This is a genomic window from Candidatus Zixiibacteriota bacterium (assembly GCA_035380245.1).
GTDB lineage: Bacteria > Zixibacteria > MSB-5A5 > GN15 > FEB-12 > DAOSXA01.
Genome location: DAOSXA010000003.1, coordinates 1 through 115,343, shown reverse-complemented (window position 1 = coordinate 115,343; position 115,343 = coordinate 1). Strand labels below are relative to the sequence as shown.

Here is a 115,343-nt window from a genome sequence, read left to right as displayed (position 1 = left end):
GGTGTTTGGGATGCGGGCGGTAACTTCGCCAGCCAGACTTACACCTTCTATATCGATTGGACCTGCCCGACCTTCACGTCGTGGACTATGGCCGATCCGACTTGCCCGGTCAACCCGGATTATACCAACGACCTGACCGTCAACCTGACTTATGTCGACGACGGTACCGCCGTACAGGTGGAATTCTGGTCCGGCGGTTCCTGGTCCGGGGTGAGAGAAACTTATCCGAAGGCAACCTTTGATCTTACCGCCGGCGACGGCACCAAGACTCATTATGCTCGCCTGTACGATGAGTTCCTCAACCGGTCACCGCATCGCCTGGAAACGATTGAACTCGATCAGACCGCCCCGGCTCCACATGACGCCTGGTTGGTAGTCGATCCGACTCCGGCCAAGACCGGCGTGCGCGATATCGTTGGCGATTGCAATTTCGAGGCAGCTTCCGGTACGATGGCTTACATCGTTTCTGAAGATCTCGCTGATGCCGATTGCGCTTCAACGAAGTGGGCGGCCATGCCGCCGCCGGTACGTCCGGTCCCCATGACCCTCAGCGCCAACGACGGACTCAAGACCGTTTACTTCATGTCGCGCGACGATGCCGGTAACGTTGGTTATACTTCGGCTCAGATCGAGTTCGACAGCACCAACAACGGCTTCGACCAGTTCTCGATCAATGATCGTTCCGGCTGTACCGATAACCGCAGGATCCGTGTGGAATTCAGCTGGTCCGATACTGATATCGCTTACGTTGGTTTAAGTAACAATCAGGGTGGTCCGTATACTCAGTATGACGCCACGGTTTATACCGATTCCATTCTTTGGAATATGGTCAACACCGAAGGCTGGCATACGGTTTACGGTGTTCTGATCGACAATATCGGCAATTATGGTGCTGAGTCGTTAGACAGTATCTTCCTTGACCTGACCGCGCCAACCGCTACCGGAATCACTCTCGATGACGGTTTGGGCGAAATCAACTGGTCACAAACGGCAGTGGTAAACGTCGAAGTCGCCGATCCATCCACTGACATTATCCAGGTCATGGCCGGTGAAGTATCGGGAACATATACGGTAACCGAGGCTTTCCCGCCGAATCCGTTCGCTTACGATTTCGGCACTCCGACGGAAGGTACCTTGTACTACCTGTATGTTCAGGCTCAGGATTGCGCCGGACGTCTCCTGACCTCAGAACTTACTGATGCCATCAGATTCGATTTCACTGATCCGGTGATTTCGGATGTGCTCATCGACGGCGGCGCCACGTACTGCAACAGCACTACCGTTAGTGTTAACTTCACCTATACCGAATCCTATCGCAAGTACGTGTACCTTTCTGAGGATCCCGCTATGGCGGGAGCGACCCCGCTTGGTTGGGGCGCCGGTCCCTACTCCTTCACTCTCAGCACCGGTGACGGTACTAAGACGGTTTACGTGCAGACCGAAGACCGTTCCGGTCGTTTGAGTACGATTGAGTCGGCAACGATCATTCTGGACACTGAGGCGCCTACCGGCACCATGACGGTCCAGCAGGATCCAGTTCTCAATCCGCTGGCGGCTCCCGGTTACACCAACAGCCAGACCGGTAATGAGATCGTTGGTATTGCTTATCCCGGCGACGCTGTGGATATGCAGATCATCAACGACGACTGGTCCGGCAACACCGGCTGGATCCCGGTGGCTAATACGTTCAATCCGTGGACGTTGAAGAGTGCGACTGATGGTGTTTACACCATCAGGATTCGCTTCCGTGATATGGCCGCGAACGTTGGCGCCTGGTACAATGCGACGATCGAACTCGATCAGCTTGCTCCGGCTCCGGCGACTAACTTCCACGGCACCCCGACGGCCAGTGTCCATCTGACCTGGGACGGTGCAACGGAAGATCAATACTATTTCTTCCGCTACAACGCCACTTTCGACTATCCGATCTACACCGACGGACCGGCTCCGGCTCCGGCTCTCGACGAAGGCTTCTACGGTGACGTCATTTACGGTACCGAGTATGACTTCGGCACTTATCCGGAAATGGATATGCTGACTTTCTCGTTGTGGACGGTCGATAAGGCCGGTAATACGTCAAGTACGTTCGCGTTCTGCAGCGCCACCAACTATCTGCTTGGGGACTTCGACTTCAGTGGTGTTCTCGAGTTTGTTGAATTCGGTGACATTGCAGCGAGTTACTACCTGACGTCTGCCGACGCCGGCTTCTGCCAGGCTTGTGACTTCGGCCCCACGGCTGACGGCGAACCGGATGGTCTGCCGGTCCCGGATGGTTATGTAGGTTTCGATGAATTGACCATCTTTGCCTATAACTACTCCATCTATGGCGATCATCTGAAGGATGCGGCCAAATTGATCGGTGCTGATCAAATTGCTGTGTCCACGGAAGTGCCGTACCTCAAGGCCGGCGATGAAGCCACCTTCAGTATTGACATGACCGGAGCGGAAGGCGTTTTGGCTTATCACCTGAACTTCGCTATCGATGCCGGTATGGTTGAGATAGTCAACGTACAGCAAGGTGATATCGCTGCGGTTAATGGTCGTGGATTCTACAACCAGGTGATCGACGGCAACAGCCTGGATCTCACCGGCGCTGTTCTCAGCGACGTCTTTGAGGGTAGTTCGATAGCTACCGTCACCGTACGCGCTAAGAAGGATGGAGCCTTTGATATCAACCTGGTTGAATCTTCGGTCAAGAGTGCCGATTTGTCCGAGGTTTCTGTCGACTTCAGCGTTGCCAAGGGTGCGGCGCTGCCCGACAGCTACTACCTGGGACAGAACTATCCGAATCCGTTTAACCCGACAACGACAATCAACTTCTCCATGCGTGAAGCCGGTCACTACAATTTGACCGTCTTTAACGTAGCCGGTCAGGTTGTTGAGTCGTTCAACGGTTATGCAGATGCAGGGACTGTGAGCATCACGTGGAACGCTTCTGGTGTTGGCTCCGGCGTCTACTTCTACAAGTTGCAGGCGGCGGACTTCACTGATACCAAGAAGATGGTTCTGCTGAAGTAAACCGATCCCGCGAGACAGTTGAGGGGACGGGACCCTACGGGGTCCCTCCCTCAACCATCGCTGGACGACGTCAACTTAGGAGGATCGATGAGAACCGCAAAACTGCCACGATTACTGTTGGCTTCTGTCTTGTTTGCGCTGTATATGTGTTCTGCCGGCGCAATCGAAGCAGCGACCCTTTCACTCGAGCCCGAGAGCACTTTTGTCACAACGGGCGTGGGCAGTGTGATCGACCTGGATTTACGGGTCGATGAAAATACACAGGGAATTCGTCTCTTTCAGGCAAGGATCGCGTTTGACACTCTCATGTTTGATACCGTATCTACGACCCTGGGGCCGCTTTTCGATACCTCTGGTTTCACCCGTGTTTTCAACTCTTACATCTATTATGATTCAACCCTTGCAACTACGATCCTAAGACTCGAAGGTCTTCTCTTCGGGCCCAGCGCCGTTGTCGATGGACCGGGAGTAGTAGCTCAAGTGCAGTTGGTTGCTTTAAACACGGGGATATCGGAACTGCCTATCCTTCAACATGTCATGACCGACATCAGTAATGATCCGATAGAGTCCACGGCTGAAGGCGCTGTGGTAATTGTAGATTTCCCGCCGGATGAGTTTGATCTGATATGGCCAATTAACGAGACCATTCTCGGTTTTCCAGATTCCGCGATTCAGTTCTTCTGGGAGCCATCGAGCTCCATCTACCCGGGAGAGGTGGTAAAATACAGATTCGAGATCAGCGCGGATGAGAGCTTCCCCACCGGGTCTACATTGACTTATCTGGCCGTAAGTGATACTACTTGCTGGGTAGCCATCGACACTCTCACCAACGAGACTACTTATTGGTGGCGAGTAACTGCTTACGGCAACCTTTATGGATTTGAAAGGGAGTCTACCCCCTTTGGTGCGAGCTTTTTTCTGAGTGAACCGTCACAACCGGCTCCATTTGCCCTGCTAAGTCCGGTCGGTGACGCCGAGGTGATCGGAATACCGGGATCAACCATCCAACTGCAATGGGAGAGTTCCAGTTCTATCTACCCCAGTGAAAATATCCTGTATGACATCGATTACAGCACGAATTCTGACTTCGCTGCGGGTAGTACGGTATCAACCACGGGATATACCGGGACAAGCCTCAGCATCAATGTCGATGATTTGACCAATGGTCGGTATTTCTGGCGAGTTCTGGCTACGGGGGATGTATATGGTCTTACGCGTGAATCTACGCCGTATCCCGACTCTTTTGAGTTCGCCATTGGCGGCGATCCCGGTTCATTTGATCTGTCATCTCCGGACAATGGGGATCTAGTTGATCTGGTGGATAAAACGGAAGCGACCTTTACCTGGCAAACTGCGCCCTCCGTCATTCCTGATGATACCACCTGGTATCTGGTCTACCTATGGGATAACGCAGCCACTAATCCAGGCGAAGAATTCTACCTCGATTCCATCAGGGAAAACACCTCACTGACCGTTCCCGAAAATTCGGTCCCTCTGGGGGTGTCGGTATATTGGAAAGTCCTGGCAAGGAACCGTCTCGGATTCACAACCTGGTCAACATCGACAAACACCGTGACCTATTTCTGGCGTGGTGATGTAGTTATCAACCGCGCCATAGATATTAGCGATCTGGTTTTCCTGGTTTCTTATATGTTCCAGCAGGGAAATTCACCAGAGATTATGTTATCGGCTGATATCAATTGCTCGTATGCCGGACCGGACATCAGTGATCTGGTTCGCCTGGTCAGTTATATGTTCCAACAAGGAGATCCTTTAGGTTGCAGTAACGAATAGTGGAATAACCAAATAAGAAACGGGATAATAAAATAAACAGGAAGTGCGGCCCCTCATGATCCTCTGGGGGATACTGCGGAGAGTTTGAACCCACTTGGTCTCCAACCCTGCTTTCAAGGTCAAGGTCTCCTCCCTTTTAATCCAAGAAACCGCCTTGAAGCACACCACGGGCGGTTTCAAGGGCGCTGATCCGAACCTTAGCCAGAGTTGACAGAGACCTACCTCTCCCACAAAAGGCCGGCTCTCTTGCCCGAGCCGGCCTTACAAAATGCTGTTCTTATTACAAGGGAATTTGCTCCTTCAAAACGCGGGGCATCCCCTATTGGCAAGCCCAACGATTTTATTAGATTAGGTCGATCTGAGTAAGCGCAACCCACACGTACAAGCCCGGGTACCACGCCCGGCAGTGAGCAACCGCCGTTAAAAGGCGGACGTATCTCCATTCTACAATAGCAGCGTACCTCTCTGCTATTATCGGCCTCGCTTCCCGGCGGGGCCGATATTATTATCTCGATTAAGTTCTCAGAAAAAATACCGGGCGGCTCGATAGGGAGTCGCCCGGTATAAAACAAGAATCGTATTCAATGACTCGCTATTTCATCAGCAGCATCTTGCGAGCTTCGATATATCCATCGGTCTCGAGACGATAGAGATAGACACCGGAACCGAGATTCGACCCGTCAAACAGGTACGTATGTTGTCCGGCCGATAACACTCCATCCGCCAGCACGGCAACCCGCTGACCGGCGATATTATAAACCGTCAATGTAGCACGGCATGAATAAGCCAGACTGAAGCTGATCTCAGTGCTCGGATTGAACGGATTCGGTCGGTTCTGATCGAGGTTGAAGTCATTCGGTGTTTGAGATACAGTCGTGGCACCGGAGATCGAGGCTGCGAACGCCTGGTATTGTCCATCGGCCACCAGAGCCGTCTCAACCGAGATCGATGCCGGAATGCGTATCAGAGCCGTTCTGCCGGAAGCAATGGTCGTGCGCCCATCCAGATCGAGAATGCCAACCTTCAACGTATCGGCTTGTGCTCCATAGACCATTTCCAGTTTCTCGTTCACCAGCTTCTCCGGTTCGCTTTGACCGGCGTCGAGGATCGTCAGTTGAACACCACGAAGTTCAACAGGCGTTTCCAGATAGACCGTAGTGACACCCGCCTCAATCTCGGTGAACAAAACGATGTCGTCTCGTACGACCGGTTTGGCAAGCGGTCCGCCATTTACGCATCCACATTCAAGCTGCGGTGTCCCCTGCGCGAAAACCCAGTCAACGAACAACACCAGGTCGGCAATGTCGGGACCGCCGCAGTCGCCATTGACATCACCCACATCGAGCAGATACGGCTCCGGGCCACCCAGGAACAAGTAATTCACCAGGTAGACCAGATCCGATATATCAGCCGAACCGTCACCGGTAAAGTCTGCCGGTTCATAACCGGCAATTTGAGTAACATCACGGTCATAATCGAATCCCGGCAGCACCAGACGGTAGTCCGTGTCGACAAACGACAGTTTGTGCGACTCATGAGCCGACATGGTCGTATCCCAGCGCACGACATAAGCATCGCGACAATCCGGGGTAGCTTTGAAGTAGATATCGAAAACCGGCGTCTCCCCTTCGGGGATCTGCTCGCCAAAGGAGTTGGCAAGCGAAACGGTCAGATAGTTGGAGAATATCTCCGGGAATACATAATCCCAATCCTCCGTTATAAGTCCTGCCGTGGACAAGGAACAGACCTCGATTTCACCGGGGATGGCCAACGGAATGCTGGCTCCCTTGAGTGCCTGGCAGGCTTTAATCGAAACCGTCTGGCTAACACATTCATCGCTGTAGGGTTCCACCACACTGGTCGGTACGATCAGCGAGTCACAAGCGGGGTAATCGCAGACATCACCGATACCGTCACCATCGGCATCCGCCTGATCCGGATTATATATCTCAGGACAGTTATCCAGTTCACCGCAATAGCCGTCCTGGTCGATATCATTATCGGGATCATAGATGCAGGGGTCACACGCATCGCCGATACCGTCGCCGTCCGAATCGGTTTGCGTCAGGTTATAATCCTCGGGGCAGTTGTCACAGGAGTCACCGATTCCATCCTGATCGACATCGGCCTGCTCAGGATCGTAATTGGAGGGACAAATATCACAGAGGTCGCCGACACCGTCTCCATCTTCGTCCGCCTGGTCGGCGTTGGCCATGTCAGGGCAGTTGTCAACATTGGCGCAATGGCCGTCTTCATCGGCGTCGTTATCCGGATCCTCGCGGCACGGGTCACAAACGTCTCCGATTCCATCATTGTCGGTATCGACCTGGGCCGGGTTGTAATCGGAAGGACAGTTATCACAGAAATCACCGATACCGTCACGATCCGTATCTACCTGTTCAACATTGGCTACCGTCGGGCAGTTATCGCAGCTATCAGGCAAACCGTCCGTATCGACATCATCCCAGTCGCTGAAGCCGGAACAGATATCGCAGGAATCCGGCATGCCGTCACCGTCGGCGTCCTGGCCGTCATCGTAGCCTTCGCAAAGATCACAGGCATCGCCGACACCATCGGCATCGGCATCCGACTGGCCCGGATTAGGAACGCCTAAACAGTTATCGCAGACATCTCCGATATAGTCAACGTCACCATCCTCCTGACCGGGATTGGCGACCGCACGACAGTTATCGCAGACATTACCAACACCGTCAAAATCATCATCGGCTTGATCGGTATTTGCCATGAAGGGACAATTATCACAGCCGTTCGGCACACCATCGTTGTCGGAATCGAGATTGTCGTCAAAACCGGGACAAATATCGCAGACATCGCCGACACCGTCACCATCGGTATCTTCCTGCTCAGGATCGGCGACATCCACACAGTCGTCACAGGCATCACCGACACCGTCGCCGTCGCTATCCGTCTGCAGCTCGTTAGGAATATCGGGGCAGTTGTCGTCGGGGCATACGTTCTCGGCATGACCGGGATCGCCGTAGCCGTCACCGTCACGATCCACACAGATATCATTGACGTTCAGGAGAACCGAAACGGTATTGGCGCCCAGATTGGCGGCAGCCAGATCGATATCACCGTCACCGTCCATATCGGCAGCACACAAAGACACCGGGGCATCCCCCACGGCCGCCTTACTACCGGTTACGAATGAACCGTTGTTCACGTTCAGGAGAACCTGAACGGTGTCGCTGTTATAATTGACTACAGCCAGATCAAGGTCACCGTCGCCGTCCAGATCGACATCGGCAATCGAGCGTGGGCCACTGCCGGTCGAATATGCCACGGCGGTCTTCAAAGAGCCGTTTCCGTTACCTATCAGTACGGAAATGGTATTGTCGCTGTTGGCGGTCACGACATCCAGCTCACCATCGGCATTTATATCCGAGACGACAAGATCAAGGGGACTGGTTCCACAGCTATACATCGTATGTTCGCCGAACGAACCGGTGCTGTTGTTGATGAGCACGGACAAATAGTCGGAGCCGAAATTGACACAAACTAAATCCAGATAGCCGTCGCTATTCAGATCACCCGATCGTATTGCATACGGATCGGATCCGACGGGCAAAGAAATCGGGTCGGCGAAAAATCCATTTTTCAAGTTTCTGAGAAACGAGATATTATTCGAGCCATAGTTGGCGGTGGCGATATCCAAATAGCCGTCGCCGTTGGCGTCAAACACCGTTACCGAACGCGGGGCATCTCCTACGTTGTAATTGACGGGCGGCAGGAACGTGGCATTGCCGTTGCCCATGAGAACCGAGATATCGTCCGAACCGAAGTTAGCGGTAACCAGATCGAGGGTTCCATCATGGTTCAAATCGCCAATAGCAAGAGAGTAAGGGGTGGTACCGACCGGATACGCTCCGACGCTGTTAAAGGTACCATCGCCGTTACCGGTGAACACTGAAATCGAGCCTGCGCTGCGGTTGGCAACGGCCAGGTCGATATAGGCATCGGCGTTGAAATAACCGACTCTTACTGAGAAAGGTTCGGCATAAGTGGCATAGGTAGTGTGATCCGCAAAACGTGCCCCGGCCAAGGCCGTCGCCGTTCGGAACGACCAGACCCGGCTGTTTCTGAGAGGAACATCCTCTTCTGATAAAATCGCTTTAGTCAATGCTACGGTAATTTTCTCTCCCGGGGCGAAATCGACATCAGGATCGAGAGTCACCGTGTACGATCCCGGATCATACGATATACTACCGGTATGCAGCCCTCTAAAGGCTGATCGCACCACGACTGTAGAATCAACGAATGAACCTGCCGCCATAGGGATATCGAACACGGCTGCCACATTCGTGGCCACATCAACCGCAAGTTCGTTCGATGATGGAGAAAAAGACATTACGTGCGCTTCCGGATGGGCAATGAACGATCTCGTTTCCGACCAGTCCGAATACTCGTACCCATCGAAAGCCCGACACCGCCAATAATATTCCATGCCGTTGATAAATCCGAAAAACGCTCCACTGACCGTACTGTCCGCTTGTTCCGGGATATCGTATTGCGTATCGAAAAGGATGCTAAGACCGGCATCCTCGTATATTTCAAAATCATAGGAAAGCGAATCTTCTTCAGTATCGGTCGAGTTGGCCAAAGTGAGAGATATATAACTGTCATAAGCAACCCCCTGGTTATCTTCAGGAGACAAGGGTTGCGGAGTAGTGGGCTCATCGTTCATGTAGAAAGAAAGCTCGATCCAGTCACCCCAGGACAACTCGTTGGCGAGACGTCCACGAGCATAATACTTAACGGCATCTTCGAGCGGAAGACCCGCGTAAACCGCAAAAGTGTCGGAAGACAACATCAGGCCGGAGCCCCACATCTCGGCAGATGTCCAGTCGTTGTCCGTTCCGACTTCGATTTCATAAGCCACCTGTCCCGGAATCGTATCGTAGTACCTCCAGGTAAAGGTAGGAACGTTGTTGGCCACGTGCGCCGTGTCTTCATCGAGGATCGTAAACGGGTACGGCGCCGGCATAAGAAAATTGAAATACCAGTATGCCCCGATATCGTTTCTCGATCCGTCCGGATCGTTGTAGACCGCATCAGGATTACCGGCATCTATGCAGGGGGATCCGGCTTGCAGACTATAATCATGAATAGTGACGTCTTCATACAGTGGGTCCAGGGAGATGTCATGCGATCCCGAATTGCAGTTTTGATAATTGGGATCGTTATTCCAGACATCGTTGTACTCCAGTACCGTGAAAGGACCGTGGATACCGTACTCACTGGAGTTGGTAACGATATTGTTCCTGATAGTGCCTTTGCCGCTGATGGAATAAAAGCCGCGGTTGTTATTGTCAAAGGTATTGTTGACAATGGTAGCGGTGCCCGAATTGATGCCGATGCAACTGATATTCCCATTGTCATGGAAGAGATTGTACTTGATAATCGGACTTGAGTTATCACACTGGATCGCAATCACCGACATATCCCGAATGATACAGTTACTGATAACCGGTGCTGATCCGTTCTGGATGGTGATCGGTCCGGTAAGCACGGTAAAGCCGTTAAGGACAGCTTCTTCGCTTTCACCCTGAGTGATCTTAACAGAGCCGGAAATAGTCGTTACTTCAGCACCATCCGAACTGGTAATGACAATATCTTTGGACTTAAAATCGATATTCTCATTATAAGTACCGGGTGCTACGAGAATCGTGTCCCCGTTCGACGACATTAAGACCCCGTATTGGATACTGACAGCGTCGTCAGGGATGTTGATCGTGGCGGCAAACGCAGACACACTCACGACCATTCCTACCAGAAGAACCATCAAGATGCGCACTATTCCCTCCGCAACTTAGAGGTTAGACAATGAAGTAATTTATTTCAATATATCATTATGGCTTAATAAGTCAACTAATACAATACACGGCATCAGGTTCGGGGGTGTTCAGACCTCTTACCAGGTGACGGGTGTCCCCCCGTGGGACTGTTGAAAAAGTCATACATCCGAACATTTGGTAAGACATACCTGTAATGCGGGCGACACAAGGCCGTCCGCTACGCGAGATTAGGACTCCAAAACGCGTAGCAGCGGGGCTATTCTCCGCCGCAGAAGAGGTTTTTCAACACTCCCCCATATAACATTGCTAACTCATTGATTAAGATAAACCAGCATACCGCACGATATCCGGGCAACCTCGGCACAATAAGCCACGTTGCAGTTTTCGGGGATGTCCTGTTTCGTGAAGTTGTTCGGATTGAAGTAGAACTCCTCGAAAAATATCGCCGGGACACCGGCCTCGTGGAAATAGCGGGCATCGGAGTACATAATGTGATCGTTGGTGTCGACCGGGACGATTCGGGTGTAGTTCTCGCAAATGTAATGAGCCAGGTCGGTTAAACTGTCGGCTCCGGGATAGTGTTGGAAGTCGAGTTTCCAGCGGGCGGTATCAGGGACGTAACTAACCTGATTGTTGTCGAGCATCGCCTTGATCGTCCGACCGGCTTGTTTCTGCTTTTCGATGTAGTTCACCGACCCGCTGTTGCCGTCGAGAAACATCGTCATGAATTCTTCGGAGCCAAAAGCAACGAAATCAATCGTCGATGCCGGTGCGAAGCGATTCTGTTTAAGTATGCGAGCAAGCTCCAGACATACCGCCACACCGGAAGCGTTGTTACCGGCGCCGGGAGCATATACGTAAGGATCAGTGTCCGGTCCCATGATGAAACAGTCATAATGCGCTCCGAGGACATACACCTCGGATGGTTTATCGGTCCCGGTCAGACCGGCCGAGACGTTGTACTGCCACGATGTCTGCTGTTCTCTGCTTTTCCGGGGAAATTCAATAGTGTTACGGAAAGAATCAATCACGATACCGTCATAACCGAACGAGCGGAATTTCTCCCCGATCCAGAAAGCAATCTCCCGCCGGTTATCCACCAGCATGAAGCGAGTTTTGAAGGCAACCAATTGTTCGATATAGGACCGGATGCTGTCGGGAGATATCCGGTCGCCGTAACCTCTTATCAAACTGTCGAGAGCCGGGCTGGAATCGAAACGGGTTTGCCGGGAATCCGAAAAAACAGCTTCATCGTCATCGGCGTGTAGCGACAGCGGCAGGTTCAGAAGAATGAAAGCGGCGGCTATGATCAGCAAACGTTTCATGGTTGCCTCCGTTATAGGCATGAGTTGAATAGACCGGATTATTCGTCCTTATGTCTTCACATAATAATTTCCACACGGCATGTTCTGCAATCATTAACCAGACCGTCTGATCGCGTTCAACTGATCAGGCGGGCAATCGCGAAGGCGACCGCGGCGGCCAGGCCTCCAATCAACGTGGTCTGGAGAGCGCCCTTAAGCGGCCGCAAGCCGGTGAAATGACCTTTTATGTAGCCAAAGACGGCGAGCGCCAGAAGTGTGGTTGCAACCGATGTGAACAGGGCTATTTGCGAGTCGTTTATGAGCATGTAGGAAGCCAGGGGGATCAATCCTCCTACGATATAGCTGAGCGCAATCGTGAGCGCGCTGTGGAGCGCTCGGCCGGGATCGGGGGGCTCGAGGCCGAGCTCGAACCGCATCATGAAATCCACCCAACGGGTCGGCTCGGCGCAGATGGCCTTTACCACCGGTTCCAGTTTTTCTTCCTCGACGCCATACCCGCGAAACACATCGCGGACTTCCTCGACTTCCACCTCGGGGACAACCTCAACCTCGGTGAACTCCCGCTTTCGCTCCGACTTGTAATGCTCGGCGTCGGTGCGTGCGGCGAGATAACCGCCGAGTCCCATGGCGATCGAACCGGCGGCGATTTCGGCTAATCCGGCCGTGACCACAATCTGAGTCGAGGCTGCGGCGCTTGACAGTCCGGCTGCAAGTGCGAACGGGACGGTTAGACCGTCGGACATACCTATGACAATATCGCGAATGGTATCCGATGCCGTGAAATGTTCTTCGACGTGTGGAGTTGTCGGCATGAGGTTGTTTCTCCAGAGTTTTGTCACGTTCGGCATGCGCGGCTTTCTACTGGACAGAATATACGACATCCGGTTTTGGCAGCAAGTTACAAGACGGAGACTATCTGAGGACAGGCCACCCAATAATCGTAGGCATAAAAAAAGCGGAGAGGCAGGGATTCTCAGCCCACTTCGCGACACAAGTCGTTGAAGGACAGCCAACTATCTGCCGGGCAACGAGAAACACAAGATCACTTTCGATGAGTTTCGGTTAGTCTAAGTGAGTTTCAGCACGTTTCAGAGCGTCACGCCGTTAGAAAATCGTTAGAAAGTCGGGTGAGCCAAACGGGCGGTGTAGTTACTCGAAACTCACTTACTCTCGCGCAGCCCTGCCTCTAGCTCCGAGATTCTGCCCCGCGCCCTCTCGGCCGTTCTTGTTTCAGTATCGTAGGTCTTCAACAGGTATGTCTTGTAATCCTCGATAGCCGCAAGTGTATCACCGAGTCGCTCTCTTGCATACGCCAAGTGGTAGTAAATCCGAGGATTATCGAACCCATACTTCAGCGCAGAGCTGAAGTCAGCCGCTGCATTCGATGGCGAGGACGCGCGAGTACCACTGCCAACCAGCCAACTGCAGCCTCGATAGAAGTACGCGTCCGCATATGTGGAGTCCATTGCGAGGACAGCGTTGAAACATGTCACGGCGTCTTCAGGTCGGGCAAGTTTACACAACACCTGACCTTTCATCAGATACGGTTCAAACGACGACGAGTCGGCGTCGATGGCGAGAGAATACATGACCATCGCGCTGTCCAGTTCTCCCTGCTCTTCAAGCTGCTCACCGCTGGCAAGCAACTCTTTCGGTGAGGTTGCACCCAAGTCAGCGCTGAACACGACAGCAAGCAGCGTCATAGCTGCGAGCATCAGTTGATATCTGTGTTTCATCCAATTAAGCTACCAAATGGTAATGGTCTGGTCATTTGTTTCAAACATCAGGAGAGCTGGGGGACTGGGGTCTCCCGGCAAAGTGAATCTGCCGTCAGAGATTTCTGCGCCACTAAGGAACTTCGCGTTCACATGCAGGACCGTATCAGAAGCGAATGACCACTCTAAGTCACTGACACCTATGAAAACGATCTCACGCAAGAGCGGGTTGTCCATCGATCCAAAAGAGAGACGTCGCACATCGTCCCGATCATCATATTGCACCAAAATGGCCGTGTACAGCGATGAACTCTGTTGGCTTAGGGTGTCTGTATACGGGTTGGGGAGAGAACTTGGCTCCCAGGCTTCGAATGGCTTGACCTCGTCGCCCTTGTCCACGATGAAGAAATCCGCAGAACGACCCCAGTAGTTGGGGTAGTAGTCAGAGCGATAGTTGGCATAATAGTCGGGGTAATAGACCTTAGCAAAGGTGATACCACCTTCCAACAACCATAGTGCAACCTTTGATCCCCTGTTCACCACACGCAGGAAGGTATGCAGGCCACAGTTTTCGTCCCCCGACTTCACATAAGCGATTTCAATGACTCCAGGTAGGGTCGCATTTGAGTCCTGGAGCCAGGCAACAACATGGCTGTGCTCGTCAAAGGCCGATGCTATCGTTATGCGGGGATAGTGGCAGCAGGGTCGCAATAGCACAACCATCAAAACAGCACTTAAGAACCAACCAGCGCTAAGTAGTGTTCGCTTCAATTTGGCACCCATACAGTTCCCGTGAAGATACAAATCTGATCTCTTGGGTCATCAAAGAAAGAGTCCCAAAAAGACCAACTGGAATTCCCTCTCCAGATCTGATTCAAGCCAGCCCCTAGCCGCAAAGTCTTTTCGCCGTAACCCGCCACGGAGCCATAGTGGCCAAACAGCAAGTTCCCCCAATCTTGGTTCTGCAGGACAAATCCATTGACGACTGTGTACCTATTGGCCGGGTGGCCCTGGGCTTGCCCAGGGTTTCCAGAAGAAAACTCCCGCTCGTTCTACAAGATTTCATAATGGATGTAATATACGACAATTGTGCCGTAGTGCAAGGCGGTATGACAGCGAAACCTCGCTGCGGCGCTTCGCAAATCCCACCCGAGGGGTGGGGCACAAAAAGTTACCTATGTCCGGATTGTACATTCGGCTGCAATTCCCACCCGTGGACGGGTGGGCCACCCCTTAATACTCCCGCTATAATTCCGCGCATAAAAAAGCGGAGAGGCAGGGATTCGAACCCTGGGTAGGGATCGCCTACACACACTTTCCAGGCGTGCTCCTTCGACCGCTCGGACACCTCTCCGTAACAAACGATTGATCCGGCCGAAGCCGGATTATGTAAGCGCCTAATTTACACCAATCGGCAAAAAACACAAGTGCAATTATGACCGGGTAATACGGATCGCAGAAACCCTTCCGAAATACGTTTCTTATTTCGATTCACTACAGAACGCAACCTCGTGTACCTAGTTAGCGGCATGGGCGTGCATGTGAGTTGCTCAGGGACGAGGAAGAATAGCTAAAACATCAAAAAACGCAAAACGAACCCAATTGGTCGTACTAGTATGTTCACTATGGCATTACATCGGAATTGTGCATCGGCAGGTCTCGGAGGGACCTTCCCTTGTATGCACCGTCAAGTTCAGTATCTCCCACCCGTGGAGGGAGTGTTGAAAAAGCCGTACGCGCGGATGTTCAGCAAAACACGTCTGTAATGCGGGCGACATAAGGTCACCCGCTACGCGAGGTTAGGCCTCTTTAACGCGTAGCGGCGGGGCTTGTCTCCGCCGCGATGGAGTTTTTTCAACAACCCCTGGACGGATGGGCCACCGGCGAGAGACTTGCCAGCCAGGCCTCGACCTGACCCGGGCACGTCAGGGTAATTGTTCTCACCTGTGGGGCGTCCTTGAGCGCGCTCATAATCAGCGGTCGTTGGCGCCGTCGGTAACGCCAGCACCAGCGCTGAAAAGACCAGTCAAAACGCTCAGGGCAGTCATCCGCCAGATCCGGTCGCACTCGGCCGTAGCTCGTGATCCAGCGCCGGTTGATACGCCACATGCACAATAATCGCGAGAAGTCAAGATGAACGGCGGTGTCGGCATATTGAAGGCGCAGCGGTAGCGTCGACGTGTAAGAGCCATCGATAATCCAGATCTCCCCTTCCATCACCTCAGTTATCTTACGGCGAAACGCCTCGCGGTCGGACTCAACCCAGCCCGGTTTCCAGAACAGCTTATCGAGGTGAAACACCGGCAGCTTAAGAATCGGCCCGAGGCGCCCGGCCAGGGTGGATTTACCCGATCCGGGATGACCGATCACGACAATTCGTTTGCCTATCGCCGGATTCATGGCAGATCAGACACTCTGCCGCAGTTGGTGATAACGGGTGAAAAACTTACGCACGGTCAACTCCACCGCCACGATTGAGGTAATCGTGTTCGAGGCCAGCAACATGTAGGCGACGATCAACTGCAAATAAACAGCCTGAAGCGGCTCGGCGCCGGCGAGGATCATGCCGGTCATGGCGCCCGGCAAGGCCACGATGCCGACTGTCTTCATGAAGTTCAACATCGAGATCATTCCTGCCCGGGCGGCGGATTTCTGGAAATCCATCGCCGCTTCACGCCAGCTTTTCCCGAGCGCCAGGGCGGTCTCGATGGCGAGGCGATTGCTGCGCAGGTCGGAGGTGAGACGTTCGACCGAGATGGACGAGGCATTCATGGAATTGCCGATAATCATGCCGGCCAGAGGAATGATATAACGCGCCTCGAATTTGATTAGTCCAAGGAGCATCATCAGTCCCAGCGTTAGAAACGAACCTACCGCCATCGACACCAGCGCTACGATAAACGCTCCCTCGAGCTGGTTCATCCGTCCCGCCGAGGCGTGCGCCCCGACCACGATCATTATAACAATGGCCAGGTGAATCAGCCAGGGAGATTCGAGTCCGAAGATAAAATGCAGGGCATAACCGACCGCGACCAGTTGCACGAAACCGCGCACCGAGCCGAAAGCCATGTCTTTCAATACCGGCAGGCGATACCAGCGGCCCGCCGCCATGGCCAGCAATACCAGCACCCCGGCAATGGCCACATCGTATAGCGACGGGGCGTTCATACCAACTCTCCGGCTTTATATCGCTTGCCCAGATCGGAGCGGGGTGCGTTAACTACCTGCTCCGCCGGGCCGTGTTCTTCAAGCCGCCCCGCGACCAACAACAGCGTCTCTCCGCCCATGCGAAGAGCCTGATGGAGATCATGACTGACCATAATTACGGTCAAACCGCGTTCTTCGACAATGTGCAGGACCATTTTCTCAATCGCCTCGGTGCGACCGGGATCGAGCGATGAGGTCGGTTCATCAAGCAGCGCTACCGAAGGATTAGTAGCCAGAAGACGCGCAATCGCCACGCGTTGTTTTTCACCGCCGGAAAGGTTGTCCACCGAAGCGGTTGCCTGCTCCGGGCGAAGCCGCACAGCCTCGACCAGCGAGACAACCTCCGTATCGCTCAGATTCGGCTGGGCATAACGGATGTTGTCCGCAACGGTTCCTTTGAACATGTAGGGCTCTTGAAAAAGATAACCGACACAACGACGCAGTTGAGTCGGGTCGGTCTCGCGAGTATCTTTACCGTCAAAAATCACCCGACCGGATGTTATCGGATCGAGTCGATTGAAAAGCCGCAACAACGAACTTTTCCCCGCGCCGGACGGACCGATAATGCTGTAGACCCGACCGGAGAGAAATTCATAGCTGAAATGATCGACAATGGTCTTTTCCCCCTCGGGGGTTTGCACGACCCGCGTCAATTCCTCGGCCTTCAGGGCTGCTTCGCCGCATCGGGCGCTTTCAGTCACTCTCGGATCCTTTGAAATACAAATGACGGTTCAGCATCTTGACGAAATCCGACCAGCCTCCCTCCGGATGATGCGTCCGAATACGATCGATCGCTCCCATCTTGCTGTCGATTTCATCACAGTAATAAAGCACGAATGCTTCCGGAATTTGCGGCAGCGCCGCCGCCCCGAACTCCAATTCGCCGTGATGCGAAAGGATCATGTGACGCAGTTTGGCCAGCAACACGGGCGGCATCGCCTCAATCTCCTCGGCTTTTTTGCAGATCCATTGGTCGATAAGCACGATATGCCCCACCAGGCGGCCTTCGGTAGTATAGTCAATCACGGTTTTGGTAGAATACTGGGCGATCTTACCGGCGTCGTGAAAAAGTCCGCCGAAAAGCAGCAGGTCGCGATCGAGCCAGTCATAGTGCGCGGAGACATCGAACGCCAGCTGGGTAACATTAGCCGAGTGATCGGCCAGGCCGCCGATATAAGCATGGTGCCAGAGTTTTCCGGCCGGGGCTAAAAGGTATTTTTCGAACCAGGCTTCATCGTTAAAAAACAGGTCGGTAAGTTGCTTGATATAGCTGTTTTCGATCTTGTCGGCAAGCGCCCGAATCCGTCCCCGCCGGTCTTCGATCGGATTCGGCGAGTGCGGCATGATGTCATCGAGTTGATATTCAGAATCCTTGGCCAAGCGTATCTTCTCGAGCAACAACTGCGGCCGCCCCTGGTATTCACCAACCGTACCGCGCGCCTTAACCACCATTCCCTCTTCGGCATCCTCGAGGGCGGTTTTATCAGGCTCCCACATAACGGCGTTGATCCGCCCGCTCGAATCACCCAACTCGAACGTAACGAATCGTCCCCGCGCATACTCCCGGACAGCTTTACGTCGCACGGCGAAGTATCCGGTTACATGGTCATCGGGTGAGTACTCTTTTATCTTTTTTTCCATTTCCATAACTTCTCCCCTTTCTCTAATACTTAGCCAACCAGACGATCCTGGCCGTGCAAGCGACGAATGTAGGCCAGTTGTCCGACATGATAGCATTCGTGCAGCGCCAGGAAGCTGATTCCGAACAAAACGGTGTTACGCATGACCGGATACCCATCGGGTATCGCCTCGTCGAGTTTTTCAGCCGTGAGCGTTTCGAACGTTTCGGTCAGGTTTTTCGTTACAGCAGTCATAGCCTCAATAATTTCATCCATTGACGGATACAACTCGGGCGGATGAACATCGGCGCCGCGTTTGAATAACTCGGCGTGTTCCCAGGTTTCATATAGACCGATCAGACAGGCCAGTCTGTAACGGCTGGAAACAATATGCCCCGCCACCCAGAGGTAAGAATTCCCTTTGTCGTTGATACGCTCCTTGAAACCACAGTCGGGGATTCCCTTACGGGCATTATCGAACAGGGAGTTGTTGGCGACATATATCTGTGCAATCGGTTCCAAGCGCGGGTCCATGATTACTCCTGGTTGAACATGAGTCGATGCCTGTCAAAAAGCCGCATTTCGGCGAAACTGTCAACGATTTTGAGATGACAGGATATCCCGGACAAAACCCAAATCTTACATTTGCCCAAGGAGGTCAATGCGCCTATATTGGCGAAAAACCTGAGGAGATGATAATGAGCGATTCGGCGCAGAGGTTCAAGGAAGAAAGAGAGCGTCTCAACGAAGTGATTCTCTCCCGCAACAACCTTGACATCAAGCGGTTCTTTGGCCTGGACGCAGCCGTTTATCGGGACGGAGCGCTCGATGCCCGCACCAAGGAAATGCTCGGGATGGTCGCTTCGCTGGTTCTCCGTTGTGACGATTGTATCGCTTATCATGTCATCCAGACACACGAAATGGGTATAAAGGACGAAGAATTCGATGAGATAATGGCGGTTGGCCTGGTTGTTGGCGGGTCGATCACTATTCCTCATGTAAGAAGGGCTTATAAATTGTGGCAGGAGCTTAAAGGATGACTCGTATTGCTATCTTGATTACGGTCTTATGTATCGCTTTCCCTCCTCTTTTGACTGCCGCCGAGGTGGTTGATCAGGATCTGCCTGAAATCGTCAAGTGGTATCGGGTTCATTATCCGTTTACCACCAACAAGGATTCCATTTTCACTTTCGAGACCGAATTCAAGGAGCCTTCGGGATACAACAAACCGGACTCCTCCGATCAGACTCCGTTCCAGAACTGGATGTCTAATTTCCCGTTATGGCATCGCTGGCGACCGGTCGGCAATTGGAAGGGACAGAAATATATGGAAGCTGATTCTGTCTCTCGTCCGGTGCACCTCCCCTGGGTCGGTAAGCGGTTCACCGATTGTGCTATCCCGATCAGGATCCTGGGCGAGTGGCTGCATTATCAGAAACGGGAAAACGATCTGGAAGTCAGCCTGACTCACGACGGCCATCTCTCCTACGCCGAGTGGCTTTCCGGTAAGATGGTGCACGATAATCACATGCGGGCATTCATCCAGCCCGGCGAGGTTCGTCCCCCTTCTGAAAAGGAATTTTATGCCTTTCTTGCCCGTTGCATGGAAAACACCGATTACAGCAGCCTGAGAGCTAACTGCGACAGTATCGACTGTGATGACCTCATGCCCGGAGACCTGCTGATCGGTCATGACGAACGAGGGACCAAAGGCGTGGTTTACGTAGTATTGCGAGTATTGAAGAATCTCTGGGGTTCACATGTTTTTGCCGTAGCAACCGGCGGGGCTGAAGCTTGCGATTTCCATATTCCGAAACTCACGGATGATCGGGACCGCCCCTGGATCGACCAATCAGAGGCTGAAAAATTAGTAGCGTCCTTCCCTCACCATGGTTGTTTCCGATTGCGTCTTGCAGATCAGCTCTCTCAATAGGTTTTTTTTGCTTGATTACCATCGGCACTAAACCTATTTGGGGTTTTTCCGAGAATAGGCATAGGCAGCGACCTAAGGTCATGCCTATGCAGAGAAAGAGTTGCCTCAGTATACAGACCGTTCCCACCAACCGGCAACCAATGACGATATTAGGATACGGATCAAACATTGGAACTTAAGCGTATTTTCGACTGGCCTCAGGACAAGGATGAAGCCCGGCGACTTCAATCAGATGCGGCTTCATCACTTACATTCATAACCGACCACGATGAACCGCGCCTGATCGCAGCGGTAGATACTGCTTACGGTTACGGCGGCGAAGTGCTTTATGCCGCAGTCGTCGTTACCAGTTTTCCTGAAATAGAGATAGTCGAACGCAATTATTATTACGGCGAAATGACCTTTCCCTATCTTCCGGGATTGTTGTTTTACCGTGAAGGCCCGGTGATTCTCAAAGCGCTGGCCAAATTACAGAACGATCCCGACCTGATCATCGTCCATGGACACGGTATTGCTCATGACCGAGGTTGCGGCCAGGCTTCACATATCGGCCTGGCGTTCGACAAACCGACAATTGGTTGTGCCCGCAAACTTCTGGCCGGGCGGGTACGAGCGGTGCCTGAAATAAAGGGCGGCAGTCAACCGATTATCATCGGTAATCGTGAAGTTGGACTGGCTTATCGTTCCAAGGACAAAGTCAAGCCGATTTTCATCTCACCCGGTTATCGTTGCGATCTTAATCTGGCTCGCGATATCGTCGTTCGTAACCTGCGCGGTTACCGTCTTCCGGAACCGCTCCGCCTGGCTCATCTCTTTGCCAACAAATACAAACGGCGCTTCGAAAAAGAGAGTGCTCTAATAGAGAAGGCCGGTGAATTAGCTTGACCTCCTCCGGCAGCCATTCTATGCTACCGGTATGAAACCCGACATTTTAGGTCTTGTCGAGCAGATCTATAACGATCAGCTTGATTGGCGTCGTCATCTGCACCGTCACCCCGAACTCTCCGGCGAGGAATCCAACACCACTGTCTACATTCGTGAGTTGTTGGAGAAGTTCGGTCTGAAAATACGTCGATTGAAAATGCCAACCGGTGTATTGGCGGAACTGAAGGGAAAACATCCCGGACCTATTATCGCGGTTCGCAGCGATATCGACGCCCTCCCGGTGTTCGAAAGAACCGGCCTTCCGTTCGCGTCCGCAATCGAGGGCTGCATGCATGCCTGTGGTCATGACATACACATGGCGGTCGTGCTGGGAGTAGCCGCGGTTATGGTCGGATTGCGAGAGCATCTTCACGGTACGGTGCGGTTTCTTTTTCAACCGGCCGAAGAAATGCCTCCCGGCGGCGCAGTTGAGATGATCAATGAAGGTGCTCTGGACAATGTGTCCATGCTCCTCGGCCTGCACAACGATCCGCGCACCGACGTAGGTAAAATCAGCCTTCGCGACGGCCCGACCATGGCTGCCGTGACCGATTTCGACCTGACGGTTACCGGCCGCACCGGTCATGTGGCTCGCCCGCACGAATGTATCGACGCTCTCCCGGTCGCCTGTGAGATAGTCGAGTCGTTGCAGAAAATCGTCTCACGTGAGATCGATCCGCTCTCGACGGCGGCAATCGGTTTCGGTCAGATCGAAGGGGGCCGGGCTCGCAATACCGTTGCCGAAGAGATCCGTCTGTGCGGCACGGCCCGAACGCTCGACCCTAAGCTGGTCGAGAAAATCCCCAAATTGATCAAGCGCACTGTTGAGGCTATTGCCCGAGCACATAGCGCAAAGGTCAGAATGGATATCGTGGGACGATACCCGATACTGATCAACGACGCTCGGATTAACACCCTTCTGAAACGAAACTATGCGGAGCTCTTCTCGGTAAAAGACGTGGAGACCACCGAACTGGTGCTGGGAGGCGAGGATTTTGCCAGGTATCTGGAACACGTCCCCGGCGCGATGTTCAGGCTCGGAATACGCAATAAGAAAATTGGAGCCGACAAACCCTGGCACTCATCGCGATTCATGGCCGATGAGCGATCGCTGTTCTACGGTACGGCATTGATCTGCGCTACGTTGCTGGACACCCTGGGACAAGAAAACAAATGAGACAAACAATATCTCCTCTGCTGACGCTGTTAATCCTGATTACACTGTTGACCCCGGAAGTTCCGGCCTACGAAAAGGGACAAATGGTGACCTGGTCGAACTTCAATTTCGTTCGCTCGGTTGCCTGCTCGATGAGTAGTACTTATTTTGCCACTACCAACGGCGTCATCCACTACGACAAATCTCTCGATGTCTGGAAAGACCCATTGACCGGATCTGAGGGTATCGATCATCAGGACATTCAGGAAATCTGGACCAGCCTGTTCGACGAACATGTCTATGCCCGCACCTCCGACGAACTTTTTGAATACGATCCGTTTTTCGAACAATGGTATTCTATCGATCAGCTTCCGACTTTGAACAACGACAGTAAACATATTTCCAGCCTGCCGCTGCTCTACCCGCCGTTTGGCTATAATTATGATGCCGAAGGCCGCCTGATCGATCCCAACGGTCAGTTCTACAGCTTTACCGATGTCGTGGACGACGGCTCCGGGCGATTGTGGATCGGCACCTGGGGTTACGGCGGAGCAGTAGCCGGAACGGGCGCCAACGTTATCGAGTTGCTGCCGTTCGGGTTGTTGCAGGAACGAGTCAATGCGATTATACCGGTCGAGAACAAGTTACTGATCGGCGGCGAGTTGTTCAGCGATGCCCGCACCGGATTAACCCTGTTCGATCCCGACAGCCTGACGTTCAGTCATATCGAATCCGGTCTTGACAATACCTTTCCGGCAACCGATATCAACTGTCTGACTGCCTCTGAGGATTATTATTACCTCGGAACTTCATACGGACTGATGGTGATGAATCGTGATAATCGCCAGGTGGAGCGCCGTTATTCATCACTTTCGGGCCTTTCCGACAACAATATCCTCAGTCTGGCAACCGATCATGGCTTATTGTTCATCGGCACCGAACGAGGCCTCGATATCCTGGTCCCTGATGCCGAATCACTCCTGGTAGTGCGTCCGGGGCAGTTGAACAATCTGCCGGTCTATGATCTCGAAATAGTCGACACTACCGTCTGGCTGGCAACCGACGACGGCGCTTTTCGTTATTTCCCGAGTACCGGCAAACTCCAGCGAGCAGCCGACCGGGAACGGCTTTTATCCACTCAGGTCAGACTGATTCAGTATTTCGGCGATGACCTCTGGTTCGCTACTCGAGACGGTTTGGTGCGGTTGAACGTAAAAACCGGCAGCATCGATAATTTCCTGGTCGCCAGCTACGGCCTGGATGAAATCCAGGCATTAGCCGTCAACGAGGTCGTGGTCATGGCCGGTACCTGGCGCGGTTTGACTATGATCTATTACACCGATCCACACCACTCCAGTCGACGTTTCACTACTTCCGACGGTCTCCCTACCGATGATATCAACAGCCTGCTCATGGATGGAGATTTTGTCTGGATCGGAACCGACAGGGGACTCACCCGCTTCTGGTGGAACAATCCCGATCGAGTCGATTGAAGGCCGCTGTTATTAAGGTTGCTTGTGGACTTTCGACAATGTAAACTTAGCCCGATAACTATAGTGGTAATTCGATACGGAAATCAGTTGGATGCGTAGTCTGTTAGACAACCTCCCTATCAAGATCGCAGCTATTCTGCTGGGTTTGCTGCTCTGGTTTCATGTCGCTACCGAGAAGAATTACCACCATCAGGTGCAACTGGCCGTCACCGATATCGTCCTCGATACCGATCTGACTCTTTCTAAAAGTCCGCCGGACTCGCTTGAGGTAATCGTCTCGGCCAGCGGCAAACAGCTTCTTCGTCGTAGCTGGCGACGCGAGGGATTACGGATTAACGCCTCAGCCTTGCCGGCCGGTCGGCATACTTTGAATCTTAGCCCGGTCAATGTCGGTATGGTCAGCGCCAACGAGGAAGTCTCGTTGCAATCGGTGGTATTCCCCACCTCAATCGAACTTTCGATTGACCGCCTCAGTGAAACCACATTGCCTGTTACGGTCGATGTCACCACTCTCCCGGACGATGGATTCGCCGTCAAGGGGATATCCGTGCCTCAACCCACCGAAGCAAAGGTTACCGGACCGCGCTCACTCTTGAATTCCTTCACGACCGTCTATACCGTTCACCGTGAATTAAGCGGTCTGCGCAACAACCTTAGTCTGACCCTGCCGTTACAGGCTCCGGAAGGATACGGCGTCAAAGTCGATCCGGATTCGGTACAGCTCGATATCGAGGTCGTCCCGATTCGCACGCGAGTTTTTGACAATGTCCCGATTGTGTTGTTCAATCAGCCCGAAGGATTCACTATCGAATACACGCCTCAACAGCTCCGGGTTGCTATCACCGGCCCACCCGAGGTGGTCGATTCACTCGATGCCTCCGCGTTGGTCGCATCGGCCGATTTCGCCCGAGTGACACCAGGCGGCAAAGCCCGCGTCAAGATCGATTGCCCCTCCATAGTCCGCGTCAAGGAGCAGTCGACAGACTCCATCAAGGTCACCGTACACTGACATGCTCACATTAGGCATAGAAAGTTCCTGTGATGAGACTTCGGCCGCCGTCGTACGCGCCGGGCGGGAGATTTTATCCAACGTTATACTCTCGCAGACTATTCACAGCAAGTTTGGCGGTGTAGTGCCCGAGGTCGCCAGCCGCGCCCATCTCAAGACAATCGTTCCGATATATCGAAGCGCCCTCGAAGAAGCGGGCGTCGATCTCGATCGGATCGAACTGATCGCCTGCACTATCGGCCCCGGCCTGGTTGGTCCTCTTCTAGTCGGTCTCAGTTTCGGCAAAGGATTGGCGCTGGCAACCGGTAAGCCGTTCGTAGCGGTGCATCACATCGAGGGACATCTGGCGGCCAATATCCTCGAACATCATGACCTCGATTCCCACCATCTGACTTTGATCGTTTCCGGGGGACATACCATGCTGGTCGAAGTGAAGTCGTTCGGCCATTACGAAATACTCGGTCGCACTAAAGACGACGCAGCCGGTGAGGCGTTTGACAAAGTCGCGAAATTGATGGGACTCGGCTATCCGGGAGGCGCCCGACTGGACCAATTGGCTCAATCTGGGAAACGAGATTATGTTCGTTTTCCCCGAGCGCTTAAAGCGGAACCGGGTTATAGGTTCAGCTATTCCGGCCTGAAAACAGCGGTAGCGCTTTACCTCGAAAAGCTCGACTCTGAGGAGTTCGAAGCACACAAAGCGGATATCGCCGCTTCGTTCCAGGAGGCGGCAGTCGAGGTGCTGGTCAAAAAAACGGTTCGGGCAGCGCGCGAGAAAGGTATTCGCCATGTAACCCTATCCGGCGGCGTAGCGGCCAATTCTCGCCTCCGTGAGACAATGAGTGAAGCCCTCAAGCGATATCAGATGACTCTCTACTATCCGAGCCTCAATCTCTGTACCGACAATGCCGCCATGATCGCCGCTGCAGGTTATTTTCGCTATAAAGAACACGGCCCCAGTGAACCGGTGGTAAACGCCGTGCCATATCTGGATTTGGCTGACTGGTAACCTATCAATCCCAGATTGCGGTTGTCATTTAGGCCTGGGACCGATATCTTTAGGTTTGGTTTTGGGATTTTCAAAGAGACAAAGAGAGGATTTTATCGTGAAGTATTTGTCCGTTGTCATCATTGTCGCATTAGCTTTTCTGGCCGGTCTCATGACCGGATGTTCCTCGGATGAACCGAAAGAAACCAGGCAGGAGCCATCAACTCAGAATCAACAACCTCTCACCGCCGACAGCGGCCATGTTTATTATCCCAATGATGACGGCGTAATCGAGATCCCTTATGAAATGTCAGGGGAACCGTTCGATCTGCGCGGCAAACCGGTTGAAATTGCCGGCGCCGTCTACCCCACCGCCTCACAATGGAAAGACCTTGGCCCGACCGACAAGTATGCCGCGAGATATTCCTTCGGTCCGCTTCAGGGAGAGAAAGATCCGGCAATGCTGGTCATTTACCGCCCCGAAAAAGACATCACCGTCGACCGCCAGCGGCTGCATTGGATTTATTGCATGAGTTTTGCCGATAGCCGCGATCCACGTACCGCCGCCCTGGTTCATGATCGGGAGCCGGACGGTATGAAAACGCATGTGTTGTCGATTATGGGCGATTATACACCATCCGGCACATCCGATACCCTGCGCAATTACCGCTTTGTCGGAGTAGTGCTGGAGGCTCCCGAAGGGAAAGTAAATTTCGAACTGGCTGGCCCGGACTACACCGCTCGCATCATGATCGAGGCGTTCATGAACGCTATTTATCAGCTCCGGAAAGCCTCGTAAGCCAAATAAGGAAGACTGTTTTTCCCTTGTTAGCCCTGCCCTCCGTCCGTATCATTACGCGATTCGCCTGAAACCGTTGGGTGGTTTTTGGCGTATTGGATAGTCGAGAGAAGTGGAAAGTTTGCAATACGACGAAACAGCCCTTATCGCGCAAGCACTCAGCGGCGACCAGAAAGCGTATACCGCACTGACGCTGAAACACCGTCCGGCGGTGTTTCAGATCATTCTTAAAATCGTACGTGAGAAGGAAACCGCCAACGACCTGGTTCAGGAAACCTTTATGAAGGCATTCGCCTCCCTGGCCACCTATCGTTCTGAGTATCGCTTTTCGACCTGGCTCTATCGCATCGCGGCCAACGCCTCAATCGACCATCTCCGTAAACGGCGGATTCACGCCCTCTCCCTCGACCAGCCGGTCGAAACCAAAGACGGCCAGGTGGAATACGAGGTGCCGGACTATTCCTTCCATCCGGAACGTGAGCTGGTACGCAAGGAACAGCGTATCAGCATTGAGGAAGCTATTGAATCCCTTCCGGATAAGTACCGAGAAGTAATAATTTATCGTCATAAAGATGATAAATCATATGAGGAAATAGCCGATCTTCTTGGTATACCGGTTGGTACGGTAAAAGCCAGGATTTTCCGGGCTCGGGAGCTTCTTAAAAAGAAACTCCGGCCCGCACTTTAGGTATTTGCAAGGGATTGCCTTTATGCAAAGAATAAAGCTGCCGAGACTGCTCCTGATCGGTCTGGGTCTGCTCGTGTTAGCCTCCAGCGCATTGGCGGAGAACTGGTTCGACTTCCGGAAGGAGATCGAACTGAACAAGCCGCTGGAGCTTGAAATAGAAGTCACCCGGGGTGAAATCGTTCTGGTCGGGGGCAACGATAATCGGCTCATCATCGAGGCGGTGAAGCGGATTCGCGGTAAAGACTGGGATAAATCCCGCCGTATAGCGGACAAAATTGAGATCAACGTCGACCGTTTCGGCGATGCCATCCGCCTCTCGACCGAGTACTTACCGCTCGACGGTGACGATCGGTCCTTTTTCGAGAAAATTTTCGGTCGCCACGCCAATGCTTACGGTGATGTCGATTTTCATATAACTCTTCCGGTTACCTCTCGTATAAAAATCAACGCCGTTAGCGCCAGAGTGGAGCTTTCGAGCGTAACGGCTCGAGTTGATATCGAAAACGGTTTCGGATCGGTGCGTTGTGAATACCTGGACGGACCGATCACGGTACGTCAGAAGGAGGGGCCGATCGACCTGCAATGGATTGAGGGCGATATCCGGATTAAAGCTGAACTGGGTCGAATCTGGATCAAGCAGACTCAGGGAGCGCTCGACCTGTCGACTGAAAAGGGCAACGTTTCCGTCCAGACGGAGTTAAACAGCCCACGGGATTATTTCATCGAGACTAAATCCGGAACGATAGAATTTATGGTCCCGGAACGATCGGCCGGTTATCTGTCGATCGAAACGCACTCGGGTGAAATAGCGACCAAGGTGCCGATTTCGATCGAGTCGGCCAGTCGAACCAAGCTGGCCGGAGCATTCGGGGCCGGTGGTCCGCGGATTGAGATTTCGTCGGTTTCCGGCGATGTCATGGTAGCCGGTTTCTAAAAACCGGCGCCGAACATAGGAAGTTGGTGTAATGTATCGAACTTGCCTGGCCATACTGGCTTTAGGCTGGCTGTCCGCTGTGACAGTACCAGCCCAGGATTCCGTGGAGACTTTTATAGACACCACGGAAACGTTCGAGTTTCTCACCACGGATTCGATCTTCAACGAAATCCAGCTTAACGGCAATAACGTTACCGCCTATGACACCTCCGGTCGCCAATGGCATTACGACTTCGAGTTCGAGGAATGGTATGTTGGCCCTCCCGACCGCGCTCAGACTTCGACAATACAGGATGGCGAGCAACACGATGGCGATGACGGACCGGAAGCGGTCGAGGAACGCTGCACCGAACGACGCGAGGTGGATCTATTCAGTAAAACACCGGTGACAATCGCCTACGACGAATATGTCGATGAAGACATCGAGGTTTTCGGTCGGGTTACCGTTAAGGGTTGGGCCAAAGGGGATGTAATCTCGCACCAAAAGCGGGTACTTGTCACGAAGACCGGCCGGGTTGACGGCGACGTTTACGCCCCTGAGGTAGTAATTCAGGAAGGCGGACAGGTGCTCGGAACGATCCTCGAAACCGACTCCCCGCTTGAATTTTCCGATCTAAAAGTACCGTTTTCGGCCTCCGGCCTTATTGTCGCCATCTCGCTGTCGGTTTTTATCCTCCTGCTCAGTTTCCTCATGGTCTCACTTACCCCGCGTCTGACCATGAATATCCATGACTGCATCAATCACAATCGCGTCAAGACATTCTTCCTGGGGCTATTTATCTTGATCATGGCGCCGGTGATTTTGATCATTACACTGGTCGGAATTCTGCTCTTGCCGTTATTGCCCTTCGCCTACATTGCAGCGATCGTGGCCGGTGCAGTCTCTTTCGGGATCAACTTCGGCAATTATCTTACGCATCGCTTCGGCCTGGGCGAACGTTCGCTCGTCTATAGAGCGCTGATCGGTGTTCTGGCCGTCATGCTCCTCTGGAATATCGTGGCGCTTCTGCTCGGCTCGTCGAGTTCCTTCCTCCACGGTTTGGGAATCTTCGGGCTGGTACTGGCAATTCTGATATCGATTTACCCAACCCTGACCGGTATCGGGGCATTGGCGCTAACCCGATTCGGACATCGTCCACACATCGGATCACAACCCAGTCGATATCACCCGGCTCCGCCGCCGGCGCCGCCGCCAATCCCGGAACCGCCGCCAACCTCCGACCGGAACGGCGAATCGAATAGTGAAACCTCATCGGAGCAAAATCGTATCTATAGTCAGAAAAAGGCAACGAACAACAAGGAGCGAGACAATGACTAAAACGGCTGCAATACTCTCGACGATTCTGATTTGCGCCGGCCTGACGGCAGCCCGCTCGATTGAGACTGTAGACCGAACGATAGAGGCTGAAGGCGCTAAAAAGCTGGATATCACTATAGATTTTGCCGCAGGTGAGTTGACCATCGATCCGGAGGACATGTCGGAAGCAGCCAAGCTGCATCTGGAATACGATACCCGTCGGGTGGATTATGACATAGACTATAAACTACACGGTTCGACCGGCTCCCTCTATATGGAAACCGAACGGTTGACCAAGCGTGATATCGACACGGAAGACAATCTCTGGGATCTCAAGCTCTCCAAACGATACCCCATCGAAATGGAAATGGATATCGGCGCCTGCGACGCCAAGATGGAGCTTGGAGGATTACCGCTGGTCGAACTGAGTCTCGATGTCGGCGCTGCCTCCGGAGTTATTGAGTTCAGCGACAAGAATCCGGAACGTTTGAGAATGTTCTCGGTCGACGCCGGTGCGGCCTCGGTAGAAATAAACAATATCGGCAACTCCGGTTTCGAGGAGTTCGATTTTGACGGTGGCGCCGGTTCTTTCGAGTTGGATTTTCGAGGCGACAACTACGAAGGGCTTTGTGAAGTGACTATAGATATCGGTCTCGGTTCCTGCGAGTTGACGCTGCCCAAGGGTATCCCGGTCCAGATCACTTCCGACGATGATGGCTGGTTTTCATCGATCGACTTCCACGGTGATGATCTGGAAGAAGTCGATGACGGTGTATGGGAAAGCGACGATTTCGAAAACGCCCGCACGAGCATTGCTCTCGACCTGGATGTGGGCATGGGATCGATAGATATCTATTTCAAATAACCTGTAAAGATCAATTAGCATACATGCGCCGGGCCCGGGCCAAATCCGGGCCTTTTTTTTGAGCTTAACTTGATAGTCTCGCCGGTGAAACAAGCCCAGCAACTACGTATCAAAGAACTCTATCATGGCATAGCAGGCAGCCCGGTGTCGTTGCATTTAATCGTGTTGTGACCGATGCTCGAACGACATACGACTTCTATAATAAGCCCGCATCACGAGCGATCATTTCAATTTTATAAAAGGGTGTTGCTTTCCTTCCCCATTCTTCTCTGCCTTTGTTTTTAGTGGCTCCTGTCTCTTTTTCTTGTTTATGTGAAGAACTCTAATCCGTTTACTCTGTTAAAAGCCTTGGAAAGGAACATTGAAGGATACAAAATGAAATCAACTCTGCTCTTGCTCGTTGTTCTGATAGCAGTTTCCCCTACAGTTTTTGGAGCTACCAGCCTCCAGGAACAGATATTCATGGCTCGCGACAAAGTCATGCCGGCGGTGGTGCATATTCAACCGGTAGTGACCAACTATTTCACCGGTGAGTTGGAAAAGCAGTCGGTGGTCGGTTCCGGAGTAATTTTCCATCCGGATGGCTATGTCGTCACGAACTATCACGTCGCCGGAAAAGCCGAGCGCATTATCTGCACCATGTACGACCGGGAACAGGTAACGGCCGAGTTTGTCGGTGGTGATCCGATGACCGATCTCGCGGTGATCAAACTCAATCTCGAAGAATATCACGGCGTCGTACCGGTGGCCGAATTCGGCAATTCCGATTCCGTTCAGGTTGGTCAATACGTTCTGGCTATGGGTTCGCCGTTGTCGTTGTCGCGTTCGGTCTCGGCCGGAGTTATCTCGACCAAGGATCGTTATTTTTCAGCCGATGTCCGCCTTCCTACCGGCGAAAGAACCGGACGTTACAACCTTTGGATCCAAACCGATGCCGCCATCAATCCCGGCAATTCAGGCGGGCCGCTGGTCGATCTGGAGGGCCGGGTGGTCGGTATCAACTCGCGAGCGACGCTGTTCGCGAACAACATCGGTTTTGCCATTCCGGTCAATATCGTTCGGAACGTAACACAGGCCCTGATGGCCGACGGCGTCGTTACCCGAAGCTGGATCGGTCTACACTGTCAGGCGATGCAAGAGATGGAGAAATACTTCGGCACCGACCGCAACTCCGGCGTGTTGATCGCCTCGGTCGATCCCGGTTCTCCGGCCGATGAGGCTTTTTTGAAGGCCGGCGATGTTATTCTGCAAATGGATTCGGTGCCTGTTTCAGCCCGATTCGTAGAGGAACTCCCGGCGTTTTACAACCGCATCGCCAGCCATAAACCGGGGGATCAGGTCTTACTCGAAGTACTGCGAGGAGATCAGAAGTATCATTTTTCAGTTACGACACGCCAATTGGGCGAGTTGCAGGGAGATGATTTCGAAGCCAAGGGCTGGGGGTTCGCCGTTAAAGCCATCACCCGGCAGATGGCCCTTGAATACCAACTGGATGATACTGCCGGTGTGTTTGTGGTCGGCGTAAAGCGGATGTCCTCCGCTGATGAAGGCGGCCTGAGTCGAGGTGATGTCATCCTCCGAATCAACAACGAGATTATTGGCAATTTGGAGCAGTTCGAGACACTCTATGAAGAATATCGAGCTAATACTACCCCGCGGTTGCTAATGACGGTTAAACAGGGCGGTGCGACAAGATTCATTTTGGTGAAAACCGAAGAAGAGGAGGAGGGAGAACAGACCAATGAATAATGGTGTGGGCATGAGAGCAAAAGGGATTTTCGCAGTTCTGGTTTTCTTACTGGCGGGTTGTGCGGTTTCTGCGGCTGTGGCTCAGGATCTCAATTTTGAGCAGTTGGAACAGCGTATACCACGCTATACGGTTATTATCGATATGTCGATCGAGGTTTCGTTCGGGATTCACTCCGCCGAACAAAAAGGTCAATACCTGGGCACGGTGGTGACCAAAGATGGTCTGGTGATCTTCGACGGAACCGATCTGCTGGGTGATAATGGAATGGCCGCATTCACCGGGATAAGTGTAAAGGCCGAACCTACCAGCGTGGAGTTGGTAACACTATCCGGCCAGCGTATTGAGGCGGAGTATATCGGGACCGACCAATACACCCGGATTGGTTTTATAAAACCGGTCAGCACAGAAGGCTGGGATTTCGAACCGGTTCAGTTCAAAGATAACCCGAAATTCGCTGTCGGCGACTGGCTGGGGCTTTATATGATTCTTCCGGACTTCATTGATCCGCCTATCGCTGCCGATGTCGGAATGATCTCGGCGTTGGTAAAAGCCCCGGAATCATTCGCTCTGACGGTCGGGTTCAGTCAGGTGGAAATGGCTTCGGTCCTGTACGATGAGAAGTTAAATGCGGTCGGCATTCTGGGATTGCTCGTCGATCCCTCGGACACCGCACCGGATGGAGGCATTGCCGAATCCATGAGTCAATACGCCATGCCGTTACTGGGCGTTCTCACCGGTGACCGTCTGACTAAACTGATCAATGATCCGCCCCGTAAAGGCGAAGTCAGTAGCGGCTGGTTGGGCATCAGGCTTCAGGCCTTAACCGACGACATGGCGGACTTCTGGGGCATTGACGGCAAAGGCGGGATAATCGTCAATGAAGTGGTCAAAGACTCCCCCGCTGAAGAGGCCGGACTCGAAGTCGGTGATATTATCGTCGAACTGAACGGTCAGCCGATAGAGGTCAATCGCGAAGAAAATACCCGATTGTTCCGTCGCGCTATTTCCGAATTGGGACCGGGCACCGCGCTGGAGTTTACCCTACTACGGCCCAACGGCGCCGGTTTGGATACGTTACAAATGGCCGTAACCCTAGCCGAAGCCCCCCTCGGAGCAACCGATGCTCCGGAGTATGAAAGCGATGCGCTGGAATTCAAAGTACGCGATCTGGTTTTCGATGATTACATGTTCTTCAATCAGAATCCGGAAACACTGAAGGGGGTCTTTATCTCGGAACTGCGTCAGGGTGGTATCGCAGAAGTAGGCGGGCTTCATTACGGGGATGTCATTCAGCGTATCGACAGCCATGACATTTACTCAGTCGACGATATGGCTGAGGCGATGGAAGCTGTCGAAGCCAATAAACCTCCCGAAATTATTTTCTTTATCTGGCGCGATAACCGTACCATGTTCGTAAACATTAAAACCGATTGGTAAATACTAACACCGTTTACAGAAAACATGCTCTCACTTTCAAGCCGGGATATGCAGTATCCCGGCTTTCTTTTATGTAGAATGCAAGCTAATGCGCATTAACGATGCTGTGCAAAATTTGAACAACGACATTGAAGTTCCTTATAGAAAGCATAACCAACTGACGCCTCGCGACTTACCTCGTTAAAACAGTAGTTAACTCCGCTCTCGACAAGTCTATATCAAGGCTACTCAGAAAGGCATGATGTTTGCATTAAGGAAGATCGACAAGCACACGGGACTGCCTCGGCGGCCTCACACAATATAGATTCGGATATAACGTTTGTAAGTGCGATAGAAAGGATTAGTGTATGAGGTACAAAGCTATCGGTGTCATGATCCTGGCCTTGCTGACTCTTCCGGGGTTGGCTATGGCTCAGTTTCCGACTTTCAACGGAGTAATCTCGATCGATACGGTCGTGGTTCAGGCGGGCGATCATTTTGGCGTGCCGGTTCGAATTACCAACAATAACCTGGAAATTGCCGGTTTGCAGATCCCGATTCAGTTCGAAAGTTCCTATTTGACGGTCGATTCGATCTCGTATGTCGGCTCACTCAAACCGACGACGATGTCCACCGCCGAACATATCGACAACAACTCCGACACCCTGTCATTTGTCTACTACCCGAATATCGACACCTACCCTATTTCCACGATCACTTCCACCAGCGGTATCCTGGCTACGATTTTCTTCACCCTGTCGGCCGCTGCTCCCGAAGGAACGATCGGCCTCGATTCGCTTTACACACCCACCAGTCTTTATTGGACCGGCGTTGGTTTTTCCGATCCCGATGGTACTATGTATCAGCCGGCCGGTTTTGAACCAGGTGCGGTTATCGTCAGTCTCCCGACGGCCGTCGATGATGACGTAGTAGAGGGTCTCCCCGGCGAGTTTGCCCTGTCCCAGAACTATCCAAATCCGTTCAATCCGATTACTACGATCGAGTTTTCACTCCCGAGAGCCGGACATACCCTGCTTGAGGTTTACAATATCCTCGGTCAGCGGGTCGTAACGCTGGTTGACGCCAATCTCCAGGCTGGATCACACCAGGTCGAGTTTGACGGCGACAGTCAGCCCAGCGGTGTTTACTTCTATCGAATCACCAGTCCTGAAGGATCACAGACCAAGAAAATGATGCTGCTGAAATAAGGATTGCTCCCCCTTTTGCCGATCTAAACAGGGACGGGCCTAAACGGCCTGTCCCTGATTTTTTTTGGCGAAAAGAGACCAATGACTGTAGCAGTTCAGGAAAAAAAGCAGGTTAAAATCGGCGAATACCTGCTGACCGGTAAAATCGGCCAGGGTGGTATCGCTGAGATATACCGCGCTCACCAGGAGTCCCTTGACCGCGATGTGGCGATCAAGATCCTTAACTCCAAACTTTCCAAAGATCCGGATATCGTTCGTCGTTTTCAGCGGGAATCGCTGGTGGTGGCCAAGCTCAATCATCCCAACATCGTGCATATCATCGACAAAGGCCAGGCCGGAGACCGCTATTTCTTCGTCATGGAGTATGTCAACGGCACCTCCCTTAAAGAGGTGATTGAGAGCGACCGGGTTTCCCGTTCGACCAAGCTCGAGATGATTGTCCAGGTCTGCAAAGCGTTGGATTATGCCCACAAGAACGGGGTGATTCATCGGGATATCAAACCCGCCAATGTCCTGATCGACCGTCAGGGAAACGCACAGGTAGCTGATTTCGGAATTGCCCAGATCGTCGGCGCTGCCGATACCGAGGTCACCGCCACCGATGTCGTCATGGGTACCCTGGCCTATATGTCGCCGGAGCAGAAGGTCAGTTCCACCAACGTCGACCATACCACCGATATTTATGCTACCGGCATCATGCTGTATGAGGTACTGATCGGCAAGAAGCCGCTCGGGCATTTCAAATTGCCGTCGGAGGCCGACGCGACTATCGACAAACGTTTCGATGAGATCGTGCAGCGATGTCTCGCGTCCGAGCCGAAAGATCGTTACCAGTCGGCTGTGGAGCTAAAAGACGCTATCCTGGACGCCATGGGCACCGAGCAAAATCAGACCAAGAAAGAAGATTTCAGCGTTACCGGCTCGGACAGTTTCCTGGGTAAATGTCGCTATCTCGACACGATCAAGGAAACCAGGTTCAGTTCGACCATTCTGGTCGAAAACAAGTTGAACAAGAAGCTATACGTGATCAAGAAACACGCCAAGGGAACGGCTGGTCGCAAAGAAGCCACCCTGCTGAAGAAACTTCGTCACAAGAACATCATCGATATCATCGGCGCCGGCGGCGACAACAAATCGACCGTTATTATCGCCGAGTATGCCCAGGGCGGTTCCCTGGCCGACCGGATGGTACGCCCACATGAATGGGAAAAAGCCTGTGAGACGATCCTGCAGGTAGCGGCCGGCCTCGATCATGCTCATAAAAACAATATCGTTCACGGCAACCTGAGACCGTCGAATATCCTTTTCCGCGCCAACGACGAGGTAGCGATTTCCGACTTCGGGATGCCGATACATTACGACAACGCCCGCAAACGGAACTGGTATTCACCGCCGGAACGCAAGAACTCCCGTCAGGGAGATATTTACGGATTGGGAGTTATCTTTCATCAACTTCTGACCAATCGCAATCCATCTTACGATAAGTCCAATAACCTGGTGGTCAACGACCTCAAGGGGCATATCCCCACCGATATAATCGAAATGCTCAAGCGATTGCTGGCAATTCGCGTGGCTCTTCGCTATCACAGTTGTGAAGAATTCCTTTACGACTGGGATCAGTTCGAACAACACCGCAAGGACAAACTGGCGCGTCAGTTCGAACCGACGCCGGAGCCCGAGTCGGAGGTCAAGTCGGGTATCCCGATCTGGGTTTACCCGGTCGTTGGCGTGGGATTGGTTGGTCTGGTGCTCGCAGTCCTGTATTTCACCGGTTTCTTCCAATAGACAATCAGAAATCGAAACCTCGCTTCGCGAATCCCACCCAAGGGGTGGGGCACCTGACGAATACCTCATAGCGCAGGATCCCTGATCCTGCGGTGTAAAGCTACCACAAACAGAAATGCCGTCAGGCAGAAACACCTGACGGCACATGAGCCCCGCGCAGGTTCGAAGACGGACCTGCGCTACGACATTGTGATATCCCACCCGACCCGGCCTTCGTTTCACCCGAGGGGCGGGGCACCGAAGTCCGGGATTTCGAGAGGTCTTAACCTATAACATCTTGAATACGAAACCGATCGCGAGGGTCTCTTTGAAACGACCTTTCTTGCTGATCTCCTTGTCGTACAAAAGCTGGGTATAAAGATTGACGGTGATGATCTTGGTCAACGAAGCCGAGACGATATTCTCCCAGTTCACATCGACCGCCTTCCAATAATCGTTGCCCACTTCGTCTTCCTTGGAGAAGTAAAACGCCTTGTACAGGGTCAGTTTGCCGGTGTATTTCAGATTCTCGTTAAGCACGAACTCGGCATCGGTGACCGATTCCATACCGTTGTCGAAGTAGGTCGTGTCGACAATATCGAGATTGGCCGTGGAAGTATCAGCACTGCGCATGAAAATCTGCCGAGCCGCCAGACCGAGGCGAGTCGTAACGAAGTCTTTTTCCTTTTTATAGATGTCGCGCGAGGCGCCGATGGACTCGGTCAGTTTCAACGGATTGAGATAGATTTTCTTGTCCGGATTGGAGGCATCGGCGAACTGCGACTCCAGACGCACCGCGGCGTATGGGTCCACGAACTTGTGAAGAGTAAAACGGAAAACGTTTTCCCAGTCGATCAGGTCGGTCGATTTGACCGGTTTGCTCCAGTCCTTGGTCTCGGCGTCCTGGGTCAATGTCTGACCGAACGACAGCTTGAGCTTGGACTTGTAATCAAGCCAGTCCGAGAGCGACTTCTCGGCCGTACCGTTGAGGTTGCTCACCCAGTTGACCGAACCGGCCTCTCCTCCGACCCACGAATCCGAATACGATGTCTGGGTGGTTGTGAAGTCGATCTGAAGTGATTTCTGCCACCCGGTTGCGGTGGAATCAGCGGCCGATGCGGCTGCCGCGAAAACCATTACAAGTAAGGCGGTGCAAACTGTCCTGAATCTCATGTTCTTTCCTCCATGATCTGTTGGATATTATTACGATTGATTTATTTCCCCCGGAAGGATTAACCGACTATTTATCCGAGTACGATTCATCGTCGTTTGGATAATCGCCGGCTTTGACATCTTTGATAAACCGCTCCGCCGCTTCAGTGATGATCGGTGGAAGATCGGCGTATTGGCGCAGGAATTTCGGCTTGAAGCCTTCCTCGCGCAGCCCCAGGATATCGTTTATCACCAGCACCTGACCGTCACAATCCGGACCGGCGCCGATCCCGATGGTGGCGCAAGTCGTAAGCTCTTTGGTAATCCTGGCGGCCACCTCGCGGTCCATCAGTTCGAGCACTATCGAGAAACAGCCTGCCGCTTCGAGGGCTTTGGCCGACTCGATCAAATAGGTTTGCGACTTCTCCAGGCGCCCCTGGATTTTGGGTCCGCCGAAACGATGAATCGACTGCGGCGTAAGACCGATATGCCCCATCACCGGAATACCGCATTCTATCACGCGACGGATCGTGTCGACCATTTCCAGGCCGCCCTCGATTTTGACCGCTTCTGCTCCGGCCTCTTTCAGAAACCGTCCGGCGTTGGTTACAGCCGTTTCCACTGACGGCTGGAACGACATGAACGGCATATCCGCCACCACCAGCGCCGCTTCGGCGCCGCGCGCCACTGCGGCCGTATGGGCCAGCATTACCTCCATGCCGATTGGCAGGGTGGTTTCATAGCCGTGAATCACGTTCGAGGCGGAATCACCGACCAACAGGATATCGACACCGGCTTGATCCAAAAGGCGAGCGGTGAAATGATCGTAAGCGGTAAGGACCGGTATCTTTTCTCCCTTGGCCTTACGCTTAACGATTGTCTGTACGGTTACTTTTTTTCTGTTCTCCAGGTAGGCCATAGCATACATCACTCTCTTATCAAATCACCCGCCGGGGCATAGTATATTTTGCCCTTGATCGGCTTACGAATCTGGTCAATCAGATCATCGAAATGCTCAGGATTGTTGACGAAATCTATTCCATCGGTCTTGACCACCAACAGCGGGGTGTCGGTATAATTGAAGAAATAATAGTCATAAGCACTGTTGAGTACTTCGACATACTCGAAATCGATCGACTTCTCGAAGGTCAGATTACGCTTTTTGATACGCTGTAGTAAAATCGGGGTCGAAGCCTGAAGATAAATTGTCAAATCGGGACGCGGCACATCGCGCTCCAGAATCGGTGCGATCTTGTCGTAAAGGGACAGTTCACGTTCGGTTAGATTAACCGAAGCGAAAATGGCATCCTTGGCAAACAGGTAGTCGGCTACGATACGCTGAGCGAACAGATCGCGCACCATCAACTGTTGCTGTTGCTGGAACCGCGACAGCAGGAAAAACAACTGACATTGGAAGGCATATCGCTTGCGGTTTTTATAGAAATCAACCAGGAAAGGATTCTCGAACACCTCCTCGTTGATCAACTCGGCCTTGAGACGCTCCGCCAGCATTCCGGCAAAGGTAGTTTTCCCGACGCCGATCACGCCCTCAACGGCGATATAATTAGGTTCAAAAATCTCTTGCGACATGATCCTTATAGAGCATCACGCTCTGACGCCCTTCCTCGGTCAAAAACTCCGCCACCGCTGTCCCGGTCACGGGATGAACTATATCCGGATCGATCTGCAGCAGCGGCACCATCGCGAAAGGCCGGTTGAGTAATTCCCGATGCGGCACCGACAACCGGTCGGTTTCGATCACCTGCTGCCCGAACAAGAGGATATCAAGATCGATGGTTCGGGACTTTTTCTCTCCCTTCCCGGTCCGGCCGAGCTGCTTTTCGATCGATTCCAACGCATTGAGCAATTCGGTCGTTTTGTATTGATAGTCCCCCATGATGACCTGGTTCATGAAAGCCGGCGCCTCATCATCCATGTCCACCGCCTCAGAGACATAGATACCCGACACCGCGACAACTTCGAGCCCTTCCAATCGCTTCAGTTTGTCGAGAGCGGTATGCAGGTTTTTCTCGCGGTCGCCCATGTTGGAGCCGGCGAGGATGTAAACAGTTTCAGCCATTACCTTCGTCCTGTTCTTGTTCCCGGCGATCGCTGATCAGCTTGGCCGTGTCAGCCTGCGACCGCGTGATTTGTACTTCTATGAACTCTATATTTCCGGCAATCGGCGGCGCAAGTTTGCGCACACGTAACGTAACCCGGTAAATATCGAATGAATCGAGAAGGCTCCGCGCTATTTCCTGCGCCAGCGCCTCAAGCAATGAAAATGCTTTTCCCTCGACGATATCTTTAATCGTTTCGTATGCCTTGGAATAATCGATCGTATCAGTCAAACGGTCGGTGCGACCGGCATCGGCCAGGTCCACCTCCAACTCAGCGTCGACCTCGAACACACGGCCGGTTTCCCGTTCTGCGGCCGCCACTCCGTGGTAGCCGTAAAAACGCATTCGGCCCAGACGAATAATATCCTTCATGTCGAGTCCCCCAGCCTTATGATACGTTTCTTGCGGACAATCGACTCCACGGCGGCTTCATAAGCACTCGCTCCGGCCGTCAGAGACAAACGCAGAAAGCCCTCTCCGTTCTCACCGAAGGCGATCCCCGGTAAAACCAGGATCTTAGCCTGTCGGAAAAGAACGCGGGTGGCACGAGCAGATGGTGTCCGTTTCTCGATCCGAGCCCAAATAAACGGTGTGGTATCACTATCCTGGCGTTCGAGATTGAGTTTATCGAGCAGTTTCGAAGCTTCGGCTGCCGCCAGCGTTCCATCCTTACGAACCTGCGATAATCCTTCTGAGGGGTATTTTCTGATCGCCGAAAGAGCCATCTGAACCCAGGCTGAGGCAAAAAACGGTCGCTGATAACGCTGGACATGTTCGAGCCCGGCAATGATCTCTTTGCTGCCGGCAACGAATCCCAGCGGCATCGGTGGTAGACCGAAGAAAAAGGCCATCGATGCCATCTCGGCTCCGACCTTGCGACCGCCGACTACACTCAACAGCGAGACCGATTTTCTTTCAGCATAGTTTTGGTAGGCAGCGTCGTTGATCACGAAGATATTTTCTCGCCCCGCCAACCAGACCAGATTGGCCATTTCGCGCTCATTCAATTCCGCGCCGGTCGGATTGTGTGGCGAATTCACGAACAACAGTCGCGCCACTCGCCCCAGTCGCGTGCTGAGTCGGGCAAAATCCGGGTGCCAGTTGTTCTTAGGAGAAACCGAATACCCGACCGTCTCGCCTCCCGCTGCCACCACTGCGGCCCGGTAAACCGGCCAGCCCAGATCGGGAACGAAAGCCACGTCACCATAATCGATAAACGCTTGCCCCAGATCCATTACGGTACGGGAACTTCCCCCGGTAAGGATGATCTCGGAACGGGGATTGAGTCGTACTCCGTGGACCGATCCGTACCAGTCGGCAATAGCTTCTTTCAATTCGGATAGTTCAGCGACCGAGGCCGGTCCAAGAGAAGTTGCTTCGAAAGGTTCATGGTCGGATATCGACACCGGCCATTTGAAGCGAGCCAAATCAATCAGTTCGGTCCTCTTGATTAATGTATGCTCCCGCCTGGGAGAAACGTATGACTCCAAATCAAGCGGCAGTTGATAAAGGCGGTTGGCCTTCTCAATGATAACTTTTTTCACCGGCATTGAAGAACCTGTCAGGATTTCTGATCCCAGAACTTATCGAGTCTGGCCCGCATTTTTTCGAGGCGTTGAAAATCTTCCGAAGGAATGGTGTCGACGTTCCCCAAACGGCGTGCCAGGGCCACAATGTGAGCATAATGCTCAACCGTCTCATGGCGATTATAAGCTTCCTCCAGCGACCGACCGATGGTCAGGAGGCCGTGGTTACGCAGCAGAAAGGCATTGCTGTTTTCCAGATGCGGTTCGAGCGATTTCGGAACGGCATCGGTCCCTGGCGGAGCATAATCGGTTAACGGAATTTTACCGACAAACAACACCACTTCCGGCAGAATGTCTTCACCAAGGGGAATTCCGGCTACAGCAAACGAGGTGGCGTGTGGCGCGTGAGAGTGAACGCAAGCCTGGATATCCTCACGCTCGCGGTAAACGGCCAGATGCATGGCCATTTCCGAGGAGGGTTTTCCTTTCCCCTGCAGGAGCTTACCGGCAAAATTGACGATTACCAGGTCATCCGGCGTCATTCGTCCTTTGGCCAATCCGGAAGGAGTTATCATTACCCGATCTTCATCGAGACGGACACTGATATTGCCGTCGGAACCGGCCAGCATACCACGCTCGTAGAGACGGCGGCCGATTTCGGCCATTTCTTTTCTGATCACAAACGGTGAGAGCATACTGGCTGCAAGGTAGATGAGGTTGGACTAAATGTCAACTCTTAAGCGGTTCGATGCGAGCGGCTAATCCCTTGAAAATCGGCACGTTAGAACGGCATTACGGGAAAAGACAACCACTTTTACTCAATTCGAGTAATAACTTACCGCGAAAGGTGAGTTTTTTTGCACCTGAGTATGAATTTCTACGTTTAATAACCAGAGCACATGAATTTAGGTATTTTACCCCTTGCATTTTCAGGGTAAAGCTGCTATTTTATGCGGTTGTCTCATTGGAGGAGTCGATCATTGGCACGTGGATCTCATTCCGAGGACGCGAAAAAACATACTAAGGGGCCCCGCACAGCAGCCATGTTAATCATGGCTGTTATTTTCACCGCTATCGGTGTTCTAATCGCCCCTAATTTCCGAACTTCTATCCCGCCCGCCTCGGGGGATGTGTCAGGTTTGGTACAGGCCGACGTATACCCTTTAATCGAGCAGAACGGTGAGTACGTTTCTCCGTTCGTAGCGGTGGTCGAGAAGGTCCAGGATGCGGTAGTAAACGTTTCGGCCCGTTCGCGCACTGAACGTGTCGCCTGGTGGCAACCTCAGGGAGTTCAGACATCGTCGGGCAGCGGTTTTTTCTTCCGTGACGACGGCTATATCCTGACCAATAACCATGTTGTCGAAGGGGCTGAGGAGCTTTGGGTTCATACCTCATCAGGTTATAACTACGAGGCCAAGCTGGTTGGCAACGATCCCCAGACCGATCTGGCCGTTATCAAGGTCGAACCGGAAGAAGAGATTCATACTATCCCGTTCGGTAATTCCGATGATGTCAAGGTCGGTGAATGGGCCATAGCTATCGGTAATCCCTTCCCGCAGCAAGGCTTAGACAGATCGGTTACGGTTGGAGTCATCTCGGCTATGGGTCGAAGCAATTTACAATTCGGCCGGGAGACACCTGATTATCAGAGTTATATCCAGACGGACGCTTCGATCAATCCGGGTAATTCGGGCGGCCCGCTGTTGAATCTCAAGGGAGAATGTATCGGCGTCAATGCCGCGATCAGCAGCCCAACCGGTGCTTCAGTAGGAATTGGTTTTGCCATCCCGATCAACCTGGCCCGGGCTATCGTTCCAGACTTGATAACCAGCGGTAAAGCTCATCGCGGCTGGCTCGGGGTATGGTTCCACGAGGTAACCCAGCGTGAAGCTAAAAGACAAAATATGGACCGGGTTATCGGCATCACCATTGATTCCGTCTTTGCCGGCTCTCCGGCCGATGTTGCCGGTCTGCGGACCGGAGATATTGTGGTTAAGTTTAACGACCAGTCGGTCGATAACGCCGGAAAGTTGTCGGTTCTGGTATCGACAGCGAAAGGTGGGGCACCGGTTCCGATCGAGGTAATCCGAGACGGACAAAAACTTAATTTTACGACTCAGGTCGTGGACCGGGATCAATTTCTCTCCAACTTGCCCGAGGAAACCGTAACTCCGAGCGAAGACGCACGGATCTGGTTGGGCATGGAAATAACTACCGCCACTCGCCAGTTGGCGCGAGCCACCGGTAACGATTTCGTTGAAGGAGTTTATATCCTTCGGGTCTACCCCAACTCGGCGGCGGATCTGGCCTCGATCGTGCGGGGGTCGGTAATAATACAGGTGGGAGATCGACCGGTGCAATCGGTGGATGAACTGCAGGCACTGGTTGAAAAGATGGGACGTGTTTCCCGGGTGTCGTTGATCGTACTGGAGCCATCCGGATCGCTGACACGTAAGGAAATACGGTTATAACGTTCGAATTCAGGTGTTTTGTTGAAGTATAGAGAGTAGCGGTTCTCATAGGATGAGCCGGCTGTTTGTTTAATAACGGAAGGAGTTAGTCGAGTAAAGTGGCTAAACAATCCCTAAAATATCGCGATGAAGATCGGTCTCTGGACCTCTATCTCCGCGAAATCGGGGAAACACCTCTCATTACCGCCGACGAGGAAGTGCGGCTGGCCAGGAAAATAAAGCAGGGCGATAAAAAGGCCCTGGAAAAACTGACCAAGGCCAATCTGCGTTTCGTGGTGTCGGTGGCCAAACAGTATCAGAACCAGGGTCTGTCCCTTGCCGACTTAATCAATGAAGGTAACATAGGACTCATTAAAGCGGCCAAAAGGTTTGACGAGACTCGCGGGTTCAAGTTTATCAGTTACGCCGTCTGGTGGATTCGGCAGGCGATTCTTCAGGCTCTGGCCGAACAGAGTCGTATCGTAAGGTTGCCGCTTAACCGGGTCGGTACTCTGCATAAGATAGGTAAGATTTCCAGTCGCCTGGAGCAGGGCCTCGGCCGTCTGCCCTCGGCGGAAGAAATCGCCAAGGAGCTGGAGCTGACCGAGGGTGAGGTTGCCGACACCCTCAAGATATCCAACTCGCATCTGTCACTCGATGCACCGTTCTCTACCTCCGAGGATAATTCGTTGATCGATGTCCTCGAGGATGAAATGCAGCCTTCACCGGACGAATCATTGCTCAGCCAGTCGTTGCGGGTCGAGATCGAGAAGGCGCTCGACTCCCTTACCCCGCGCGAAGCCGAGGTGATCAACCTCTACTTCGGGCTGAACCATGAGAAGGCTTTGACGTTGGAAGAGATCGGGGCTCGGTTTTCGCTCACTCGTGAGCGAGTGCGCCAGATCAAGGAAAAGGCGATTCGTCGCCTGCGGCATGCCTCGCGCAGCCGTTCTCTCCGCGCCTATCTGAACTGATAGCTGTTCTACATTGATAATAGAACCGCCCTTGTTTTCAGGGGCGGTTTTTTATTGATTCGTCTTCTCGCTGTCAAGGAATGAATCTGAAATGCCCGAGTGAGTACTTACCGTCACCGCCGAATCCCACGACGCAGATGCTGTCGATTTCAGCTCCACGCAGTAGCTCATCGAGCGCGAGCGTATCGACACGCATCCCTCGCTCCGGTATCCAATGCAACTGTATCGTGTCCTCTATCGGTTCAATCCCGGCGGCATAAAATACTAGTTGGTAGAAGTCGTTGTGATCTACGGCAAGCTCAACTCTGCCCCCGGTTGGATGCCCGACATCCACAATCACCAAACCGTTGTCGCACAGCACGTGACATAGAGAATCGTTGAACGGTGTACCGAGAGCGACAGGAGTGCACACTTCATCCAAACTCAGACGCCAGGGGCGCTTCAGGAACCGATCCAGAAGTACATCGTGATAACCGAAGTTGAAGCGCCATATCACGCCAAGACGTTCCAACGACCAGAGATTGCCACGGGTGAGTATACACAATGTATCGTAGTACTGCGCCAACGATGAATCCACGATGAGATTGACGTCATACTGGATTGATTCCAGATATCCCTCCGGTTTTGATCTATTGAAATGTCCAATGCGCCATTTGAGGCTGTCAGCGGTAGGCAATCTGCTCAGCAGCGGGTCAGTGAGAGCGTGATTGTCGATAATGCGAATGCGAGGGCCAGCGAAATAGCCAAGCATACCAACGCCGCTGGCCGTGATGGCACTTGGACCGTTCTGCGCTTCATAGCCCCGTTTCACCCATGGATGATTGGGAATAAGGCTGTCCAAAGATTGGACCAACAGACCGGTACCTTGATACCATCCGGCGCGCTCATCGGAGATACCATGATCCCAACGCTTGATCTCCAGACCCTTGCCATAATCTGCACCGCATATGATCGGCGCCGAGGGCCACAGCAAACCAAGTATCAGTAGCCCGATCCATACGGTCGTCTCCTTGGTGAAAGTCGGTTTGATTTCCGATCGCGATAGCACAATCAGAGAGAGTATAATTGGGGCTGTTAGAAAGCGACCACTCATAAAATCACCACCGACCCATACCACATACACTAGACAGAGTACTATGGATGCTGTAGGTGCGAGGAGCTTTCTATCGCGGCAGTTGATACCGTAAACCGCACCCGCCGCAATTAACGCTGCTGAGAAGGGCGACCATTTGATCAGATTGATGAGATAGACCATGCCTTGGGATATGAGGGCATCGCGAGGTATACCGCTACCCAGCTTGGCATAGGCCGTATTGGGAAAAGGCACACCGTAATACCATAGCGAGAAAACCAACCACAACACCAACGGCAACCAGCCGAGCGCATTGACTCTTACTACGTCCTTTGATTTAAGACAAAAGTTCGCCCCTATCAGCGCCGGTCCAACCAACAAAATGTTGTCCAGACGCGTTAGAACCAGGAGCGAGGCCAAAACAGTTAGCAGGAGAACCGATCGTACGTTCCCGGGTTTTATGAGAAATACCCAGTAGAACACCGTCAACAATAGGTAGCTAAGCGGGTTCTCCAATCCCGAAGCGGCAAAATCAACCAGCGGTTTACTGAGAAGAATGGCGAAGACACACAGCATCGCCGACCAAAAGGAATCACCGATGTACCGAACCAAAATAATGAAGGCCGCTGCTGAAAGTAGGATCGAGAGAATAATCGAAGTGAAATAGAGTTCGCCCGAAAAGAACGAAACCGTGGTGAGCAGCATCATCCACAGTGGATGGGTGTATCCCTGGACACGTTCGGTGACGTTCCAAACCGGTCCGAATCCATCAATAATGTTGGACACTGTCCGGAACGTGATGTAAGCATCGTCGCAAAGCCAGGCCGATCGAACCACGGTGAGAATCACAGTCACCAGTCCCACCCATAGCCACACTTTTTGAATTCGTCCCATCTGCTACCGCCTTCCACGATCATAGCATGTCTTTAAATCGTCCACCGGTTCGTACAAGAATAGTCCGCCTATGCAACGGCGTCAAGCAATAGGTAACGTGGCAACCTCCATACTAAATTCGGTTTGCCGTATCGGTTGTGAGGCGTTATCATGTCACCATTGATTATGCGTATAGGGACCATTAGCATCGGTTGGGACGAACTGAACAGTGACTCGTTCAGCGGTTGGTTGCTCAACGCAACGACCGCTTTTGCGGTTTTCTTCATTGTTCAGTTCCTTATGATAGCCGTCCTAAGAATCAGCTATCCGTTCGATCTGGAATGGATGGAAGGAGGCATGGTTGATCACATACTCCGAGTTATCGACGGTAGGCAGTTGTATGTTCCCCCGTCCCTAGAGTTCATTCCTTACATTTATCCCCCTCTCTATTACTGGGTCTCGGCGCCGTTCACCTGGCTGTTCGGTCCGACCGCAACGGGCGCCCGGCTGGTCTCGCTGCTGGCAACCTGTGGGACGATGATTGTAATCGCTACTCAGGTAAGATCCTTCACCAAATCTCGGCGTTGGGCTGTCGTTGGCGCCGGCATATATGCCGCCTGCTTCGAACTTGGCGGCGGATGGTACGATCTGGCCCGGGTGGACTCTCTCTACGTATTTCTTCTGCTCCTGGCGGTACACCTCCTGATGCGCCAAAGTTCAACCAAGGGCGCCGTCGCGGCGGGCCTGGTCGCGGCGCTTTGCTTCTTGACCAAGCAGACAGCTGCCGTGACTCTGGCGCCGGTATTCCTGGTGGCCTTCGCTTTTGACCATCGCCGTATCCCTCTTGCCGCTCTTACCGCCATCTTGGTTGGAGGTGGCATCATGCTGGAGATCAATCAAACGAGTGCTGGCTGGTTACGATTCTATCTCTTCGATCTACCGGCGACTCACGATCTTCATTATCGGCTCGCCAGTCGGCTCTTCTCGGATCAACTCATTCCGGAATTGCCCCTAGGCTTTGTTGCAATTGTCACGCTGATAGCAGCCGCTACGATGGCACCGCGAATGAAATCGAGATTGCTGTGGGGAGCATTTGCAATTGGTGTCATAGGATCATGCTCGATGAGTTATACCCATCTGGGTAGCTACCTAAATGTGCTCATCCCGATCTACGCGGTGGCTGCGGTCGCAATCCCCGTCTGCTCGGCAAGGGCAATGTCATTCGCGGGCTCACAGCCGTCACGTGCCCTCTCCAAGATGTCTTTGCTGATCCCGCTACTCGTGGTCGGACAGTTGACGATGTTGCTCTATCCCCCGGGTCGACACCTACCGTCTAAAGCAGACGCAGAAGCAGGCCGGCAGTTACTCAACAAGATTGCCAAAGTCGAGGGTGATGTCATAGTACCACACTTTGCCAATCTTACAGCCCGAGCTGGCAAATCACACTGGTTACATCAAATGGCCCTAAACGATATCAACAAGAGCCAATATACGTCTCTGGCAGCGATGCTCGAGCGTGACATCCGACAATGCATAACCGAGAGGCGATTCAGTGGAATTGCCATTGGCCGCTACCATGACGGCTGGATCGATAAGGCCTTCTACCGAGAGGGTGGACGACTCTTCGGAGACACGGGCGTATTCTGGCCGCGGGAGGGATTCCATCTCCGCCCTGAATTCCTTTTCATACCCGATGATCACACCTCTACAACCTCCGACCAAGTTAGTCAGTTGGTCACCCCGAAGTCCTTCTCCAGCACGTCGGCTGCTTCGACAAAGAGTGAATCGTTGGTCATTCGAAAGAGAGTCCGAAGTTGTTCGATGTGAAACCGGTGATAGCCGACTGAGGCCATGTGTCGGTGTCCCAGACAATAGAGGCTCCTCCCCCCCGGTTGGCGGAACTCGTTGAAGTAGTGTTTGAGCGTTGTCAACGAAGCTTCCCAAACCTCACACGCCAACGGGTCGTTGGAAACCAGGATATAGTCGTAAACACCAAACAAAGCTGCAATAAAACCGTTCAGAGTATGTCCTGGTCGACTCGGGTGCGGATATTCCTCGATCCAATAATAGCCGTCCGGATCGATCCAAGTCACCCAGTTTCGATCACCATCTCTAGTAAGAGTAAGAGAACGAAAAAGTTTCCGGGCAGCTCTCAAATAAACGCTGTCTTCAGTGATAACGAACAAACGGCTGCAAACCGACAGCAGTTCTCCCTGGGCCATACCTGAATACCAGGGAGCCCTTAGAAGGAGGCTCGAGTCACCATGAACAGCGAAGTCAAAGTCCATCGGCGACCACAATGCTCCCCGATCATCAATGCATCGATCAAGGAGCTTGTCGACGTACTTACGGGCTCTGAAGATGGCACGCTCGTCCCTCGTGGATAAGTAGGTACCTATATACACATAGGATTTGTTGCACAGAGAGACAGTATGGTAGTACGTTCCACCCATATAGTCGAAAAGCTCCACACTGTCGGCATCCAATGGCTCGCTGTATGTAAGCGACGCTTCCAGGTTGGATGTTTGGTATGGCAGCTGTTCAAAAGGCAGAACAAAAAAACCCTGATCGTTCCTGTTGGCCAAATCAAGGTCAGAAATTTCCATCGGTCCCTGGCAGGAAACGACAACAACCGCCAAGACCGACAGAAGAGTAATCCGTTGGATCGCAATTATCCGATGAGCTATGAGCATGACTCTTATTAGTAGAATGGCCTCTTTCCGTAAAGCTTAATCTTTACAACCGGTGTAATCACGTCCAGTTTTCCATTGCGTTTTTTGAAACAGCCAATATATTGTGGGCTGCAAAACTTCTGCCGAAGTGGTGGAACTGGTAGACGCGCTGCGTTCAGGGCGCAGTTCTCGCAAGGGAGTGTGGGTTCGAATCCCACCTTCGGCACCAAATATATCCCCCCGGTAGCAACCTCCCGGGGGGAGTATTTTAAGGGTTCTCTTGGTAGTTTTTTTTAATCCTTTACGGTTGACAGCCAAGCTACCCTTGCTATATTATCATTGAGAGCCAACTTATCATATTGGCTCTTAGTTCAGGGGGCTTGTCCTCCGGTTATAAAAAAAATAAACGCGGGTGCAGTTCCCCTCCCCCTGCACCTGTTATAGCGCCTTCCGGACCTCCCGGTCCGGAGGCGCCGTTTTTTTTATTATGTCCAACAATTGACTTACCTAATTCATATAGAAGTTGACTTGACAAAAGTCATTATTTGGCTATATTGCCAAACAGCCAACTATAAGGACTCTTATGGACGATAAAACAAAACAGCAATATGAAGCCCGCGCACAAGTCATCAAGGCACTGGCCCACCCGGCCCGCCTCTATATCGTTGACCGCCTCTCAGAGCATGATTTCCCGGTAGCAGAATTAACCGCGATGGTTGATCTCGATATGTCCACCGTCTCGAAACATCTGACCGTGCTAAAAAACGCCGGAATTGTTTCCTCGCAAAAAAACGGGACGCAGGTGTTTTATCATCTGGAGATGCCCTGTGTCCTGCAATTTTTCAGTTGCTCCGAGAAAGTACTCCGTGGCGCCGCGGATCATTACAGGCATATTCTCAAATAGCGTGAAAGCAGCATGAATAAAGAGCACCGCTCCATGTTTCTACTTGTCGGTCTATTTCTCGTTGCCTATTTCCTGCCACTGGGATCAGGTCCGCAAAGTAATGCTGTTATCGGTGCTCTGGCTCTGGTCAAATGGTATGCCCGCGAACATGTTGTTCTCTGCCTGGTTCCGGCGTTGTTCATTGCCGGAGCGATAGCAGTATTCGTTAAACAAGGCTCCGTACTGCGATATCTCGGGCCCGGAGCCAACCAGTTTGCAGCTTATTCAGTAGCCGCGATCTCAGGTGGTGTGCTGGCAGTTTGTTCCTGTACCGTACTGCCGTTGTTTGCCGGAATCTACCAGGTTGGCGCCGGCATTGGTCCGGCCACCACTTTCCTCTACTCCGGACCGGCTGTTAATATCCTGGCGATTGTCCTGACGGCCCGGGTACTCGGCCCGGAACTGGGACTGGCCAGAACGATAGCGGCAGTGGGGTTCAGTGTAGTCATTGGCCTCATCATGTATCTCGTTTTTCGGCGTTCCGAACAGGTTCGGACGGCAGCCATGGCGCTCGGCGATGAAGCCAAATCGGAACATCCCTTCCATCATCATGCCGTGCTTTTCATTCTGCTCGTAGCCGTTCTTGTTTTTGCCAATTGGGGTCAGGCAGATGATTCGGCCGGTTTCATGGCTAAGGTGTTTTTTTATAAATGGTGGATAACCGGATTCGCAGCCATGGTACTGGCAGTGGTGCTTGGACGTTGGTATCGGCTGTCCTGGAGGTGGCTTGGGCTCAGCGCGTTAATTGTCGTGATTCTGGCCGTTCTATTTCCAGATCATCCAATTCTCTCTTTCGGAATCGGTTCTCTCTCGCTTGCGGTTATCTTGAATAATTCACAAGGAGAAATGCGTGACTGGTTCGACCAAACGTGGGGATTTGCCAAACAGATATTGCCACTCCTGTTCGGTGGTGTTCTTGTTGCCGGACTCCTTCTGGGAAGCCCCGGAAACTCCGGATTCATACCAACCACCTGGATTGCCTCATTGACCGGCGGCAATTCGATATGGGCCAATCTGGGGGCATCGGTAGCCGGCGCCATGATGTATTTCGCAACATTGACCGAAGTCCCGATTCTCGAAGGCCTCATCTCCAATGGTATGGGACCGGGACCGGCTCTGGCTTTATTGTTGGCCGGCCCGGCCGTTTCTCTTCCTAATCTGCTAGTTATCAGGAGTATCATGGGGACGAAACGAACTATCGTCTACCTTCTTCTGGTGGTTGGCGGTGCAACCGTGAGCGGGATACTTTATGGTTTTTTACAAGCAGGATGATAAGTTGAATCGAATACTCTTGTTGTCTCAGAGTATTCAAGATTGACGGAGGATTAAATGAAGAAGATCCTGGTTTTAGGGACCGGGTGCCCCAAATGCGAGAAGCTGCTCGAACATACCAACCAGGCGGTAGAGCAAGCCGGTCTTTCCTGCGATATCGAGAAAGTTACCGACATTCAACGCATCGTTTCATTCGGTGTGATGATGACACCGGCTCTGGTGATCGACAACAAGGTCGTAGTCAGCGGGCGGGTCCCGGATGTAACTGAGATTATGAAAATGCTCCAAGCCTGAGAAGACTCGTTCGAATAAACATATCCAAGCATGAGAGATTGACAATGTCACCGCTCAGACTCATTACATCACTTTTGTTTTTATTTGTGGCAGTTAGCATCGGTTATCTAATCGGGCATCGTGATCCAGCCGCAGAATCAAGCACCACAGTTGAATCTACTCCACCCAGAACTGGTTATAGTATTTATTATTTCCACGGCAACAATCGCTGCAATACATGTTTGAAGCTCGAGTCCCTTTCTCAGGAGGCAATTGCCGGCGGTTTCATGGACGAGCTTGCCGACCACCAACTTGCCTGGGGAGTAATCAACTTCGAAGAATCCGTCAATAAACATTTCGCCAAAGAGTTCGACCTCTATTCCCCGGCCTTGATCATTATGGAAAACAAACCCGTCGATCAGCGGCGTTGGCACAATCTGGCCGGCATCTGGGATTACACCGACGACAAAGAAGCCTATCTCAAGTATGTCCGGTCGGAAGTCGGTGAATTCATAAACGGCAATCGATGACCGGTTTATTGTCGCTAACAAGCGCCCTCTGGCTGGGTATTTTGATGTCGATAAGCCCATGCCCATTGGCTACCAACATAGCTGCAATCTCATTCGTTGTACGGAGGGTAAACAATCTGGCTGCAGTTTTATTGAGCGGCCTCCTGTACACCATAGGCAGAGCGATCACTTATACTGTAGTGGCTTCCCTTATAGTCAACTCCATTCTCTCCATTCCGGAAGCAGCTAACTTCCTCCAGAAATACATGAATGAGATTATGGGGCCGTTATTAATTCTGGTTGGTATGTTCCTGGTCGGACTGATTCGCCTTCCGGGAGGATCAGGAATGGCTACTGACAAACTTCAGCGACGAGTCGAATCCTGGGGTGTCTGGGGCGCTGGGCTGTTGGGGGTGGTCTTTGCCATGACTTTTTGTCCCCTTTCAGCGGTACTTTTCTTCGGAAGTCTCATCCCGATGGCGATAGAGGCCAATTCTACGATTCTGTTGCCGGTAGCGTTCGGAATCGGATCAGGGCTGCCGGTACTGCTTTTCGCGATGGTTATTGCCCTATCGGCCAAAGCTCTAGGGGGATTGTATGTCAGAATAGGTCTGATAGAGCAGTGGTCGCGCTTTATTACCGGGGGCATTATTATTATGATTGGTATATATCTCTGCTTGAGATATATCTTCAGAATTATCTGAGAATTCAGCGCCGCCCTGATCTAATTATCTTGACAGTCGCAAACTAAAATATACCTTTGCCGGAAATTAACGTGACCGAACAGCGGTACCGCTCAGCCATACGAGACAGGTACCGAGGGTGCGGAAAATGGGTAAGAAAATCGATATTGATTCAGACGGAGCAATAGTTCTTCGTATTCGCTGGAAGCCAACTCTCAAGGTGTTGGTGGTGTTGATTGCGGCAACCCTGTCGGGATTTCTCCCTTTGCCGGGATTGACCGATGCCTCTCGAATTTGCCTGATGATTTTTATCGGAGCAGCCGGGCTTTGGGTTACCGAAGCGATTCCTCCTTTTGCCACGGCCATTATGGTGATTGTTCTTTCGGTCTTCCTTCTCGGTCGACCCGATGGTCCGATGCAAAATGCAGCCGACTATCGTATTTTCATCAATCCGATCGCCAGCCCGGTGCTGGCTCTTTTCTTCGGGGGATTCGTGTTGGCGCTGGCGGCCTCCAAGCACGGCTTTGACGTCCGCCTTGCCAGAGCGTTCATCAAACCGTTCGGTACAAGACCTCACATGGTGTTGCTGGGCGTAATATCGATCACGGCTCTGTTTTCCATGTTCATGTCCAATACGGCCACAACGGCCATGATGATCGCTATTCTCGCTCCGGTGTTCCATAATTTCGAGGGGCGCGACCCGTTCAAGGTAGCGCTGGTTTTATCCGTCCCCTTTGCGGCCAATATCGGCGGCATGGGTACGATCATCGGCACTCCGCCAAACGCCGTAGCGGCATCGGTTCTGGCCGGACTAGGCCACCCGATTACCTTCTTCACCTGGATGATGTTCGCCGTCCCGATCGTGATCGTGCTCCTGCTGATCCTCTGGTTCCTTTTGATTACGGTCCTGAAACCTCGTAATGACCATCTCGAACTGCTTTTTCCCGAAGACCTGGAATTGACCTGGGATTTCGTAGTGGTCGTTATCACTTTCACCACGACCGTCACTCTCTGGTTGACGGAACCGTTGCATGGTATCCCATCGGCGGTGGTGGCTTTGTTGCCGGTGATGATTTTCACCATGTTCGGCATTATCAATCGTGAGGACCTGCGTAAAATCGAATGGCATATTCTCATCCTGGTGGCCGGCGGTCTGACGTTGGGCGTCGCCATGAGCGCCACCGGGCTTTCTACCATACTCGTACATCTGTTGGCTTTTGAATCACTGTCACCGGTCATGTTGCTCGTGGCTATCACCCTGGTCGGATTGGTGATATCGAACTTCATGTCCAACACCGCGGCCGCCAACCTGCTGATCCCGATAACCACTTCCCTTACCGTGATATCTCCGGCTTTAGGCGGTATCGCAGCAGCGCTGGCCTGTTCGCTGGCAATGTCCTTGCCGATATCCACGCCTCCCAACGCGATTGCTTTCGCCACGCAGGAAGTGGATACTGCCACGATGGCTAAATATGGAACGGTAGTGTCGCTATTTGGCGCAGTGGTGGTGATTACGGCCCTGATGCTCTTGCAGAACTGGCTGTAAGAAACAACGGGTTTTCTGCCTTTATAAAGCTTTCGTCCCTTTAGGACGATAATTACCGATAATGGTCCCAAAACGGGAACCAAATCGGCTCAGGATCATTTTATCTATATCTCAATATCGTAACTACTGCCCAGGAGTACGTCAAATGAGATTTGATAATATCACCGAGGCAGTCGGGCGTACGCCATTAATCCGGCTAAATCGGCTGACTGGAGAAAACTCGGCTGTCGTATACGCCAAGATGGAAAATTTCAATCCCGGCGGTTCGGTCAAGGATCGTATTGGCGTAGCCATGATCGAAGCGGCCGAAAGGTCCGGGAAGCTCCTCCCCGGCATGACTATCGTTGAACCGACCTCGGGCAACACCGGCATCGGTCTGGCTATGGTAGCCGCGGCCAAGGGCTACCGCTGCATCCTGACTATGCCCGAGACCATGAGTGTCGAACGGCGTGATATTCTGAGAGCTTATGGGGCCGAGATCATACTCACGCCCGGCTCCGAAGGAATGAAGGGAGCCATTGCCAAAGCCGATGAGCTCTCCGCCTCCGAAGACACCTTTCAGCCGTTTCAGTTTTCCAATCCGGCCAACCCGGAGATTCATCGTCTGACAACCGGTCCGGAAATCGTTGCCGACCTGGGAGATATCAAACTCGATGCGTTCGTGGCCGGGGTAGGCACAGGGGGGACTATCAGCGGCACCGGAAAAGTGCTTAAAGACACCTACCGCGCCAGGATATATGCCGTTGAACCTGAAGCTTCACCAGTTTTGTCGGGAGGCCAACCTGGGCCACATCCGATTCAGGGCATCGGCGCGGGGTTTATTCCGGTCAATTACGACAACGACGTCGTGGACGAGGTTATCAAAGTGAAAGCCGAGGACGCTATGACGACCGCTCGCCGATTGGCCGCCGAGGAGGGGATTCTATCCGGAATCTCTACCGGAGCGAATATCTGGGCAGCTCTTAAGGTAGCGTCTGAACTGGGCTCCAACCATACCGTGGTAACGATCGTCTGCGATACCGGTGAACGTTACCTTTCAACTGTATTGTACCAGGAGAATCATTAAGCCGGACGGCCCCAAAGCCGACAGAGGTATATATGTGGGCAATCTTCGAGGATATTAAAGCAATCTATCGTAACGATCCGGCCGCGCGCGGGATTGAATTCCTGTTGTATCCCGGATTTCATGCCATTATCTGGCACCGGCTGATACATTTTCTGTACGCCATCAGAATTCCGTTTATCCCGCGTATGCTATCGCAGATCGGGCGTTTCCTGACCGGCCTCGAAATTCACCCCGGAGCGAAAATCGGCAAGGGTTTCTTTGTCGATCACGGCGCCGGTGTGGTAATCGGTGAAACGGCCGAGATAGGTGATCGCTGTGTGTTGTTCCATAACGTTACGCTCGGCGGCACCGGCAAACATAAGGGAAAACGTCATCCCACCCTCGGCAATGACGTTTTTGTCGGTACCGGATCGACTATCCTCGGTCCCGTGACTATCGGCAACAACGTCAAGATCGGCGCCAATGCTTTTGTCGTTATGCGCGATATCCCCTCCAATTGTACGGTGGTCGGCACTCCGGCCCGCATCATCAGAAAAGACGGGATAAATTGCGACGAGGAATTGCCGCGCACCATCTTCTGCGACACGGCCGCTTAGCCGCAATGGAGTCTTAAGATAAACATCCATTCGTAGAGCCTTCGGCAACGAATCCTCTCCCGTAAACAGACCGGCCAAAACGGTTGATTTTGATCCTGCCCTCTCCTTTATTGGAGCACATTGCCGTCAAAGCAGAGGCTTAATCGGCAATACCGAACTAACCGACATTAGCAACGGGCCTGCTTGAAATGCAGAAGAAAAACAACCAGCTTCATCTCGGCGACACTCATGCCGATCTCGCTTCGATTCGTGAGAAATTCGAGTATTTCCACGCTCTGCTGGATCACAACAACGAGGTCCTGCGCATCATCTCCGACATGGAAGAAAAGGCGCAAGGCGAATACCTGTTCGACATGAACTACATCCGTTCACGTCTTCAGGACCTGCGCAGCGGCGTTAACCAGATGATCGACTGCATGATCGCCCTGGGGGGAGATCGCTATCGTCCATTGCGTGACCGTTTCCAGTTGATCGACAACGAAGTCGATGTTGTCTTTCCGGGTAACCGTCCGGTACGAGAAGACGCCTATATTCGCTGGTTCGACAAGCTCAACCGGATGCACTCGTTCAGTGTCGGCAGTAAAAATGCTCAGTTGGGTGAGATGAAATCCAAACTGGAGTTACCGGTACCGGATGGATTTGCCATAACCGCCTGGGCATATAAGCATTTCGTTTCGGCCAACCATTTGCAGCGAAGAATCAGCCGGAGAATAAATCGTGTGGATTTTCGCTCTTACGAGGACCTGGTCAAGGTCAGCCGCGAAATCCAGCAACTGGTCAGGTCCAACCAGGTTCCGCCGGACCTGGCGGAAGCTCTTCACGAAGCCTGCCGCGAACTGGTCAAACGCACGGGCAGGGATCGTTTTTCGTTGCGATCGAGCGCCATTGGCGAGGATACCCTTTTCAGTTTCGCCGGACAATATGCCTCGTATTTGAACGTCAGCTCGGAGCAAATTCTGAAATTCTACCGCGAGGTCCTGGCGTCGAAATTTACGCCCAAGGCGATTTATTATTTTCTCAGTCATTCCCTCTCGGAGTCGGAGCTCTCGATGTCGGTTGGCTGCGTATCGATGATCGACGCCCGCTCCGCCGGTGTTGTCTACAGCCGTTGTCCGGTCAATCCCGGAAACGATGATGTCATGATCAACTCCCTTTTCGGTCTGGGGAAATCGCTGGTCGACGGCACTCTCACTCCGGATTTATTCCGAGTCTCCCGTCGCAACGGGCAGATCACCGAAGCGACGATATCACCCAAACCGGTGAAATTGGTCCTCAACTCGAATGGCGGCATCCGCGAGGAAGCAGTCCCCCCGGACCTCCAGAACCAGCCGTCAATCGATGAAAAGCATCTGCGGGAACTGGCCAAATACGCGATCAAACTCGAGGACCATTACGGGATGCCCCAGGATATCGAGTGGGCTATCGACAACGATAACCGCCTTTACCTTCTGCAAACCCGCCCTTTGCAGGTAATGACCACACGTGTTCGGGCGGAACCGTTCGACGGCAAAAGCAAGAAATGTCTGTTACAGGGAGGCATAACCGCCAGCCACGGCGCCGGCAGCGGCATCATTCATCATGTCTCTACCCAGGCGGATCTGGTTAACGTTCCCGATGGAGCCGTGCTGGTCGCTCGTCATCCCTTCCCCGGTTTGATCACGGTTATGAACAAGATCAAGGCGCTGGTGACGGAGGTTGGCGGTGTGGCCAGTCACATGGCCACGATCGCTCGGGAATACGGTGTCCCGACACTGGTGGGCGTCGCCGAGGCCGGCAGTCTCCCGCAAGGTCGGCTGGTAACCGTCGATGCCACCGGGGCGGCTGTCTACGAAGGTGACCTGCCCGATTTGATCGGTCTGCGTACGGTCGAATACGACCGGATGGACGAAGGTTCCATTTACGATATTCTCGGCCGCGTTCTCGATCTTATCTCACCGTTGCGTTTGCTGCATCCGGAGGATGCGGATTTTACTATCGAGAACTGCGTCACGTTCCACGACATCACTCGCTATATCCATCAACGCGCCATGGAGGAGATGTTTTTCGGGGCATCGCGAATCGAAGATGAGGAGCTCATCAGTCTTCGCCTCAAAACCGATATCCCGATGAAACTCAACGTTATCTTCATCGATCGCGAGCATACCGTTCTCGGCAAGAAAGGTGAAATAACCGAAAAGGAACTCGGTTCCAAACCGATGGAGGCATTCTGGAGCGGCATTAAGAAAGAAGGCTGGCCTTCGGTTCACCCTCCCCCCCAGTTGAAACCGGTCGGAGTAATCGACCGCATTACCGCCGGTCGTTACGCTCGTCATGAGTATTCGGAGAACAGTTTCGCCATCCTCTCGTCGGAATACATGATTTTCAACGTGCGTATGGGATACCACCTGGCTTCGGTCGAGGCTATGTGTACCGACGATATTTCCAAGAACTACGTCCGCATGCAGTTCTCCTACGGCGGCGCTACCCTGGAACGACGCAAACGCAGGATTCGCCTTATTACCGAGATACTGAATCGCATGGAGTTTACCTGTCAGCATAAAAGCGACTTCCTGAGCGCCACTCTCGCTTATAAAGAAGAAACCGCGATCGAGCATGCCGTTCATTTGCTCGGTCGCCTGGTAATGATGACCAAACAACTGGATATGGCGCTCTCAAGTGACGGCGTTACCCGCTGGTATACCGATGATTTCATAAAAAAGCTGGGGCTGAACGACGGCGATACGACCACCGCTCAATCTTGACGAGCTACGTTATTGCCGCTATAATACAATTGACCGATCACCTCCATCGACAGCACACACACAAGGTGTCATGAATGAAGCGACGCATTCTCATAATCGACGATGAGCTACACATGCTCAAACTGCTGGAGAGAACCTTTCTCGAAAAAACCTCCTATCAGGTGATTACGACCAACAATTCACTCGAAATAACCAAGATGCTCGAACAGGAGCGATATGACCTGATCATCACCGATCTGAAGATGCCCGGTTGCGACGGTATGGATATCCTGCGTTGGATTAAAGCTCACGATCGCAGCGAAGAGGTGATCATTATTACCGCTTTCGGGTCATCCGACACTGCCGATGAAGCCCTCCGCCTGGGGGCGTTTGACTATATAACCAAGCCGTTTCGACGCGAAGAGATTCTTATGGCGGTAGAGCGAGCTCTGAGCTTGCGCGACTGTAAAATAGAGGTCTCCCGGGTTGAGGAACTCTTCAAAACCACCCCTTTCGAAAAGGCTGTTGCTCGATTTCAAAATCTATACCTGCACAAAATGACGACAGTGTATGGTCACGATGTCGAGACAATCGCCGTCAAGGCCGGGTTGCCGTCCGATATTGTCCGCACGGCACTGGAAGAGCGGCACGATGAAGACTGAGCTCAGATAGTAAGGAGACGTCATGGAATTCACCCGAATCGGCGACATCATGATCCCACTCAGCAATTACCCGCATCTGCCGCATTGGTTCACCCTGCGCCAGGCTATGGCCGAGTTCGAAAACGCCCAACTCATGATCGAAGGCCGCCAGTCGCTGCCGCGCGTAGCACTGGTATTCGACGAGAAGTACCAACTGGTGGGAATGGTGCGACGCCGGGACATCCTTCGCGGTCTGGAACCGGAGTTTCTCTGTGGTCTGCCGCTTGAAGAACGCCGCGCCGTGTTCAGCGCGACCAAAGGCTCTGAATCGTTTTACACCTACGAAGAGATCATCGAAGGAGTTCGCGCTCGTTGTGAGCGTCCGGTCGTGGAGGTAATGATTCCCGTTAAGGCCACCGCCGACTACAACGACAATATCGTGCAGGCTGTCTACGATATGAACGCCAACAAATTCAGCCTCCTGCCGGTCCTCAAAGACGGAATTGTCGTGGGCGTCGTGCGAACGGTCGATGTCTTCCACAAATTCGCGGAACTGGTGTTATAAACCGGAATGTGATTGCCGCTCTTCGAACACCAACGCCTGGAAACGGTAAATCTCAGTGGATGACTGTCTCCAGGCATCGGTCGGAAGACTTGCCTTGCGACACGTGTTCTGAAGAAATTCTTCACGGTTCCAGCCGTAATCGGTAGCGACCTGCGGCAACAACAAACCGCGATGTTGTCCGGCCACCAACATCAATCCGTCGCGGCCGACCTCGATCTCATCGACAGAATTCACTTGCTGCATCGGCGTCAGAACCGATATCTCAAAATGCAAACCGTTTACCTCGAGTCGCGAAACCGGCGGAAAACGAGGATCCGCCACTCCGGCTTGAACGGCACAATACGCTACGGTTTTATAAAGCGGTTCGACAGCCTGAGTGTGCCCGATACAACCGCGCAGTTGTCCCTCTTTGGTGATCGTGACGAAAGCCGCTCCGAGACGTTTCAACTGTTCGTCGTTTATATCGAACTCGGGAATAACACCGTTGTCGAGATAGCCGGTCAAACTTTCGCGGGCAATCCTGAGCAGTGTTTCTTTTTGTTCCTGTGTCAGCACGGCGACCTCCGGATCTTCTTTCTGACGCGAGGACATATCCCGGTTTTCCCCTCCGTTGCGGGACTTATACATTACGGCTGCGACATATCCAACCACACGGTCGGTTTCCCCGGTCCTGTCGCCCGAATCACCGTAATCCAGCAACATGGCCTTGTTAGCTCCACGAGCCTGGGCGGCCCGCATCACCGCCAGCAGTACGCTGCCGCCGCAAGCCTCCACCTTACGCTCGGTTAACATGCGGTCGAGGCGATCCGGATCGAACGAAGTCAGGCAATCTATACCCAGCGAGTCCATCGGCCAACCGGCCGCTCTGGGGCGATAATGCTGCCAGTCGGTCGAAGCGATCAGCAACACTTTATCGTCGGTCGGGAGTGCTTTGAGTCCCTCACTCAGCGCCCGGATCGCTTCGGGACGGGGATAACCCAGAATAATCGGGACAATCGTAAAGTCTTTCAGAACCGTCTGAAGATAGGGTAATTGTACCTCGATCGAATGCTCGGTGCGATGGGCCTCGGGATGAATCGATATACCGGGCGTTTGAGACAACAACCGACAATACACCGAATCGCACATCACCTGTCCCAGCGGTGTTTGCCACATTTCTCCGGGTTCACCGACCGAGGAGCCCTCGAAACCGTGACTATGAGACGGGCCGCACAACACAACTTTATCGAAATCGGCGCCTTCGATCAACTTGTAGGCATGAGCCGCGATCGGACCGGAGTAAATCAGTCCCGCATGCGGAACTACCAATGCAATTACTTCCCCGTCGATCTTCGGGAGATTCTTTACCGCATCCAGATGCGAATTAACCATGACCGACAGCTCGGTGCTGTCGCTCGGATAGAACGATCCGGATACTGCCGGCATACGTACAGCCAGCGCATTGGCCATCGTCAAAAACACGACGGCTACAGTCGTTAAATAATACATAGTTCTCCACAAAACCTCTCTGTGTAGATAGAGGATAATCCCAGTTAAGGTTTCGGTCAAGTTTTTTGGTAATGCGATGCTATCTCCAAAATAGGTTGACAGCGACTCGGCGGACGGTAGTATAATCTAGGTATGAACAGAGTTGCGGTACTCTATAGTCGGCGACCGGAAGCGGGAATTATTGACCGGGAAGAATACCGCTTGCTGCTTCAACGAGGTTTGATGCTGGCAACCGAGACCGACTCATTGACTGCCGCTGTTAAAAAGCTTTTCGGTCTCGGCGCCGTCGGCATGAAAACCAATTGCCTGGTTGGCCGTCAGAACTCCACGCCGGTGGCCCTGACTGAGGCGCTCGGTGATCTGCTGGAGGATTGCAACCTCGACGCCAACGAAATAATCGTTTGGGAGCGCACCAGTCGCGAATTGGAACGAGCCGGTTACAAACTGAATGCCGCATCGACCGGGCGGCGTTGCCTCGGGACCGATTCTCACCCGCATCGTTACGGATCGGAGTTTTTCAGCTACGGTCAGGTCAACAGCCTGGTCAGCGCTCTGCTGGTCGAAGAAATTACCAGCCATATCAATGTACCGGTTTTGAAAGATCATTCCATCGCCGGGTTATCCGGCGGTCTGAAAAACATGTACGGCGCCGTGCATAATCCCAACAAATACCACGACAACCATTGTAATCCGTACGCGGCTCATGTCTCGGCCCTGCCGCCGATTCGTGATAAACATCGTCTGACGGTTATCGATGCCTCCAGGATTCAATACGACAAAGGCCCCGGTTTTATGTCCAACACTATGGCACCTTACGGTGCGATAATCGTATCAACCGATCCGGTCGCGGCGGATAGTGTCGGTCTCTATATTCTGGAAAAACTACGCCGCAGTCATGGGCTGCCTACGCTCGAACAAGCCGGTCGCCCCGCCGGTTATTTAGAAGAAGCCGCCCGGATCGGATTGGGACAGAATCGGCTTGATCAAATAACCGTGGTACGAGAGCAACTGCTCGACACCGGTCGGTTTAGCCCTCGGGAGGATACGGAGTGAAACGGCGCTTTTTTCTGAAATGTATCGGTTGCACAGCCGCGGTTTCGGCCGCGATGAACACCGACCTCCTTCACCGCCTGGTGGGTGGAGTGGAAAATGCCTGCGCTTTCGGTTCTAATCCGCGTCTTTCCGATCACGAGGCTCGCCATTATAAAAAGTTACCCGAGGGCGGTATCGAATGTGAGTTGTGCCCGCGTCACTGTCACATCACCGATCTTGAACGCGGTTATTGCGGCGTGCGCGAAAATCACGGCGACGTTTATCGGACGCTCGTCTATGGTCTCCCCTGTGCCGCCAATATCGACCCGATTGAAAAGAAACCGCTTTTTCATTTTCATCCCGGCACAACGGCTTTTTCTCTGGCTACCGCCGGTTGCAACGTTAACTGCAAGTTCTGTCAGAACTGGGAAATATCTCAATCACGACCGGAGCTGGTGGAGAATTTTGAGCTCTCCCCGGCCCAGGCCGTACAGGTAGCCGTAGAGCGACACACGCCTACGATTGCCTATACTTACTCCGAACCGGTCATTTTCTACGAATACATGTACGATATCGCCAGGCTGGGGCGAGACAAGGGAATCAAGTCGGTCATGATCACCGGCGGGTATATCGAATCCAAACCGCTGGCGGAGCTGATGCCGGTTCTGGATGCGATCAAGGTCGACTTGAAATCTATCCGATCCGATTATTATCGAGATATCGTCGGCGGTGAACTGCAACCGGTACTGGATCGCCTGGTACAAATGAAACAAGCGGGAATATGGCTGGAGTTGGTGTATCTGACCGTACCTACGTTAAACGACACCGATGAAGAATTTCGCGATTTAGCCAAATGGATCAAGACAAACCTCGGCGTCGATGTCCCAATTCATTTTTCGCGTTTCCATCCGCAATATCTGCTTCGGCACCTGCCGATGACTCCGCAGTCAACGCTGGAACGAGCTCTGGCAATCTGTCGCGCCGAAGGGCTCCATTACGTGTATCTCGGCAATTTACCCGGCCATGAAGCCGAAAGCACTTATTGTCCGCAATGCGGGAAGACAGTGATCGGAAGACGTGGTTACAGCATCACCGTCAACAATCTCAAAGACGGCCGATGCCGATTCTGCGACACACCTATCCCCGGAAGGTTCTAAATGAGGCGTAAAGGGATTCTACTGGGCTTCCTCTCGGTTGGCGGCCAGGTGTTGTTGCTTAAGGAATTGGTCGGAAGTTTCGGCGGCAGCGAAATACTGATCGGTCTCGGTTTAACCGGTTGGCTGACGGCTGTAGCCCTGGGTTCCTTTTTATCCGGAAAGTTAAGAAACAGCTTAAGGTCGAACCTGCTTTTCGCGGCCTCGGTGGTTGTCCTGCCAATGACATTGGCATTAACCCGTATCGTTCCGACCTGGCTGACAGGCGTACCGATCGAGGTTGTCCCGTTCAGCTATGCCTCCCTGCTCTCCCTGATATTGCCCATACCGTTGGCGTTTTTATCAGGCATGCTGTTCACCGCAATCAGTCGTGAGGGTTGGCGTCCGGTTGATTCGATTATTCATGTATATTTATTCGAGGGAATCGGTTCGTTCCTGGGCGGCTTGACGATTGCGTTGCTGGTAGGACCGATATTGACCGGCTTTACCATGTCGCTGGTCATAGGAGCCGTTGTTCTCACCAATCTGCTTTTAATCAGCAAGCCGCGCCTGGCGTTGGTCGGACTGGCGCTGTGCGTGACGGCCGTAGTGATGATCGTCCTCGGCCGCGACCGCTCCGGCCTTGACCGTATGCTTGACCAAATTCGATATGAACCTTACACCGTAGCAGCATCGTTCGACACTCATTACGGGCACCAGACAATCCTGGAAAGAGAAAGCTCCGTTATTCTTCTGACCGATGGCCGCACCGAGGCAGTTTTCCCGGATCGTGAAAGCGCTGAGACGAGTCTGTTAATTCCGATGCTCCAGCGACCGGACATAAATGAAATTCTCGTGGTCGGCCGCGGTGAGTTCGGCTTGATGCAGTTAGCGGCACAAATCGAATCGGTTCAGGTCGTGACGGTCGACCCACGCCGGGAACTGTCTTTGTCGCTCGACCGGAGCATTGATTTCAACAGCGGTGTCGTCCGCTATGACGGTACAATCGAGCAGGAGTTGGCCGACAGAACTTTCGCCGGGCGTTTCGATGCGATCGTTTTGAATCCGGGTCTGGTAGAAAGTTATCAGTCAGCACGGTTTTATTCACCGGTTTACCTGTCAAACATTCGTCACGCCCTCAAACCGGGTGGACTGTTGCTGCTTATCACCCCGTATGATTCCGAGCGCTATGTCAGCGATGAAACCGCTTTCCTTCTCGCGCCGATTCGGGCTCAACTGCAGGAGTTCTTTCCGTATGTGTCCGTCTGGCCCGGGCCCTCGACCTGGTTCCTGGCGTCAGATGCGCCTATCCTTGAAAATACCGACATCCTCAAGGCACGAATCGATTCTCTCCCTATCCAACCCGATTATATCAGATCCGATCTGCTTCTTGAAAGAACCGATCCGTTTCGGCGCGACCGTCTCGAACAAGCGCTGGACAACAGTGATCCGTCCAACAGCCCGGCGAAACCCCAACTGGTAAAACGGCAACTTCTGGTCAACGCCCGTGCGGACGGAAGCCTGACAATCGTTTCGGCTTTTATCGACAGCCCGGTCGCGGTAATCATCGCTATCGTTGTGATTCTCGGATTCCTGCTTTGGCCGCTCTTTGCCGGGAAACCACAATACCCTCGCTACGGTCTGGCGCTTTTATTCGTGGCTGGGTTCGCCTCGTTGACGCTGGAGCTTATTTCGTTCTATCTGTTTCAGACAGCGGTCGGTTATCTTTATTCCGACCTGGCGATCCTGATAGGGACGTTCATGCTGGGACTTTCTATCGGCGCCGCCTCAGCGGCATCGAGTAAAAGCGGCGCTCTCGAATACTCTTCGCTCATTATCCTGATCGTAGCTGCTTTATCGTTGTGGCTGACTCATAATCTCATCAACCATTCGTTACTGTTGATCTATCACAGTCTGTTCCTGCTCGTCACGGCGCTCGCCACCGGTTCGCTGTTCGTAGCGGCTTCACGGCGTTATTATGAGGATGTGGTTCTCTGCAATCGCGGGATTAGTTATACGGTGGAGTTGATCGGCTCAGCCCTGGCGGGTCTGGTCATTTTACCGGTCCTGCTTCCGCTTGTTGGCGTCAACTCCATTATCATAGGTGTCGCCGTGATAGCCGCGATGGCTTTCGGCGGCGCCGTTCGCACCGCATATCGTTAAGGCGCCTCGGGCGATCCGAGCGAGTTGAGCCAACCGGCTACGAACGACTCCAATGATGCCTCGTAGCCAAGCACACCGACCAGTCTTACCCCCTTCATACCGACTACGATCGTGCCGTAATACCCGTCGGTTGTGGTGAAGCCCTTGTCGTCGTCGAATGTCAGTCCGTCAGGATTTGCCTTCAGTTTCCCAGTCTGTTCGGCTACAACCGACCAGTCAAGCATCTTACGGTCAGGTTCTTCATCGGAGAAGAACAATGTAATTCGTACGGAGTCGATCAGATAATCGACACTGTAAACCGAGGTCATGAACTTCTGTCCGGCAAACTCCGCCGCCCAGAACTGATCGGTGCCGTCGACACGCAAGTCGGTGGGAAAACGATTGAAGGCGGTTGGCTTGCCTGACTCGCCCCCGGTTTGTTCGATCTGCTTCTCGATAAAATCAGCCAGATTGACCATTGCCAGCGCCGTTTCATCGCTGTCCTCGTATGCCGTTAACTTCACCATATAGCGATTGGCCGTGAACGTGATCGTTGCGGGCGCAGTGTATCCCTCAGCGCCAAGTTTGATAAAGTCAGGATTTTCCGGCCGAAACATCGAATAAAGACCATAAGCGTGCAGCGGCGTATCGAATTGATAGATGTCGGCCACCATCTCGGCGCTGCTCTTTTGATAGTCGGCGGTGGAGACTTCGATAAAACCATACTTGTGATAAAGCTCAGCGCCGCCGTCGATATACTGATACAGATTCTCCCCCAGATATGTATGCACATCACCGACCTGGCTGATTCCGGTCGAGCCAATCATTTCAGGCAGCATGTCGGCCGTTCTTAAGCCGTTCGTTTCTTTGTCGGATGTTCCACATCCCGCGATTATGAAGAGCATCAGCAGCACTATGTTAATCGATCGTTTCATTTTGACTCCTATGAAATATCAACCGTCGGCGAGCGGCTGTTTATTCCTTTCAAGAAGAATTTGATTCTCCCGCGAGCGCGACTCCCCCACCGAGGTAACATATACCGCCGGACGGTCAACCACGGGGCAGGCGAATTCGCAGGCGCCGCAGCCGGTGCAGACCGCAGGATCGACGTGCGGTCGCTTGACTTCCACCGATGAGCCTTCGCGGTCGGATACGGTTACCGTCTCCAGGTAGATCGCCTTGGGGGTTGTCGGACACCATTCCTCGCATACGATACACGGTCGCGCCATTCCCCAGGGAAGACAGCGACCATGGTCGATAAATGCCGTCCCGATCCGGTTCGGTTCATGTTCGGCATCACCGACTTTTTCACCCTGTGTCAGGTGCAGGATAGCCCCGGTGGGACAGACCTCACCGCAGAGAGTACAAGTAGGTTCACAATATCCGATACGCGGAATCAGAATCGGCGTCCAGATCCCTTCCAGACCAGATTCGAGCATAGTAGGGTGCAAGGCATTGTTAGGGCATACCCGCATACATTGTCCGCAGCGAATACAACGCGAGAGAAAATCCGCTTCCGCCACCGATCCGGGCGGTCTAATAAGCTTCGGATTGGCGTTTACCTCAAAAGCATCGCCGCTGCGTAACAACGGCACGGCTGCCACTCCGGCGGCAATAGCAACAACCGTTTTACGACGGGAGATATCGATTTTCGGCTCGGTCGCAGGATTCTCCTGTTCATCTTCCTGATGCGGGAAAAACTTAAATTTGAGTGATCCCTGCGGACAAACCGCCTGGCAGTTAAGGCACAGATGACATTCCGCCTGTCGCCATTTGCGGCCGATCTCGGGGTCGTCTCCACCCTGACAGGCAAGCACACATAGCCCGCAATGATCGCAGGTACTTTTATCTTTGACCAGTCCGAAAACGGCAAAGCGTGAGAACAAACCCAGCAGCGCCCCCAACGGACAAATGCCGCGACACCAGAAACGAGTAATAAAGCGATTGGCTATCAGAATCAGTCCGAACAGAAGGGCAATCGTCAAAATGCCGTGGAAATGCATCTGGCGGAAGTTCAGCAGCATCGGTGTGATCAAATCGTATACGAACTGTGCCGCAGCGGTCAACGGCGGCCAGCCTAACGAACTCACCCAGCCCAGTGTCCCTAACGCGGCAGTGTGAACGGTCGGCAGCACCACCGTACCCAGCGACCGCGCCAGCAACGGCAGGGGATCGAGTAAACCGGTCTGAAGCGATCCGAACAACGCGGCCGCCAGCATGAAAAAGAGCAGGTAGTATTTGATCCGCTGGTACCAATGATACCGATTCGACTCGATTTTTCCTTTACCGCGTCGCTTGCGTCGTTCCGAGGTCAGCTCCGAGCACCAATGATTGAGTGTTCCCAAAGGGCAGATCCAGCCGCAGAAAAACCGCCCGATGAAAATGGTCGGGATCAGAATCACCAGCGACCACAAGAGTCCTTTGTACAGGGTGCCGTTGGCCAGCAGTGTCGACAGAGCCGTTAGCGGATCGAACTCGAGCGCGATCGACACCGGATAAGGCAGAATAATTCGTCCGGTGCTATCAACCTGACTCCCGACATCGAAGTTGGTCCTGAGAATAAGCCAGAAAAATAACCCGAAGAAAAAAATCTGTGAAGCACGACGAAGATTGCGAACGGTGCGGATATTCATCAGACAATCTCTTTGTATCCGGACAGATTATAATCGACCTGCCCCAGGCCGCTTTTCTCAGCCAACACGATATGCCCTACCTGTTCACCGCGTAATCCAAGGAACTCCGCCCCACGCGAGTCGGCCGCAACCGGATCGGTAGCACAGATCACTGTGTTTTCGATTGCGACATCATCGAGCGAGCCTCCCTGCGGTCCCCCCCGAAGCAGAACGCGGGTGGCATCGACCACCGTAAGCGTAGGATGACAGAAATTGGCCAGGTCGACAATCGACTGGTCGATCTTCTGATGCAGTCGGTTGCGAGAACCGCCAAGTATTCCGTAGAGGTTTTTCAACCCAATCGTGCAGGACGGCAATGAATGCTGTTTAACGATCGGCATATTGATCAGCCGGTCCGTCTCCAGGAAATACTTGAGAACCGGCCAGGAGGTCAACATCTCTCCACCCAGATCGACTGTTATGAAGTCCTCATCCGCTTCCAGATGTACGGTCGCCCCGGCCTTTTCGGCCGCTTCCTTGATGCCGGAGCGCAGAAAACAGCGCCTGGGATCATTGCAGGTAACATCCGCCACTATCACCGAAGCCGCTCCCGCTTCCAGACAAAGCCGCACCATTTCACCCACCAGCAGCGGATTGGTATCGGCCGCCTGGGCCGGAGCGCGATCCCAACCTACGTTCGGCTTGATCGTTACCCTTTCTCCGCTCTTAACGAACCGCTTGATTCCGCCGATAGCATCGAGCGAACGTCGCAACGCCCGAGTATGATCCTCGTCCCGCACCAGCACTACTCCCGGCAGAGATTTATCCTGAGCGATGGTAAAATCGGCACTCCTCAGGCGGGGCTTTTCATAGCTTAACACCGGTCGATTATGGAAAAATAAGGCCGTCGCGCCCGAGACCGCGGTCAAAGCAACCGCTTTGGAGGTCTTGATCAAAAACTCTCGTCGCTTCATTCGCACCTCTGAAGGCTTCAGCTTCGAAGGTTATGGCTCAGCAGTAATATAGGATCAGTGATGATTGGTCGCAAGCCCCCGTAGTTGCGTTCAGTCGGCGTCCGGCTCACTTTCGGCTTTGTGGTATGCTCGAACCGTCGCTTGTTCTTCCTCTATAACGAACGGCTTCAGAGCCTCCAGGGTTGTCGTGTCCAACCGTTTAGGGGCATAGCCTTCTTTCATCAGCGCTCGGGTATCGACAACGAGAAATTCATCCAGCGGTAAACTGCGCACGATCCGATTGAGTTGATGGAATTTTTCCTCATCCCGCGTTTTGGTAATGAATTTTTCGGAACGTCGAATCGATACTTTAACCGTTCCCTTTTCTCCCTGGAGGGAGCTCAATCCCTGTTGCCGGGCTATGTCGGCAAGCTCCTCCTTCAGCCCTTCCTTCTCGGTCTTGAGACGCTTCTCTTCTCGATCCACTTCAATGAATCGGCTGGCGAGACGGTAGATATCTTCCGGGGTTCGCTCCGCCGGGGATTTTTCCTCGATCTCACCATTGAGCAACAGCTCGTGCCGCTTAGCCGGACAGATCAAACGAAAATCGCAATAGTCGCATTGCCAACCCTCTTTGGTCGGGAAATCATCCAGACGAGTCGCATCGAGCACGGTCACGATCAGCGTGCGGAGTTCCTCATTGATCATATCCAGTTCATCCGGTCGCATTCGATATCGCACCACTTCGTTGCGCCGCAGAAAATACTGGGCCAGCTCGACTTCTTCGATATCCGGTCGCGCTTGCTGCACCATCAACTGGTATATGCCCATCTGGTAAAAAAACGCCTTATCGTGAGGATTGGCCACGGTCTGACCGGTCTTGTAGTCGCATATCTCCACCAAGCCGTCATCACGTCGCCAATAGCGGTCGATATATCCCCGCAGGTTAAAATCAGTTCCGGGGATTTCGTAGGTCAGGTAAGCCTCAGTCCCCATCAACTCGCCCTGATCGAACGGCTGAAAAGCCTCGTAATGCTTATTCAACATGTCGCGGCCGAGACGGATGAAATCATCGATAGCGTAATACTCCTGCCCCGCCACGATCGTGCTACGGTCGTACGCCTCCCATTCCTTATCGTACAATTTGAGCATTTCGTCCGGTGGAATCAGGACACCGTCGGCACCGCATTGATAGAGTCGTCGTAAAACCCGATGGACAACATCCCCGAGCACCAGGTTGGCCGAGGATGTTTTTTCGACCGGAATTTTATCGATATAATGGAAACGATAATGCCTCGGACAGGCCGTGAACATGTTCAGCTTGCTGTAAGAAAACATTCGACTCATGATCGTCTCCCCTGCCGAGTGCTAGATTAAATTCATGTCGAGACCGGATCGAACGCGCGGTTTTTTATCCTTGCCGGTCAGATGCTCATACAATCCGCGCAGGAATCCTACTCCCAGCCCGAAATGCACCGTAGGAAATATAATCGGCCCGTAGATCAAACAACCGCTGTGATCTTCCTTGTGCGCCAGCCAGGCCGAATACAAAATTACGACCAGCACGTACAAACCGGCCAGGGTTCGGAACCAATGCGCCGCCCGTGACGACACCAGCGCTCCCAGCAACAACAACACGAACAGCGCCACACCGGCGCCGGCCAGCCATTGGACCAAAGAGAACTCATTATGCTTCTGAGCGAAAAGGAATCTTCCCCGGCCGTAGCGCATCATCTGTTTCCACAGTCCCGAGATAGTCTTGCGAGGATAGTAGAACACCTTGAGCTTGGGTGAAAGGATCGACTTCAGATTCGCCAGCTTGACACGGAAGTTGAAATCGACATCCTCGCAGGCGTCGAACCGCTCATCGAAATAGCCGATCTGCTCGAATACCTCGCGACGGTACATCGCTCCGGAAGATGTCGGATCGACTTCAGCCTCATAATCGGCGTAAATTTCCGATCCCGGTTTGTGCCCCAGCGATGAAGACCGACAGATCGCCACGGCTTTTTCAAACTCGCCGATGTCGGGGGGATCGAGCGGCTGCGGTCGACAGAGACAAGCGGCCTGTTGCTGTTCGAACAAAGCCACCATATCCGAAAGAAGGGTCTTCGAAGGGATATGACAATGGCCGTCGAGTACGATAATGTACGGAGCGGTGCTGTTCTTGACGCCAACATTGCGCCCGGACGAAGGAAGTCGGCCGGGATTATCGAGAATTTTCATCGAGCCGAATCGCTCTCGATACGATTCAGCGATTTCACGGGTGCGGTCGGTTGAACCGCCGTCGGCGAGTACCACCTCGACCTGATCCATCCGGAAATCCTGTTGATAAAGCTGGTCCAACGTGCGAGCGAGGTATCGCTCCTCGTTGAAAACCGGCATGACTACGGCTACTTTATATGTCGATTCATTGTCTGTCATGGTCTTAATCCCGTTTGATCGGTTCGATGATAGGGATCGTCTCGAACCGGGACAACTAAAAACCGCCGCCTAATTATTAAGGCTGCGCTCTCACTTATTCGGGAACATCAACTTACTCTTAGGGAGATTTATTTCCTGGGGGATTCTTTCAGTGGTCGGTCTCTCGCACCAACCTCAAAGCTGCCTGGCGTGAGCAAGCCGCCAATCGGGTCACTTCCGGCGGTGATTCGATCAACTCGATCAGGACATCGGCCAACTCACCCGGATTGTTCGGGTCCACCGGTCGATACCAGTCCGGCCGCTCCATGAAACTTCGCGCCCAGACACTATCGGTCGACACGATCGGCAAACCGGATTGCAGCGCCCTGGTCACCATCCCGGCATGATCGCCGCCGAGAGAAACATTGAGGAACAGGTCGGCTTCGGCCACACTCCGATGAATATCCTCAACCAGGTAAGCATCAACATAAGTAATACCCGAGACCTGCTCGTTACGGCAGAGACGGTCAACCTCACAGCTGAGGTCATCGAGCATAAGCAGGGCCATTTCAGCCCTGGGGTATTTAGCCTTTACCAGACGAAAAGCCTTGATTAAACCGGTCAGATTAACCAGATCCCCGCTGTAAGCAGGCACCAGCAAACGCGGCTGGACTCGTTCGATGGAACGAACCGGATAAGCGGCGCTCATCGAAGCCAACGGTTGCGCCTTGGCGTTGATGCCCCGACGTCTCAACCAGTGGGACTCTTCGGGGCTGTTGACCAGGATTTCATGGAATTGTTCCAAAACCATCAGATCCAAGAATCCCGGATTTTCGAGCAGGGTGTAGAATCTCGGCGCTCGCAGGTCGAGACGGACAAACCGACCGAAAAACCTGCCCAGAATCAGGGGTAAAGCGACGGATTGTATCAAAGCGCTTTCCCCCGATGGAATCAGGCTGATCGGTCCTGAATCGAGAATGGACCGGCGCAGACTTCGAACAAACAGCCAGAAGGGATCAGACTGTTCCAAAGTCAACAGCCGGTAATCGTCTGATTCGACAACCGCCAGCGCTTGAATGACCTCTTCGGTCTGACCGTCACGCCGATAATCGGGGACAACCACCAACAGCGGCCGGTCGGACAGGTTTTCGGCCTGATCGGGAGCGACTCTATTCAGTAGAGCTTGTCTGATTGTCGATTGTAAACTTTCCATCTCAAATACACCTGACCGGATTAACCGGGCTCTCATCTGCTTTTACAACCCTGATCGACATAAGTTTGGTAATTCCTGACCCTTTTCGGACAACTTCACGCTTGCGCCCATGAAGTCGAATCCTTATATAGGGTAATCATTTACCGGAGGGTACGAAGCACATAATGGGCATGTTGGATAACTTGGACACAACATTTTTTTCTCACGTTATCAAACCGGGGCGATATGCCGGTGGAGAACCCGGACAAATAGTCAAGAATCCGCAGGGACGCGTCAACTATCTCCACGCTTTCCCCGATAAATACGAGTTGGGACAATCATATCTCGGTCTTCAGACTCTCTATCATGTCGTCAACAGCGATGACCGCTTTTTAGCCGAAAGAGTTTTTGCTCCCGATCACGATGCCGAAGATCTTATGAGAAAAGAGGGGATTCCTCTCTTCTCGCTCGAGTCTCATCGGCCGGCGCGGGAATTCGACGCTATTGGATTCACTATCACCTACGAACTGGTTTATACCAACATCCTCAACATGTTGAATCTGGCCGGTGTCCCCCTCCATGCCGACCAGCGCTCCGAAACCGATCCCATCATCATGGGTGGTGGACCGGCCGTGTATAATCCGGAACCGTTGGCTCGCTTTTTCGATCTGTTTTTTATCGGAGACGCCGAGGAAGGCCTCCCTGAAATGCTGGCGGTATTGCACGAGTTTAAGGGTCGTTCACGTGAGGAAAAACTAAGGGCTTTAGCCGGGATCGAGTCAGTCTATGTGCCGGGCTTTTACGACGAGAAACTTCAGCCTAAACACGAGGGTGTTCCGGCAACGGTCAAAGCACGCCTTATGAAACAACTCCGACCCGAATTTTATCCGCCGTATCCGCTCGTGCCGTTGATAGAAACCGTTCATTCGCACCTCGGTGTTGAAATCATGCGCGGTTGTCCGCAGGGTTGTCGATTCTGCCAGGCCGGCCCGATGTATCGTCCGGTGCGCACACGCCCGATTGCTGATATCATGAATCAAATCGAGACGCAACTTCGCAACACCGGTTACGAAGAGATCGCACTGGTTTCGCTATCGTCATCCGACTATCCACAGATTGAGGAACTCGTTCGCACCGCCTCCAAACGGCTGGCCTCGCGTCGGGTTTCGGTCTCATTCCCGGCGTTGCGCCCGGGATCGATCACACCGTCGATGCTAGACGCCATCAGCACGGTCCGTAAATCCGGTTTGACCATCGCTCCCGAGGCGGGCACCGAACGTCTGCGGACGTTCATTCGCAAGGATTTCCCGGACAGCGCTATCTACGACACCGTACGCATCGCTTTCGACAAGGGCTGGACCACGATCAAACTCTACTTCATGGTCGGGCTGCCGACCGAAACCGACGAGGATGTCATCGGAATCGCCAATATGGTGCAGAAGATATTCGAAATCGGTCGCGAGTATCCCGGGCGTACGACGGTCAATGTAACGCTCTCACCGTTCGTGCCGAAACCACATACTCCTTTTCAATGGGACGCAATTACTCAACCTGATGAAACTTTGCGTAAGATTCATTTAATCAAGCACACCTGCCGCACCAAAGGAGTGAATTTCAAATACCATGCCGCCGAATCAGCGGTGCTGGCGGGTATGCTCGGACGGGGTGGTCGTGAGGTGGCCGAAGTAATCGAGGCCGTGTACGATTGCGGTTGCCGGTTCGACGGCTGGAGTGAGAATTTTGCCCCCGATATCTGGTTCAGGGAGTTTGCCCGTAAAGGAATAACGATCGAGTCCGCCTCCCGCCCGATTCCGTTCGAGGCCCCTCTTCCCTGGCGTTTTATCCGCAAAGGTGTCTCGGTCGAACATCTCAAAGCGGAACGGCAACGGACCTCGATGCAGCTCAAAGAATACATTCCCAAATTCGATCCAAACCGGAAGAGTGATTACGTTTCCGAGCCACAATTCGGTCGTACTCCCAGAAAGGTAGTGAGACGCGATTCGACTACGGCGCCGACCAAGAATATGCTGCGACTGCGCTGGGGTAAATCGCCCCGTTATCGCTATATGTCCCACCTGGACAACCTGCGTCTGATCGAACGTTGTATCCGCCAGGCCAAGATGCCGGTTGCCTACAGCCAGGGATTCAATCCGTCCATGAAACTGTCGTTCGGTCCTCCTTTGCCGCTGGGATTCACTTCCGAGACGGAGTTTACCGACATCACTCTGGAATCGAATCTTATGCCTTACATGGTCGAGAACCTCCAGGCCGCGATGCCGGAGGGATTCGATATTCTCGAGGCCCGGGCGGTTTTCGCCAGGAGTCGCTCGCTGTCGTCGGCTCTTAATCGTGTTCGCTACACGTTGAATCTGGACAGGTTGCCGGACGTCAGCGACTGGGCCGAACGGATCAAACGAGTGCTTGAAGCCGAAACCGTTAATTACGAACGAACTCGAAAAGAAGAAACTAAAGTTGTTGATATACGCCCCGCGATTTACGATCTCAAAGCAGAGAATGAACAACTGATAATGGTTCTGGGACTCGGCGACGGCGGGTATACCCGACCGACCGAGGTCCTGTCAGTGCTCGCGGACAAACCTGAATCTGAGATTTCGGGCCTGCCGTTTCACCGCAGAGAGATGTATCATCAGAGCCCGGACGGTCAGATCGTAAATGCTATGGACCTGTAGCCGATGACAATGCCATACCCGAAGAAAAAGAATGACCGCCGTTTCGATTTCGTTCGCGCTGCTGCGGTGAAAGCGCTCGTGTTGATCGAACAGGGAGAACAAACCGATATCGCCGTTACCGAGGTTATGTCCGAGGGACAATTCCGTCCGATTGACCGGCGTTTTCTGATGCAGTTGGTCAACGGCGCCACCAAAATGCGTCGCCGTCTCGACTATGAATTGAAATTCTATCTCTCGCGGCCTTCGGCCGACCTGCCGCTAAAGCTATCGAACATTCTCCGTCTGGGGCTTTATCAGCTCCGTTTTACCGATCGTATTCCGGCCGCGGCCGCCGTTTCAGAATCGGTTAATCTGGCCAAACACATGACCGACAAATCCCGGTCCAGTCTGGTCAACGCCGTCCTGCGCGCCAGCATCCGCGAACCCGACAAGGTTCGTTTCGCCAAGCCGTCCGAAAACCCGGTAAAATATCTCGGGGAATTTTACAGCTACCCGGATCATTTCATCGAATACTGCCTGCGTGAATTCGGCTTCGAAGCAACCGAGAAACTTCTCCAGGCCTACAATGAACCTCCCTCGGTTACCTATCGCGTCAATTATCTGAAGTCGAAACCGGACGAGGTCGCGCGCATTCTTCAGGACAACAACATCGACTTCAGCTACGGCAAATACCTTCCGGAGTTCATTCATGTCGCCGGGGGCGGTCTCCCGCTGGAGGACGAGTTGATCAAAACCGGCAAGGTGTTCGTTCAGTGTGAATCCTCCGGTCTTCCGGTGCGTCTGCTCAATCCCCGTCCGAACAGCAATGTGATCGACCTCACTGCCGCACCGGGCGGCAAATCGACTTACATGGCTATCCGCATGCGCAATCGCGGTCGGGTAACGGCGCTCGACAAATCACACCAGCGACTCACCGCCCTGGTCGAAAACGCCCAGCGCCTGGGGATTAAGATCATAGCCCCGGTAGCCTGTGATATGATCGATTTTGACGGCGGCGAGTTCGACCGTGTTTTGCTCGATCCCCCCTGTTCAGGATGGGGCACCGCCGGCAAAAACTCTGATCTGCGCTGGTCCAAATCTCCCGAAGACACGGTTAATCTGGCTAAAATACAACGTCGCATGATCGACAAGGCCGCCGCCCTCGTTAAGCCCGGCGGGGTGCTGGTTTATTCGACCTGCACGATTATTCGCGATGAAAACGACCAGATCATCGAGGAGTTCCTGTTGCGCAACAAGGAATTCGAGATCGACTCGGCGGCGGAATTTTTCGGCGAGGACCTGGTCAACGAGCGGGGTTTCGTAAAAACCTATCCCAACCATCCCGAACTGGACGGCTCTTTCTGCGCCCGCCTGAAGCGAAAACTCCGTTGATCGCGCATCCTGCTGTTTATACTTGTTTCACTCCGTTTCCGGATATAAACTGTCTCCATGCCACAGTTAAGACCGTCGAACATCCGACGCGACCGTGATCGTCGCACCGGCTTCCTGTCGGAACAACTTCCGTTCGGTAGCCTGAAACGGCACATCGTCATGCGCGGCGTGGTCCCGTTGTTGATCCTGATCCTGATCGTGTTGATCTTCGACAATGTCGTTATGCCGATCGTTACTCGTCACGGCGATGAGTTCCCCCTGCCCGATTTAACCGGCCAGCGCCTGATGGAAGCACAACTGGTCCTCGATGATCTCCATCTACGATATGAAGTGGCATCCGAAGAATTCGCTCCCGGCAAACCGGCCGGTGAAATTTTAGGTCAGATTCCTATCGGCGGCACCGAAGTCAAAATCGGCCGCACCATCAAATTCGTCGTTTCGCTGGGAGAGAAAATGGTTGCCGTGCCCGATGTCGCCGGTTTGTCGGTGCGTCAGGCACGCCTCGATCTGGAAACGGCCGGGCTCAGTATGGGTGACATCACCTGGGCTTTCTCCGATACGCTGCCCGAGAAGGTGGTCGTTCTTTCGTATCCACCGCCCGGGACCGAAATAACCAGCGGTTCGCCGGTCACGCTCATGGTTAATCGGGGACGTTTTGCCGATTTCACCTATATGCCGCAGTTGGTTGGATTACACCTTGATGTTGCCCTGAAGAAGCTTGAAGAAAAATCTCTCAAAGCTGGTGTAATCACTCGCCGACTCGATGATTCCTACCTGCCTCAAACGGTTCTGGAACAGTCGGAACCGGAGGGAGCCGAGCTTGATCCCGGTACGGAAATCGACCTGGTCGTCAGCACCCTGAATTGATTGCATTCCCTGCTGAAGCAGGGACAATGATACTCATCAGTTTTACGGAGGAATTGACATGGTGCGCCCTCTGATTATTGGTGTTGCTTCGTTCCTGTTCGCCTTATATCCGGTCGAAGCCCGACTGGTATCCGGTAAGGTGGGAACATCCGGCCCTTCAATTTACGCTTTCATGCCTGCTTCGACCGCCGCTCTGGGTCTGGGGCATACCGGCGTAATAACCGTCGCCCCCGGTTCCGAATGGGCCAATCCGGCGTTATCCATCATGAGTGACAGTAATGAGAGATGCACTCTCTACGGTACGCCGTTTGGGCTCACTTACCCGGAGCTTGACGACGACGCCTCTTACCAGCACTATTCTCTAACCTATCGCCTGAAGGTGGCCAGTCTATGCGGGTATCCGGTACGACTATCGACATCGTTTGCTCACACGCGTTATACATCGGGTCTGTATCTGGAAACAACCTATGACGGTTATGCCGGAGGGACCTACCGAGAGAAAATCCGTTCGTATCAGGTATCCACGGCTTTGGCAACCGATTTTGGCCCGGAAATAGCCCTGGGCGGAACAGTGCGATATATAACTGAGGACCTGGCCGATTGGGATGTCTCCGGCTGGGGATGCGATTTCGGCGCCATGTTGCGTGCCCCGTTAAGCCGATGGATCGGTGGTAATGAGGCGCCGGTGCTCATTCGCCCGGCGGTTGCCGTTGCCTGGAATAATATGGGGCTGAAATTCGATTTAGAACCATTTGGAGAATTTGACTCCCCAACCAACCGTTCGATGGGAATCAGCCTTGAGATCGCCGCACTTGACCGCAACCAGCCTTTTATCCAGAAGACGATAGGACTGACAATCAACTACAGCGGAACAAAACTACTCAATGTCAACGACAGCACCAGCTATGGAGTCGGGGCCGAATTATGCCTTGTCGAAGCACTGTATTTGCGCCTGGGCAAAGCCTTTTATCATCCATACGAACCGACTACTTACGGTTTCGAACTGGATAGTGACGGATTACGGATGCTCCTGGCTTCATTATCAGACCATGAGGCAAAAAAATGGTTAAGCGAGCAACTATCAGGTCGGCATATAAGGTTGTCCATCGCCTATTCCACACATGGCGGCGATACCGTTTTCGATGACGGCTCGCTTGTCAGTATTGCCTTGAAGTATTGACCTGGGTTTGCTTAGTCGTTGATTCTCAAGCGCTTCACGACAGAGCTGGAAACATGCGCCAATAAGCTATTTTCTTGACTTTGTACGACAAAACCGTTTTACTCCGAATGCTGTTTAATCACTTTGAAAGGAGCCGCATTGTCTTCTGACGAGAAGGCCGGAATCGCTGTTCCGGACCTGTTTGAGAAATGTTTTCGGTATACCGATCCTCAGGACGTACAAGCCCTGGGCGTCTATCCTTATTTCCATCCGATCCAGTCCGCACCCGGCGATGAAGTCGTTGTCGATGGTCATAGATGCGTCATGGTCGGATCTAACAACTATCTCGGCCTGGTGAATCATCCCAAGGTCAAAGAAGCCGCTGCGGAGGCGGCCCGGAAGTTTGGCTCTGGTTGTACCGGATCACGGTTCCTGAACGGTACTCTCGATCTTCATGTAGAACTCGAGGAACGTCTCGCCAAGTTCATGAAGAAGGAAGCAGCTCTGGTCTTTTCGACCGGATTCCAGACCAACCTCGGCACCATATCGACCCTTATCGGAAAAAACGACGCGGTTATCATCGACCGCCAGGATCACGCCTGTATCGTCGATGGTGCTCGGTTGTCATACGGAAAAGTCTACAAATTCGCACATAACGATATGTCCGACTACGAGCGTGTCGTTCGGAATGTCAGGGCTAACGGCCTGCGCGGCGGCATGATGGTCGTCGTTGACGGTGTTTTCTCGATGGAGGGAGATATCATCAATCTGCCCAAACTGGTCGAGATTTCTCAGGCCAACGGTGTTCGGGTTATGGTCGATGACGCCCATTCGATCGGCGTCCTCGGAGAAACCGGCGCCGGCACAGCCCAGCATTTCGGATTGATTAACGAAGTTGACATCACCATGGGGACATTCTCGAAATCGTTCGCCTCACTCGGGGGGTTCATCGCCTCCAGCGCCGAGGTTATCAACTACGTCAAACACACCGCTCGCGCCCTGATCTTTTCGGCATCAATTCCCCCGGCCAATGCGGCGGCGGTCCTGGCCTGCCTCGATATTATCGAGTCCGAGCCGGAACGGCGTGAGAACTTGTGGAAAAATGCCCGCCGGATGAAGAAAGAGTTCCAGAATCTGGGCTTCAACACCGGTCATTCGGAAACTCCGATTGTTCCGATCGTGATTGGCGAGGATATCGAAGCGTTTGCCTTCTGGAAAGCTCTTTTCGACAACGGCGTTTTCAGCAATCCGGTAATTTCCCCAGCCGTACCGCCGGGTCAGGCGATGATTCGCACTTCCTACACGGCTACGCATACCGACGAACAACTGGATCGAGTGGTCGAGGTGGTTGCACGTGTCGGTCGGGAAAAGGGTTTGATTTCGTAACTTATCATGGGCAAGATTGACATTGTCGAGGTCGAATCCTCATCCGATCTGAATCGGTTCATCGACTATCCCAATCAACTCTATGCCGGCGATCCGAACTACGTTACCCCGCTTAAAATGGAGCGGAAAGCGTTTTTCGACACTCGCAAAAACCCGTTTTATCGTTTAGCCAAAACCAGGCTGTTTCTGGCTGAACGCGATGACCGTGTGGTCGGCCGCATCGCCACCTGCATCGACTATAATTATATCGACTTACACGAAGAACAAGTGGGCTTCTTTGGATTCTTCGACTGTGAGGACGATTACGAAGCCGCCTCCAGCCTCCTCAAGGTTGCCATGATCGAATTAAAGCGGCAGGGAATGGAAAAGATGCGCGGACCGTTCAATTTCTCCACTAACCATGAGTGCGGTTTTCTGGTTGACGGTTTCGACTCTCCGCCGGTGATCATGATGACCTACAATAAGCCATACATCCCTCGCCTCGTGGAGAAATTCGGCCTTAAAAAGGCGATGGATCTACTGGCTTATAAAATGACCAAGGATTCCCCGGTATCCGATCGCATTCGTAAAATCGCCGCCAAACAACAGGAGCGCTCATCCGTTAAGCTGCGCTCGCTGGATATGAAAAACTTCAGTGAGGAAGTCGAAAAGGTTCGACAAGTATACAACCAGGCCTGGCAACACAATTGGGGTTTCGTCCCCCTAAGCGAAGAAGAGTTCGACCATATTGCCGCCGATCTGAAACAGGTGGTCGACCCGGATTTAGTTATCATCGCCGAGCACGAAGATAAGCCGGTCGCTTTCCTCATGGCCGTACCGGACCTGAACCAGGCGTTAATCCATCTGAAGGGTCGCCTCTTTCCCATCGGAATTTTTAAGCTCCTCTGGCATACGAAAATTAGAAATAAAGTGAACGGTGTTCGTATTATTACTATGGGAGTAATACCGGAATACCAGAAGCGCGGCATCGATTCCATGATGTACATCAAATGTTACGATACGGGTTTAGGCAAAGGCTATCAATGGGGTGAAATGTCGTGGATTCTCGAAACCAACGAATTGATGCGTAACGCTGCCGAGCAGCTCGGCGCGGTGCTTTACAAGAGATATCGCATCGTTGAAATGCCGCTCTAGCCGGGTCGGATGTCAAGCTCTACGCCAGAGGAAGAAGCATGTATAGATTAAGCAAACTAATCATTGCCCTCACCCTTATCATCATCGCCGTTTCCTGTACCAGCCGTTATCGGCTGGACATGTCAATGACCTTCGAAGAGATCACCAACAAGGTTAAGATAAAAACTACGCAACTCGTTATGGATGCCGTTCTGGGGGATCCGATGGGGCAGGATAAAGTGACGCCGGGACTGGGAGATGTCCTCGTTGTTACTTTCACCTCACGGCTGCGATCTCTCGGCGATACCAATATGCCGGGATTACAGTTCGATGAGAACCTAACAGCTATGCTTTATCTGGAACTGCCGACCAGACGCAAGGCTCCGACCACTCTCGAACTACCGGGTAACGCCCTGATTCATGTCCTTGGGCGCTACGAACAGCCCCGTGAGGCCAAGGTTTTCCTGCCTCAATCCGGGACTGTTGTTATTGATTCGCTGAAAGGGAATAAATCGTATTACACGATTAACGGAGAATTTTCCAACGCTTACGGCACGATGCTCAATATGTCGGGATCGTTCAAAGCCAAAACGGAGAATTAAGCCGGTTTGGTCATCGCCTTCTGAAACGCCTGAAGGCCATACTCATCGAATAGACAAAACTGTACCCGCTCGATTTCCTTACAGAGCGGGCTATATCCTCTGGCCACAGCCGTCATAAGGTTGGCACAGGCAGCCATCGGAAAACCTCCCACCCCCGTCCCGAACGCGGGAAAAGCGATTGACTTGATCCGATGTTTCTCGGCCAGGTTGAGACAAGCCACCGTCGCCTGGCGAATCAGCCGGTCGTTCGTGCGTAAATCCTGACCCATTACCGCTGCGTGAATCACCATCTTATAGGGTAACCGTCCAGCCGTACTGAAAACCGCTTCACCGGGTATGATCGGTCCCTTGCTCATGGCGTCCTTCTCCACACTCTCTCCGCCGGCGGCCTTGATCGCTCCCGCTACCCCGCTGCCCATCCACAGCGCGTTATTGGCGGCGTTGACAATCGCCTCCACATTTGCCCGAGTGATATCACCTTTGACTACTTCGATCGTAAACGGCATCACTTGTCTCCCTTGCTTACATCGGTTGCGCTTTCGGTCGTCAAGCGCATCTCTCTTCGAGCATCCAGTCGGGTCATCAGTAAACCGTGTCCTTTCGCACCCAGCCAGCCGATTCCCCAGCCGAGCGTTGCTCCGGCCAGGACATCGAACGGATAGTGTACGCCAACGAAAATCCGGCTGAGCGCCACCAGCGCCGCCGTCGGCACCAGCCAGTATTTAGCGGTGCGAGTTGTCAACGCAAACAGCGCTGCCTGGGCAAAGGCGTTCGCCGCATGCGATGAGGGCATGGAAAATCCCCCGCCGCAACCTACCAACAGATGCACCTGGCTCAGGACATGACACGGGCGCGGGCGCTCGATCAGTTTTTTCAGAAACTGCGACGAGGTCTGATCCGTCACGGTAAGCACTATTAACGAAACCAGCACCAGCCAGCGCAGGCGACGGTCGCCCCATATCAGGACTGCCAGCATCGCAATCCCATAGCCGATTCGCAACAGGTAGTCCGAGGTCAGAATCGGCATGATAAAATCCGTAACCGGATTAGCCAGGTAGAAATTGACGAAAACGAAGAGTGTTTTGTCCAGCGAATCGAGAAACTCAAGCATAGCGCTTCGGCCGCGAGGCCACAAACCTCCTTACCTGAGTCAGGGTGGGAGCACTCGTTCGGGCGCCCATACCGGTGCATTTCAATGCCGCCGTGGCGGAACCGAACTCAAGACGTGTCAGCAAATCGAATCCGTTCAGCAAACCGTAGATGTAGCCCGCATGAAAGCTGTCCCCCGCTCCGGTCGTATCGACCGATTTTACCTTGTAAGCCCGCGCCTGAGCCCATACCCCGTTCTCGTGTCCGACAGATCCGTCGATCCCTTCCGTGACCACCACCGTCCCGGGACATATTTTTTGCAGTGCTTCGACAGCCTTTCGTGCCGTTCGCTTGCCGGTATAAGCGAAAGCGAAAACATCAGCCACCACTAGTTGATCGACCAGCGGCAGAAGTGCGGAGACATCATTACGAACCGATCCGATATCGAACGAAACAATCACCCCCTTACGATGCGCCCAGCGCGCCAGTTTCAGGCAGGCATCCATATCGCGGCCGTCGATATGCACCAGTCGCGGAAGCGGTAATTCAGACAGTTTTACATCTCCTGCCGTAAGACCGACCGGTCGATGCAACGCGATGGTCCGGCGACCGCTCCCCTGCTCGATGAATCCGATAGCCGCTGCCGAGGCTTTACCTTTTATCCGAGCGAGGCTCACGTCGACTTTCTCGCGGCGCAGTTCCTCGAGCGAAATGCGGCCGAAGAGGTCGTCACCGACGGCTACGATGACGGCCGTCGAGAACCCCAGTCGCGAAAGTCCCACCAGGGTGTTCGGGACTGGTCCGCCGCCTTGTACGCAACTTTGCAAGGCGTCCACCTTCTCCCCCGCTTTCGGCATTCTTTCCACCTGAAACAGCAGATCAAGCGGAACGATACCCAAGCCCAGCACGTCAATCCGGTTCCTGGATTTGCTCAATGACAGCCTTCCCTGCGCTTAACTGTATCAGATCGGAGCGGAAACGGTCAACGTATGAAAGCCGCACCTCCAGTTCGAGGCTGACTTTGTCGCTGAAATCAGCATTGTGCTGAATGACTTCAAATCGCTGCATCAGGCGTATGAGCTGATCGTAAAGCGGAAATTCTATAGTTACTCGCAGCTTCCTGGTGAGAAAACATTCTTTCCGCCCCGATTTATCCAGCACCTGAGCAGCCGCTTCGGCATAGGCTCGCACGAGACCGCCGGTGCCCAGCTTGGTGCCGCCGAAATAGCGGGTCACGACTACCAGAACATCGGTCAAGTCACGACCGCAAATGGAATCATAAATCGGTCGTCCGGCCGTGCCGTTCGGTTCACCATCGTCGGAATACTTGAAGTCGACAGCCGGCGCCAGACCGATCTTCCATGCCGAGCAATGATGAGTGGCATCGTACTCCCGTTTGCGGATGGTCTCGAGTTCGACCAGGGCTTCCTCCCCAGACTTAACCAAATGCGTCTCACCGATAAACCGTGAACCTTTGATCTTTATCTCGGCTTGCGCCCCTTGAGCGATCGTATAGTAGAAATCTTTTCGTCGTATTAGCATCGTCGCCTATACCAATGCCTTGATAATGTCGTCGATTTTATCCAGCCCCTTCATCGGGATCGCCCCACATTCAACCGCTCGCGCCAGACTGGTCTCATCGGTGAACGCCCCGTGTTCGGGATCGATCAGGACAAAGCAGAGTTTGCCGATTTCGGCACAGCATTGCAGCATATCGAGTGTTCGCTCGGAGTCGGAGTAGAATTCGGTAAACACTACCGCCTGCGCCAAAGCGGCCAGAATCCGATTGGAACCGTGAAAACCACTGGCGCCTATCTCCGCTTCAGGAAGATGTTCGGAAATTATCCCCCCCTCGCCGAGAATACTCATCGCAACCGGCATTATCTCATCGGTGGGCAATTCATCGAAACCTGTTTCGAGCACCGCAAACGAACATCCCTTGCCGGAATTGGCTCCGATATGGGCTGCGGCATCGATACCTCGTCGAAGCGTCGATATTATCTGCACCTTTTCCTCAGCCAGTCGGCGGCAGAGTTTTACGGTCAATTCGATCCCCTCGTTGCTGGGATTATCCGTTCCGGTGACAGCTACTCTCTTCAATGCCGGATCGGGGAGCTTTCCGCGCCGGAACAACAGACTGGGCGGATCGTTAAGCTCGAACAGGTTCCCGGGATAGGTATGGTCCATCCGTGAAGTTACCAGGATCTCGCGTTGATTGAGAAGACTCAGGTAGTCGGCAGCGGCATCGAGATTATCAATAACCGACACCAAATCGTCCAGGTGATCCTCGTTGAGTCCCTCGATCTCGGCCAACTGCTCCCGCTCAGCGACAAGGATTCCCGAGGGTGACTCGAATAGCCTCAGAAGTCTGTCCATGAGGCGCGGTTCGACTCTACCATAACGCACCAGAGCGAGCAGGATCACATCAGAGGTATAATCTTTATTAACAGCCATAGACCAATCTTGGTCGGCGGCAGCGCTTTGTCAACCAGTAAGGCGATTGGTGTAGGAATCTGTTTTAATCCGATGTCGGCAGCATCGGCGTCCGACATTGCATGGCGGCATAATATCCCATTTCCGCTGCTCGCTCCCGCAGACGTTGCGCGGTTTGGGTATCACTGACCAACGAAAGGTAGTAATAAAGTGAGGCTTGATTGGAATCAACTCGCACTGCCTGTTCGAAACTGGTTCGAGCCAGATCGGCCTGCCCCATTGACAACAGGAGATACCCTTCGGCAGCATGTAAAAACGAGGCATTACCGATTGCCGCCCGCAGTAAACGTCCGCGAACATGGCTCGCGGCATTTTGCAAGTATCCCGCCAGAACCTCGGGGTAATCCACCCGGTAATAGTCGCTCGTTTCCAGTGTCCGCACGAAAAATTCGATATACTCCACCGAGCTCCGAAAGGTGAGCTTTCCATCGAGAGCCGCCGTTATTATTCGGCGATTGAAATCATCGAATCGATCCGTGCCGGTCCAGGTGGCGTTGGGATGCATTACCGAATATATATCCGAGACGTGAACCGCACCCAGCACATGACCGATCTCGTGGATAAGACTGATTCCGTTGTCAAACGGCAGCCAGTAAAGATCGGGATCGGATGGATCCGGCAGTCCTTCCAGTAACACTAAACGACGCCCCACCTGGGCTCGTCCCAATTCCATACGTCCGTATGCGGGTAGCTCCCCATCGCTGCCAATCGGCTGGTTATAAAGCACCACCGTCAATGTATCACCGTGGTCCGGCAAACGTTGTCGCAACCGGTCGAACAACTCCTCGAACGAACGAGTCGAATCCAATCCCTCGGTCATAATTCGCGGAGGCGACATTTCCAGTCGCCGGCCAAACTGTTCCGACAACGCTCGGGAGGTAATCTCAAAGGTTACGTTGACTGTCTCAAGCCAGCGTCCGGAAAAAGCCCGAAGATACGATGAATCTACGTAAACTACCGTTGGCCACGGTATCCCTGTCGGCGCCAAAGTACTATTCCCCACCGGAAGCGATTCCGCCAGCTTTTTGACTGCCTCGCGCAGGGCGGACTTAATCGGATCAATGCGTTTCCCCCGATGAACCTCATGCCCAGCGGTTGTATCGGTTGTGCAAGCTACTTCGTATCGAACAATGCCAACGGCAAGGTCGGTCGGTTCGATAGAGCCGGGCGGTATTCTACCGTCGGTAAGAGCATAATGAAGGCGGATTTCCAATTCGCGGTCGCAACCAGTCGATAAAGACCGGGTAATTTTCTCCGGTATGACCACCAGTTTACGTTCTGTCCCGGTGCTGGTCGAATCCTGCTCAGGGATAGTTGCCGGATTACTAAAATCAACCAAAGCCATGTCGTATTGGATTTGCTTGACTGTGAGGATATACCGAATATGTTCGGCAACCGCTTCCGAGAGGGAAAATTCCGCCGCGTCGTCGCACCCGGGTTGATGAATACGAACATCGTTTTGAATTAACACCCGCACCGGACCGCGAGCAGGATGGCTTTTTGCCTCGGATCGTACCGGCCAGAGAAGCAGACCAACCCCGATAAACAGCATTATCCGAAGAAGTCCAACTCCGACAGATGTCGTCAGTCGTACTTCTTTATCTTGATGTTTTATCGGACGCGGCGATCTTTTTGGTAAACTCAATCGCATGAAAGTCCTGACAGGTTCTTGAAATGTCGGCTTCATTGCAGTATTATTCCCGAGAATAACCGTTTGGTCAAAGGAATTTTATGAAAAAGCTTCTCCTGTTGATACTCGTCATGACTGTTTTCATCTCATGCAGCCATGAACCACAAACGCTCGATGAATACAAGGCCGCCGGAAAACTGGCGTTCGGCAATCTCGAATACCAGAAAGCTGTGGAGTATCTTTCTCATTACGTTCAGCAGAATCCATCCGACCGGGAGGGGCTGTTCGTTCTGGGTCTCGCCTATCTCCGTCAGAATATGTACGATTCCGCTACGGTGTATCTCAAACGAGCCGATATCCTTTACGCCAAGGATATCGAAATCAACCGGGAGTTATACAACGCCGCCTTCCTTTCGGAGAACTACGACATCGCCCGTAAAGCTCTGCGCACTCTGATAGAGCTCAACGATGTTAAGGAAGAGGATTATCTCGAGGATCTGGCCAATCTCTCGGTCGCAGTCAACGATTTCAATTTCGCCCATTATTATTACGGTAAACTTCAGGATAAATACCCCGACCACGGCGACTGGTATCTTCAGAACGCCAATTCAGCCGCTGAACTTGGCTCGTTGTCCGTCGCAATTGAGATTCTGGACCAGGCAGTAGATCAATTCGGTCCCAAACCGGAGTTTCAGATCAACCAGGGGCTGTTTTTTGCAGCGAAGGGGGATTACAAAAACTCCGAAAAGGTGTTTCGCTCGCTTCTCGCTCGCGACACCGGCAGTGTGCAGTTGAAACTCAATCTCGCCCACACTCTCTCTAAAATGAAAGACAAGGCCAAATTGCGAGAGGCTTATGACATCTATTGTGAGAACGCCTCGGCGTACCCCGTGCCCGGGGGACTGGATACGATTTTGACTCGAATCGAAAACAGCCTCAGCCTGGACTCCACCCAGAGAAAAGAATAAAAAAGGAGGGCAGGATTACGACGAATCCTGCCCAACGCAGGGCTGTCTCATGGAGAGACAGAGGGGGTCTTTCGGTAAGCTTGCCTTCTGGTTCTTAAACGAAAAACTTAAACCAAATGTTCAGTAATTAAGTCGCTGAAAAACGCCATTTCTTACAGGTTTTCACCATTTTTTAGCCCCCGGACAAAGGGAGGGAGCCGGTCGTATGGCTACAACCGGCTCACCTGGCGAGGTACGGGAGGATTGTTCTCAGAATCCATCCTCGGAGTCATCGACTTCCGGTTCATCAGTAGTAGTTATGCAATCCATTTTCCAGCGAGCACTGAAGAAGCCTTTCTTGAACTCCGGATGAGACTTGTATTTACCGCGCAGCATACCGACTTCGTTGCCGTCAGCATCATAAATATCACCGGCAAACCAACCGCCGGCCCGTTGGAGCGCGTGGATATTGGCATGCGGATTAGGATGATAATCCCAACGACCGCGAATCAATCCTGCAAAGCTGCCGTCATTAGCGATCCATTTCCCGAAGAAAACCTTGTCGCCGGTACTGTCGACGCCGAATGAACCTTCGACAAATCCAGTAACCCAACCGTGCCGGTCCGTCCAGAGACCGCTGAACACGCCGTTACCTTCTTCATCAAATCCCCAATTTCCGGTCAGGAAACCACGAGCACAGGGATAATGGTTGAGCTTGAACGCCTGGAAAACTACCGCGTTGGAATCTTCGAGATAAACAACCGTATCGAGCGCTGTTAACTCATCGATTTCGAAGGTCCGGCTGTAAGGACCGGTCTCGAAAGAAACGGTGACCGGTTCGGGAGTTTTCAGCGAATCAACGGTACTGGTATCGGTCGTACCGGCCGGGATATAGATATCAACCGCGACACCGTCATGGTGAACGGAAGTAAATGATACCCACTCCAGTAATTCCGGAGCAGTACGAGTCGGGATATAATCCTGACCGAGTTCGAAACGAATCGTGCGGCGAATCACGATCCCGCCCCGACTGACGGTCAACGAACCGGTCCAGTCGGTCAAATCGGTAACGGTCGAATCATAGTTAAGCATGCCCCACACTATACGCAGATGATAGAGTGAAGCCTCGGCGTCGGTGGTCAGTGAGTCCATTGCCGGTGTCAACAGAATCGGATCATCGTATTCTTCATCGGCCGCAGCCTCCGCCGCCAGTTCCGCATCGCCGAAAGCCGGTTCTTCATCGGTTGCCAGATAACCGCCGAATTCATCGTTAAGATCAAGCGTCTGTGCCGGTTCCGTGGTATCAGTGGGATTGTTGGAACAACCTATCGTCATCAGAAGTCCCAAACTCAGTAATGCAATCAGAAGTTTTTTCATTACGCTACTCCTCAAGCTTCGTAGTCATATTTGCTTAGATCACTCGCATAGTGATACAATATCCGTGCCAAAACCGCCTTCCCCATACAAGCCATTGATTTGTTTAGCATTAGCAGCGTGGCCGCGACCTGAAAAGGTGTACCTCTCGGTACAGAGCACTTTATTTGAACATCTCGGTACACCCGATGCGAAAGCGATCAACGGCAATCGCGCACAAATCCACCGGCGTGAGCCAGCTTTTCGGCAGCGATCTCGGCCGAACAGTTAAGGCGGTGCATGACAATCGCGATCTTGACACTTCCCCCCGCTTTCTCCAGGAGACAGTCAGACTCGGACAAGGACAGATCCAGGAGTTCCATCAGCATTTTGCGCGAGCGTGCGGCCAATTTTTCGGAACGAGCCTGAAGGTCTACCATGAGATTGCCGTAGGTTTTACCCATGAGAACCATGGCGGTAGTTGAAATAGCATTGAGCGTCATCTTCTGCGCCGTTCCCGATTTCATTCGTGTCGATCCTGTGATAACCTCGGGACCAACCGTTAACTCGATGACGGTATCGACAAAGGCCGGGGATTTATCCAGGTTATTACAAACAACAAACGCAGTCCGACACCCGGTTTGATGCGCGTATTCCAAACCTGCGAGCGTATAGGGAGTACGAGCCGAAGCGGCCAGACCGATTACCAGATCACCGGTCCGGATGCCGCGATCGGTCAAGTCTTTGACCGCTGCCGTGCGGTCATCCTCAACTCCTTCCTTAGAAAGAACCAGAGTGGCATAACCGCCTGAGATCACACCGACAATTTGTTCCGGATCGGTGCCGAACGTGGGAGGACATTCAGCTGCATCCAACACCCCCAGACGGCCCGAAGTCCCCGCTCCGATATAAAACACCCGGCCGTTGTTTTTCAAAGTGTCGGCGAACTGCTGCGCCACGATCGCGATCTTGTCTCCGGCTCCCGCCACAACGGCGGCAACACCAGTGTCCTCTTCGTTGATCAAACGTACTATTTCGCGTGCACCGAGACGGTCAATCTCGACTGTCCGGGGATTTATCCTCTCCGTGGAGAGCTTCCCCAACTCCTCAATAAGCTGCTCTCGTTCATCCATGGACCGAAGGTAGAATCGCGGCATTGGAGAGGCAAAATAAAAAGGCCGCCGAGCGGCAGCCTTATAATTCGTCGTTCGAACAACAACCTTAAAGCACTACCACATGGACCGAGTCGGGAGCCGAAACCACCAACGATCCGAAACGGCCTTTGAAACGCTCGTCGGCGATATTGTCCGATAAATTGCCCGGCAAAGGCATCGGCAACATGCTGTGGGTAACAGTGCTGTCCGGCGAGTCGGTATAAGCGTAAATGTAAACATAGTACCAGCCGGTGTCGGGATCGAGGGCCCCGCTGACACGAAACGCCTCGCGGGGAATCGTAGCCGAGGTCACCTGCGTACTGATCCATTGTGAGAAACCAAAGCCGGTGTACAGCGAATCCTTGAGAGCTACCGCCAGCACGTATCCTTCGGCGTTCTCCGCGGAAGTGAAATCGACCGTCACGACATCACCGGCCGGATTCACCCGATTGTCCGGCAAACCGGTCACGGTATCGGTTACATCTCCCGGCACAACCGTGAAAACCGTGTCGAGAAAATCCACTCCGTCCGAGAAAATGACAGTATTAACACCAGTTGAAATGGAATCGGCCGAATAGTAGAAACGCCAATAAGCATCATTGGAATAATGCAGGCTGTCTCCGGAAAAACGCACCGATCCATCGGAATAAGTCGAGTCGTTGGAACTGATCAAAACTCGTACAGCAGCAGCATCCATCCAGAGAGACCTGACGGACGCACCGAAGAAGTTATAGCTGGATTCGGTCTCGCTCATGAGACTCGTAGAGTGACAACCGGCTATCAGGGCGAGGACTACCAACGCCATGACAGCCAGGATATCTATTCTGGTAAATTTCTCTTTCATATAGTCCTATAATCGACAAAAACAGCCTTACCTTTTACTCAAAAATATCGACTAATGATCTAAGTCCGGGCTCATCAATGATTTCAGAACGGGCAGTCAGGAAGAACCAGTTTCGACAGCCGAAGAAAACTTGATACAGTAGAGAAATACATGCTTTTTTCACAAAAAAAGTGCTGACAATTTCGATTTTTGAAACTATATTTCAGTGCTGATCGTTATAAAAGCGACAGTGATGTGCTCCAAAAAATAACGGCGACCGGATCACTGAGCACATGATCTAACAACAGTGTCGCCTTATACGGCCCCCGCGTCGTTCCCCTCCCCCGGCGCGGGTGTCTTTTTTTATGCCCGATAGAAAAGAAGAGCAGGTCGCTCAGGATTAAGCAACCTGCTCTATATCCACCGTAATCAATTGATTTATCAGAACTTAGCCCATCGAGGGACACGTGGGAAAGGTTGTACATCGCGGATGTTGGCCATTCCGGTTATGTACATAATAACCCGATCAAAACCCAGTCCGAACCCGGAGTGGGGAACGGTTCCATACCGACGAATATCCAGATACCAGTCGTAGTCTTTCGGATCACCGACGCCCATCTCCCTGATTCGATCAATCAGGACATCATATCTCTCTTCACGTTGAGAACCGCCGATGATTTCTCCTACCCGGGGGACTAATACGTCCATCCCCCGAACGGTTTTATCATCATCGTTAACACGCATATAGAAAGCCTTGATATCCTTGGGATAGTCATAGACAATCACCGGTTTTTTGAATATCTGCTCGGTTAAAAAGCGCTCATGTTCGGTCTGCATATCCATGCCCCAGCCGACGGGATATTCGAACGAGTGGCCCGATTTGACCAGCAGGTCCATGGCCTCGGTATAGCTGATCCGCTCGAATTGGGAGCCTGCGATCCCCTCCAGCGTTTCCCGCAGAGGGATATCCCTGGCCACCCACTTATCGAAAAACTCCATGTCGTCAGCACACTTATCCAGGGCAAACCGGAACAGGTTTTTAAGAAAATCCTCGGCCAGGTCCATGTTGTCCTCCAACTCAGCCCAGGCCATCTCCGGCTCGATCATCCAGAACTCGGAGGCATGGCGGGCAGTGTTGGAGTTTTCGGCTCGGAAAGTCGGTCCAAAATTGTAAACATCTCCCAGAGCCATCGCCGCCAGTTCGGCTTCGAGCTGGCCGGACACGGTTAGATAGGCCTCGGAACCGAAGAAATCCTGGTCAAAATCAACCTTTCCGTCAACCTTGGGGACATTAGCCAGATCCAGCGTAGTTACATGAAACAGCTCACCGGCGCCTTCACAGTCCGAGGCGGAAATTATCGGTGTGTGGATGTAGTAGAATCCCCGCTCCTGGAAATACTGATGAACGGCATAAGCCACCCGGGACCGCAGCCGGTTTACCGCTCCGAAGGTGTTGGTGCGCATGCGCAAATGAGCGATCTCGCGCAAGAACTCGAAACTGTGCCGTTTCTTCTGGAGCGGATAGGAAACATTGGCTTCTCCGACCAGATTCAGTGAACTCACCCCCAGCTCGAACTTCTGCCCCTTGGCGGGCGATTCGATCAGCTTCCCGCGCAGACGTACGGAAGCCCCGGTGAGGATTTTGTCCAGATCGGGGAAATCGCCAGGATTAGAAACCACGCCCTGCAGGTTTCCCATGCAGGAGCCGTCGTTCACCTCCAGAAAAGTTACATCTTTTCCCTGCCGGACTGTCCGGACCATTCCCAGCACCGTAATTTCGGCGCCAACCGGGACAGCCTCATCGAGCAGGACTCGGGCGATCTTAGTGCGAATCTTGTAATCCATACGTCATCTCCAGAATACTTCGATTGCGGTGGACTCAAGCGGTCAATAAAGCAGTCCAAACCGGTTCTGGCAAGGTCTCTTTCGATCCGTCGGCCCGGTCGGACTGCAATGACTAACAGGTCGGCAGACTTCGACGGTGGCTTGATCGGAACCTTCATTGCCAAATTGGCAGAGATTTTGAAACCACCTCGGGGATACTACGTATAAGAAAGCAGAACGCTGAGTTATTTAAAAGCTCCTCGGCTTAACATAGATTACAACTTATTCCTCCTTCTAACTCCGGCCCACCCAGCCGGAGTTTCTCGCATTAATAAGTGAGCATAATTCGGATAGGAAGAACATCCCTGGACAGATTCGAAGACGGATTACCCGGAGAACTCTCAACAGGTAACCGGCCTCAGGAGTCCGGGATCCCTGTGATCCCGGCCATTGCACCAGCGCGGCGGCGGGCTGAAGAATGTCCCCCGGAGAGCAGTTATCCACAGTCTCCGATCATTGAGTCCTCTAAACCAGATATCCGCCATTCGCTTAGGGGGAAATGGGTTCGATTTGTATTTTTTATATTTAAGCACTTCTTTTCCCCCGCCATGGGACTCGCGCACGTGGCGCCAGCCCGCTGACTAAGTACGCGAGATCGCATTCTGTAGCGAATCGATGGGAGAAGTGCGGCAGCAAAGATGTCGGGACTGCAAGAGTTCCGCTACTATCTGCTTCAGCAGATGCAGACGAGACATCTGCCGCCTACGGAGTTCGAACACGCGGGTTCGAAGACGGACCCTCGCTACGGATTTGCAGTCAGGTTTAGTATTCCCCACCCGTGGACGGGTGGGCCACCAATCTTAGACACAGGGGCAAACCGGGAGGTTTGCCACCCAGAAATTCCCACCCGAGGGGTGGGGCACCGTTTGCCTGGGTGTACCGCTGCAGATGCAGACGAGACATCTGCCGCCTACGGAGTTCGAACACGCGGGTTCGAAGACGGACCCTCGCTACGGATTTGCAGTCAGGTTTAGTATTCCCCACCCGTGGACGGGTGGGCCACCAATCTCTTAGACACAGGGGCAAACCGGGAGAGATTTGCCACCCAGAAATTCTCACCCGAGGGGTGGGGCACCGTTTGCCTGGGTGTACTGCTGCAGGTGCAGACGGGACGTCTGCCACCCACGGAGTTCGAACACGCGGGTTCGAAGACGGACCCTCGCTACGGATTTGCAGTCAGGTTTAGTATTCCCCACCCGTGGACGGGTGGGCCACCAATCTTAGACACAGGGGCAAACCGGGAGAGATTTGCCACCCAGAAATTCTCACCCGAGGGGTGGGGCACCGTTTGCCTGGGTGTACTGCTGCAGGTGCAGACGGGACGTCTGCCACCCACGGAGTTCGAACACGCGGGTTCGAAGACGGACCCTCGCTACGGATTTGCAGTCAGGTTTAGTATTCCCCACCCGTGGACGGGTGGGCCACCAATCTCTTAGACACAGGGGCAAACCGGGAGGTTTGCCGCCCAGAAATTCTCACCCGATGGGTGGGGCACCGTTTGCCTGGGTGTACTGCTGCAGGGGCAGACGGGACGTCTGCCACCCACGGAGTTCGAACACGCGGGTTCGAAGACGGACCCTCGCTACGGATTTGCAGTCAGGTTTAGTATTCCCCACCCGTGGACGGGTGGGCCACCAATCTCTTAGACACAGGGGCAAACCGGGAGGTTTGCCGCCCAGAAATTCTCACCCGATGGGTGGGGCACCGTTTGCCTGGGTGTACTGCTGCAGGGGCAGACGGGACGTCTGCCGCCCACGGAAATCGCAAAGTGTAAGGCATAAGGGCTGCCGCTCACTATAATTCACGGGCGGATTAACCCATATAACGTCCGCGTGTTAAATCGGCCGAGATCGCAGGGATCACGGCCTACGAGAGGTTGAGTTGGCACAAGAATTAGAAAAAATGCCGCCCACGAATTCGCTGCGATTTCAGAAGTGAGGAGGTTTGCCCCAAAGAAGAAGGGGCAAGTATGAGGGTGGATGGGATCGAACCATCGACAACCTGCTTAAAAGGCAGGAGCTCTGCCACTGAGCTACACCCCCAGACTTACCCCTCACGGGCTCGTCGGACGGTCTAAAATAATGGACCGAAGTCTTATGTCAACACTTTTTGGCTGCCATCAGTGACCAATCAACAGGTTTGATCGCCCTGGCGACCCGGCCGGGCCCTCGGGAGTGTTGAAAAACCCTCACAAAGTCACAATCGCGGCGGAGACAAGCCCCGCCGCTACGCGTTAAAGAGCCATAACCTCGTGTAGCGGGCGGCCTTGTGTCGCCCGCATTACTGACGTGTCTTGCTGAACATCCGCGCGTACAGCTTTTTCGCCATCCCAATGGAGTCATGGACCGTCAGAATCCACTTTTTTTATCTCATTTTCCTAAAAACCTGGAATCCAGTGAACCATTCTCCGTGTATAAGCGTTACACTACACAGAAACGCTTCTTCATACCTCTCAATGCTTGGTATTGGTTGGAGAAGGTTCGCTCCCCGCGAATCTTCTCCTTCTGTTTTTCAGTAATTATTTAACTGAGACCAAATCCATTTCAAACATCAAGGTCGAGTTCGGCGGAATAACCGGCGGGCGACCCTGGGCGCCATAGGCCATTTCCGGTGGGAGAAGAATCTGGCGTTTGCCGCCGACTTTCATGCCGCGAACCCCAAGATCGAAACCGGCGATCATACCACCGCCGCCAACGCGGAACGGCAACGGTTGGTTGCGCGGGATTGAGCTGTCGAACTGCTTATCGGCTTTGCCGTCGACCCAGAGCCAGCCGCTGTAATGGACCTGGACCTGTTTCCCGGCCTCGGCTTCATCTCCATCGCCGATAGTAATATCACGGTATTTGAAACCGGCTTCATGGTCGATCCATTCGGCCTCGGTTTGGGACGGTTCCGGCGTAGCAGGTTTTTGAGCTTCAACCGCTTTCGCGGGTTCTTTTTCTGTTTTATCGGTCTGATTGTCACCGGCGCAGCAAAGACCGGTCAGGATCAGGAGAGTCATAACAGCAGTCAGAAATAAACGCATTTGTTACTCCATCTTGATTTTTAGTTACATCATTATCGTTTCATCACGTTTGGCACCCGTAGAAACCACCCGAATACCGACATCGAGATCAGCGGCGATATACTTCAGATAGTCCTGGGCTTTATCCGGAAGATCCTCGAACCGGGTTTTAGCGGTACATTTTCCGGACCAGCCCGGGAGAGTTTTATAAACCGGCTTGACATGGCTCAGTTCAGCCAGGTCCAGAGGTACTTCCGAAAGCGTCTCACCGTTCAGTTCATAGGCGGTGCAGACTTTGACTTCTTCGAGGCCGTCGAGCACATCAAGTTTGGTAATAGCGATTCGGTCAACACCGTTGACTCGTACGGCATGTCTCAGAGCCACCAGATCGAGCCAGCCGCAGCGGCGAGGCCGTCCGGTAGTGGCGCCGTACTCATCCCCCTTATCGCGCAGTCTTTCACCGCAGTCATCGATCAACTCGGTCGGAAACGGTCCGGCGCCGACGCGGGTGGTGTAGGCTTTAATCACGCCGACCACCTCATCGATCATACGCGGCCCGATCCCCAGTCCGGTGAGACAGCCGCCGGCGGTGGTGTTGGACGAGGTCGCGAACGGATAAGTCCCGAGGTCGACATCGAGCATCACTCCCTGGGCTCCTTCGAACAGGATCGCCTTACCTGCTTTGTGAGCTTCGAACAGGTACCGGGAGACATCGATCACCATCGGTCGGAACAATCCGGACAGTTCGATCAGCTCGTTATAAGTCCGATCCAGATCGGCTCGTTCGTCTTCGGAACCTTCGAGGTATTCGGCTTTGATCTTACGCTGATAATCGAGACGCTTGCGGAGACGGTCCGGGACGAACAAGTCGACCACCCGGATACCGTTGCGAGCGACTTTGTCGATATATGCCGGTCCGATACCTCGTTTGGTGGTGCCGAGACTCGAGGTTCCCCGGCTATTTTCCTGAACGGCATCGATCAGTTTGTGATACGGCAGGACCAGATTGGCGGCCGGCGAAATACGCAGACAATTGTTGTAATCGATCCCCTGCGCCGCCAGAACATCCAGTTCTTCCTTGAGTCCGAACGGATCCAGCACGACACCGTTGCCAATACAACAGACTTTGCCCGGATGAAGAACGCCTGATGGAATCAGATGGAAAACGAATTTTTCATCCCCCACCTTGATCGTGTGTCCGGCGTTGGCCCCTCCCTGGAAACGGGCAACAATGTCCGCCTCGGAAGCCAGCAGGTCGACGATTTTCCCCTTCCCTTCATCGCCCCATTGGCATCCCACTACAATCGTGTTTTTACCCATGCTTTTAAATCATATATCTCAGGGTTAAGTTTCGTTCTGTATCAAGTCGAATATCGCCCCCAGCAGTTCTTTTTTACCCAGTCCGCTGAGCGCCGAGAAGCCGATCGCGGGTAGTCCCAGTTGTTTTTCTACCTGGTGAATTATGCGGTTGGATTTATCGCGATTCAGCTTGTCCATTTTGGTAACCACCATCAACGTCGGCAACTCGCGCCGCGCCAGCCATTCCATCAACTGGAGGTCCTCGCCGGCCGGTTCCCGGCGACAATCAAGGAGCAATACCAGACCTTTGAGATAAGGAGATTCGGTCAGATAGCCTTCAATCAACTCCCCCCAGCTTTCACGTACCTTATCCGGCACTTTGGCAAAACCATAGCCGGGTAAATCAACGAAATAGAAACGGTTGTTGACAAGGAAGAAATTGAGGGCGCGAGTCTTCCCGGGCGTCGAGGAGACCTTGGCCATCTTGTGTTGCCCCACCAGCTTATTGAGCAGGGTGGACTTCCCCACATTGGAACGACCGGCAAACGCCACCTGAGGTAGCCGGTCTTTCGGAATCTGGTTCAGAGCATAAAAAGAACCAACGAACTTGCAGTCTATCTGTTTAACGATCGCCTTTTTCCTTCATCGGGCTCGCGGTGCGAAACCGAAGTCATGTCATATAAATCGTAATACCGGTTTTAGCACCGTCTCTATTGCGGCTGTGCGGTCGTCGGCAATGCCAGACGTCGTTCACGGCCTTTGAACGGCGATTCCTCCATCGCCAGCTTCAGAACCTCTCTGACCGAACGCACGTATGAGAGTTTCAATCCCTTGAGCAGTTCTTTCTTCAATTCACTTATATCTTTGCGGTTACGAGCCGGTACGATTATATGGTTTACACCGAGGCGCTTGGCCGCCAGAAGCTTCTCGTTCAATCCACCCACCGGAAGGACATCCCCCGTGAGGGTTATTTCGCCGGTCATTGCAATCGAGGTCTTGACCGGAATACCGGTCAAACTCGACACCATGGCCGTCAACAGCGTAACTCCGGCTGAGGGGCCATCTTTCGGAACGGCTCCTTCGGGGATATGTACATGCAGTTCGAGCTTTTCGTAGAAATCCTCGGGAAGACCGAACGCGGAGGCATGATTACGTACGTACGAAAGCCCGGCGGTGGCCGACTCCTGCATTACCTCACCCAGCGATCCGGTCAGCGTCAAACGGGCCTTACCACGCATCGGCACCACCTCGACCGGCAGAACATCACCGCCCATTTCAGTCCAGGCCAAACCCAGAGCATAACCGATCGTCGGTTTGGTCTTGATATTCGTCTCGACATACTTGCGTGCTCCGAGCAGCTTGTTGACCTTCGATTTAGTCACGACAAGCCGTACTATCCGTCTTCCCTGAGCAATCGTCACAGCGATCTTGCGGAGGATGGATATCATCTGCCGTTCCAACTCGCGCACACCCGACTCCAGCGTGTAATGCTGGATAATCTCATAGAGGGCATCATCGCGGAACAAGATTATTTTCTTGTCCAACCCGGTCTGCTTTTTGAGCTTCGGGGTCAGGTAGTCGCGGGCAATAGCCGCTTTCTCAAAGTCAAGATAACCGGGCAACTTGATAATTTCCATGCGGTCGCGCAGAGCCGGCGGTATCGAGGCCACGCTGTTGGCTGTCGTTATGAACAGGATATCCGACAGATCGAACTCGACCTCAAGATAGTTGTCGGTAAAGGTATTATTCTGTTCCGGATCGAGGACTTCGAGCAACGCCGACGACGGATCGCCTCGGAAATCTTTCCCAACCTTATCAATTTCATCCAACAGGATCACCGGATTGCAGGTCTGGACTTTTTTAATCGCCTGGATAATCCGACCCGGCAGAGCACCGATATAGGTCCGGCGATGCCCCCTGATTTCAGCTTCATCGTGGACTCCGCCAAGCGACATCCGGGCGAATTTACGCCCCAAAGCTCTTGCAATTGAACGTCCTACGGAAGTTTTGCCAACCCCCGGAGGGCCGACCAGACAGAGGATCGGACCGCGCACCTTGCCCGCCAGACGAATAACCGCCAGATGTTCCAGGATGCGTTGCTTGGGCTTATCAAGGCCGAAATGGTCGCCGTCAAGGATCGACTGAACCTCTTTGAAATCGGTCCGATCGGTGGTTCTTTCGAACCAGGGTAATCCCAGCAACCAGTCGAGATATGAGCGCACTACTCCCGATTCGGCTGAATACGGGTGCATCTTGGACAGCTTTTTTATTTCTTCCTCGGCCCGGGTGCGTACCGTTTCGGGGTATTCGTTGGCGTCGAGTTTGGCATAGAGATCATCGACCTCGGTTCCCGGCTCATCGAACTGCCCCAACTCGTCCTTGATAGCTTTTAACTGCTGCTGGAGATAATACTCGCGCTGACTGCGGGACATCGATTCCCGCACGGAGCCGTCGATCTTCTGCTCGATCTTGAGAATCTCGATCTCTTCCTTGAGTAATCTCGCCAGCAGTTCCAGGCGCTCTCTGACACCGAACGCCTCGAGCATTTTTTGCTTGGTTTCAATTTTCTGGAGAATATGGGCGGCGATCGTATCCGCCTGTTGCTCGTGATTTTCGATCGAGGCGAGCGTCACCAGCACCTCGTCAGGAATACGGCGATTCATGCGGACGTATTCGGCGAATTTTTCCGCAACCGAGCGTGACAATGCCTCCAGCTCGCGAACATTCGACTCCGGCTGGACCTCGGGTAATGAAATCTGGGCCGAGAAATAATCACCGGAACGAATGAACGACTCTATCCGGCAGCGGGTAATTCCCTCGACCAGCACCCTCAGAGTACCGTTCGGGACTTTCATAACCTGCAGCACGCGGGCTACGATACCGACCGTGTAGAGGTCATCGAAGGTGGGATCATCGATCTCAGCCTTGCGCTGGGCCACCAGAACCAGCAGTTTGTCCTGGACCATCGCTTCCTGCAGGGCTTTCATAGTGAACTCTCGCCCGATCAGAAGCGGGTACATCATGTGCGGAAAAACCACTACATCGCGCAACGAGACAACCGGTACGATTTCCTTGATGTGGATCGTCTCGGAGTTGTGTCTAATTTTCATATCGACTATTCTCAATCTCCTCAACCTAAGGGCCAACCATAAATGATAGGTAATTCGGACCCCGGCGTAAACAGTTTTTCGCCGGATGTGATCCCGACAGACCCGGCCGTTGCAATTATTATACTGACGATTGAAGAAAAAAAGGCGTGCCGAGGCGGTTAGTCGCGACCGGCCAGGAGACTCCAGAGAATCAGCAAAACTACGAAAACGGCTGACATAGCCAGATATGTACGGGGTGATGCCGAGCGGCGTCCATCGTCCGCGACATTGCTAAACCGTTCTTCGAACTGCTGAATACTCTGAAGAGTAATGACCAACTCACGGGCAGAAGCCGGGCGGTCTTTCTTGCGTTTGGACATGAGGCTTTCAAGCAGGAGGATCATTTCACTCGGGGCGCCGGAGGAACGTAGGAGCTTGAGGTCCGGGTCCTCGTGTAAAATCATCTCTTCGAGCTGGATTGGATCCGGGCTCGAAAAAGGAAGAATTCCGCTGAGCATGCGGTAAAACACCACCCCCGTACTGAACAGGTCGGCCATATTCCCAACGGAGTCATCGGCAATTTCCTCGGGTGAGCAGTACGGCAACATCTCGGCCGGATATCCAGCCGGGGGAATACCGGCATTGCGGCAACGTAAACGCGGCAAGCCGAAATCGAGCAGTTTGACTACCCCATCCTCAGCAATCATGATATTGCCGGGATGAAGATTACCGTGAGTTACATCATTTTCGTGAGCATACCCGAGCCCGGTTGCAATCTGACCGGCAAGATCGAAGAAACGATCCAGCGAGATGGGCCCTTCGGCCAATTCCGATTCGAGGGTATGACCATCGACATGTTCGTAGACAGCAATCAGGCTGTCCTCAAACGGCGCAAAATCCAGCAGACGGCAAATGTTGACATGGTTCAGCTCCCGGGCGGCTTTCAGGCTGTGGCACCTTCGCCGACGCCACTCATCCGGATGTTCCGGATCGGGAGTCAGCAATTTGACCGTCACCAGTCGCTGATAAAGAGGTTCAATTGCCTGATAGACAACGCCGTGCGTACCTCGGCCCAGCTCTTCGGCAATTTGATATTGATGCAGCCGTTTCGGGATTTCTAGCTCCATAAGATTAATAACGGAAAATAAAGGCTCCGACTTGACAAAAATCGGCATTTCCGGGTCCATGAATTCGTATCTATTGGGGTGCTCAAACGACGATCTGCGGGCTATCGGATTGACTTTTGAGATTCAACGTTATACCATGCCCAGCAGCACTTTGAAATGAGGAATAAGCGACGTGGAAAGAATCAGAAAACCGGCCGCCGCCGGAATGTTTTACCCCGGTTCCGCCGGAGCCCTGAGCAACACTATCGCCCAGCTTTTTGCCGAGGCTGAACACCGTTCTCTGGGAGGCTCTCCCCTGGCCCTGATCGTTCCCCATGCCGGATATCCCTATTCCGGTCGGATCGCCGCAAAAGCCTATAAGCTGCTCGATGGCCTCACCTACGATACGGTGGTGATTGTGGCCCCCTCTCATACCGTCTTTTTCCAGGGATGTTCGGTATTTGACGGTGATGCTTATGAAACACCGCTGGGTCCGATTCCGATTGACAATGAGATCCGGGAGCGTTTAACCGATATCAGCCCCGGCATCTACATTTCCAACAAGGGCCATGCAACCGGTTCCAGCCGCGGAGAACATGCTATTGAAGTGCAACTCCCGTTCCTCCAAATAGTCCTCGGGAATTTCAAGCTCGTTCCGATTGTCATGGGGGATCAGGAAGAAAGCACCGTACGCGGGCTGGGAGAAGCACTGGCGTCGGTTCTGCGTAATCGCTCGGCCCTGATGGTCGCTTCGACCGATCTTTCTCATTTCCACGATGAAAAAACCGCTCGCCGGCTGGACAGTGTCGCTCGTGAGACCGTGGCGGCCTTTGATCCCAGCCGCCTGATCGAACAGCTCGAGGACGGTGAAACCGAAGCCTGCGGCGGCGGCCCGACTGCGGCGGTGATGTTTGCCGCCAAACGCCTCGGAGCATCGGATATTGAGATTCTCGACTACACTACCTCAGGTGAAACCACCGGTGATTTCGATCAGGTGGTTGGATATCTCTCGGCTGCCATAACCACCAAAAAGAAGATCATGCCGCAAGCGGAGATAGGCGCTCCACCGGCTCGTCCCAGCCACAGCGACCGGATTGACGAGGAAGCTCAGGAGAAGTTGCACGATATCGCTCGTCAGGCAATTGCGGCCCATTTCAAGGGACACCGGTTCACTCCGGCGGCCGATGAGCTGTCCGAGATCAAACGGGGGGCATTCGTTACGCTCGAAATCGGCGGACAACTGCGCGGTTGTATCGGTCAGATCAGAGCTCGCCTGCCTCTTAGCGATACTATTGCCGAAATGGCCGTGGCCGCGGCGTTCGAGGATCCTCGCTTTCCGGCTCTGTCGGAGGTTGAATTCGAACATGTCGATATCGAGATTTCCGTGTTGTCTCCGCTGGTGCGTGTGCACGATATCAAGGAAATCGAAGTGGGCCGCGACGGCCTCCTGATTAAGCTCGATATGCACTCCGGTCTGCTGCTGCCGCAGGTTGCCACCGAATACGGCTGGACAACCGAGGAATTTCTCGAACAAACCTGTCTCAAGGCCGGACTGCCTCGTAAGTCGTATTTGGACAAGTTCGCTGAAATCTACCGCTTCTCGGCCCAGGTGTTCTGAGGTTCTTTACATACGCCCGGGCTACCACGGCAACGTCAACCTGATTGCGGGCGACATGAGGCCGCCCGCTACGCGAGACTGTGATCCCGGCATTCATGGATTTCTCTATTCGAATGGAGATCGTTTCAAGACTTGTTTGAGGAACTCGGCTCCCGTATTTTGGCACCATGTTAAGCCTTTCCCACAGCGTTTTAATTACCGGAGCCAACGGCTTCGTCGGTTCCCGGCTGTGCCGTCGTTTCCTTAAAGAGGGCTTTCATGTAATAGCCGGTGTCCGCCGCAGCTCGGATATCTCCTCACTCGAAAATCTCAAGGTCGAATATCGCTACGGCGATGTAAACGACCCGGGAAGTCTGGACGATCTGGTAGCCGGAGTCGAATACATCGTCCATAATGCCGGAGTAGTTAAAGCCAAGCGCGAGCAAACATTTTTCGACATCAACGAAACCGGCACCCGCAATCTGATGGAAGCAATCGTCCGAGCCAATGCCGGCGTTAAGCGCGTTGTTTATATTTCATCGCTGGCCGCCGCCGGACCGGCTCCCGCGAGCAGACCTCGAACCGAAGACGACCCGCCGGAACCGATCACCGTTTACGGCCGCTCCAAACTGGCGGGAGAGCGAGTTGCATTGAGTTTCGCCGATAAGCTACCGGTTACAGCGGTGCGCCCACCTGGTGTTTACGGCCCCGGCGACAAAGAGATATTTGCCTTTTTCCAGGCGGTCCATGGAAGGCTTCGACCGGTAATCGGCAAACCCGACCGGAAAATTCAATTGGTACATGTCGATGATCTCGCCAACGGTATTTATCACGCGGCAACGGCGGAGGTCTCTTCGGGACGGGTCTATTTCATTTCCGAGAAGAACGCCTATGGTATGGCCGAATTAGTGGCGCTGGTTGGGCAAGCGGTGGGACGTAAGGGTTTGCCGCTGCGCCTGCCGGGATGGTTGTTCCGGGCTATCGCTTTCGTATCGGAAATGTTGTTTCGCCTGGTCGGGGCAACGCCGATGCTCACCCGTGAGAAGGCCGGTGAGTTGCTGGCGGCATGGGAGGTTTCCACCGAGCGTGCTCGATCCGAGATTGGATTTGAATCACAGATTCCTTTCTCCGAGGGAGCCCGGCAGACATATCAATGGTATCTACAGCAAGGATGGCTTAAATGATCTCTCACGCTCTGCTCATTTACTGCCTCGTAGTCGGCGGCATTTACCTCCTGGCGGTTAGTATTCTGATGGAAATAATCGGGAGCCTTATGAAGGTTAAGCGCGGTATCCCGGCCGAACTACTCGAAAAGGATGATTTCGGAACCCGTCTGACCTGCTTCCTGATCGACTATGTGTTCATCGTGGCGATCCCGACCCTGGCGTTTGCGGTCCTGTTTACGGTACTGCCGCTAACGGGGGTACGGTCCGGCCTGGCGGCCGCGTTGTTTGCCTTCACGCTGGGCAGCGCACCGCCGGTTATCCTTCTTTCGATCAAACTCAGGCTATACATGCCATATCTGCTGTTCGTGCTGCTCAGCCATCTGATCAAGCTGGCCGGCAGTCTGGCAATAATCGGATACCTTTATTACCTGTAACGGATGAATATGAACGATCAGGACGCTTTTAAAAAAGTTCGCGCCTTGTTCCCACATGCGCCTAAGACAGTGTATTTCAACGCTGCTTCATACGGGCCGTTCGCCAGAACGGTGTCCGCCGCAATTTCCGAGAATCTCGACCTGCGCATGAAAGCCCGTCGCGATGATTCCCATGACGCCTTCGATAACTCCGCTTATCTTCGTAAGGCTTATGCCAAACTGATCGGAGCCTCGCAAGATGAAGTCGGGATAGGTCTTAACACCACCCACGGCATCAACATCGCCGCTTTCGGTTTGCCGCTCAAACGCGGGGATGAGATTATCTGCTCCGATGTCGAATTCCCGGCAATCATTTACACCTGGCGCGAGGCGGCACGGCTGCGAGGGTTGAAGATCAAACAGATTCCCTCGGTCAATCGCTGTTTCGATCTGGATATTCTTGAGAAAGCAATCAGTCGCCGTACCCGGGTGGTGTGTGTCTCCTGGGTGCAGTTTTTCAACGGCTATAAAGTCGATCTCAAGGACCTTTCCGAGATATGTCGCCGTCACGACCTGTTTTTAGTCGTCGACGGCATCCAGGGCATGGGAGTGGAACCGCTCAATCTCCGCCGACTGGGAGTCGATATTTTCGCTTCCGGATGTCAGAAATGGATGCTTTCCCCGCAGGGTTGCGGCTTTTTCTATCTTTCCGACCGAGTGCGCGACAAACTCTCACTGCCGTTCGTGAGCTGGCTGGCGGCCGACTGGAAAGTTCAATTCACCGATCTGTTTCGTTACAACCTGCCGATCTCCGACGCCGCCCTGAGTTTCGAAATGGGCTATTATGTGACGACAAACCTGATCGGGATGCGAGCGGCCGTGGCGATGTTCGAGTCACTCGGAGTGCGCAACATTCAAAAGCACAACTATGCCTTAATCGACCGCCTGGCCGCCTATATCGAACAGGAGCCGTTCTACACCATCACCTCATCCATGGAAAAGGCACATCGCTCCAGCATCTTTACATTTTCCTGCAACGATGTCGAGAAATTGCATCACGAGATTCTTAAGGCGGGGATCGTGCTGGTTCAGCGCGAGGGCTCGGTTCGCGCCTCGGTGCATTTGTACAACAACGAACGCGATATCGATCGTTTGATAACCGTTCTGAAACGATTCGCCCAATAGACTAAATCTCTTCGGACACGAACTGCGCCAGACGGCGCCCGATATAATCATGCCCGGCGGCGTTGAAATGGATGAAATCCTCCGCCGGGTTATCGTAGAATTCGGGGTGTTCATCGAATCCGGCAGTGATATCGATCATCGGGATCGACAACCAGGCGGATTCTTGTCTAAGTCTGTTATTCAATTGCTTGTGGTAGTTGATCGGATGCGCCCAGGGTGCGGCCTCAGGATGATCAGTCAGGTTCGGTTGGGGTTGTGTGAGAATCACCGGCATCCCCCCGTTTTCTTTGATTGCCTTGCAGAGTTGGACAACGTTCCGGATCGATTCGTCTATCCCGACCCGGTAGACGATATGATCACGGTCAAAAAGCGAGTCGACGTTCGGCTCAATAGCCTCCAGCCAGATTTTCCTGATCACCCGGTAGGTACCAAATCGGTTAAGACCATTTTGTAACGATAAAATCCATTCCGGCGGCAGTTTTTGATCCTTGTCGGCGATCCCCCCGGCTGCGGCCCATTGGTCGTTCCAACCAAACATGACAAAGACGATATCGGCCCGAATATCTTTCAAATTTCGCTCGAAGAAGCGGCATCCCTGCAGAGAAGAATAGCCCGGCACACCGGCGTTGATCACTTCGTAGCGACCGTCGAGATAATGACCCGCCCGAGCGATGTAGGTCGCCGAGTCACCCACCCCCCAACCGAACGTACACGAATTGCCTACAGCCATCAACCTCGGGAGAGTTTTCTCCGTGGTCGGTTCCGGACCGCGAAGTCCCCGGCTGTTGATCCGATAGGTTTTTCCTTCAAAGAATTCCGATGTAACCGTACGATTCGGCCGCAGACGCCAGAACAGGTCGTGGTCACGAGCAAATACCTCAGGATAATCCAGCGCTCGGTTGAGCACGAAAAAGCGATTCGTTACCCGGCTCTCATTCCCGGCCAGCTTCAATCCCACTTCACTTATCAATAGAAGAGCAAAGAATACCAGCAGGCTGTAAACAAACTTCCGTCCGAGATTAAAATTGCCCTGGGACACCAACCACCTCACCTAGAAGACCGAATAAACGTAAGGAGTCAACGATGACGACTCCGTGCAGATAATCAACAGGGACAGTAACAACAACACTACTACGATCGGTGTTAACCACCATTTCTTTTGTGTCTTAAGGAACTGCCAGAAATTAGACCCGAAACCCATATTGATTATCCTTCCAGCCTGATACAATCGACTACCTGCCCTTTAATAAGGCTCATCCCCGGTCTTTGTCAACGGTCGAAAACGGCAACCGATAGAAATGCATTGATCGCCGAATTACAATTGTTTATCAATAATCCTGTTTGTGTAAAGACGAACCGATAAAATTGGCAAGCGGTATGGCTCTGAATCTCTCAGAAAATCGTATTCTCATAACCGGCGCGGCCGGGTCGTTAGCCAAGCAGTTGATATATGATCTCTCACGGCGAGGTATTAAACCTGTCGTTCATCTGCGTGAAACTTCCGACTCTCATTATGCTGACAAGTTCAATCTCGAGAAGCGGGTGATGGATCTTCGTCAGGACACCGATCCGACACCGCTGGTTGAGGGGATCGACCTCGTCATTCACACTGCCGCCTGGGTAAATTTCCGTCAGGATCGCCTTACCCAGTTCACGGCGATCAATACCTTTGCCGCGATAAATCTGTACAAGGCAGCGATGCGCGCCGGAGTCAAGCGGTTCGTTCATGTCTCAACGGTCGGAGCGGTCGGCGCAGTACGTCGTAAGGATTTCGGCAAGGACCGCGAACGGCGCGATTTCACCCTGGTCAACGAACAACAGGAATACAACCTGGACGGTCTGAGAATTCCATATTTAATGACCAAGCGCGCCGCCGAGACAGAACTGCTGAAACTTGCCGAGGACAGCCCGACCGAACTGGTTATAGTTTGTCCGTCGATTATCGTTGCCCCCTCGCGCACCGGCGACGACTATGGTAAAGCCCGTAAGATGTTCAGCCGCTGGCTCATTCCGGACTTGTCCAACCGCCTTAACCTGGTCGATATTCGCGATGTCTCGACCGGTCTTTTAGCCGCCTGTGAGAAAGGCCGCCATCGGGAGCGATACCTGCTGGCCGGCGATAATATCGTCATACGAGCATTGTTGCTCGATGTCTCCTCACTTATCGGGAAAACCCCGCATCTCGTTCGTCCGCCGCGGCCGATGCTGAATTGCCTCAGTCGCTGGGCTGTAATCTGGAGTAAGCTGTTCGGTAAAGGGAAGATATCATTTTACCCTGATATCGTCCGTATGCTCGATTACGATTGGGCTTATTCGAGCATGAAAGCCCGCACCGAACTCGGTTATACCAACCGCTCAATTCACCTGACCCTGCGCGATCTCCTGAACAACGAAATGTTCGGCACCTGGATCAAACCAGCCCGCTGATCATTCCCCGCTGTGGACTCGATCCGTTCTTGACGATACTGCTTTTAGAGCGCATATTACAGCGACTACATCGATCGGACGACCAGGTATGAAAAAGGTAATCCATGCTTTCCTATTGGCCGGTCTTCTTCTGGCCAGTCGGGGATCCGCACAAACCAATATCACGATACCCCGCCTCATGGGCGCTCAATTGGGGCAAAACGTCCTTTTTGATCTTACTCTGGACAATCCCTCGGGTGCTGAATTGGGCGGTTTCGATTTACTTGTGGTCGCCCATGAAGGTCTGACACTTCAGTCGGTGACGGCGGGTGAAATCATTGCCAACTGTGACTGGGAGTATTTTACATATAGCCAGGAATATCAGACCTGCCTTCGTATGGTAGCCATCGCCGATGTCAACAACGGTTCGACTCACCCCTGGTGCTACGGCGCCGACGGCGGCGTGCTGGCACATCTTGGATATGAGATCGGTGTTAATCCCGAGCTCGAAGAAGAATATCTGTCACTCAAATGGATCTGGTACGACTGCGGCGACAACTCGCTTTCCACCCGTCTCGGTGACAGTTTGTACATCTCGTCCCACGTATATGATTTCAACGGTTTTATTCAGGAAGAAATCACGGGAGATTCTTCATTCCCGACCGGCGCCGGAGCGCCCTCCACATGCGGGACCGGAGGCAGCGGCAATATGACCCGTACGGTCGATTTCTACAATGGCGGGGTTTCGGCTTTCATCCCGGATACATTCCCGCCGGTAGCGATCTGTCCCGGTGATACCACCGTCCCGTGTGAGCTGGATGAATGCGGAGCTATCGTTGAATTTGAGGCACAAGTGAGTGACAATCGCCCCGGAGCAACCATCAGTTGTTATCCATCATCGGGAAGTTGGTTTGCGGCCGGAGCCAACGATGTTGTCTGCGTTGCGATCGACTCGGTTGGCAATGTCGACAGTTGTGATTTCACCATCACCGTTCAGGACAATCAACCGCCGCAACTGTTGTTACCCGACCCGATCACGCAGTCATCCGATCCCGGCGAATGCGGCGCGATAGTAGCTTTCTCCGTAACGGCACTGGATAATTGCGGCATCGCCACGACCAACATCCGTCCCTCCTCGGGCTCACTCTTTCCGGTCGGTTCTACCTACGTCCGGTGCATCACTATTGACTATGCCTACATTCCGGTCATCGATAGTTTTCTGGTCACCGTCTACGATGACGAGGAACCTCATGCCGTTTGCCCGGAAGACATTATCGTTCCGGCCGATCCCAACTCATGCGGGGCAATTGTCACATACGCCGTCACTCCCGAGGACAATTGTGAAGCCTCCGGCATGTGCCAGCCGTCATCGGGCAGCTTCTTCCCTATCGGCACGACTCCGGTTAAAGGACGAGTGGTAGATCGTTATGGCCTGTCCGATTCCTGCTTTTTCAGCGTTACCGTTGTCGATACACAACCGCCGGTGCTGACGCCTCAGGAAGATATCACGGTCGCGGCGGAATTGAACCGATGCGGCGCCAACGTGGTCTTTTTTCTGCAGGTGAGCGATAATTGTATCGGTGCATCGTTGACGGCCACCCCGTCATCCGGTAGTTTTTTCCCGGTTGGTACGACTACCGTCGAGGTCGCGGCTACCGATGCGAGTGGTTTGACCGATACGATGTTATTCAACGTCACGGTCGTTGACGAGCAACCGCCGATCTTGTCATGTCCCGACCTGATCGAGGTGGTCAACGACTCCGGCCTTTACGGTGCGTACGTGCAATACGGCCTGACAGCTTCGGACAATTGCGGCAATCCCGAGTTGATCCCGGATCCTCCCGACGGCAGCTATTTCGAGATCGGAAGCCATTTGGTTCAGGCGATAGCCGTGGATGAGGCCAGTCTTGCCGATTCCTGTCAATTCACGGTAAGGGTCACACTCAACGATCCTGACGGCGACAATCTTCCCGATTTCGACGACAATTGCCCCTCGGTTTATAATCCGCTTCAAGAGGACGGCGATCTCGACGGTGTCGGTGATGTTTGCGATAACTGCCCCAATCACAGCAACGCCGATCAAGCCGACTCCGACAATGACGAGACTGGCGATCTCTGCGATAACTGTCCGGACAATTACAATCCGGAGCAGGTCGACACCGATTCCGACGGCGCGGGTGATCCGTGTGATCCTTGTCCAGTCGATCCCGAAGATGACGGCGATCAGGACAGCTATTGTGCGGATCAGGACAACTGCCCGGATGTTTCCAATCCGGACCAGGCGGACAATGATCAGGACGGTATCGGAAACGCCTGCTGCTGCATGCATCGAGCCGATATCAATCACAGCGGCGCCTCCTCCCCCGATATCGCCGATCTTGTTTATCTGGTGACTTATATGTTTTCAGGCGGCGAACTGCTGCCTTGCCCGGCCGAGGCCGATGTGAACGGCGACGGCGGACTTGATCCGGATATTTCCGATCTGGTCTATATCGTCAGTTTCATGTTCAGCAACGGCCCCGCCCCGGTTGCCTGTCCCTAGTACATCCCGAAACACGTTCAACTGGTAAAAGGCTCTCTCTCAGGGTAGTCTCAATCCACCAGCCTTAACTCCACTTATAACAGCTCAACATAAAATATATCTAATCGATTGTCGACCATACAATTGTTTGCAATAGTCCTCACAACAAACAGCTTTTTTAATTACAATTCCGAATTCCATCGCATTGAAACGTTACCCTCTCGAAGCAAGAACTAAGAATGTGAGGTAACAAAAAATGCATCAATCAACACAAAATACAGCAGGAATAATCCTCTTCCGTCGCACGTTTTTCACCCTTATCGCGCTACTATCGGGCATCGTCGCAATGTTGTCTACCGGCTGCGAAAAAAAAACCACGGAACCGGAAGATACACAAGATCTGAACACCCCAGAATATTTCGAGGAGGTGCTTTATTACAATGAGAGTCTTCAACGCTGGATTTTCTTGAACTGGTTGGGCACCAACTCTGACGGTGGGGCACTGATCGTACTCAGGGTTCATGATTTACCGAGCGAAGTCCCTTCCGACTTCAATAAACAAGCTGCCGAAGATGCCCTGGATTACGCGCGCGACGCCTGGGTGAATACACTGCGATCAGCAGGAATTTCGGTTCGCACAATAACGTGTAACACCTCCGACTGCAGATTGAATTTCACTCCGGCAGTGAAAATAGATGTCTGGTACAGATCAGAATTAACCAACAACTATGCTGGTTTGTGTACCCACCAAATCGATATGTCGAGCAAGAAATTCTATGACTGTACAGTCCAGATAACAACAGGACTTAACAGTGAAGGATACAAAATCGTAACCACTCATGAGTTAGGTCACGCCCTTGGTATAGCAAGTCCGAACGAAAACGCCACTAACCACAGTTCCAATATAAACGATGTCATGTACAAAGCTGCGCGATACTGGCAACTCACCAAGGGAGACCAATCAACTATCAGACGCATATATAAAACCGAGCCATACATAAAACCGGCAGATGAGAGCTTAGCTAAGATAATAGATCCAAAGCAGTTAGTAAAGTGGCAGCAATATACAACGTTAGCCCCGGCGCGGTAATGTTATACTGTAGTTACCGAACCTACAGGTGATTGCGCAGCATCAACTCTTTGGGATGAGGGCTGAGATAGACCTGCGCCAGGATGTAGTCGATGCCGTACTTGTGGATAAAATGCCGTATCAGCGTTATCGGGACGATCAGCGGCACTAACTCGGAATGGTAATCTTCGATTGCCTGGCGCACATCGCGCTTTTCGTCCACCGACATCTGCTTCTTGATAAAACCGACAATATGCTGCAGTACGTTGACATTCTTGCGGGTGGTGGCGCGATAAGAGAGCGTGCGCATGAACAAGTCGCGGTACTGCTCTTTGAACTGCGCCGGGGGTATTTCCTTGACCGCCGCAACCAATCGTCCCATTTCGCGGTACATCTGCGGGTTGTGCGCCAGTAGCAGATATTTGTGACGGGTGTGGAATTCCACCATGCGGTTGCGACTGAAAGGTTGTCGATTCAACTCCTTCCAGCGATAGAGGGCAAAGACTCTCACGATAAAATTGTCCCTCAGCCCCGGATCGTTCAATCGCCCCTCCTCCTCAACCGGGAGATACGGATAGGCACGCATCAAATCAGCGGCAAATAAGCCCTGGCCGGCTCCGGTCGGCATGCCGCTTTCTTCGTTGTAAATTTTAATCCGCTCCATTCCACACGAAGGAGACTTACGTTTCAAAATATACCCGCACAGGGCCTGGACATCTTTGCGCCGTACCCGGCGTTTACAAAATTCGTTCATGCGGTCGGTCCAGTCTTCACCGGTATTATTACCGACCATGCGAGGAGTTTCGGGATTGCCTACCAGATTGACTGCTTCGCGCGGCACTCCCATACCGACTTCGAGTTCGGGGCAGATCGGCACGAAGCGGACGAATCGTCCCAACGACTCGGTCAGAAAACGATCGTGTTTGTGACCGCCGTCGTAGCGCACATTCTGTCCGAGCAGACAGGTGCTCACGCCGATCTTGATTTGTCGTGAATTGTTACTTACCAAATCTCTCTCCTGAGCTCTTATTCAGATTAACACTGTAATGCGGACCTGTCAAACGATTCCCCGAATCTCTTTACGTTGCTCTCCCCCCTTCCGAATGATATACTTCATTGTCTGACATAACCAATCAACTCTTTCGAGGAGTCTTATCATGCGCAAGCTTGTTTTGCTCGTCTGCATGGCGGCTGTCCTGACGGCGACCGCATCTCTTTCCTCCGCCGGTGTCATCCCGTCCTGGGAAAACCGTGCGGGCAATGTGGGATTTTTCCCAATCACCAACGAAGTTTCGCTTTTTCAGAACTATGACGATCCCGGCAATGATCGTGGTCGAACGATTCAAATCGTCTCGATCAACTCGTTCAAGCTGTTCACCGAGTTCACCTTCGAATTCACCGCCGACTATAATTTCGATTTCTCGTCCGGTCTCGATCGCGACCATTATGTCGAGCTCTCGCTGGTCAAGCCGGTCTGGTCTATTTTCAGCCTTAATTATCAGCGGATATTGTCGACGTTCGAGCCGGACGCGGTCAACCAGTTCGGCCTGAGGTTGAGCTTGTAAGTTCGTAAGCAGGAGCATTGGTGTAAACAGTCCGGTGGTCCATTCGTCCAGGGGTTGTTGAAAAAGCCAGACGCCCGAACAATCGGCAGAACACGTTTGTTATGCGGGCGACACGAGGCCGCCCGCTACGCGAGGTTAGAGATCTTTAACGCGTAGCGGCGGGGCTTGTCTCCGCCGCGATGGAAGTTTGTCAACAACCCCGTCCAGGGGTGGGACAAATTGGTCGGAACAATTCCGGCCGGCTGGCGTAATATATTTGCCTGAGCGGTTGAATAATCGCCGCCGACAGGTATATTGTATAAAGAGTGTTAGCTCTTCTCCGGCAGTTAATCTGCCGCCGTCAAGATTCTGGGGGTGACTTGGTTTCGACGGGTTTGGTGAGGGGTTGACAGCGTGTCGGGGTTGTCTGGGGCCTCGTTAACAAACCGGGCAAACACAATAATTGGCGAATACGATTACGCCATGGCTGCCTAGTTTAACTAGGAAAGTGCCCGTCGCCCTTCGACTTAGCCTTCGAGGCGGATCGGCGGCGTCGATAAAAGAAGGCTCGGCTTTTCGATGTCTATAAGGAAAGCCTAAAATTCATAGACTGACCCCGAGAGTGGCCTGGCTGTCGGCAGCTATCGGGGCGAGAATGGTAGACAGCCTACACACGTAGACGTCGGCCTGGCGCTAGATTCGGACGGGGGTTCGATTCCCCCCACCTCCACCATTTTGAAAAAGACAACCCGTCTCTCCGGGACCACTCTCGGGGGCGACGGGTTTTCTATTTCCCCTTGTTTTCAAAGGGTTTGGGCGGTTTTAACATCGACGCTAAACCGCTCTCCACCTACCTCATTTCCACCATTTTCCAGCCTTTCATTCTCTGTTTGACCCCGGATTCTCTGTTTTCTCAGGACGAGGTCAGAAGCTCGTCCGGTTGGGCAATCCCTGTTATAATAATGATTTGAGTCGACCGGCCTGTTTTGGGAGTTATGGAATCACGGCCTGTGGTGTGAAAAAGCACCCGAATTTTCGAACCAAAAGTCCCTCGCAG

Annotated in this window: 95 protein-coding genes, 3 tRNA genes and 1 other RNA gene (1 of these 99 running past the window's edge); 53 read left to right on the top strand and 46 right to left on the bottom strand. The window is 53.0% G+C overall.

The features are described 5' to 3' along the window. Together PLF13_10885 and PLF13_10880 are read left to right on the top strand one after the other, a co-directional pair. Positions 1-3,018, top strand: the 3' portion of a protein-coding gene (locus PLF13_10885) for a T9SS type A sorting domain-containing protein (GenBank protein HOP07782.1). Its footprint begins 1,950 nt before the window's first position; 3,018 of the gene's 4,968 nt are visible here — the last part of the coding sequence; its start codon lies beyond the left edge, outside the window; it ends in the stop codon at positions 3,016-3,018. A gap of 87 nt (positions 3,019-3,105) precedes the next feature. Continuing rightward, the gene (locus PLF13_10880; protein HOP07781.1) at positions 3,106-4,812 is read left to right on the top strand and encodes a hypothetical protein; all 1,707 of its coding nucleotides are present in this window, start codon (positions 3,106-3,108) and stop codon (positions 4,810-4,812) included. A 592-nt stretch (positions 4,813-5,404) separates the two neighbouring features. Here the strand turns inward: PLF13_10880 and PLF13_10875 are convergent. From PLF13_10875 to PLF13_10825, 11 genes are all read right to left on the bottom strand, one after another. After that, positions 5,405-10,627 carry an FG-GAP-like repeat-containing protein gene (locus PLF13_10875; protein HOP07780.1) on the bottom strand — a complete coding sequence of 1,741 codons (5,223 nt, stop codon included), beginning with the start codon at positions 10,625-10,627 and terminating at the stop codon, positions 5,405-5,407. 312 nt (positions 10,628-10,939) lie between these two features. Next, the gene (locus PLF13_10870) at positions 10,940-11,953 is read right to left on the bottom strand and encodes a M20/M25/M40 family metallo-hydrolase (GenBank protein ID HOP07779.1); all 1,014 of its coding nucleotides are present in this window, start codon (positions 11,951-11,953) and stop codon (positions 10,940-10,942) included. A gap of 116 nt (positions 11,954-12,069) precedes the next feature. Next, positions 12,070-12,765 (bottom strand): VIT1/CCC1 transporter family protein, encoded by a 696-nt coding sequence (locus PLF13_10865; GenBank protein ID HOP07778.1) that lies wholly within the window; start codon positions 12,763-12,765, stop codon positions 12,070-12,072. 348 nt (positions 12,766-13,113) lie between these two features. Then, a complete protein-coding gene (locus tag PLF13_10860; GenBank protein ID HOP07777.1) occupies positions 13,114-13,689 on the bottom strand; it encodes a tetratricopeptide repeat protein in 576 nt (191 codons plus the stop codon). A gap of 9 nt (positions 13,690-13,698) precedes the next feature. After that, a complete protein-coding gene (locus tag PLF13_10855) occupies positions 13,699-14,451 on the bottom strand; it encodes a hypothetical protein (GenBank protein HOP07776.1) in 753 nt (250 codons plus the stop codon). A 485-nt stretch (positions 14,452-14,936) separates the two neighbouring features. Beyond that, positions 14,937-15,022: transfer RNA gene (locus tag PLF13_10850), tRNA-Ser, on the bottom strand. A 500-nt stretch (positions 15,023-15,522) separates the two neighbouring features. After that, positions 15,523-16,068 carry a hypothetical protein gene (locus PLF13_10845; protein HOP07775.1) on the bottom strand — a complete coding sequence of 182 codons (546 nt, stop codon included), beginning with the start codon at positions 16,066-16,068 and terminating at the stop codon, positions 15,523-15,525. A 6-nt stretch (positions 16,069-16,074) separates the two neighbouring features. Further along, on the bottom strand, positions 16,075-16,836 hold the full coding sequence (fetB, locus tag PLF13_10840) for an iron export ABC transporter permease subunit FetB (GenBank protein HOP07774.1): 762 nt from the start codon (positions 16,834-16,836) through the stop codon (positions 16,075-16,077). After that, on the bottom strand, positions 16,833-17,576 hold the full coding sequence (locus tag PLF13_10835) for an ATP-binding cassette domain-containing protein (protein ID HOP07773.1): 744 nt from the start codon (positions 17,574-17,576) through the stop codon (positions 16,833-16,835). The genes fetB and PLF13_10835 overlap by 4 nt, the downstream gene beginning before the upstream one ends. Further along, on the bottom strand, positions 17,569-18,516 hold the full coding sequence (locus PLF13_10830; protein ID HOP07772.1) for an OB-fold nucleic acid binding domain-containing protein: 948 nt from the start codon (positions 18,514-18,516) through the stop codon (positions 17,569-17,571). The genes PLF13_10835 and PLF13_10830 overlap by 8 nt, the downstream gene beginning before the upstream one ends. 29 nt (positions 18,517-18,545) lie before the next feature. Next, on the bottom strand, positions 18,546-19,028 hold the full coding sequence (locus tag PLF13_10825) for a DinB family protein (GenBank protein HOP07771.1): 483 nt from the start codon (positions 19,026-19,028) through the stop codon (positions 18,546-18,548). Positions 19,029-19,192: 164 nt separating this feature from the next. Here PLF13_10825 and PLF13_10820 point away from each other — a divergent pair, with 164 nt between their 5' ends. The 16 genes from PLF13_10820 to PLF13_10745 all read left to right on the top strand — a co-directional run bounded on the left by PLF13_10820 (position 19,193) and on the right by PLF13_10745 (position 36,739). Next, complete coding sequence (locus PLF13_10820) at positions 19,193-19,534, top strand: carboxymuconolactone decarboxylase family protein (GenBank protein HOP07770.1); 342 nt, start codon at positions 19,193-19,195, stop codon at positions 19,532-19,534. Further along, positions 19,531-20,427, top strand: coding sequence for a DUF4846 domain-containing protein (locus PLF13_10815; protein HOP07769.1), 897 nt, complete (start codon positions 19,531-19,533; stop codon positions 20,425-20,427). The genes PLF13_10820 and PLF13_10815 overlap by 4 nt, the downstream gene beginning before the upstream one ends. A 168-nt stretch (positions 20,428-20,595) precedes the next feature. Then, complete coding sequence (locus tag PLF13_10810) at positions 20,596-21,312, top strand: endonuclease V (GenBank protein HOP07768.1); 717 nt, start codon at positions 20,596-20,598, stop codon at positions 21,310-21,312. Positions 21,313-21,343: 31 nt separating this feature from the next. Continuing rightward, positions 21,344-22,528 (top strand): M20 family metallopeptidase, encoded by a 1,185-nt coding sequence (locus tag PLF13_10805; protein HOP07767.1) that lies wholly within the window; start codon positions 21,344-21,346, stop codon positions 22,526-22,528. Then, on the top strand, positions 22,525-24,000 hold the full coding sequence (locus PLF13_10800) for a hypothetical protein (GenBank protein HOP07766.1): 1,476 nt from the start codon (positions 22,525-22,527) through the stop codon (positions 23,998-24,000). Before PLF13_10805 ends, PLF13_10800 begins: the two co-directional genes overlap by 4 nt. A gap of 91 nt (positions 24,001-24,091) precedes the next feature. After that, positions 24,092-25,009: a CdaR family protein gene (locus tag PLF13_10795; GenBank protein HOP07765.1), complete on the top strand. Its 918-nt coding sequence runs from the start codon at positions 24,092-24,094 to the stop codon at positions 25,007-25,009. Between the two features lies 1 nt (position 25,010). Next, a complete protein-coding gene (gene tsaD / locus PLF13_10790; GenBank protein HOP07764.1) occupies positions 25,011-26,018 on the top strand; it encodes a tRNA (adenosine(37)-N6)-threonylcarbamoyltransferase complex transferase subunit TsaD in 1,008 nt (335 codons plus the stop codon). Positions 26,019-26,115: 97 nt separating this feature from the next. Further along, entirely contained in the window at positions 26,116-26,796 is a 681-nt protein-coding gene (locus PLF13_10785) for a hypothetical protein (GenBank protein ID HOP07763.1), read from the top strand. 112 nt (positions 26,797-26,908) lie between these two features. Further along, complete coding sequence (locus PLF13_10780) at positions 26,909-27,484, top strand: sigma-70 family RNA polymerase sigma factor (protein ID HOP07762.1); 576 nt, start codon at positions 26,909-26,911, stop codon at positions 27,482-27,484. Between the two features lie 22 nt (positions 27,485-27,506). After that, the gene (locus tag PLF13_10775) at positions 27,507-28,418 is read left to right on the top strand and encodes a DUF4097 family beta strand repeat-containing protein (protein HOP07761.1); all 912 of its coding nucleotides are present in this window, start codon (positions 27,507-27,509) and stop codon (positions 28,416-28,418) included. Positions 28,419-28,449: 31 nt separating this feature from the next. Continuing rightward, positions 28,450-29,736, top strand: a complete 1,287-nt coding sequence (locus PLF13_10770) for a polymer-forming cytoskeletal protein (GenBank protein ID HOP07760.1) — start codon at positions 28,450-28,452, stop codon at positions 29,734-29,736. Further along, on the top strand, positions 29,729-30,580 hold the full coding sequence (locus PLF13_10765) for a toast rack family protein (protein ID HOP07759.1): 852 nt from the start codon (positions 29,729-29,731) through the stop codon (positions 30,578-30,580). Before PLF13_10770 ends, PLF13_10765 begins: the two co-directional genes overlap by 8 nt. Before the next feature lie 375 nt (positions 30,581-30,955). After that, the gene (locus tag PLF13_10760; protein ID HOP07758.1) at positions 30,956-32,329 is read left to right on the top strand and encodes a trypsin-like peptidase domain-containing protein; all 1,374 of its coding nucleotides are present in this window, start codon (positions 30,956-30,958) and stop codon (positions 32,327-32,329) included. Further along, positions 32,322-33,767, top strand: coding sequence for a PDZ domain-containing protein (locus tag PLF13_10755; protein ID HOP07757.1), 1,446 nt, complete (start codon positions 32,322-32,324; stop codon positions 33,765-33,767). The genes PLF13_10760 and PLF13_10755 overlap by 8 nt, the downstream gene beginning before the upstream one ends. A gap of 347 nt (positions 33,768-34,114) precedes the next feature. Next, entirely contained in the window at positions 34,115-34,954 is an 840-nt protein-coding gene (locus PLF13_10750; GenBank protein ID HOP07756.1) for a T9SS type A sorting domain-containing protein, read from the top strand. Between the two features lie 81 nt (positions 34,955-35,035). Continuing rightward, positions 35,036-36,739: a protein kinase gene (locus PLF13_10745; protein HOP07755.1), complete on the top strand. Its 1,704-nt coding sequence runs from the start codon at positions 35,036-35,038 to the stop codon at positions 36,737-36,739. Between the two features lie 267 nt (positions 36,740-37,006). Here the strand turns inward: PLF13_10745 and PLF13_10740 are convergent, their stop codons facing one another. The 7 genes from PLF13_10740 to PLF13_10710 all read right to left on the bottom strand — a co-directional run bounded on the left by PLF13_10740 (position 37,007) and on the right by PLF13_10710 (position 42,211). Next, positions 37,007-37,891: a DUF3078 domain-containing protein gene (locus tag PLF13_10740; protein HOP07754.1), complete on the bottom strand. Its 885-nt coding sequence runs from the start codon at positions 37,889-37,891 to the stop codon at positions 37,007-37,009. Positions 37,892-37,958: 67 nt separating this feature from the next. Beyond that, positions 37,959-38,789 (bottom strand): 3-methyl-2-oxobutanoate hydroxymethyltransferase, encoded by an 831-nt coding sequence (gene panB / locus PLF13_10735; protein HOP07753.1) that lies wholly within the window; start codon positions 38,787-38,789, stop codon positions 37,959-37,961. Positions 38,790-38,797: 8 nt separating this feature from the next. Beyond that, the gene (locus PLF13_10730) at positions 38,798-39,460 is read right to left on the bottom strand and encodes a deoxynucleoside kinase (GenBank protein ID HOP07752.1); all 663 of its coding nucleotides are present in this window, start codon (positions 39,458-39,460) and stop codon (positions 38,798-38,800) included. Beyond that, positions 39,441-39,950 (bottom strand): 2-amino-4-hydroxy-6-hydroxymethyldihydropteridine diphosphokinase, encoded by a 510-nt coding sequence (gene folK, locus PLF13_10725; protein HOP07751.1) that lies wholly within the window; start codon positions 39,948-39,950, stop codon positions 39,441-39,443. The genes PLF13_10730 and folK overlap by 20 nt, the downstream gene beginning before the upstream one ends. After that, positions 39,943-40,362, bottom strand: a complete 420-nt coding sequence (folB, locus tag PLF13_10720) for a dihydroneopterin aldolase (GenBank protein HOP07750.1) — start codon at positions 40,360-40,362, stop codon at positions 39,943-39,945. Before folB ends, folK begins: the two co-directional genes overlap by 8 nt. Then, on the bottom strand, positions 40,359-41,540 hold the full coding sequence (locus PLF13_10715) for a pyridoxal phosphate-dependent aminotransferase (GenBank protein HOP07749.1): 1,182 nt from the start codon (positions 41,538-41,540) through the stop codon (positions 40,359-40,361). Before PLF13_10715 ends, folB begins: the two co-directional genes overlap by 4 nt. A gap of 11 nt (positions 41,541-41,551) precedes the next feature. Continuing rightward, positions 41,552-42,211, bottom strand: a complete 660-nt coding sequence (locus tag PLF13_10710) for a class II aldolase/adducin family protein (protein ID HOP07748.1) — start codon at positions 42,209-42,211, stop codon at positions 41,552-41,554. A 357-nt stretch (positions 42,212-42,568) separates the two neighbouring features. Between PLF13_10710 and PLF13_10705 the strand changes: the two genes are divergently transcribed. Next, positions 42,569-43,987 (top strand): trypsin-like peptidase domain-containing protein, encoded by a 1,419-nt coding sequence (locus tag PLF13_10705; GenBank protein ID HOP07747.1) that lies wholly within the window; start codon positions 42,569-42,571, stop codon positions 43,985-43,987. Between the two features lie 98 nt (positions 43,988-44,085). Next, entirely contained in the window at positions 44,086-44,940 is an 855-nt protein-coding gene (locus tag PLF13_10700) for a sigma-70 family RNA polymerase sigma factor (GenBank protein ID HOP07746.1), read from the top strand. Between the two features lie 73 nt (positions 44,941-45,013). Here PLF13_10700 and PLF13_10695 read toward each other — a convergent pair whose 3' ends face one another. Further along, the gene (locus tag PLF13_10695) at positions 45,014-46,906 is read right to left on the bottom strand and encodes a hypothetical protein (GenBank protein ID HOP07745.1); all 1,893 of its coding nucleotides are present in this window, start codon (positions 46,904-46,906) and stop codon (positions 45,014-45,016) included. Positions 46,907-47,056: 150 nt separating this feature from the next. Here PLF13_10695 and PLF13_10690 point away from each other — a divergent pair, with 150 nt between their 5' ends. Beyond that, positions 47,057-48,712 carry a glycosyltransferase family 39 protein gene (locus tag PLF13_10690; GenBank protein ID HOP07744.1) on the top strand — a complete coding sequence of 552 codons (1,656 nt, stop codon included), beginning with the start codon at positions 47,057-47,059 and terminating at the stop codon, positions 48,710-48,712. Here PLF13_10690 and PLF13_10685 read toward each other — a convergent pair. Beyond that, a complete protein-coding gene (locus PLF13_10685; protein HOP07743.1) occupies positions 48,613-49,578 on the bottom strand; it encodes a D-glucuronyl C5-epimerase family protein in 966 nt (321 codons plus the stop codon). The two genes, PLF13_10690 and PLF13_10685, sit on opposite strands and share 100 nt — an antisense overlap. A 121-nt stretch (positions 49,579-49,699) precedes the next feature. On the opposite strand from PLF13_10685, the gene PLF13_10680 reads away from it, so the two are divergent. The 12 genes from PLF13_10680 to PLF13_10625 all read left to right on the top strand — a co-directional run bounded on the left by PLF13_10680 (position 49,700) and on the right by PLF13_10625 (position 60,371). Then, a tRNA-Leu gene (locus PLF13_10680) sits at positions 49,700-49,786 on the top strand. A 354-nt stretch (positions 49,787-50,140) separates the two neighbouring features. Then, the gene (locus tag PLF13_10675) at positions 50,141-50,461 is read left to right on the top strand and encodes a metalloregulator ArsR/SmtB family transcription factor (protein ID HOP07742.1); all 321 of its coding nucleotides are present in this window, start codon (positions 50,141-50,143) and stop codon (positions 50,459-50,461) included. A gap of 12 nt (positions 50,462-50,473) precedes the next feature. After that, positions 50,474-51,772, top strand: a complete 1,299-nt coding sequence (locus PLF13_10670; protein ID HOP07741.1) for a permease — start codon at positions 50,474-50,476, stop codon at positions 51,770-51,772. Positions 51,773-51,829: 57 nt separating this feature from the next. Continuing rightward, complete coding sequence (locus tag PLF13_10665) at positions 51,830-52,066, top strand: thioredoxin family protein (protein HOP07740.1); 237 nt, start codon at positions 51,830-51,832, stop codon at positions 52,064-52,066. Positions 52,067-52,110: 44 nt separating this feature from the next. Next, a complete protein-coding gene (locus PLF13_10660; protein HOP07739.1) occupies positions 52,111-52,575 on the top strand; it encodes a nitrophenyl compound nitroreductase subunit ArsF family protein in 465 nt (154 codons plus the stop codon). Then, on the top strand, positions 52,572-53,258 hold the full coding sequence (locus PLF13_10655) for an aromatic aminobenezylarsenical efflux permease ArsG family transporter (GenBank protein ID HOP07738.1): 687 nt from the start codon (positions 52,572-52,574) through the stop codon (positions 53,256-53,258). Before PLF13_10660 ends, PLF13_10655 begins: the two co-directional genes overlap by 4 nt. 127 nt (positions 53,259-53,385) lie before the next feature. Continuing rightward, positions 53,386-54,783, top strand: a complete 1,398-nt coding sequence (locus PLF13_10650) for a DASS family sodium-coupled anion symporter (GenBank protein ID HOP07737.1) — start codon at positions 53,386-53,388, stop codon at positions 54,781-54,783. 145 nt (positions 54,784-54,928) lie between these two features. Continuing rightward, positions 54,929-55,849, top strand: a complete 921-nt coding sequence (gene cysK / locus PLF13_10645; GenBank protein HOP07736.1) for a cysteine synthase A — start codon at positions 54,929-54,931, stop codon at positions 55,847-55,849. A 32-nt stretch (positions 55,850-55,881) separates the two neighbouring features. After that, positions 55,882-56,445 carry a serine O-acetyltransferase gene (gene cysE / locus PLF13_10640; protein ID HOP07735.1) on the top strand — a complete coding sequence of 188 codons (564 nt, stop codon included), beginning with the start codon at positions 55,882-55,884 and terminating at the stop codon, positions 56,443-56,445. 188 nt (positions 56,446-56,633) lie between these two features. Continuing rightward, the gene (locus tag PLF13_10635; GenBank protein HOP07734.1) at positions 56,634-59,186 is read left to right on the top strand and encodes a PEP/pyruvate-binding domain-containing protein; all 2,553 of its coding nucleotides are present in this window, start codon (positions 56,634-56,636) and stop codon (positions 59,184-59,186) included. 74 nt (positions 59,187-59,260) lie between these two features. Further along, the gene (locus PLF13_10630; GenBank protein HOP07733.1) at positions 59,261-59,827 is read left to right on the top strand and encodes a response regulator; all 567 of its coding nucleotides are present in this window, start codon (positions 59,261-59,263) and stop codon (positions 59,825-59,827) included. 22 nt (positions 59,828-59,849) lie between these two features. Further along, positions 59,850-60,371 (top strand): CBS domain-containing protein, encoded by a 522-nt coding sequence (locus PLF13_10625; GenBank protein ID HOP07732.1) that lies wholly within the window; start codon positions 59,850-59,852, stop codon positions 60,369-60,371. On the opposite strand, the gene amrB (PLF13_10620) is transcribed toward PLF13_10625, so the two are convergent. Then, complete coding sequence (amrB, locus tag PLF13_10620) at positions 60,366-61,859, bottom strand: AmmeMemoRadiSam system protein B (protein ID HOP07731.1); 1,494 nt, start codon at positions 61,857-61,859, stop codon at positions 60,366-60,368. The genes PLF13_10625 and amrB (PLF13_10620) overlap by 6 nt on opposite strands. 132 nt (positions 61,860-61,991) lie before the next feature. On the opposite strand from amrB (PLF13_10620), the gene PLF13_10615 reads away from it, so the two are divergent. The 3 genes from PLF13_10615 to PLF13_10605 are packed head-to-tail and all read left to right on the top strand — an operon-like array spanning position 61,992 to position 66,187. Next, positions 61,992-62,912: a DUF362 domain-containing protein gene (locus PLF13_10615; protein HOP07730.1), complete on the top strand. Its 921-nt coding sequence runs from the start codon at positions 61,992-61,994 to the stop codon at positions 62,910-62,912. After that, on the top strand, positions 62,909-64,048 hold the full coding sequence (gene amrS, locus PLF13_10610; GenBank protein HOP07729.1) for an AmmeMemoRadiSam system radical SAM enzyme: 1,140 nt from the start codon (positions 62,909-62,911) through the stop codon (positions 64,046-64,048). Before PLF13_10615 ends, amrS begins: the two co-directional genes overlap by 4 nt. Further along, positions 64,049-66,187, top strand: a complete 2,139-nt coding sequence (locus PLF13_10605; GenBank protein HOP07728.1) for a hypothetical protein — start codon at positions 64,049-64,051, stop codon at positions 66,185-66,187. It begins immediately after the preceding gene. Here PLF13_10605 and PLF13_10600 read toward each other — a convergent pair. The 6 genes from PLF13_10600 to PLF13_10575 all read right to left on the bottom strand — a co-directional run bounded on the left by PLF13_10600 (position 66,184) and on the right by PLF13_10575 (position 73,347). Then, a complete protein-coding gene (locus PLF13_10600; GenBank protein HOP07727.1) occupies positions 66,184-67,101 on the bottom strand; it encodes a hypothetical protein in 918 nt (305 codons plus the stop codon). The genes PLF13_10605 and PLF13_10600 overlap by 4 nt on opposite strands. An 18-nt stretch (positions 67,102-67,119) precedes the next feature. Then, positions 67,120-68,799, bottom strand: a complete 1,680-nt coding sequence (locus tag PLF13_10595; protein HOP07726.1) for a 4Fe-4S binding protein — start codon at positions 68,797-68,799, stop codon at positions 67,120-67,122. Next, complete coding sequence (locus PLF13_10590; protein ID HOP07725.1) at positions 68,799-69,752, bottom strand: DUF362 domain-containing protein; 954 nt, start codon at positions 69,750-69,752, stop codon at positions 68,799-68,801. The genes PLF13_10595 and PLF13_10590 overlap by 1 nt, the downstream gene beginning before the upstream one ends. Before the next feature lie 90 nt (positions 69,753-69,842). Next, on the bottom strand, positions 69,843-71,078 hold the full coding sequence (locus PLF13_10585; GenBank protein HOP07724.1) for a PD-(D/E)XK nuclease family protein: 1,236 nt from the start codon (positions 71,076-71,078) through the stop codon (positions 69,843-69,845). A 21-nt stretch (positions 71,079-71,099) separates the two neighbouring features. Next, on the bottom strand, positions 71,100-72,155 hold the full coding sequence (locus PLF13_10580) for a glycosyltransferase family 2 protein (protein ID HOP07723.1): 1,056 nt from the start codon (positions 72,153-72,155) through the stop codon (positions 71,100-71,102). A 148-nt stretch (positions 72,156-72,303) separates the two neighbouring features. Continuing rightward, positions 72,304-73,347 carry a hypothetical protein gene (locus PLF13_10575; GenBank protein ID HOP07722.1) on the bottom strand — a complete coding sequence of 348 codons (1,044 nt, stop codon included), beginning with the start codon at positions 73,345-73,347 and terminating at the stop codon, positions 72,304-72,306. A 182-nt stretch (positions 73,348-73,529) separates the two neighbouring features. On the opposite strand from PLF13_10575, the gene PLF13_10570 reads away from it, so the two are divergent. The 7 genes from PLF13_10570 to PLF13_10540 all read left to right on the top strand — a co-directional run bounded on the left by PLF13_10570 (position 73,530) and on the right by PLF13_10540 (position 82,514). After that, entirely contained in the window at positions 73,530-76,016 is a 2,487-nt protein-coding gene (locus tag PLF13_10570) for a TIGR03960 family B12-binding radical SAM protein (GenBank protein HOP07721.1), read from the top strand. A gap of 9 nt (positions 76,017-76,025) precedes the next feature. Then, positions 76,026-77,387: a 16S rRNA (cytosine(967)-C(5))-methyltransferase RsmB gene (gene rsmB, locus PLF13_10565; GenBank protein HOP07720.1), complete on the top strand. Its 1,362-nt coding sequence runs from the start codon at positions 76,026-76,028 to the stop codon at positions 77,385-77,387. 57 nt (positions 77,388-77,444) lie between these two features. After that, positions 77,445-78,254, top strand: coding sequence for a PASTA domain-containing protein (locus tag PLF13_10560; protein ID HOP07719.1), 810 nt, complete (start codon positions 77,445-77,447; stop codon positions 78,252-78,254). 58 nt (positions 78,255-78,312) lie between these two features. Then, positions 78,313-79,434, top strand: a complete 1,122-nt coding sequence (locus tag PLF13_10555; GenBank protein ID HOP07718.1) for a hypothetical protein — start codon at positions 78,313-78,315, stop codon at positions 79,432-79,434. A 138-nt stretch (positions 79,435-79,572) separates the two neighbouring features. Then, positions 79,573-80,799 carry a pyridoxal phosphate-dependent aminotransferase family protein gene (locus tag PLF13_10550; GenBank protein HOP07717.1) on the top strand — a complete coding sequence of 409 codons (1,227 nt, stop codon included), beginning with the start codon at positions 79,573-79,575 and terminating at the stop codon, positions 80,797-80,799. Between the two features lie 6 nt (positions 80,800-80,805). Further along, positions 80,806-81,933, top strand: a complete 1,128-nt coding sequence (locus PLF13_10545; GenBank protein HOP07716.1) for an N-acetyltransferase — start codon at positions 80,806-80,808, stop codon at positions 81,931-81,933. Positions 81,934-81,971: 38 nt separating this feature from the next. Continuing rightward, complete coding sequence (locus tag PLF13_10540; GenBank protein HOP07715.1) at positions 81,972-82,514, top strand: hypothetical protein; 543 nt, start codon at positions 81,972-81,974, stop codon at positions 82,512-82,514. On the opposite strand, the gene PLF13_10535 is transcribed toward PLF13_10540, so the two are convergent. The 6 genes from PLF13_10535 to PLF13_10510 all read right to left on the bottom strand — a co-directional run bounded on the left by PLF13_10535 (position 82,511) and on the right by PLF13_10510 (position 87,648). Beyond that, positions 82,511-83,020, bottom strand: coding sequence for a macro domain-containing protein (locus PLF13_10535; protein HOP07714.1), 510 nt, complete (start codon positions 83,018-83,020; stop codon positions 82,511-82,513). The two genes, PLF13_10540 and PLF13_10535, sit on opposite strands and share 4 nt — an antisense overlap. After that, entirely contained in the window at positions 83,020-83,625 is a 606-nt protein-coding gene (locus PLF13_10530) for a phosphatase PAP2 family protein (protein ID HOP07713.1), read from the bottom strand. The genes PLF13_10535 and PLF13_10530 overlap by 1 nt, the downstream gene beginning before the upstream one ends. Further along, positions 83,618-84,538, bottom strand: a complete 921-nt coding sequence (locus PLF13_10525) for a PfkB family carbohydrate kinase (GenBank protein HOP07712.1) — start codon at positions 84,536-84,538, stop codon at positions 83,618-83,620. The genes PLF13_10530 and PLF13_10525 overlap by 8 nt, the downstream gene beginning before the upstream one ends. Beyond that, complete coding sequence (locus tag PLF13_10520; GenBank protein HOP07711.1) at positions 84,513-85,145, bottom strand: YigZ family protein; 633 nt, start codon at positions 85,143-85,145, stop codon at positions 84,513-84,515. Before PLF13_10520 ends, PLF13_10525 begins: the two co-directional genes overlap by 26 nt. A 6-nt stretch (positions 85,146-85,151) precedes the next feature. After that, entirely contained in the window at positions 85,152-86,057 is a 906-nt protein-coding gene (locus PLF13_10515; protein HOP07710.1) for a DNA-processing protein DprA, read from the bottom strand. Positions 86,058-86,121: 64 nt separating this feature from the next. After that, positions 86,122-87,648 carry a hypothetical protein gene (locus PLF13_10510; protein ID HOP07709.1) on the bottom strand — a complete coding sequence of 509 codons (1,527 nt, stop codon included), beginning with the start codon at positions 87,646-87,648 and terminating at the stop codon, positions 86,122-86,124. Between the two features lie 179 nt (positions 87,649-87,827). On the opposite strand from PLF13_10510, the gene PLF13_10505 reads away from it, so the two are divergent. After that, entirely contained in the window at positions 87,828-88,694 is an 867-nt protein-coding gene (locus PLF13_10505) for a tetratricopeptide repeat protein (protein HOP07708.1), read from the top strand. Positions 88,695-88,943: 249 nt separating this feature from the next. Here PLF13_10505 and PLF13_10500 read toward each other — a convergent pair whose 3' ends face one another. From PLF13_10500 to PLF13_10455, 10 genes are all read right to left on the bottom strand, one after another. Beyond that, entirely contained in the window at positions 88,944-90,050 is a 1,107-nt protein-coding gene (locus PLF13_10500) for a hypothetical protein (protein HOP07707.1), read from the bottom strand. A 197-nt stretch (positions 90,051-90,247) separates the two neighbouring features. Continuing rightward, positions 90,248-91,159: an N-acetylmuramic acid 6-phosphate etherase gene (murQ, locus tag PLF13_10495; protein HOP07706.1), complete on the bottom strand. Its 912-nt coding sequence runs from the start codon at positions 91,157-91,159 to the stop codon at positions 90,248-90,250. An 88-nt stretch (positions 91,160-91,247) separates the two neighbouring features. Further along, positions 91,248-92,024, bottom strand: coding sequence for a hypothetical protein (locus PLF13_10490; GenBank protein ID HOP07705.1), 777 nt, complete (start codon positions 92,022-92,024; stop codon positions 91,248-91,250). Between the two features lie 420 nt (positions 92,025-92,444). Continuing rightward, positions 92,445-93,848, bottom strand: a complete 1,404-nt coding sequence (gene asnS / locus PLF13_10485) for an asparagine--tRNA ligase (GenBank protein HOP07704.1) — start codon at positions 93,846-93,848, stop codon at positions 92,445-92,447. Between the two features lie 2,009 nt (positions 93,849-95,857). Continuing rightward, a tRNA-Lys gene (locus tag PLF13_10480) sits at positions 95,858-95,929 on the bottom strand. Between the two features lie 476 nt (positions 95,930-96,405). Next, positions 96,406-96,753 (bottom strand): FKBP-type peptidyl-prolyl cis-trans isomerase, encoded by a 348-nt coding sequence (locus tag PLF13_10475; protein ID HOP07703.1) that lies wholly within the window; start codon positions 96,751-96,753, stop codon positions 96,406-96,408. A 183-nt stretch (positions 96,754-96,936) separates the two neighbouring features. Continuing rightward, entirely contained in the window at positions 96,937-98,211 is a 1,275-nt protein-coding gene (locus PLF13_10470) for an adenylosuccinate synthase (GenBank protein ID HOP07702.1), read from the bottom strand. A 24-nt stretch (positions 98,212-98,235) separates the two neighbouring features. Next, a complete protein-coding gene (gene yihA, locus PLF13_10465) occupies positions 98,236-98,808 on the bottom strand; it encodes a ribosome biogenesis GTP-binding protein YihA/YsxC (GenBank protein ID HOP07701.1) in 573 nt (190 codons plus the stop codon). Between the two features lie 92 nt (positions 98,809-98,900). Beyond that, the gene (gene lon / locus PLF13_10460; protein ID HOP07700.1) at positions 98,901-101,300 is read right to left on the bottom strand and encodes an endopeptidase La; all 2,400 of its coding nucleotides are present in this window, start codon (positions 101,298-101,300) and stop codon (positions 98,901-98,903) included. Positions 101,301-101,458: 158 nt separating this feature from the next. Continuing rightward, positions 101,459-102,454 carry a serine/threonine-protein kinase gene (locus PLF13_10455; protein ID HOP07699.1) on the bottom strand — a complete coding sequence of 332 codons (996 nt, stop codon included), beginning with the start codon at positions 102,452-102,454 and terminating at the stop codon, positions 101,459-101,461. Between the two features lie 124 nt (positions 102,455-102,578). Between PLF13_10455 and amrB (PLF13_10450) the strand changes: the two genes are divergently transcribed. The 4 genes from amrB (PLF13_10450) to PLF13_10435 all read left to right on the top strand — a co-directional run bounded on the left by amrB (PLF13_10450) (position 102,579) and on the right by PLF13_10435 (position 106,746). Beyond that, complete coding sequence (gene amrB, locus PLF13_10450) at positions 102,579-104,003, top strand: AmmeMemoRadiSam system protein B (GenBank protein ID HOP07698.1); 1,425 nt, start codon at positions 102,579-102,581, stop codon at positions 104,001-104,003. Positions 104,004-104,170: 167 nt separating this feature from the next. Next, positions 104,171-105,166, top strand: coding sequence for an SDR family NAD(P)-dependent oxidoreductase (locus PLF13_10445; GenBank protein HOP07697.1), 996 nt, complete (start codon positions 104,171-104,173; stop codon positions 105,164-105,166). Continuing rightward, on the top strand, positions 105,163-105,582 hold the full coding sequence (locus PLF13_10440) for a hypothetical protein (GenBank protein ID HOP07696.1): 420 nt from the start codon (positions 105,163-105,165) through the stop codon (positions 105,580-105,582). Before PLF13_10445 ends, PLF13_10440 begins: the two co-directional genes overlap by 4 nt. Positions 105,583-105,591: 9 nt before the next feature. Continuing rightward, positions 105,592-106,746 carry an aminotransferase class V-fold PLP-dependent enzyme gene (locus tag PLF13_10435; GenBank protein ID HOP07695.1) on the top strand — a complete coding sequence of 385 codons (1,155 nt, stop codon included), beginning with the start codon at positions 105,592-105,594 and terminating at the stop codon, positions 106,744-106,746. A 1-nt stretch (position 106,747) separates the two neighbouring features. On the opposite strand, the gene PLF13_10430 is transcribed toward PLF13_10435, so the two are convergent. Both PLF13_10430 and PLF13_10425 read right to left on the bottom strand, forming a co-directional pair. Next, positions 106,748-107,785, bottom strand: coding sequence for an SGNH/GDSL hydrolase family protein (locus PLF13_10430; protein HOP07694.1), 1,038 nt, complete (start codon positions 107,783-107,785; stop codon positions 106,748-106,750). A gap of 12 nt (positions 107,786-107,797) precedes the next feature. Further along, entirely contained in the window at positions 107,798-107,947 is a 150-nt protein-coding gene (locus PLF13_10425; protein ID HOP07693.1) for a DUF5989 family protein, read from the bottom strand. Between the two features lie 176 nt (positions 107,948-108,123). On the opposite strand from PLF13_10425, the gene PLF13_10420 reads away from it, so the two are divergent. From PLF13_10420 to PLF13_10410, 3 genes are all read left to right on the top strand, one after another. Then, positions 108,124-109,173 carry an SDR family oxidoreductase gene (locus PLF13_10420; protein HOP07692.1) on the top strand — a complete coding sequence of 350 codons (1,050 nt, stop codon included), beginning with the start codon at positions 108,124-108,126 and terminating at the stop codon, positions 109,171-109,173. Between the two features lie 88 nt (positions 109,174-109,261). Then, the gene (locus PLF13_10415) at positions 109,262-111,694 is read left to right on the top strand and encodes an HYR domain-containing protein (GenBank protein HOP07691.1); all 2,433 of its coding nucleotides are present in this window, start codon (positions 109,262-109,264) and stop codon (positions 111,692-111,694) included. Between the two features lie 235 nt (positions 111,695-111,929). Continuing rightward, positions 111,930-112,763 carry a hypothetical protein gene (locus PLF13_10410; GenBank protein ID HOP07690.1) on the top strand — a complete coding sequence of 278 codons (834 nt, stop codon included), beginning with the start codon at positions 111,930-111,932 and terminating at the stop codon, positions 112,761-112,763. A gap of 22 nt (positions 112,764-112,785) precedes the next feature. On the opposite strand, the gene PLF13_10405 is transcribed toward PLF13_10410, so the two are convergent. Continuing rightward, positions 112,786-113,751: a DUF523 and DUF1722 domain-containing protein gene (locus tag PLF13_10405; protein HOP07689.1), complete on the bottom strand. Its 966-nt coding sequence runs from the start codon at positions 113,749-113,751 to the stop codon at positions 112,786-112,788. Positions 113,752-113,899: 148 nt separating this feature from the next. Between PLF13_10405 and PLF13_10400 the strand changes: the two genes are divergently transcribed. After that, positions 113,900-114,307, top strand: a complete 408-nt coding sequence (locus PLF13_10400; protein ID HOP07688.1) for a hypothetical protein — start codon at positions 113,900-113,902, stop codon at positions 114,305-114,307. Between the two features lie 350 nt (positions 114,308-114,657). Continuing rightward, positions 114,658-115,019: a transfer-messenger RNA gene (gene ssrA, locus PLF13_10395) on the top strand. Positions 115,020-115,343: the final 324 nt, after the last annotated feature.

Coding starts and splice junctions, on each gene's coding strand:
- PLF13_10880 (HOP07781.1), top strand. CDS start 3,106: ATGAGAACCGCAAAACTGCCACGATTACTGTTGGCTTCTGTCTTGTTT.
- PLF13_10870 (HOP07779.1), bottom strand. CDS start 11,953: ATGAAACGTTTGCTGATCATAGCCGCCGCTTTCATTCTTCTGAACCTG.
- PLF13_10865 (HOP07778.1), bottom strand. CDS start 12,765: ATGCCGACAACTCCACACGTCGAAGAACATTTCACGGCATCGGATACC.
- PLF13_10860 (HOP07777.1), bottom strand. CDS start 13,689: ATGAAACACAGATATCAACTGATGCTCGCAGCTATGACGCTGCTTGCT.
- PLF13_10855 (HOP07776.1), bottom strand. CDS start 14,451: ATGGGTGCCAAATTGAAGCGAACACTACTTAGCGCTGGTTGGTTCTTA.
- PLF13_10845 (HOP07775.1), bottom strand. CDS start 16,068: ATGAATCCGGCGATAGGCAAACGAATTGTCGTGATCGGTCATCCCGGA.
- fetB (HOP07774.1), bottom strand. CDS start 16,836: ATGAACGCCCCGTCGCTATACGATGTGGCCATTGCCGGGGTGCTGGTA.
- PLF13_10830 (HOP07772.1), bottom strand. CDS start 18,516: ATGGAAAAAAAGATAAAAGAGTACTCACCCGATGACCATGTAACCGGA.
- PLF13_10825 (HOP07771.1), bottom strand. CDS start 19,028: ATGGACCCGCGCTTGGAACCGATTGCACAGATATATGTCGCCAACAAC.
- PLF13_10820 (HOP07770.1), top strand. CDS start 19,193: ATGAGCGATTCGGCGCAGAGGTTCAAGGAAGAAAGAGAGCGTCTCAAC.
- PLF13_10815 (HOP07769.1), top strand. CDS start 19,531: ATGACTCGTATTGCTATCTTGATTACGGTCTTATGTATCGCTTTCCCT.
- PLF13_10805 (HOP07767.1), top strand. CDS start 21,344: ATGAAACCCGACATTTTAGGTCTTGTCGAGCAGATCTATAACGATCAG.
- PLF13_10800 (HOP07766.1), top strand. CDS start 22,525: ATGAGACAAACAATATCTCCTCTGCTGACGCTGTTAATCCTGATTACA.
- PLF13_10795 (HOP07765.1), top strand. CDS start 24,092: ATGCGTAGTCTGTTAGACAACCTCCCTATCAAGATCGCAGCTATTCTG.
- tsaD (HOP07764.1), top strand. CDS start 25,011: ATGCTCACATTAGGCATAGAAAGTTCCTGTGATGAGACTTCGGCCGCC.
- PLF13_10775 (HOP07761.1), top strand. CDS start 27,507: ATGCAAAGAATAAAGCTGCCGAGACTGCTCCTGATCGGTCTGGGTCTG.
- PLF13_10770 (HOP07760.1), top strand. CDS start 28,450: ATGTATCGAACTTGCCTGGCCATACTGGCTTTAGGCTGGCTGTCCGCT.
- PLF13_10765 (HOP07759.1), top strand. CDS start 29,729: ATGACTAAAACGGCTGCAATACTCTCGACGATTCTGATTTGCGCCGGC.
- PLF13_10760 (HOP07758.1), top strand. CDS start 30,956: ATGAAATCAACTCTGCTCTTGCTCGTTGTTCTGATAGCAGTTTCCCCT.
- PLF13_10755 (HOP07757.1), top strand. CDS start 32,322: ATGAATAATGGTGTGGGCATGAGAGCAAAAGGGATTTTCGCAGTTCTG.
- PLF13_10750 (HOP07756.1), top strand. CDS start 34,115: ATGAGGTACAAAGCTATCGGTGTCATGATCCTGGCCTTGCTGACTCTT.
- PLF13_10745 (HOP07755.1), top strand. CDS start 35,036: ATGACTGTAGCAGTTCAGGAAAAAAAGCAGGTTAAAATCGGCGAATAC.
- PLF13_10740 (HOP07754.1), bottom strand. CDS start 37,891: ATGAGATTCAGGACAGTTTGCACCGCCTTACTTGTAATGGTTTTCGCG.
- panB (HOP07753.1), bottom strand. CDS start 38,789: ATGGCCTACCTGGAGAACAGAAAAAAAGTAACCGTACAGACAATCGTT.
- PLF13_10730 (HOP07752.1), bottom strand. CDS start 39,460: ATGTCGCAAGAGATTTTTGAACCTAATTATATCGCCGTTGAGGGCGTG.
- folK (HOP07751.1), bottom strand. CDS start 39,950: ATGGCTGAAACTGTTTACATCCTCGCCGGCTCCAACATGGGCGACCGC.
- folB (HOP07750.1), bottom strand. CDS start 40,362: ATGAAGGATATTATTCGTCTGGGCCGAATGCGTTTTTACGGCTACCAC.
- PLF13_10715 (HOP07749.1), bottom strand. CDS start 41,540: ATGCCGGTGAAAAAAGTTATCATTGAGAAGGCCAACCGCCTTTATCAA.
- PLF13_10710 (HOP07748.1), bottom strand. CDS start 42,211: ATGCTCTCACCGTTTGTGATCAGAAAAGAAATGGCCGAAATCGGCCGC.
- PLF13_10705 (HOP07747.1), top strand. CDS start 42,569: ATGGCTGTTATTTTCACCGCTATCGGTGTTCTAATCGCCCCTAATTTC.
- PLF13_10695 (HOP07745.1), bottom strand. CDS start 46,906: ATGGGACGAATTCAAAAAGTGTGGCTATGGGTGGGACTGGTGACTGTG.
- PLF13_10690 (HOP07744.1), top strand. CDS start 47,057: ATGTCACCATTGATTATGCGTATAGGGACCATTAGCATCGGTTGGGAC.
- PLF13_10685 (HOP07743.1), bottom strand. CDS start 49,578: ATGCTCATAGCTCATCGGATAATTGCGATCCAACGGATTACTCTTCTG.
- PLF13_10675 (HOP07742.1), top strand. CDS start 50,141: ATGGACGATAAAACAAAACAGCAATATGAAGCCCGCGCACAAGTCATC.
- PLF13_10670 (HOP07741.1), top strand. CDS start 50,474: ATGAATAAAGAGCACCGCTCCATGTTTCTACTTGTCGGTCTATTTCTC.
- PLF13_10665 (HOP07740.1), top strand. CDS start 51,830: ATGAAGAAGATCCTGGTTTTAGGGACCGGGTGCCCCAAATGCGAGAAG.
- PLF13_10660 (HOP07739.1), top strand. CDS start 52,111: ATGTCACCGCTCAGACTCATTACATCACTTTTGTTTTTATTTGTGGCA.
- PLF13_10655 (HOP07738.1), top strand. CDS start 52,572: ATGACCGGTTTATTGTCGCTAACAAGCGCCCTCTGGCTGGGTATTTTG.
- PLF13_10650 (HOP07737.1), top strand. CDS start 53,386: ATGGGTAAGAAAATCGATATTGATTCAGACGGAGCAATAGTTCTTCGT.
- cysK (HOP07736.1), top strand. CDS start 54,929: ATGAGATTTGATAATATCACCGAGGCAGTCGGGCGTACGCCATTAATC.
- cysE (HOP07735.1), top strand. CDS start 55,882: ATGTGGGCAATCTTCGAGGATATTAAAGCAATCTATCGTAACGATCCG.
- PLF13_10635 (HOP07734.1), top strand. CDS start 56,634: ATGCAGAAGAAAAACAACCAGCTTCATCTCGGCGACACTCATGCCGAT.
- PLF13_10630 (HOP07733.1), top strand. CDS start 59,261: ATGAAGCGACGCATTCTCATAATCGACGATGAGCTACACATGCTCAAA.
- PLF13_10625 (HOP07732.1), top strand. CDS start 59,850: ATGGAATTCACCCGAATCGGCGACATCATGATCCCACTCAGCAATTAC.
- amrB (HOP07731.1), bottom strand. CDS start 61,859: ATGTATTATTTAACGACTGTAGCCGTCGTGTTTTTGACGATGGCCAAT.
- PLF13_10615 (HOP07730.1), top strand. CDS start 61,992: ATGAACAGAGTTGCGGTACTCTATAGTCGGCGACCGGAAGCGGGAATT.
- PLF13_10605 (HOP07728.1), top strand. CDS start 64,049: ATGAGGCGTAAAGGGATTCTACTGGGCTTCCTCTCGGTTGGCGGCCAG.
- PLF13_10600 (HOP07727.1), bottom strand. CDS start 67,101: ATGAAACGATCGATTAACATAGTGCTGCTGATGCTCTTCATAATCGCG.
- PLF13_10595 (HOP07726.1), bottom strand. CDS start 68,799: ATGAATATCCGCACCGTTCGCAATCTTCGTCGTGCTTCACAGATTTTT.
- PLF13_10590 (HOP07725.1), bottom strand. CDS start 69,752: ATGAAGCGACGAGAGTTTTTGATCAAGACCTCCAAAGCGGTTGCTTTG.
- PLF13_10585 (HOP07724.1), bottom strand. CDS start 71,078: ATGAGTCGAATGTTTTCTTACAGCAAGCTGAACATGTTCACGGCCTGT.
- PLF13_10580 (HOP07723.1), bottom strand. CDS start 72,155: ATGACAGACAATGAATCGACATATAAAGTAGCCGTAGTCATGCCGGTT.
- PLF13_10575 (HOP07722.1), bottom strand. CDS start 73,347: ATGGAAAGTTTACAATCGACAATCAGACAAGCTCTACTGAATAGAGTC.
- rsmB (HOP07720.1), top strand. CDS start 76,026: ATGCCATACCCGAAGAAAAAGAATGACCGCCGTTTCGATTTCGTTCGC.
- PLF13_10560 (HOP07719.1), top strand. CDS start 77,445: ATGCCACAGTTAAGACCGTCGAACATCCGACGCGACCGTGATCGTCGC.
- PLF13_10555 (HOP07718.1), top strand. CDS start 78,313: ATGGTGCGCCCTCTGATTATTGGTGTTGCTTCGTTCCTGTTCGCCTTA.
- PLF13_10545 (HOP07716.1), top strand. CDS start 80,806: ATGGGCAAGATTGACATTGTCGAGGTCGAATCCTCATCCGATCTGAAT.
- PLF13_10540 (HOP07715.1), top strand. CDS start 81,972: ATGTATAGATTAAGCAAACTAATCATTGCCCTCACCCTTATCATCATC.
- PLF13_10535 (HOP07714.1), bottom strand. CDS start 83,020: ATGCCGTTTACGATCGAAGTAGTCAAAGGTGATATCACTCGGGCAAAT.
- PLF13_10530 (HOP07713.1), bottom strand. CDS start 83,625: ATGCTTGAGTTTCTCGATTCGCTGGACAAAACACTCTTCGTTTTCGTC.
- PLF13_10520 (HOP07711.1), bottom strand. CDS start 85,145: ATGCTAATACGACGAAAAGATTTCTACTATACGATCGCTCAAGGGGCG.
- PLF13_10515 (HOP07710.1), bottom strand. CDS start 86,057: ATGGCTGTTAATAAAGATTATACCTCTGATGTGATCCTGCTCGCTCTG.
- PLF13_10510 (HOP07709.1), bottom strand. CDS start 87,648: ATGCTGTTTATCGGGGTTGGTCTGCTTCTCTGGCCGGTACGATCCGAG.
- PLF13_10505 (HOP07708.1), top strand. CDS start 87,828: ATGAAAAAGCTTCTCCTGTTGATACTCGTCATGACTGTTTTCATCTCA.
- PLF13_10500 (HOP07707.1), bottom strand. CDS start 90,050: ATGAAAAAACTTCTGATTGCATTACTGAGTTTGGGACTTCTGATGACG.
- murQ (HOP07706.1), bottom strand. CDS start 91,159: ATGGATGAACGAGAGCAGCTTATTGAGGAGTTGGGGAAGCTCTCCACG.
- PLF13_10490 (HOP07705.1), bottom strand. CDS start 92,024: ATGAAAGAGAAATTTACCAGAATAGATATCCTGGCTGTCATGGCGTTG.
- asnS (HOP07704.1), bottom strand. CDS start 93,848: ATGGATTACAAGATTCGCACTAAGATCGCCCGAGTCCTGCTCGATGAG.
- PLF13_10470 (HOP07702.1), bottom strand. CDS start 98,211: ATGGGTAAAAACACGATTGTAGTGGGATGCCAATGGGGCGATGAAGGG.
- lon (HOP07700.1), bottom strand. CDS start 101,300: ATGAAAATTAGACACAACTCCGAGACGATCCACATCAAGGAAATCGTA.
- PLF13_10455 (HOP07699.1), bottom strand. CDS start 102,454: ATGCCGATTTTTGTCAAGTCGGAGCCTTTATTTTCCGTTATTAATCTT.
- PLF13_10445 (HOP07697.1), top strand. CDS start 104,171: ATGTTAAGCCTTTCCCACAGCGTTTTAATTACCGGAGCCAACGGCTTC.
- PLF13_10440 (HOP07696.1), top strand. CDS start 105,163: ATGATCTCTCACGCTCTGCTCATTTACTGCCTCGTAGTCGGCGGCATT.
- PLF13_10435 (HOP07695.1), top strand. CDS start 105,592: ATGAACGATCAGGACGCTTTTAAAAAAGTTCGCGCCTTGTTCCCACAT.
- PLF13_10425 (HOP07693.1), bottom strand. CDS start 107,947: ATGGGTTTCGGGTCTAATTTCTGGCAGTTCCTTAAGACACAAAAGAAA.
- PLF13_10420 (HOP07692.1), top strand. CDS start 108,124: ATGGCTCTGAATCTCTCAGAAAATCGTATTCTCATAACCGGCGCGGCC.
- PLF13_10415 (HOP07691.1), top strand. CDS start 109,262: ATGAAAAAGGTAATCCATGCTTTCCTATTGGCCGGTCTTCTTCTGGCC.
- PLF13_10410 (HOP07690.1), top strand. CDS start 111,930: ATGCATCAATCAACACAAAATACAGCAGGAATAATCCTCTTCCGTCGC.
- PLF13_10400 (HOP07688.1), top strand. CDS start 113,900: ATGCGCAAGCTTGTTTTGCTCGTCTGCATGGCGGCTGTCCTGACGGCG.